This window comes from Plantactinospora sp. CNZ320 (assembly GCF_002846275.1).
This window is the reverse complement of sequence record NZ_PJMP01000001.1, coordinates 2,528,549-2,642,818: the sequence shown is the minus strand read 5'-3', so window position 1 is coordinate 2,642,818 and position 114,270 is coordinate 2,528,549. Positions and strand designations below refer to the sequence as shown.

The 114,270-nt window shown below is 71.4% G+C and carries 97 protein-coding genes, 18 tRNA genes and 1 pseudogene (1 of these 116 running past the window's edge); 57 read left to right on the top strand and 59 right to left on the bottom strand.

Annotated features, from left to right (window positions below):
• The first annotated feature begins 178 nt into the window (after positions 1-178).
• The 4 genes from CLT71_RS11535 to CLT71_RS37925 all read left to right on the top strand — a co-directional run bounded on the left by CLT71_RS11535 (position 179) and on the right by CLT71_RS37925 (position 6,119).
• Positions 179-1,246 carry a glucosyl-3-phosphoglycerate synthase gene (locus tag CLT71_RS11535; RefSeq protein WP_101367095.1) on the top strand — a complete coding sequence of 356 codons (1,068 nt, stop codon included), beginning with the start codon at positions 179-181 and terminating at the stop codon, positions 1,244-1,246.
• Positions 1,243-2,400, top strand: coding sequence for a glycosyltransferase (locus CLT71_RS11530; RefSeq protein ID WP_101367094.1), 1,158 nt, complete (start codon positions 1,243-1,245; stop codon positions 2,398-2,400). Before CLT71_RS11535 ends, CLT71_RS11530 begins: the two co-directional genes overlap by 4 nt.
• A gap of 151 nt (positions 2,401-2,551) precedes the next feature.
• On the top strand, positions 2,552-5,077 hold the full coding sequence (locus CLT71_RS11525) for an FtsK/SpoIIIE domain-containing protein (protein ID WP_486483209.1): 2,526 nt from the start codon (positions 2,552-2,554) through the stop codon (positions 5,075-5,077).
• 1 nt (position 5,078) lies between these two features.
• Positions 5,079-6,119, top strand: coding sequence for a hypothetical protein (locus CLT71_RS37925; RefSeq protein WP_486483208.1), 1,041 nt, complete (start codon positions 5,079-5,081; stop codon positions 6,117-6,119).
• Between the two features lie 69 nt (positions 6,120-6,188).
• On the opposite strand, the gene CLT71_RS11510 is transcribed toward CLT71_RS37925, so the two are convergent.
• Positions 6,189-6,716: a hypothetical protein gene (locus CLT71_RS11510; RefSeq protein ID WP_143743439.1), complete on the bottom strand. Its 528-nt coding sequence runs from the start codon at positions 6,714-6,716 to the stop codon at positions 6,189-6,191.
• A gap of 76 nt (positions 6,717-6,792) precedes the next feature.
• Positions 6,793-7,905, bottom strand: a complete 1,113-nt coding sequence (locus CLT71_RS11505; protein WP_486483207.1) for an MFS transporter — start codon at positions 7,903-7,905, stop codon at positions 6,793-6,795.
• Positions 7,906-8,169: 264 nt separating this feature from the next.
• Here CLT71_RS11505 and CLT71_RS11500 point away from each other — a divergent pair, with 264 nt between their 5' ends.
• Positions 8,170-9,129: an ABC transporter ATP-binding protein gene (locus CLT71_RS11500; RefSeq protein WP_101367090.1), complete on the top strand. Its 960-nt coding sequence runs from the start codon at positions 8,170-8,172 to the stop codon at positions 9,127-9,129.
• Positions 9,126-9,962, top strand: a complete 837-nt coding sequence (locus tag CLT71_RS11495; RefSeq protein ID WP_199187577.1) for an ABC transporter permease — start codon at positions 9,126-9,128, stop codon at positions 9,960-9,962. Before CLT71_RS11500 ends, CLT71_RS11495 begins: the two co-directional genes overlap by 4 nt.
• Before the next feature lie 706 nt (positions 9,963-10,668).
• Here the strand turns inward: CLT71_RS11495 and CLT71_RS11490 are convergent.
• The 3 genes from CLT71_RS11490 to CLT71_RS11480 form a co-directional block, all read right to left on the bottom strand.
• Positions 10,669-12,231 carry a hypothetical protein gene (locus CLT71_RS11490; protein WP_101367089.1) on the bottom strand — a complete coding sequence of 521 codons (1,563 nt, stop codon included), beginning with the start codon at positions 12,229-12,231 and terminating at the stop codon, positions 10,669-10,671.
• A 314-nt stretch (positions 12,232-12,545) separates the two neighbouring features.
• Entirely contained in the window at positions 12,546-13,028 is a 483-nt protein-coding gene (locus CLT71_RS11485; RefSeq protein WP_143743438.1) for a hypothetical protein, read from the bottom strand.
• Positions 13,025-13,963 carry a hypothetical protein gene (locus CLT71_RS11480; protein WP_101367087.1) on the bottom strand — a complete coding sequence of 313 codons (939 nt, stop codon included), beginning with the start codon at positions 13,961-13,963 and terminating at the stop codon, positions 13,025-13,027. The genes CLT71_RS11485 and CLT71_RS11480 overlap by 4 nt, the downstream gene beginning before the upstream one ends.
• Positions 13,964-14,237: 274 nt before the next feature.
• Between CLT71_RS11480 and CLT71_RS11475 the strand changes: the two genes are divergently transcribed.
• Positions 14,238-14,456: a winged helix-turn-helix domain-containing protein gene (locus CLT71_RS11475; RefSeq protein WP_101371360.1), complete on the top strand. Its 219-nt coding sequence runs from the start codon at positions 14,238-14,240 to the stop codon at positions 14,454-14,456.
• A gap of 172 nt (positions 14,457-14,628) precedes the next feature.
• A complete protein-coding gene (locus tag CLT71_RS36445; protein ID WP_143743437.1) occupies positions 14,629-14,901 on the top strand; it encodes a hypothetical protein in 273 nt (90 codons plus the stop codon).
• Here the strand turns inward: CLT71_RS36445 and CLT71_RS11470 are convergent.
• Positions 14,864-15,550, bottom strand: coding sequence for a TetR/AcrR family transcriptional regulator (locus tag CLT71_RS11470; RefSeq protein WP_101367086.1), 687 nt, complete (start codon positions 15,548-15,550; stop codon positions 14,864-14,866). The two genes, CLT71_RS36445 and CLT71_RS11470, sit on opposite strands and share 38 nt — an antisense overlap.
• Before the next feature lie 118 nt (positions 15,551-15,668).
• Between CLT71_RS11470 and CLT71_RS11465 the strand changes: the two genes are divergently transcribed.
• Genes CLT71_RS11465 through CLT71_RS11455 form a run of 3 tightly spaced genes read left to right on the top strand, consistent with a single transcriptional unit; the run spans position 15,669 to position 18,843 of the window.
• Entirely contained in the window at positions 15,669-16,304 is a 636-nt protein-coding gene (locus CLT71_RS11465; RefSeq protein ID WP_101367085.1) for an NAD(P)H-dependent oxidoreductase, read from the top strand.
• Positions 16,301-17,824 (top strand): DHA2 family efflux MFS transporter permease subunit, encoded by a 1,524-nt coding sequence (locus tag CLT71_RS11460; protein ID WP_199187576.1) that lies wholly within the window; start codon positions 16,301-16,303, stop codon positions 17,822-17,824. Before CLT71_RS11465 ends, CLT71_RS11460 begins: the two co-directional genes overlap by 4 nt.
• Before the next feature lie 38 nt (positions 17,825-17,862).
• A complete protein-coding gene (locus CLT71_RS11455; protein WP_101367084.1) occupies positions 17,863-18,843 on the top strand; it encodes a zinc-binding dehydrogenase in 981 nt (326 codons plus the stop codon).
• 152 nt (positions 18,844-18,995) lie between these two features.
• Here the strand turns inward: CLT71_RS11455 and CLT71_RS11450 are convergent, their stop codons facing one another.
• Entirely contained in the window at positions 18,996-19,799 is an 804-nt protein-coding gene (locus CLT71_RS11450) for a DJ-1/PfpI family protein (protein ID WP_101367083.1), read from the bottom strand.
• Between the two features lie 64 nt (positions 19,800-19,863).
• Positions 19,864-20,883, bottom strand: a complete 1,020-nt coding sequence (locus CLT71_RS11445; RefSeq protein WP_486483206.1) for a GlxA family transcriptional regulator — start codon at positions 20,881-20,883, stop codon at positions 19,864-19,866.
• Positions 20,884-21,021: 138 nt separating this feature from the next.
• On the opposite strand from CLT71_RS11445, the gene CLT71_RS11440 reads away from it, so the two are divergent.
• Positions 21,022-21,753 carry an SDR family oxidoreductase gene (locus CLT71_RS11440; protein ID WP_101367081.1) on the top strand — a complete coding sequence of 244 codons (732 nt, stop codon included), beginning with the start codon at positions 21,022-21,024 and terminating at the stop codon, positions 21,751-21,753.
• A 17-nt stretch (positions 21,754-21,770) separates the two neighbouring features.
• Here CLT71_RS11440 and CLT71_RS11435 read toward each other — a convergent pair whose 3' ends face one another.
• Positions 21,771-22,427: an SRPBCC family protein gene (locus tag CLT71_RS11435; RefSeq protein WP_101371358.1), complete on the bottom strand. Its 657-nt coding sequence runs from the start codon at positions 22,425-22,427 to the stop codon at positions 21,771-21,773.
• Between the two features lie 171 nt (positions 22,428-22,598).
• Positions 22,599-25,343 (bottom strand): glycoside hydrolase family 3 C-terminal domain-containing protein, encoded by a 2,745-nt coding sequence (locus CLT71_RS11430; protein WP_101367080.1) that lies wholly within the window; start codon positions 25,341-25,343, stop codon positions 22,599-22,601.
• Between the two features lie 140 nt (positions 25,344-25,483).
• Here CLT71_RS11430 and CLT71_RS11425 point away from each other — a divergent pair, with 140 nt between their 5' ends.
• A complete protein-coding gene (locus CLT71_RS11425; protein ID WP_101367079.1) occupies positions 25,484-25,813 on the top strand; it encodes a hypothetical protein in 330 nt (109 codons plus the stop codon).
• Between the two features lie 80 nt (positions 25,814-25,893).
• Here CLT71_RS11425 and CLT71_RS11420 read toward each other — a convergent pair whose 3' ends face one another.
• Complete coding sequence (locus CLT71_RS11420) at positions 25,894-26,982, bottom strand: GlxA family transcriptional regulator (RefSeq protein WP_486483205.1); 1,089 nt, start codon at positions 26,980-26,982, stop codon at positions 25,894-25,896.
• Positions 26,983-27,153: 171 nt separating this feature from the next.
• Here CLT71_RS11420 and CLT71_RS11415 point away from each other — a divergent pair, with 171 nt between their 5' ends.
• The 5 genes from CLT71_RS11415 to CLT71_RS11395 all read left to right on the top strand — a co-directional run bounded on the left by CLT71_RS11415 (position 27,154) and on the right by CLT71_RS11395 (position 31,429).
• Positions 27,154-27,792 (top strand): HD domain-containing protein, encoded by a 639-nt coding sequence (locus CLT71_RS11415; RefSeq protein ID WP_101371356.1) that lies wholly within the window; start codon positions 27,154-27,156, stop codon positions 27,790-27,792.
• 90 nt (positions 27,793-27,882) lie between these two features.
• Complete coding sequence (locus tag CLT71_RS11410; protein WP_101367078.1) at positions 27,883-28,812, top strand: NADP-dependent oxidoreductase; 930 nt, start codon at positions 27,883-27,885, stop codon at positions 28,810-28,812.
• 300 nt (positions 28,813-29,112) lie between these two features.
• Positions 29,113-30,033, top strand: coding sequence for an arginase family protein (locus CLT71_RS11405; protein ID WP_486483204.1), 921 nt, complete (start codon positions 29,113-29,115; stop codon positions 30,031-30,033).
• Positions 30,034-30,055: 22 nt separating this feature from the next.
• Positions 30,056-30,517: a hypothetical protein gene (locus tag CLT71_RS11400; protein ID WP_101367077.1), complete on the top strand. Its 462-nt coding sequence runs from the start codon at positions 30,056-30,058 to the stop codon at positions 30,515-30,517.
• A 162-nt stretch (positions 30,518-30,679) separates the two neighbouring features.
• Positions 30,680-31,429 (top strand): glycoside hydrolase family 11 protein, encoded by a 750-nt coding sequence (locus tag CLT71_RS11395; RefSeq protein WP_199187574.1) that lies wholly within the window; start codon positions 30,680-30,682, stop codon positions 31,427-31,429.
• A 99-nt stretch (positions 31,430-31,528) separates the two neighbouring features.
• On the opposite strand, the gene CLT71_RS11390 is transcribed toward CLT71_RS11395, so the two are convergent.
• The 4 genes from CLT71_RS11390 to CLT71_RS11375 form a co-directional block, all read right to left on the bottom strand.
• On the bottom strand, positions 31,529-31,930 hold the full coding sequence (locus CLT71_RS11390; protein WP_486483203.1) for a hypothetical protein: 402 nt from the start codon (positions 31,928-31,930) through the stop codon (positions 31,529-31,531).
• Positions 31,931-31,933: 3 nt separating this feature from the next.
• Positions 31,934-32,458, bottom strand: a complete 525-nt coding sequence (gene lepB, locus CLT71_RS11385; protein ID WP_101367076.1) for a signal peptidase I — start codon at positions 32,456-32,458, stop codon at positions 31,934-31,936.
• Positions 32,459-32,569: 111 nt separating this feature from the next.
• Positions 32,570-34,273: an amidase gene (locus CLT71_RS11380; protein WP_101371352.1), complete on the bottom strand. Its 1,704-nt coding sequence runs from the start codon at positions 34,271-34,273 to the stop codon at positions 32,570-32,572.
• A complete protein-coding gene (locus CLT71_RS11375) occupies positions 34,273-34,572 on the bottom strand; it encodes a hypothetical protein (RefSeq protein ID WP_101367075.1) in 300 nt (99 codons plus the stop codon). Before CLT71_RS11375 ends, CLT71_RS11380 begins: the two co-directional genes overlap by 1 nt.
• A gap of 419 nt (positions 34,573-34,991) precedes the next feature.
• Between CLT71_RS11375 and pyk the strand changes: the two genes are divergently transcribed.
• The 4 genes from pyk (at position 34,992) to CLT71_RS11355 (ending at position 38,881) form a co-directional block, all read left to right on the top strand.
• Entirely contained in the window at positions 34,992-36,443 is a 1,452-nt protein-coding gene (pyk, locus tag CLT71_RS11370; protein WP_101367074.1) for a pyruvate kinase, read from the top strand.
• 20 nt (positions 36,444-36,463) lie between these two features.
• On the top strand, positions 36,464-37,333 hold the full coding sequence (locus tag CLT71_RS11365) for an acyl-CoA thioesterase (RefSeq protein ID WP_101371351.1): 870 nt from the start codon (positions 36,464-36,466) through the stop codon (positions 37,331-37,333).
• A 23-nt stretch (positions 37,334-37,356) separates the two neighbouring features.
• Entirely contained in the window at positions 37,357-37,899 is a 543-nt protein-coding gene (locus tag CLT71_RS11360) for an RrF2 family transcriptional regulator (RefSeq protein WP_101367073.1), read from the top strand.
• A 73-nt stretch (positions 37,900-37,972) separates the two neighbouring features.
• A complete protein-coding gene (locus tag CLT71_RS11355) occupies positions 37,973-38,881 on the top strand; it encodes a MerR family transcriptional regulator (protein WP_101367072.1) in 909 nt (302 codons plus the stop codon).
• A 52-nt stretch (positions 38,882-38,933) separates the two neighbouring features.
• On the opposite strand, the gene CLT71_RS11350 is transcribed toward CLT71_RS11355, so the two are convergent.
• From CLT71_RS11350 to CLT71_RS11335, 4 genes are all read right to left on the bottom strand, one after another.
• On the bottom strand, positions 38,934-40,382 hold the full coding sequence (locus CLT71_RS11350) for a pyridoxal phosphate-dependent decarboxylase family protein (RefSeq protein ID WP_486483202.1): 1,449 nt from the start codon (positions 40,380-40,382) through the stop codon (positions 38,934-38,936).
• A 142-nt stretch (positions 40,383-40,524) separates the two neighbouring features.
• Complete coding sequence (locus CLT71_RS11345; RefSeq protein ID WP_486483201.1) at positions 40,525-41,673, bottom strand: LacI family DNA-binding transcriptional regulator; 1,149 nt, start codon at positions 41,671-41,673, stop codon at positions 40,525-40,527.
• Complete coding sequence (locus tag CLT71_RS11340) at positions 41,673-44,654, bottom strand: glycoside hydrolase family 3 protein (protein WP_101367071.1); 2,982 nt, start codon at positions 44,652-44,654, stop codon at positions 41,673-41,675. The genes CLT71_RS11345 and CLT71_RS11340 overlap by 1 nt, the downstream gene beginning before the upstream one ends.
• A 361-nt stretch (positions 44,655-45,015) precedes the next feature.
• Complete coding sequence (locus CLT71_RS11335) at positions 45,016-46,431, bottom strand: ROK family protein (RefSeq protein ID WP_486483200.1); 1,416 nt, start codon at positions 46,429-46,431, stop codon at positions 45,016-45,018.
• A gap of 330 nt (positions 46,432-46,761) precedes the next feature.
• Here CLT71_RS11335 and CLT71_RS11330 point away from each other — a divergent pair, with 330 nt between their 5' ends.
• The 5 genes from CLT71_RS11330 to CLT71_RS11310 all read left to right on the top strand — a co-directional run bounded on the left by CLT71_RS11330 (position 46,762) and on the right by CLT71_RS11310 (position 52,602).
• Entirely contained in the window at positions 46,762-48,387 is a 1,626-nt protein-coding gene (locus CLT71_RS11330) for an extracellular solute-binding protein (RefSeq protein ID WP_486483199.1), read from the top strand.
• Positions 48,384-49,532 (top strand): ABC transporter permease, encoded by a 1,149-nt coding sequence (locus CLT71_RS11325; protein ID WP_486483198.1) that lies wholly within the window; start codon positions 48,384-48,386, stop codon positions 49,530-49,532. The genes CLT71_RS11330 and CLT71_RS11325 overlap by 4 nt, the downstream gene beginning before the upstream one ends.
• On the top strand, positions 49,529-50,467 hold the full coding sequence (locus tag CLT71_RS11320; RefSeq protein WP_101367068.1) for a carbohydrate ABC transporter permease: 939 nt from the start codon (positions 49,529-49,531) through the stop codon (positions 50,465-50,467). Before CLT71_RS11325 ends, CLT71_RS11320 begins: the two co-directional genes overlap by 4 nt.
• Positions 50,468-50,568: 101 nt before the next feature.
• Complete coding sequence (locus tag CLT71_RS11315; protein WP_101367067.1) at positions 50,569-51,057, top strand: MarR family winged helix-turn-helix transcriptional regulator; 489 nt, start codon at positions 50,569-50,571, stop codon at positions 51,055-51,057.
• Between the two features lie 75 nt (positions 51,058-51,132).
• A complete protein-coding gene (locus CLT71_RS11310) occupies positions 51,133-52,602 on the top strand; it encodes an efflux MFS transporter permease (protein ID WP_486483197.1) in 1,470 nt (489 codons plus the stop codon).
• 165 nt (positions 52,603-52,767) lie between these two features.
• Here CLT71_RS11310 and CLT71_RS11305 read toward each other — a convergent pair whose 3' ends face one another.
• Positions 52,768-55,113 (bottom strand): TIM-barrel domain-containing protein, encoded by a 2,346-nt coding sequence (locus CLT71_RS11305; RefSeq protein ID WP_101367066.1) that lies wholly within the window; start codon positions 55,111-55,113, stop codon positions 52,768-52,770.
• Between the two features lie 230 nt (positions 55,114-55,343).
• Here CLT71_RS11305 and CLT71_RS11300 point away from each other — a divergent pair, with 230 nt between their 5' ends.
• Positions 55,344-57,503: a beta-galactosidase gene (locus CLT71_RS11300; protein ID WP_486483196.1), complete on the top strand. Its 2,160-nt coding sequence runs from the start codon at positions 55,344-55,346 to the stop codon at positions 57,501-57,503.
• 92 nt (positions 57,504-57,595) lie between these two features.
• Positions 57,596-58,060 carry a hypothetical protein gene (locus CLT71_RS11295; RefSeq protein WP_101367065.1) on the top strand — a complete coding sequence of 155 codons (465 nt, stop codon included), beginning with the start codon at positions 57,596-57,598 and terminating at the stop codon, positions 58,058-58,060.
• Positions 58,061-58,191: 131 nt separating this feature from the next.
• Here the strand turns inward: CLT71_RS11295 and CLT71_RS11290 are convergent, their stop codons facing one another.
• Positions 58,192-59,382 (bottom strand): GNAT family N-acetyltransferase, encoded by a 1,191-nt coding sequence (locus CLT71_RS11290; RefSeq protein ID WP_101371345.1) that lies wholly within the window; start codon positions 59,380-59,382, stop codon positions 58,192-58,194.
• A gap of 472 nt (positions 59,383-59,854) precedes the next feature.
• Between CLT71_RS11290 and CLT71_RS11285 the strand changes: the two genes are divergently transcribed.
• Positions 59,855-62,119 carry a rhamnogalacturonan lyase family protein gene (locus CLT71_RS11285; protein WP_101367064.1) on the top strand — a complete coding sequence of 755 codons (2,265 nt, stop codon included), beginning with the start codon at positions 59,855-59,857 and terminating at the stop codon, positions 62,117-62,119.
• A gap of 273 nt (positions 62,120-62,392) precedes the next feature.
• Here the strand turns inward: CLT71_RS11285 and CLT71_RS11280 are convergent, their stop codons facing one another.
• The gene (locus tag CLT71_RS11280; RefSeq protein WP_101367063.1) at positions 62,393-63,403 is read right to left on the bottom strand and encodes an LLM class flavin-dependent oxidoreductase; all 1,011 of its coding nucleotides are present in this window, start codon (positions 63,401-63,403) and stop codon (positions 62,393-62,395) included.
• A gap of 183 nt (positions 63,404-63,586) precedes the next feature.
• Here CLT71_RS11280 and CLT71_RS11275 point away from each other — a divergent pair, with 183 nt between their 5' ends.
• On the top strand, positions 63,587-64,786 hold the full coding sequence (locus CLT71_RS11275; protein WP_101367062.1) for a low temperature requirement protein A: 1,200 nt from the start codon (positions 63,587-63,589) through the stop codon (positions 64,784-64,786).
• A gap of 49 nt (positions 64,787-64,835) precedes the next feature.
• On the opposite strand, the gene CLT71_RS11270 is transcribed toward CLT71_RS11275, so the two are convergent.
• Entirely contained in the window at positions 64,836-65,417 is a 582-nt protein-coding gene (locus CLT71_RS11270; RefSeq protein WP_101367061.1) for a helix-turn-helix domain-containing protein, read from the bottom strand.
• Between the two features lie 74 nt (positions 65,418-65,491).
• Here CLT71_RS11270 and CLT71_RS11265 point away from each other — a divergent pair, with 74 nt between their 5' ends.
• A complete protein-coding gene (locus tag CLT71_RS11265; protein ID WP_101367060.1) occupies positions 65,492-67,078 on the top strand; it encodes a methyltransferase domain-containing protein in 1,587 nt (528 codons plus the stop codon).
• 319 nt (positions 67,079-67,397) lie between these two features.
• Here CLT71_RS11265 and CLT71_RS11260 read toward each other — a convergent pair whose 3' ends face one another.
• Together CLT71_RS11260 and CLT71_RS11255 are read right to left on the bottom strand one after the other, a co-directional pair.
• Positions 67,398-68,501 (bottom strand): glycoside hydrolase family 183 protein, encoded by a 1,104-nt coding sequence (locus tag CLT71_RS11260; RefSeq protein WP_101367059.1) that lies wholly within the window; start codon positions 68,499-68,501, stop codon positions 67,398-67,400.
• Between the two features lie 333 nt (positions 68,502-68,834).
• Positions 68,835-68,907, bottom strand: a tRNA-Leu gene (locus tag CLT71_RS11255).
• An 86-nt stretch (positions 68,908-68,993) separates the two neighbouring features.
• Between CLT71_RS11255 and CLT71_RS11250 the strand changes: the two genes are divergently transcribed.
• The 8 genes from CLT71_RS11250 to polA all read left to right on the top strand — a co-directional run bounded on the left by CLT71_RS11250 (position 68,994) and on the right by polA (position 79,173).
• The gene (locus tag CLT71_RS11250) at positions 68,994-69,611 is read left to right on the top strand and encodes a response regulator (RefSeq protein ID WP_101367058.1); all 618 of its coding nucleotides are present in this window, start codon (positions 68,994-68,996) and stop codon (positions 69,609-69,611) included.
• Positions 69,612-69,759: 148 nt separating this feature from the next.
• Positions 69,760-71,133, top strand: coding sequence for a hypothetical protein (locus tag CLT71_RS11245; RefSeq protein WP_101367057.1), 1,374 nt, complete (start codon positions 69,760-69,762; stop codon positions 71,131-71,133).
• 223 nt (positions 71,134-71,356) lie between these two features.
• Positions 71,357-72,514, top strand: a complete 1,158-nt coding sequence (locus tag CLT71_RS11240; protein ID WP_101367056.1) for a branched-chain amino acid ABC transporter substrate-binding protein — start codon at positions 71,357-71,359, stop codon at positions 72,512-72,514.
• Between the two features lie 64 nt (positions 72,515-72,578).
• Positions 72,579-73,520 carry a branched-chain amino acid ABC transporter permease gene (locus tag CLT71_RS11235; RefSeq protein WP_101367055.1) on the top strand — a complete coding sequence of 314 codons (942 nt, stop codon included), beginning with the start codon at positions 72,579-72,581 and terminating at the stop codon, positions 73,518-73,520.
• A 50-nt stretch (positions 73,521-73,570) separates the two neighbouring features.
• The gene (locus tag CLT71_RS11230) at positions 73,571-74,662 is read left to right on the top strand and encodes a branched-chain amino acid ABC transporter permease (protein ID WP_486483665.1); all 1,092 of its coding nucleotides are present in this window, start codon (positions 73,571-73,573) and stop codon (positions 74,660-74,662) included.
• Positions 74,655-75,629: an ABC transporter ATP-binding protein gene (locus CLT71_RS11225; protein ID WP_101367053.1), complete on the top strand. Its 975-nt coding sequence runs from the start codon at positions 74,655-74,657 to the stop codon at positions 75,627-75,629. The genes CLT71_RS11230 and CLT71_RS11225 overlap by 8 nt, the downstream gene beginning before the upstream one ends.
• On the top strand, positions 75,619-76,329 hold the full coding sequence (locus CLT71_RS11220; protein WP_101367052.1) for an ABC transporter ATP-binding protein: 711 nt from the start codon (positions 75,619-75,621) through the stop codon (positions 76,327-76,329). The genes CLT71_RS11225 and CLT71_RS11220 overlap by 11 nt, the downstream gene beginning before the upstream one ends.
• 156 nt (positions 76,330-76,485) lie before the next feature.
• Positions 76,486-79,173, top strand: a complete 2,688-nt coding sequence (gene polA / locus CLT71_RS11215; protein WP_101367051.1) for a DNA polymerase I — start codon at positions 76,486-76,488, stop codon at positions 79,171-79,173.
• A gap of 19 nt (positions 79,174-79,192) precedes the next feature.
• On the opposite strand, the gene CLT71_RS11210 is transcribed toward polA, so the two are convergent.
• The 4 genes from CLT71_RS11210 to CLT71_RS11195 all read right to left on the bottom strand — a co-directional run bounded on the left by CLT71_RS11210 (position 79,193) and on the right by CLT71_RS11195 (position 81,371).
• Positions 79,193-79,627, bottom strand: coding sequence for a DUF3140 domain-containing protein (locus tag CLT71_RS11210; protein ID WP_101367050.1), 435 nt, complete (start codon positions 79,625-79,627; stop codon positions 79,193-79,195).
• Positions 79,620-79,832 carry a hypervirulence associated TUDOR domain-containing protein gene (locus tag CLT71_RS11205; RefSeq protein WP_101367049.1) on the bottom strand — a complete coding sequence of 71 codons (213 nt, stop codon included), beginning with the start codon at positions 79,830-79,832 and terminating at the stop codon, positions 79,620-79,622. The genes CLT71_RS11210 and CLT71_RS11205 overlap by 8 nt, the downstream gene beginning before the upstream one ends.
• Positions 79,833-79,894: 62 nt before the next feature.
• Positions 79,895-80,497 (bottom strand): Uma2 family endonuclease, encoded by a 603-nt coding sequence (locus CLT71_RS11200; protein WP_101367048.1) that lies wholly within the window; start codon positions 80,495-80,497, stop codon positions 79,895-79,897.
• Positions 80,498-80,525: 28 nt separating this feature from the next.
• Entirely contained in the window at positions 80,526-81,371 is an 846-nt protein-coding gene (locus CLT71_RS11195; RefSeq protein WP_486483195.1) for a class I SAM-dependent methyltransferase, read from the bottom strand.
• Between the two features lie 406 nt (positions 81,372-81,777).
• Between CLT71_RS11195 and rpsA the strand changes: the two genes are divergently transcribed.
• The 3 genes from rpsA (at position 81,778) to uvrB (ending at position 87,049) form a co-directional block, all read left to right on the top strand.
• The gene (gene rpsA / locus CLT71_RS11190) at positions 81,778-83,283 is read left to right on the top strand and encodes a 30S ribosomal protein S1 (RefSeq protein ID WP_101367047.1); all 1,506 of its coding nucleotides are present in this window, start codon (positions 81,778-81,780) and stop codon (positions 83,281-83,283) included.
• 169 nt (positions 83,284-83,452) lie between these two features.
• Entirely contained in the window at positions 83,453-84,655 is a 1,203-nt protein-coding gene (gene coaE, locus CLT71_RS11185; RefSeq protein ID WP_101367046.1) for a dephospho-CoA kinase, read from the top strand.
• 282 nt (positions 84,656-84,937) lie between these two features.
• On the top strand, positions 84,938-87,049 hold the full coding sequence (gene uvrB, locus CLT71_RS11180; RefSeq protein WP_101367045.1) for an excinuclease ABC subunit UvrB: 2,112 nt from the start codon (positions 84,938-84,940) through the stop codon (positions 87,047-87,049).
• A gap of 38 nt (positions 87,050-87,087) precedes the next feature.
• Here the strand turns inward: uvrB and CLT71_RS11175 are convergent, their stop codons facing one another.
• Positions 87,088-87,867, bottom strand: a complete 780-nt coding sequence (locus CLT71_RS11175) for an SDR family oxidoreductase (RefSeq protein ID WP_101367044.1) — start codon at positions 87,865-87,867, stop codon at positions 87,088-87,090.
• Positions 87,868-88,293: 426 nt separating this feature from the next.
• Here CLT71_RS11175 and CLT71_RS11170 point away from each other — a divergent pair, with 426 nt between their 5' ends.
• On the top strand, positions 88,294-89,136 hold the full coding sequence (locus tag CLT71_RS11170; protein ID WP_101367043.1) for an STM4013/SEN3800 family hydrolase: 843 nt from the start codon (positions 88,294-88,296) through the stop codon (positions 89,134-89,136).
• On the opposite strand, the gene CLT71_RS11165 is transcribed toward CLT71_RS11170, so the two are convergent.
• Complete coding sequence (locus tag CLT71_RS11165) at positions 89,124-89,441, bottom strand: antibiotic biosynthesis monooxygenase family protein (protein ID WP_101367042.1); 318 nt, start codon at positions 89,439-89,441, stop codon at positions 89,124-89,126. The genes CLT71_RS11170 and CLT71_RS11165 overlap by 13 nt on opposite strands.
• 105 nt (positions 89,442-89,546) lie before the next feature.
• Here CLT71_RS11165 and pnuC point away from each other — a divergent pair, with 105 nt between their 5' ends.
• The 3 genes from pnuC to CLT71_RS11150 all read left to right on the top strand — a co-directional run bounded on the left by pnuC (position 89,547) and on the right by CLT71_RS11150 (position 92,756).
• Entirely contained in the window at positions 89,547-90,203 is a 657-nt protein-coding gene (gene pnuC, locus CLT71_RS11160; RefSeq protein WP_101371343.1) for a nicotinamide riboside transporter PnuC, read from the top strand.
• 194 nt (positions 90,204-90,397) lie between these two features.
• The gene (locus CLT71_RS11155; RefSeq protein WP_486483194.1) at positions 90,398-91,441 is read left to right on the top strand and encodes an AAA family ATPase; all 1,044 of its coding nucleotides are present in this window, start codon (positions 90,398-90,400) and stop codon (positions 91,439-91,441) included.
• 316 nt (positions 91,442-91,757) lie between these two features.
• A complete protein-coding gene (locus CLT71_RS11150) occupies positions 91,758-92,756 on the top strand; it encodes a TerC family protein (protein ID WP_101367041.1) in 999 nt (332 codons plus the stop codon).
• A 164-nt stretch (positions 92,757-92,920) separates the two neighbouring features.
• Here CLT71_RS11150 and CLT71_RS11145 read toward each other — a convergent pair whose 3' ends face one another.
• The 4 genes from CLT71_RS11145 to typA all read right to left on the bottom strand — a co-directional run bounded on the left by CLT71_RS11145 (position 92,921) and on the right by typA (position 97,885).
• On the bottom strand, positions 92,921-93,859 hold the full coding sequence (locus tag CLT71_RS11145) for an NlpC/P60 family protein (RefSeq protein WP_101367040.1): 939 nt from the start codon (positions 93,857-93,859) through the stop codon (positions 92,921-92,923).
• A 156-nt stretch (positions 93,860-94,015) separates the two neighbouring features.
• Positions 94,016-95,110: a dipeptide epimerase gene (locus tag CLT71_RS11140; RefSeq protein ID WP_101367039.1), complete on the bottom strand. Its 1,095-nt coding sequence runs from the start codon at positions 95,108-95,110 to the stop codon at positions 94,016-94,018.
• 24 nt (positions 95,111-95,134) lie between these two features.
• Complete coding sequence (locus CLT71_RS11135) at positions 95,135-95,995, bottom strand: serine hydrolase (RefSeq protein WP_101367038.1); 861 nt, start codon at positions 95,993-95,995, stop codon at positions 95,135-95,137.
• Between the two features lie 21 nt (positions 95,996-96,016).
• On the bottom strand, positions 96,017-97,885 hold the full coding sequence (gene typA, locus CLT71_RS11130; RefSeq protein ID WP_101371341.1) for a translational GTPase TypA: 1,869 nt from the start codon (positions 97,883-97,885) through the stop codon (positions 96,017-96,019).
• 134 nt (positions 97,886-98,019) lie between these two features.
• Here typA and CLT71_RS11125 point away from each other — a divergent pair.
• The 3 genes and pseudogenes from CLT71_RS11125 to CLT71_RS11115 form a co-directional block, all read left to right on the top strand.
• A pseudogene (locus CLT71_RS11125) lies at positions 98,020-99,441 on the top strand (DedA family protein); the annotation flags it as partial.
• A gap of 171 nt (positions 99,442-99,612) precedes the next feature.
• Entirely contained in the window at positions 99,613-100,470 is an 858-nt protein-coding gene (locus CLT71_RS11120) for a transglycosylase SLT domain-containing protein (RefSeq protein ID WP_101367036.1), read from the top strand.
• Between the two features lie 150 nt (positions 100,471-100,620).
• Positions 100,621-101,493 (top strand): peptidoglycan recognition protein family protein, encoded by an 873-nt coding sequence (locus tag CLT71_RS11115; protein ID WP_101367035.1) that lies wholly within the window; start codon positions 100,621-100,623, stop codon positions 101,491-101,493.
• A gap of 93 nt (positions 101,494-101,586) precedes the next feature.
• Here CLT71_RS11115 and CLT71_RS11110 read toward each other — a convergent pair whose 3' ends face one another.
• On the bottom strand, positions 101,587-102,639 hold the full coding sequence (locus CLT71_RS11110; RefSeq protein ID WP_199187573.1) for an NAD(P)H-binding protein: 1,053 nt from the start codon (positions 102,637-102,639) through the stop codon (positions 101,587-101,589).
• A 177-nt stretch (positions 102,640-102,816) separates the two neighbouring features.
• Here CLT71_RS11110 and CLT71_RS11105 point away from each other — a divergent pair, with 177 nt between their 5' ends.
• Positions 102,817-103,389, top strand: a complete 573-nt coding sequence (locus CLT71_RS11105; protein ID WP_101367034.1) for a helix-turn-helix domain-containing protein — start codon at positions 102,817-102,819, stop codon at positions 103,387-103,389.
• Positions 103,390-103,423: 34 nt separating this feature from the next.
• Positions 103,424-104,695 (top strand): MFS transporter, encoded by a 1,272-nt coding sequence (locus tag CLT71_RS11100; protein WP_101367033.1) that lies wholly within the window; start codon positions 103,424-103,426, stop codon positions 104,693-104,695.
• On the opposite strand, the gene CLT71_RS11095 is transcribed toward CLT71_RS11100, so the two are convergent.
• Positions 104,676-104,879: a cold-shock protein gene (locus tag CLT71_RS11095; protein ID WP_101367032.1), complete on the bottom strand. Its 204-nt coding sequence runs from the start codon at positions 104,877-104,879 to the stop codon at positions 104,676-104,678. The two genes, CLT71_RS11100 and CLT71_RS11095, sit on opposite strands and share 20 nt — an antisense overlap.
• Positions 104,880-105,120: 241 nt before the next feature.
• Here CLT71_RS11095 and CLT71_RS11090 point away from each other — a divergent pair, with 241 nt between their 5' ends.
• Together CLT71_RS11090 and CLT71_RS11085 are read left to right on the top strand one after the other, a co-directional pair.
• Complete coding sequence (locus tag CLT71_RS11090) at positions 105,121-105,729, top strand: VTT domain-containing protein (RefSeq protein WP_199187572.1); 609 nt, start codon at positions 105,121-105,123, stop codon at positions 105,727-105,729.
• A gap of 314 nt (positions 105,730-106,043) precedes the next feature.
• The gene (locus tag CLT71_RS11085; RefSeq protein WP_101367031.1) at positions 106,044-106,325 is read left to right on the top strand and encodes an SCO4848 family membrane protein; all 282 of its coding nucleotides are present in this window, start codon (positions 106,044-106,046) and stop codon (positions 106,323-106,325) included.
• A 201-nt stretch (positions 106,326-106,526) separates the two neighbouring features.
• On the opposite strand, the gene CLT71_RS36945 is transcribed toward CLT71_RS11085, so the two are convergent.
• From CLT71_RS36945 to CLT71_RS11050, 8 genes are all read right to left on the bottom strand, one after another.
• Positions 106,527-106,599 (bottom strand) — tRNA-Cys (locus tag CLT71_RS36945).
• A 31-nt stretch (positions 106,600-106,630) separates the two neighbouring features.
• Positions 106,631-106,713 (bottom strand) — tRNA-Tyr (locus CLT71_RS11080).
• A 3-nt stretch (positions 106,714-106,716) separates the two neighbouring features.
• Positions 106,717-106,790: transfer RNA gene (locus tag CLT71_RS11075), tRNA-His, on the bottom strand.
• 20 nt (positions 106,791-106,810) lie between these two features.
• Positions 106,811-106,882, bottom strand: a tRNA-Val gene (locus CLT71_RS11070).
• Between the two features lie 24 nt (positions 106,883-106,906).
• Positions 106,907-106,980, bottom strand: a tRNA-Glu gene (locus tag CLT71_RS11065).
• A 7-nt stretch (positions 106,981-106,987) separates the two neighbouring features.
• Positions 106,988-107,060 (bottom strand) — tRNA-Ala (locus CLT71_RS11060).
• A gap of 2 nt (positions 107,061-107,062) precedes the next feature.
• Positions 107,063-107,134 (bottom strand) — tRNA-Met (locus CLT71_RS11055).
• A 2-nt stretch (positions 107,135-107,136) separates the two neighbouring features.
• Positions 107,137-107,210 (bottom strand) — tRNA-Lys (locus CLT71_RS11050).
• A gap of 120 nt (positions 107,211-107,330) precedes the next feature.
• On the opposite strand from CLT71_RS11050, the gene CLT71_RS36440 reads away from it, so the two are divergent.
• Entirely contained in the window at positions 107,331-107,783 is a 453-nt protein-coding gene (locus tag CLT71_RS36440) for an LAGLIDADG family homing endonuclease (protein WP_143743436.1), read from the top strand.
• Between the two features lie 457 nt (positions 107,784-108,240).
• Here CLT71_RS36440 and CLT71_RS11045 read toward each other — a convergent pair whose 3' ends face one another.
• The 12 genes from CLT71_RS11045 to CLT71_RS10990 all read right to left on the bottom strand — a co-directional run bounded on the left by CLT71_RS11045 (position 108,241) and on the right by CLT71_RS10990 (position 111,949).
• Positions 108,241-109,071 (bottom strand): DUF7873 family protein, encoded by an 831-nt coding sequence (locus CLT71_RS11045; protein WP_486483193.1) that lies wholly within the window; start codon positions 109,069-109,071, stop codon positions 108,241-108,243.
• A gap of 61 nt (positions 109,072-109,132) precedes the next feature.
• Positions 109,133-109,205, bottom strand: a tRNA-Arg gene (locus CLT71_RS11040).
• Between the two features lie 6 nt (positions 109,206-109,211).
• Positions 109,212-109,297 (bottom strand) — tRNA-Ser (locus CLT71_RS11035).
• 25 nt (positions 109,298-109,322) lie between these two features.
• A tRNA-Leu gene (locus tag CLT71_RS11030) sits at positions 109,323-109,395 on the bottom strand.
• A gap of 94 nt (positions 109,396-109,489) precedes the next feature.
• A tRNA-Leu gene (locus tag CLT71_RS11025) sits at positions 109,490-109,565 on the bottom strand.
• A gap of 6 nt (positions 109,566-109,571) precedes the next feature.
• Positions 109,572-109,642: transfer RNA gene (locus CLT71_RS11020), tRNA-Gln, on the bottom strand.
• A gap of 36 nt (positions 109,643-109,678) precedes the next feature.
• Positions 109,679-110,119 carry an HNH endonuclease gene (locus CLT71_RS11015; protein ID WP_101367030.1) on the bottom strand — a complete coding sequence of 147 codons (441 nt, stop codon included), beginning with the start codon at positions 110,117-110,119 and terminating at the stop codon, positions 109,679-109,681.
• Positions 110,120-110,172: 53 nt separating this feature from the next.
• Positions 110,173-110,246: transfer RNA gene (locus CLT71_RS11010), tRNA-Gly, on the bottom strand.
• A gap of 9 nt (positions 110,247-110,255) precedes the next feature.
• A tRNA-Leu gene (locus CLT71_RS11005) sits at positions 110,256-110,329 on the bottom strand.
• Positions 110,330-110,374: 45 nt separating this feature from the next.
• Positions 110,375-110,447: transfer RNA gene (locus CLT71_RS11000), tRNA-Glu, on the bottom strand.
• 222 nt (positions 110,448-110,669) lie between these two features.
• Positions 110,670-110,742 (bottom strand) — tRNA-Trp (locus tag CLT71_RS10995).
• 403 nt (positions 110,743-111,145) lie between these two features.
• Entirely contained in the window at positions 111,146-111,949 is an 804-nt protein-coding gene (locus CLT71_RS10990; protein ID WP_101367029.1) for an alpha/beta fold hydrolase, read from the bottom strand.
• 168 nt (positions 111,950-112,117) lie between these two features.
• Between CLT71_RS10990 and CLT71_RS10985 the strand changes: the two genes are divergently transcribed.
• Complete coding sequence (locus CLT71_RS10985; RefSeq protein WP_101367028.1) at positions 112,118-112,549, top strand: phage holin family protein; 432 nt, start codon at positions 112,118-112,120, stop codon at positions 112,547-112,549.
• Positions 112,546-113,142 (top strand): DUF3618 domain-containing protein, encoded by a 597-nt coding sequence (locus tag CLT71_RS10980; protein ID WP_101367027.1) that lies wholly within the window; start codon positions 112,546-112,548, stop codon positions 113,140-113,142. Before CLT71_RS10985 ends, CLT71_RS10980 begins: the two co-directional genes overlap by 4 nt.
• Before the next feature lie 38 nt (positions 113,143-113,180).
• On the opposite strand, the gene CLT71_RS10975 is transcribed toward CLT71_RS10980, so the two are convergent.
• The gene (locus tag CLT71_RS10975; RefSeq protein ID WP_101367026.1) at positions 113,181-113,831 is read right to left on the bottom strand and encodes an MBL fold metallo-hydrolase; all 651 of its coding nucleotides are present in this window, start codon (positions 113,829-113,831) and stop codon (positions 113,181-113,183) included.
• Between the two features lie 31 nt (positions 113,832-113,862).
• Positions 113,863-114,270: the 3' portion of a maleylpyruvate isomerase family mycothiol-dependent enzyme gene (locus CLT71_RS10970; protein WP_101367025.1), read on the bottom strand. Its footprint extends 348 nt past the window's final position; only the last 408 of its 756 coding nucleotides appear in the window; its start codon lies off the right edge, out of view; it ends in the stop codon at positions 113,863-113,865.

The following is a 114,270-nucleotide window of genomic DNA, read 5'->3' as shown; positions in this document are numbered from 1 at the left end:
GCATCCGGCGGGTCGGGGAGACCTCGGAGCGGCATCCGAAACGAAGCTTTCATCCGCCCGTCGCCGGCACGCCGTTCTTCGGAGATCAAGTTGTTAGCCGGTCTCGGGTTTGCCGGAGCGGCCCGAGGAAACTGTTCGGCCCGGCGTTCCGGATCGTGACCTTGGGGGGAATGTGCCTGTGCGACCACATTCAGAAGCGAGCGTTCCACCCGTCGTAGAGGCGTGGAGCACGTACCGTACCGAGAACTCCACGAAGTGGACGGCCCAGCGGCTGCTGAAACTCAAGGGTGAGCAGCGGGTCAGCGTGGTGCTACCGGCCCGCGACGAGCAGGCCACCGTCGGCACCATCGTCAGCGCGCTGCGACGGCACCTGGTCGAGAAGGCACCTGTCATCGACGAGCTGATCGTGGTCGACTCCCGCTCCACCGACGCGACCGCGGCGGTCGCGTCCGCCGCCGGGGCCCGGGTGGTCAGCCAGGACGAGATGACCCGGGGACTGCCCCGGCTCGACGGCAAGGGTGATGCGCTCTGGTCCGGGCTGGCCGCCGCCACCGGTGACATCGTCGCCTTCGTCGACGCCGACCTGCGCCGGTTCTCGCCCCGGTTCGTCACCGGGTTGGTCGGGCCGCTGCTCGCCGACCCGAGCGTCGCGTTCGTCAAGGGTTTCTACCACCGCCCACTTGTCGGCGCGGGGGGCGTCGAACCCGACGGCGGCGGCCGGGTCACCGAGCTGATGGCCCGACCCCTGATCAGCATGTTCTGGCCGGAACTGGCCGGCTTCGTCCAGCCGCTCGCCGGGGAGTACGCCGGCCGCCGGGAGGTGCTGGAACAGATCCCGTTCGTCTCCGGGTACGGCGTCGAGATCGCCATGCTGATCGACCTGCTGGACCTGGTCGGGTTGGACGCACTGGCGCAGGCCGACCTCGGCGAGCGGTTCCACCGGCACCAGGACACCGAGGCGCTGGGCCGGATGTCGGCGCAGATCCTCTACACCGTGTGGTCCCGGCTGCACCGGCGGGGACTGGTCACCGAGCCGGTGCCACCCGCCGCAGCGCTCACTCAGTTCCGGCGGGGCGGTGACCACGCCCTGCCCAACCTCGACCGCGAGATCGTCGTCACCGACGTGGCGGTCGCCGAACGTCCACCGCTGGCCAGCTTCTCCCGGCGGACCCGGGTGGCCCGGGAGCGGGCCCGCCGGCTCGCGCTCGCCACGGCGACCGCGACCGGGGCGGTGACCGGCGCATGAGCCTCACCGTACTTGTCAACGCCGGCCCCTGGCTGCCGGTGCCGCCGAACGGGTACGGCGGGATCGAGAACGTGATCGCCACCCTGGTACCCGAGCTGCGCCGGCTCGGCGTACGGGTGGTACTGGCCACGGTCGGCAGCAGCGAACTGCCGGTGGACGAACGGCTCTCGGTCTTCGCCGACGGGCAGTTCAGCAGCCTGCAACGGCCGTACAACCAGGCGTGCGGGGTGGTGCAGAGCCACCTGCACGCGGTGGTGCGTACCCTGCGGGAGCGCGACGACATCGACCTGGTGCACGACCACGTGGAGGCGGCCGGCCTGGCCACCCTGGCCGCGCTCGGCCCGGACGCGCCGCCGGTGCTGCACACCCTGCACTGGGACCTGGCCAAGCACCCGGAGCTGTACGGCACCTTCGACGGCGGCGACCGGGTACGCGTCAACGGCGTCTCCGCCTCGCAACTCGCCCGCGCGCCGCAGGCCCTGCGCGACCACTCGGTCGGGTACGTGCACCTGGCCACCCCACTGGCCACCGACGCTGACCGGCGTCGCCCCGCCGACAAGGCCGGACACTTCGTGGTGCTCGGCCGGATCAACCCGGGCAAGGGGCAGGACATCGCCGCCCGGCTGGCCCACCGGGTCGGGTTCGACCTGGTCCTCGCCGGTCCGGTCGGGCCGTACCGGCAGCCGGCCGACCTCGCCGCCGCCGCTGACGATCCGGTGGCGGCGGCAAACCCCGACGTCCAGTTCTGGCGGGAGCGGGTCGCCCCGCACGTAGACGGGGTACGGGTCCGCTGGATCGGTACCGTCGCCGGCCAGCAGCGCGACGACCTGGTCGCCACCGCCCGGGCCACGCTCTTTCCGCTGCGCTGGGCCGAACCCGGCGGTACGGCGGTGGTCGAGTCGCTCGCCCTCGGCACTCCGGTCGTCGGGTTGCCCGAGGGCTGCCTGCCGGAGTTGATCCAGCACGGTGAGACGGGCCTGCTGGCCGGTCACGAGGACGAGTTGGCGGCGCTCGTCCTCGACGCGGACCGGATCGACCCGCGCCGCTGCCAGGCCGAGGCGGCCCGGCGGTTCACCCCGGAGGTGATGGCCCGCTCCTATCTGGCCCTCTACGAGCGCGTCCGTGCCCTGACCGCCACTCCCGTGCTGACCTGAGCCGGGGTCAGATCCGCAGGTCGCCGAGGGACGGGACGCGGCTCGAAGCCAGCATGGTTCGTTCCCGTGCCGGCTTCGGTTAGTGTTCCGGTGACTACGCGTACCGGCGGTTGGGGGCAGGTTGGGACTCGCAGCCACATTCGGACGGGCGGTGGCCGCCCACCGGCAGGCCCGGGCGCATCTGGACGCGGCCCGGCACGGCCTGGCCCGGTTCCAGCCGCCGCCCGACACCGGCGAGAGCGCCGACATCGTGGCCCGGCTCTACCGGGTCGGCGAGGCGATAAGCGCCGAACCCGAGCCGGCCCGGTTCTTCGCCGGCCCGTTGCCGATGCGGCTCGGCGTGGCGAGCACGGTGGACGGTAGCTTTCCGGCCGTCGTACCGCTCAGCGGCGGCACCCACCTGGCGATCGACACCGACGCCCGGGACGGCCGGGTCGCCGCGCTGCTGCGTACCCTGGTGGTCCGGCTGCTCGCCGCCGCGCCCGCCGGCTCGGTGCGGGTGTCCGCCCTGGACAGCGCCGCGCTCGGCGCCACCTTCCTGCCGCTGCGGGTGCTGGTCGAGGCCGGGGCGGTGCCGCCGCCGGCCACCACCGAGGCGGAGATCACCGCAGCGCTCGACGCCGCCGAACGGCACGCCCGGGCCGCCCAGCAGGCCGCCACCTCCGGTACCCCGGAACTGCTGCTCCTGGTCGCCGCCTCGCTGCCGCAGGGCCGGGAACTCGACCGGCTCGCCGCGCTCACCCACGCCGGGCCGACCGCCGGGGTCTGCGTGATCGCCGCCGGATATCCGTCCCGGACGGTCGGGGTCGCCCCGCCGCCGCTGGGCGGCACCACGCACGTCCGTCTCGATCCACAGGGGTACGCCTGGATCGGCGACCCGCCCGGCCACCCGTTCAGCTCGGACGGCTCCGGACTGGCCGCCCCGGTACGCCTGGACGGCGAACCGCCGGCCGGCGCGGTCGCGGCGCTGGCCGACCGGCTCGGCGAGGTCTACCGGCGCGAGTCGAGTTTCGAGTTCACCGACCTGCTGCCGGCCCGCCCCTGGGCCGAGTCGTCCGGCAACGGGCTGCGCGCGGTGGTCGGCCGCGCCGGCCGGGAGCCGGTGATCTGCGCCTTCGACGACCAGACCCCACACTGGCTGGTCGGCGGCCGGACCGGTGCCGGCAAGACCGTCTTCCTGCTCGACGTCCTCTATGGACTCGCCGCCCGCTACTCCCCGGACGAGCTGTCGCTCTATCTGCTCGACTTCAAGGAGGGCGTCAGCTTCACCGAGTTCGTGCCGACCGACCGGGACCCGTCGTGGATCCCGCACGCCAGGGCGGTCGGCATCGAGTCCGACCGGGAGTACGGCGTCGCCGTGCTGCGCGAGCTGCGCCGTGAGCTGAACCGGCGGGCCTCGGCGCTCAAGCGGCACGGCGTGACCAAGCTGGCCGACCTGGTCCGGGACGCCGGCCGGCCGGTGCCGAGGATCGTGGCGGTGATCGACGAGTTCCACGTGCTCTTCGCCGGCAACGACGCGGTGGCGAGGGAGGCGGTGGCGCTGCTGGAGGAGTTGGCCCGCAAGGGCCGTTCCTACGGCATCCACCTGGTGCTGGCCAGCCAGAGCATGTCCGGGATCGAGGCGCTCTACGGAAAGACGGACTCGATCTTCGGGCAGTTCCCGCTCCGGGTGGCGCTGCCCGGCGGCGGGGGAGTGCTGGATGCCCTCAACGACGCCGCCGGGGCACTGCCGATCGGCTCGGCGATCGTCAACCCGTCCGCCGGGCTGACCGCCGCCAACACGGTCGTCCAGTTCCCGGACGCGCACGCCAGCGCCGCCGAGGTGGCCCGGCTGCGGCACGAGCTGTGGCAGGCCCGCAGGCCGGGTTCGCGGCCACCGGCGGTCTTCAAGGGGTACGAGTCGGCGCACGTCGAGGACGATCCGACGTACCGGGGACTGGTCCCGGGCGGCCGGCGGCCGTTGGCACTCGTCGGCCGTACCGTCGACGTGGACCTGACCTCGGCGATGTTCGCCCTGGACGCCACACCCGGCCGGCACCTGGCGGTGGTCGGCACCTCGCCGGTCGGCGCCAGTGTGCTGCACGCCGCCACGGTCAGCCTGGCCCGGCAGCACGCCCCGGGCAGCGCCCGGTTCCTGGTCGCCCCGATGGTCGCGGTCGCCGACGAGATCGCCGAGGAGACGATCGCCGAGCTGACCGGCGTCGGGCACCCCGTCGACCGGCTCGACGCCGCCGGGCTCCGTGACGAGCTGCGCACACTCGCCGCCCAGCCGGCCGACGGGCCGCCGCCGACCCGGACCTTCCTGATCGGGTACGGCATGGACGGCGCCAGCGGCATCCTCAGTGTCCGGGACGAACACTTCAAGTCCGGGCTGGACGACCTCCAGGCGGTGCTCCGGCAGGGCCCGGCGTACGGGGTGCACCTGCTCGGCTGGTGGCGCGGGCTGCGCCGGCTCTCCGACGACATCGGCGGGTCGAGCAACCGCGACGACGTCGCCTGCCTGGTGGCGTTGAACGTCCCCGGCGGGGAGCTGGGGATGTATCTCGGGGTCAACGATCTCGCCTACACCCCGAGGTCGAACCGGGCGCTGCTCGTCGACCGCCACGACCAGCGGGTACGCCTGATCGTGCCGTTCGTGCGGGCCGGTCACGAGCACGACGACGAGGAGGGGAGCTGAGGTGGCGAGCTTCGCGGAGTACGCGGCTCTGGCCCGGCACCTGCACGAGTTGCGCCGCAGCGGCGAGCGGACCGCCGCCCAGCTCGCCGAGGCGCGCGGGACGACCGGTGCCGCCGTCGACCGGCTCGACCAGCGGCTCGCGGTGCAGCAGCAGCGGTTGACCGCGCTCGGCCAGATGATCGGCAAGTCGGTGCCGCCGGCCGCCCCGCAGCCCGGCCCGCCCCTGCCGCCTCCTCCGCCATCGGCCGGATATCCACCGCCGGCCGGATATCCGCCGCCCGGGGCAGCCGGCCAGCCCACCGTGCCGGCCCAGTACGCCGGACCGGACCAGGAGCAGCCGGGGCCGCCCGGTCAGCCCGGTCAGCAGGGGCACGTCTACCGGCCGACCGGGTTCGGCAACCCCGCCCCGGCCGGGGAGCAGCCGGGCGGAACCGAGCCGGTGGGCGGCACGACGTACCCGGAACTGCCGGCCGGTCCGGCGCGGCGCGCGCTGCCGGCGACCCCGGCCGCCGCCTCGGCCCCGGGGGCGGTGCCCGGCCCGCGACTGCCCGCCGACGCGGCGCCGGCCGGTGTCGGCCCGGTCTCCGGTGCCGGCGCGGTGACCGGCGCTCCGCCGGCCCAGCCGATCGATCCGGTACGCGAGCTGGAGCTGGCCCGGCAGGCGGCCGACGGCGCCGACGTGATGATCGTGCAGACCGAGACGATGGCCCAGCAGGCGCCACTCCTCCCGGGGATGTCACAGCTGGCCCGCGCGACGACGGTCTATCTGATCTGTGCCGGTGTGCTCACGGTCGTCATCTGGGTGCTGCTCTCCGTCGCCGAGGTGCAGCAGAACAAGGGCTTCGACACCGGTACCCTCGCGGTCTTCTCGTGGAGCTGCGCCGGGCTGCCGACGATGGCCTTCTTCCTCGGCTATCTCGTGCTCAGCATCTGGGGCAAGCCGAGGATGATCGTCGGCCGTCCCGCCCGGTACGCCCGGCTCGGCTTCGGCATCTGCTTCCTCGCCGCCCCGGTCGCCTTCCTCGGCTACTACCTGGCCTGAGGCGTAGCGGTTGGCGCCGAAGTCCGAGTTGAAGTTCTCTGGTGGCGTTCACCGACATCCTGGACAGGGTCAGCCCGGATACCTGCCGTCGGGGGACAGCGCGCAGGATGACACGACGAGCAGCGCCACCGCCTCCGGAGGTTGGGTACTGGTCAGGGTGAGGGTGAAACCTGCAGCCGGGTCTCGGCCGGCCATGCTCACCTTCACTCCGTCAGACAGCTCCCGATATTCGGTTATCTCGACACCCTTCGCCTGCCACTCGGTCCGGAGTCGCTGGAACGTGGCTCGCTGCTGACCGGACGGCAGCGGAATTTGCCAACTCCCCGACACCTGGTAGCTGCCGTCGTCGGCGAGGTCTCCGCCCCGATCACCGCACGGCACGGGACCAAGCCGCGTTGGGGTCGGCAACGTCGTGAAGGTGGCCAGCACGTCAGCCGCGTACTGACTGGTCCTGGATTCCAGGAGTGGTCGTGCCACCCGTGTCGGGCTCGACTGGTTACCGTCTCTCACGTTGTCTCCGCATCCTGTCGCGGCGATGACGACCGCCAGCGCCGCCATCGTGCGCAGTGCCGGATCGACTCGTACCTCGGTAGCCATCGACACCCCTCCCCGGATCGGAGGGTAGCAGGGTGGGTACATCAGGTGATTCTGCCGAGCGGCAGGCGAGTTGCGGTCATCGTCGGCGTGGCAGTGCGGTGAGGGCGGTGAGCATCACCAGCGCTGTGATGGCGAGCGCCACCGGATAGCCGGTACCGGCAGCGACGAGACCGAATCCGACCGCGCCGAGGCCGATCCCGGCGTCGTAGGCGAGGTTCCAGACCGCGCTCACCGTCCCGTAGCCGGCCGGTGACACCTGCCGCATCATGCCGGTCAGGCTGGCGCTCTGCGCGACCCCGAAGCCCGTGCCGAACAGCAGCATCCCGGCGACGAACGCGACGGGGTGTCCGGTCACGACGAGGATCGCGATGCCCGACACGGAGAGGATCACCCCGTAGCCGAGCAGCGGGGTGCCCGGATGCCTGTCGACGTGCCGGCCGGCCCACCAGCGGGCCAGCGGCGCGGTGACCGCCTGGGCGAGCAGGCCGAGCGCGATCAGGTTCGCCGACGCGTCGGTCAGCACTGACGGCAGGAACGTGACGACGACGCCGGACGCGAGGGCCACCCCGGCGAAGACCACGGCGGGTCGGGTCAGCGCCGGGTCACGCAGCCCCGCCACCATCCCGAGCGCCTGCTCCGGCTCGGCAGGCCGGCCGGGCAACCCGGTCGCGGCGGCGAGCCCGGCCAGCGCGACCAGTGCGCCGATGACGAAGACGCTGGGATAGCCGACCCGGTCGACCAGCCACACCCCGGCCGGCAGACCGATGATGCCGGGAACCCCGACGACGACCCCGAACAGGCCGAGCACCTCGCCGCGCCGCCCGGCCGGTGCCAGCTCCGCGGCGAGCGCGCCGCCGACGACGACCGCGACGGCGAACCCGAGGCCCCGGACGAAACAGACGAGCAGGATCGCCGGTACGCCGGTGGCGACCAGCAGCAGCAGCGACGGTGCGCCGAGCAGCAGCAGACCGGCGAAGAGCACGCTGCGCTGCCCGAACCGGGCGGCCAGCCGGGGAATGGTCAACTCGGCCAGCACTGTGGAGAGCATCAGCGTCCCGGTGGTCAGGCCGGCACCGACATCACCCGCACCGACCGAGGTGGCGTAGAGCGGCACGACGGTCAGCAGGAGGTAGAAACTCGTCATGGCGCCGAAGCTGGCCACGAAGACCAGCAGCAGCGATCTGGTCACCAGTGGGGGCCGACCGTCCGTGCCAGGGGCCGGGACAGCGTCCACGGTGGGGGGCGTACCGCTCATGGTCCCGACCCTAGGATCGGCGACCGGCCCACCTTAAGGTCCAATTCCGTGGTGGCGTAATGGGCCGGTTCGGTCCGGAACCCCTCCGGCCGCCGGCCTGCCCGGTGGAAACGCACGGGTCGGGCATGCGTACTGCACGGTCCGGACGTGACGCGACGAGGGTGAGAACTGCCGCCCGCCGACGGCAGCCTGTTGAGCATGAACGACGTTGCGATCGAAGTAGACGGGCTGCGCCGCAGCTACGGGGAGTTCGAGGCGGTGCGCGGCATCTTCCTGCGGATCCGCCGGGGCGAACTGTTCGCACTGCTGGGCACCAACGGTGCCGGGAAGACCACCACCATCGAGGTCCTGGAAGGGCTGCAACCGGCCACCGCCGGCCGGGTCCGGGTGCTCGGGCTGGACCCCGTCCGGGACCGCAACTCGGTGCGCCCCCGGATGGGGGTGATGCTCCAGCACGGCGGATTCACCGGGGCGCTCACCGTCCGGGAGACGGTGGAGATCTGGCGGTCCCTCACCGTCCGGCCGCAGAGCACGGCGGAGGTGCTGGAACTGGTCGACCTCGGCGACCGGATGAACGTCGCGGTCGAGCAGCTCTCCGGCGGCGAGGGCCGGCGGCTGGAGCTGGCGCTCGCCGTACTCGGCCGGCCGGAGGTGCTCTTCCTCGACGAGCCCACCACCGGGATGGACCCGGCGTCCCGCCGCCGCACCTGGGACGTCGTACGGGAACTCCAGAGGGGCGGCACCACAATCCTGCTCACCACGCACTACCTGGAGGAGGCGGAGGTGCTCGCCGACCGGGTGGCGATCATGCGCGGGGGAAGCATCGTCGCCACCGGAGCGCCGGAGGACGTCGTGCGGACCCTGCCCGCCCGGATCAGCTTCCGGCCGCCGGGCACGGACACGCTGCCCAATCTGCCGCACGCCGCCTGCCTGGTCGAGGAGGACCGGGTCACCTACGAGTCACGCCAGCTCCAGACCGACCTCACCCGGCTGCTCGAATGGGCCAACGCGGGCAACATCCGGCTGGCCTCCCTCTCGGCCCGACCCGCCACTCTGGAGGATGTCTTCCTGGACATCGCCGCCGACCACGACCCGACAGCCACCGCTGCCCAGTACGCCTCGACCGACCAGCACGCGCAGCCGGAGGCCGCCCGATGAACGGGACGATGACCACGCCGAGCCCGAGCACCACCGCCACCTCGGACGACCGCGCGACCAGGCCGTTCTGGCAGCTGGTCGCGATGCTCAGAATGGAGCTGCTGGCGCTACGCAGAAGCTGGACCTCCACCGCGATGTCCGTGGTGACCCCGCTGATGATCGCCCTGCTGCTGGTCAGCGAGTACCGCGGCCAGACGGTGCCCGGCGTGCGCCGGGTCGTCAGCGTCACCACCCTGGTCATGGTCTTCCTGGTGCACCACCACCTGACGACCGTGTACGCCGCACGCCGCCAGGAACTGGTGCTCAAACGGCTGCGCGCCGGCCTCGCCTCGGACCGGACGATCCTGTTCGGCACGGCCAGCAGCACCGTAGCGATCTTCCTCGCCCAGTTCGTCGTGCTGGCCGGCTACGCGGTGCTGGCCCTCGACCTGCCGATGCCGAGGAATCCGCTGGTCATGCTTGTGGCACTGCTGTTCGGCTGCGCGATCATGGCAGCGTTCTCGGCCGCGCTCTCCGCGATCACCCGCAGCTCCGAGGCGGCGATGCTCACCACCCTGCCGACCGTGGTGATCTTCCTGGCCACCCCGGGCGCGCTGCTGCCGCTCGGCGCGTTGCCCGAGTGGCTGGAGCGGGTGCTCTGGTTCCTGCCCAACGGCCCGTTCACCGAGGTCATGCGCGTCGGTTGGCTCGGCCGTACCGACGAGGGCCAGACCCTGAGCTTCGCCGGCACCCTCGTCGAGACGCTGCCCTCCTTCGGGGTGCTGCTGGTCTGGCTGCTGGTGTCACTGCTCATGGCGGGCCGGTACTTCCGGTGGGAGCCCCGGCACGGCTGATCGCGTCACCCCGCCCGTTGGGGACGTGCACATGGAACGGCGCAGGTCGGGCGGAAGCCTCGGCCTGCGCCGCGCCTGTGCCGTTGAGGCGCGTCCTGCCCGCCGGCAGGGATGGTGCTTCTGATCGCGGGCGGCGAGCGGTCTGCGGTTGACCAGTGCCCTGTCTTCGACGGTTGGTCGTGCTACCCGGTGCTTCCGGGTCCGGGCATCTCTGAGCCGGCCGTCTGACGCCGGGTCGGGTGCGGCGTTGGGGTATTCGCCGGAGACTGTCGAGCTGCCCCGCTTGTGCGCCCACCCACCCGGGCTGCTCCCGCCTACCGGGCTGCTTCCGGCGGCCCGAACCCCGGTCCCGCCCGCCGGCCGACCCGTATCCCGGTCCCGCCCGGCCGGTCGACCCCAAACCGCAGCACGCCGTCGGCAACCCCGACTTCCGTGCCCCGCCTGTGCACCCAGCTCGACAGTCTCCGCACTGACCACGCCCCCGCCCCGCCGCCGGTCACTCATGCGGGTTGCCGACTGTCCGCTCAACTCGGCACCGGCGCCCCCGGGCAGGACCCGGAAGTTCTTGAGCTTGTACCCCTTGGAAATCCACTCGTCGCGGAGCTGTTCCAGGACCACGGCATGGCGCTCGACGGGGAGCGTCACGTGGCTGAACCCGGAGACGTGGAAAACGGCGTCGGCGGGGCTCAAGAGCCGCTGCGCTCCATCACGCGTCGGCCGGCACACGGGACCGGGCCCGGACCGTGTTGCTCGCCCAGATCGGTCTGGCATCGCTGACCCGATAGAGCACCAGGTTCCCGTCGTGTTGCACGATCAGCCTGGCGGGACCGTTGCCGCCCGTGCCGGTCGACCAGGCGACGCTGCCGTCGGCCCGCAGGAGTACGAGGTTGCCGTCGGGCTGGTTTACCAGCGCCACGCCGTCCCGAGTACCGGTGGCCCAGTAGGCCGGGCCGTACTGCTGGTACAGCACGAGGTTGCCGTCGTCCTGCAACCAGAGCTGGTAGCGGTGCGGATAGCCGGCCACCACGTCGGAGAGCATGCTGGCCCACCGGCGCATGGTCTGGCCACTTTCCAGTACGGGCCGCCACTGCTCGCTCAGTGCCGCACGCAGATCCGGGAACAGGATGTTCTTCTCGGTGAAGTTCCGGTCCACCACACCGAAGTTGCACTCCGGATCGGTGCTGCTGATGCAGGCGTCCCGGTAGGAGAACAGGAACAGCGGGCCGGTGTAGCTCAGCGACCGCCACAGGTACACGCCCTGGACCATGTGGTCGCGGATCGTGGTCCGGGGGATCACGGTGGTACCCGCCGTCGGGTAGCCCCACTCGGTACCCCAGATCTTCTTGGCGCCGTCCCCCCACTTGACCATGATCGAGCGCAGGTACGCGAGTTCGCCACAGGCCGGGGACTCGCCGGGCGGCCCGAACTGGTTCCACCACCGGGTCCGGCACTCCGGTCGGGCCGGGCCGAAGCCGGCGCTCCACGCCGGGTACGGATGGTGCGCCACGGCGTCGAAGTAGCCGCCGTAGCCGTTGGCGTACGCCCAGTCCAGCCAGGCACCGGACTCCCTCGGGTTACTGGTCTCGGTGGCCGGGGTGCCGTTGCCGGACGCACCAGCCAGCACCACGCACGACCCGCACACCGCGTGGATCCGCTGATAGGCGAGCTTGACCAGCTGCCAGTAGCGCAGCCGGGCGTCGCCGTCGTAGTTGCCGTACCCGGGATGGGACGCGGTGGCGGCGTTGTTCGGCTCGTTCCACACCTCGTACGCGAAGACCCGGCCGGCGTACCGCTGGACGGTCCGGTCGACGATCGTGGTCCAGTCGGCGTCGTCCGTCGGGAACCACTTGTCGTCGGCGTGCCCACCGTTCGCCCACGGCGGCGCGTACGCGAGCACCACCAGGACCCGGATGCCCCGGGCGGTGGCGGCGTCGACCAGGGTGTCGAGCCTGTCCCAGCGCAACGCGCAGGTCCGGCACTCCTGCACGTACCACCAGTTCAGGTCGACCCGGACCATCGGCGACCTGCCGGGCAGGTAGGCCACCATCCCGTCGAGCCGGCGGGCGAGGTCACCGTCGACCAGCCCGTGTCCCTCCGCGAAGCCGACGTCCGCCGACGTGTACGCCACGCCTGCCGCCCGTCCGTCCGCTGCGGGAGGCACAGCGGAAGCCGGTCCGGCGACGGAGACCGGTCCGGCGGCGACGGGCGCGGTCGGTGCCAGTATCGCCGCCGACACCAGGCAGGCCAGGAACAAACGGTACCCGGACATGATCGCCGATGATGGACGGACGAGGCTGCGGCGCAACGGCATGCCGACTTCCTACCACTGCCAGCCCGGCTCGCGCCGCCCCGCCGGTACAACCCGCCACCGGTGGACCATCTCGTTCGTGGTCCTAGGTGGATGGTGACCCGCTGCCCCGGCCGGTCAGTCGGGTAGCTCGGTCAGCCCGGGTACTTCCCGGCGAGCGGACGCAGGGCGACGTCACGATCAGGGCGATCCAGACCCGGTCACCGGAGGTCGTCCAGGAAAACTGGAAACCGCTGCTACCAGGGCGGAAACCGCCACAGCTACGGCACGCACCCTCATCGCGGGGACTGCCTGTGCTCAGGGGTCACCTGTTCGTTGTTCGGCGCGCCCTCTGGTGCATCGTCTGTGGCGTCGCCTTCCGCGTCAGCGAGGAAGCGGTCGAGTTCGGCACGCGACAGGCCCTCGTCTTCGAGTAGGCAGACGAGCAGCAGGGTCTGCGCGGTGTGCGTCTTCGCCTGCATCGGATCGGGGGTGGGATCGCCGGCCAGGGTCGCCCAGAGCAGCGACTCGGCGAGTCTCGGGTCCAGGTCGTAACCGGTGTGGTCATAGCGCTCCCGCACGCTCGCCACGAACCGGATCACCGGGGCGCGATCCTGCCCATCCGGCCGGAACCGCCTGCCGACAGCGAGCCGGAACGCGGTGTCGACCAGCAGGCCGTACCGCCGCCAGTCCGGCTCGTCGAACCGGTCGATCCGATGCTGGTAGTCGCGCGGCCGGCCGGTGACAAGGTCGCGGAGTGGGGCGGCGTAGCGGCTCACCACTGGAGACTCCGTGGTTGGCCGGGGCGTTGTCCACGTATCCAGGCAAGCAGGCCACGCCAGCCGGCCAACGGGTGCACACCCAGCAGTACCGCCCCGGCTGTCCGTGCCCCGGCCGCGATCGTCCCGGCGCTGGTGGTGGGAGGCGTCGGCCGGCTCGCCCGCTGGGCTGGGGGCGGGCACGACGGCTGGGCGGTGCCGGTGAGCGCTGCGGCGTACCGGTCAATCGCTCTGGCTCCGATCGCCAGCCGGGCGGTGACGAGGTCGAGTCGGGCGGCGGCGGCCCGCCACCTGTCGGCGGCCACCCGGGCCGGGGCGTCGGTGCTGGTCCGGCGCAGCCGGTCCTCGGCGGCGGCGATTTGTCGCCGGACCCGGCCGGCGACCTCGGCGGCCCGCTCGGCATCGGCGCGGGCTGCCGCCAACCCGTCCGACAGCTCCTGGGCACTCGCCGGGACAGTGCCGGGCAACCGGCGGGCCTCGGCAACGCCGGAGTAGACCAGGCTGAGCGCGGCCCAGGCGTCGGTGAGCGCGTCGCCCCAGCGGGCCAGCCCGGCGGCCGGCAGCGGATGGTCCACTTCGGAGAGTTGCCGATCGGCCCGGTCGAGCGCGGACTGGACGGCCAGGCAGGCGGCGCGCAGCTCGTCGGCGGGCAGCGCGGCGCTCATGTCGCCGGTAAACGTCGGAAGTTGGCGGCGACCCTGGTCACGATGGCCGCCGCTGGCGCCGTAGTGGTGCGGCCGCTGGTTGACCGCCCGTTGGGTGTGGTGGGCCAGGGTCCGCCGGGCGGCGAGCAGCGTCGGGCAGGGGCCGGGCCGACCACACCCGAGACAGACTCCGGTGTACGCGCAGACGGCGTGCCCGAGCACCGCCCGCCGCGCCTCGTCCATCCGGGTACGCGCGAAGGTCGCGTACGCCGACTGGGAGAGGGCGGTCACGAGAAGGCTCCCAGGCGCGGGGTGGGATCCATTGCTGCCTCCCGTTTGGGTGGGGATAGCGCGCGGGTGTGTGGCCAGGTGGGGGCACCCGGCCGACCGGGAGAGTGGGCCGGCCGGGCTCTGTGCGGGACGACCGGCCCCAAGGGTGCTGACCAGGGAGCCGCTCGCCATGCAGCTTACATATCCGCACATGCAAAGCAAGACCATAACTAGCTATTACTTGTCATGTAAGGAGCAGTCGTGATCAGATGGAGGTGCTGACCAGGGAGTGCACATGCCTGTCAAACCGAAGTGGGAGCGGCTCGCGGATCACCTCCGATCGCAGATCAAATCGGGTGAACTCGCACCAGGTGACAAGCTGCCGTCCACGGCCGAGCTGTGTAGAGCGCACGGCGTCTCCGCGATCGTCGTACGACAGGCGATCTTCAAGCTGAGGACGGAGGGGCTCATCGAGGGAGTCCAAGGTGTCGGGGTTTTTGTTGCTGGGTCCTAGATCTTGGAGTTTGTGAGGAAGTCGTGCTTCCACATCATGAGGCCACGACGACCCGCGACGGAGACAAGGTGACAGCCCGAACCGCCATTGCCAGCACGGGGGCGACAAACCGATCGGCACGTTGCACAGGATCGAACGTGATGGAGTCCATCTTCGGGAAGAGGTGGCTGCGATGACCGGCAAGACCTTCCGAGTGGTTGTCACTCATGAGCCCTGTGCGTGGATCGCTGACATCGTCGATCTAGAAGGCGGCCATACCTACGCCCGTAATCTGCCAGGCCTGGATGAGTCTGTACGCGAGGTCATTACCATGATCGAGGATCTACCCAGTGGGGCCGAAGCTGATCTGAAGATCGACTACGAGTTCCGGACGGACGATCAACACTGGCTACGACTTCATCGGCGCGTCAGTGCGCGGTGCCGTACGCCCGGAGGAAGGCCTTGACCCCTGCGGCCGTGATCCGGTCGGTCTCCTCCGTCGGCAGCGGGATGACGCCCCAGTAGGAACGGTTCACGATCTCCGTCGAGACCAGGGCCATGAAGTGGGCGACGGCCCGGGCCGGATCATCGTGCACGTCGAGCAGGCCGTGGTCGGCGAGCGCGGCGATGACCACGCTGAACTCGCGGCTCACCGCCCGGGGGCCGGCCTCCTGCCAGGTGTCCAGGACCTCGGCCGGGACGTGCCCGGCCTCTGCGTGGATGTGCCGGACCAGCGAGAAGTGTTCCCGGAAGTCCGTCATCAGGGCGACCCAGGCCCGTGCCAGGGCCAGCAGGTCCCGTTCGAGATCCTCGGGCCGTGGTGGGCGCTGCGGATCCAGGTACCTCCGCAGCCGGGCGAGTTGCTCGTCCCGGACCTCTCCCGCACTCCGCTGGATCACCGTGCGGAACAGTTCTGCCTTTCCGCCGGGAAAGTGGTTGTAGAGCGTACGGGTGGAGGCGCCCGCCTCGGCGGCGATCGTGTCGATGCTGGCTCGGGTGTAACCGTCCCGCCCGAAGACCTCGCACGCGGCGTGCGCGATCGCTGCCGCCTTGTCCCCCCGCCCCCGTCGTGGCCGGACCGCTCCCGTGCCGCCCTCGGAGTCTCTGCTGGTCATCGTCGCCTCTCAACCCGGGTGCTGGCCATCACATTACAACGGTGGTTGTAGAAACTACAACGACCGTTGTAGGTTATCGCATGCTCGTAGCGAAGCAGCGACCAACCGGGGGCCAGCCATGTCCGCAACAACCCATGCCATCGACCCAGCAACGGCCGAAGACGCCGCGCTACGGGTCGCCGTGATCGTAGGCAGCGTTCGGGGTGGCCGCGTCGGCCCGTCCGTCGCCAACTGGTTCACCCGCCGGGCCGGCCGGCGTACCGACATCAGGCTCGACGTCATCGACGTCGCCGACCTGGACCTCCCGGTGGCCATGCCCGGCTGGGACGGGCTGCCCGCGCCCGCACCAGCAATCCAGGTCGCGCTCGCCGGGGTCAGTTCCCGGCTGGCCGCCGCAGAGGCATTCGTCGTCGTCACCCCCGAGTACAACCACAGTTTCCCGGCCGCCCTGAAGAACCTCATCGACTGGCACTACGAGGAATGGCGGACCAAACCAATCGGCTTCGTCTCGTACGGCGGGCTGGGCGGCGGCCTCCGGGCGGTCGAGCAACTCCGGCAGGTCTTCGCCGAGCTGCACGCCATGACGGTGCGTGACTCCGTCAGCCTGCATGGACCCTGGTCGGGGCTCGGCGAGGACGGGCTGCCGCTCGACGAGGCGGTGTGCGACGGGGCTGCCGAGGGCATGCTCGACCAGTTGGTGTGGTGGGGCCGCGCACTGCGCGCCGCTCGCGCCGAACGTCCCTACGGCAAGTGACGGCCGTGCACGGCACCGCCAGCGTTCCCGGACAGCACGGCACCACCGAGAAGGGTCCCTCGGCCAGGGCCACCGACCCCACCACCGGCCGGGCCACCGGGAACTCCCAGGGATTGGCCAGGGTGCTCACCGTCGTCGTGATCAGTTCGATCATGGCGGTACTGGACGTCACGATCATCAACGTCGCCCTGCATCCGTTGGCCGTCGAGTTCGACGCGTCGGTCGCCGCCGTCCAGTGGATCGCCACCGGCTACACGCTCGCCCTCGCCGCCGTGATCCCGACTGCCGCCTGGGCCATGTCACGCTTCGGTGCGAAGCGCACCTACCTGACCGCCATCGCGCTGTTCACCGCCGGTTCCGGGCTGGCCGCGCTGGCCTGGAACATCGAGACACTTGTGTTGTTCCGGGTCTTGCAGGGGCTCGGCGGCGGCCTGTTGATGCCGGTTGGGATGGCGATGGTCGTCCGCGCCGCCGACCGGGACCGGTTGGGCAGGGCGATGGCCCTGCTCGGCATTCCGGTGCTGATCGGCCCGGTGACCGGGCCGATCCTGGGCGGCTGGTTGATCGACACCGTGTCCTGGCACTGGATCTTCCTGGTCAACCTGCCGATCGGCTCGCTGGCGTTGGTGCTCGCCGCCCGGCTGCTGCGGCGCGACGAACCGCAGCCGGCGCGCCGACTGGACCTGCTGGGCCTGCTGACTCTCTCTCCGGGACTGGCCCTGCTCATCTACGGGCTGGCCACCGGCGGCGAGCGTGGCGACCTCACCGCGCCGCAGGCGCTGCTACCCACCGTCGCCGGACTGCTGCTGACCATCGGGTTCGTCGTCCGTGCCCTGACCACCCAGGCTCCCCTGTTACGCCTGCGCCTGCTGCGCAACCGGACCTTCGCGGCCGGGTTCACCGCCCTGGTGCTCTTTCCGGCCGGCTACTTCGGCTCCATGCTGCTGGCCCCGATGTACTACCAGACGACGCGAGGGCTCGGTGCGACCGAGTCGGGCCTGCTGGGCATCCCCCTGGCCGTCGCCGTCGGCCTCTCGATGCAGATCGCCACCCGCCGGGTCGACCGGGTCTCCCCGCGACTGATGATCCTCTCCGGGGTCGTGACCGCCGCGTCCGGTCTGTCGCTGTTCGCCGGCCAGATCGGGCCGGCGACGCCGTACTGGCGGTTGGTGGTGGCGCTGCTGGTGATGGGGGTGGGCGTCGGCATGGTGTTGATGCCCTTGAACGCGACGGCGACCCGAGGGCTGGCCGCCGAGGATGTCCCCTCCGGCAGCACGCTGCTGAACATCGGCTCCCAGCTGGGCATCTCGATCGGGATCGCGCTGCTGTCGGTGGTGCTGGCGTCGAACACGGCGCGCACCGGGGACGGGATGCGGCCGGCGGCGGCGTTCCAGCACACCTACTGGTGGGCGCTGGCGCTGCTGGCCCTGGCGGCGCTGCCGGTGGCGCTGCTGCCGGGACGACGGGTGGGTGGACCGCCGGTGCCGGCCCCGACGGCCGGGGCGACGCGCGCCCCATGACCGCCAGACCCGACCTGAACAGAGAAGGAAACCCATTCATGTACGCGGTGAGACTGCACGAGTTCGGACCTGCCGGAAACCTACGGTACGAGCAGGTCGACGCACCGGTACCCGGAAACGGAGAGGTCCGCCTCGAAGTCCGGGCCAGTGGCGTCCACTTCATCGAGACCACCCTGCGTACCGGGCGTGGGGTCGGCCCTCATCCCGCCCCGGCGTTGCCGGTCGTGCTGGGTGGTGAGGTCGCCGGGGTGGTGAGCGCGCTCGGCCCGGACGTCGACGACAGCTGGCTGGGGCGCCCGGTGGTGGGCACGCTCGCGTCCTACGGTGGTTACGCCGAGCAGGCGGTGGTTGCGATCGACGCCCTGCACGAGCTGCCCGAGCAGTTGAGCGCGGAGGCCGCCGTGGCGATGGTCAGCACGGGTGCCACCACGCTCGGGCTGCTCGACGTCGCGCAGGCCGGCCCCGGTGACGTCGCACTGGTCACCTCCGCAGCCGGTGGCGTCGGTGCCCTGCTCGTGCAGGCCCTACGTCGGCAGGGCGTCGTCGTGGTCGGCGTGGCCGGTGGACCGGACAAGGTCAGGCGGGTCACCTCGTTGGGGGCCGACATCGCCGTCGACTATCGCGACCAGCGCTGGCCGGACGCGGTACGGGCAGACCTTGGCGCCGGCCGGCAGGTGGATGTCGTCTTCGACGGTGTCGGCGGAACCGCTGGCCGCCAAGCCTTCGACCTGCTCGGCCCCGGCGGGAGGTTCGTGCTGCACGGCTGGGCCTCGGGCACCCCGACCCAACTCAGCACCGCCGACATCATCGCGCGGGCCGGCACCGTCAGCTGGGCGCTCGGGCCACAGTTGCTGCGCAGGGCCGGCACCATGCACGAGTTGCAGGCCCGCGCCATCCGGGCGGCCGCGGACGGGGTACTCGAACCTCTGGTCACCCGGTATCCGCTCAGCCGCGCCGGGGACGCGCATGCCGACCTGGAGAATCGGCGCGCGACCGGCAAGGTCGTCCTCGTTCCATAGTGGTGCGGTCCGGGCCCGTCTCGGGGCCGAGCGATGATCGCGACCGGGCCGCCACCCGGCACCGGAAGGGTGGAAGGGCGGCGGCCGGTCGCCGCCCCTCCACCCGCGATCAACGTGTGTCTCCGTGGCGCTGCTCCGAGTCGTGGCAGCGCCTACGTGAGTACGTCGCGGACACGCTCCCGTTCTGGGAGGAAGGCGCGGCGGAGCGCCTCCTCGTCCTCGTCCGGCAGGTTTTCGACGTTGCCGTAGTCGAACGGCGGTGCGGGGTCGTACTCCAGGAACGCCTGCCCCATCCCAGCAGCCCGCTCACCCCACAGACGTGCGGCCACCACCAGCGCGGCGTCCATGCCGGCGGAGATCCCGGCGCTGGTGACGATCCTGCCGTCCACGACCCAGCGTTGCCGCTTGAACCGTGCACCGCACAGTGGCAGCTCCTCGGCGAACGCCCAGTACGTCGTCGCCGCACGGCCGCGCAGGATGCCGGCAGCGGCCATCAGCAGCACCCCGGTGCAGATCCCGAAGGTGATCCGGGTCTGCGGATGCACGGCGCGGATGTAGTCCAGGAGGCGGCGGTCCTGCATCAGGGTGCTGGGCATCGCGGGGCCGGGCACCACGAGCACATCCGGGTTGCGGAGTGTGTCGAAGGTGGCGGTCGGCAGGAACTGCAACCCGGCGCCCCCGGAGATCGGGTCCAGGTCGGGGCCGACGAAGTGCAGCCGTGCCGGTCGCGCGCCCGTGCGGATGGTGGAGCCGAGTACGCCCAGCGGGCCGATCAGGTCGAGCGGCACCAACCCGTCGAAGACCATGAACGCGATGTCGAGGATGTCGTCGTCACCCTTGGTGGCCGGTTGCGCTGGCCGGGCTGCGGCTGGTTGGGCGTTTCCCAGGGTGAGACCGGTCGCCGCCAGCGCGGCACCGAGCGTCAGAATCTGTCGCCGGTTCGGGTTTTCGGGCATGGTGCTACCTCGCTCCTATCTCGGGTGAACTTCGGTGACGGGTGCTCTCTGGGGGACGAGGCGGTCAGTCGACCGGCGATCCCCAGCCGAGCGGTCGCCGGCCGGGGCCTGCCTGGGAATGCTGGCGATATTCGGTCGGGGAGGTTCCCAGGACACCGTGGAAGGCCCGCCGCATCGTCTCGACACTGCGGAAGCCGCACTGCTTGGCGATCACCTCGACCGGGTCGTCGCCGGCTTGCAGGAGCTGCCGGGCCGCCTCGACCCGGATCTGCTGGACGTACTGTCCGGGGCTGGTGCCGAGTACCTGGGTGAACAGTCGCGACAGGTGGCGCGGGCTCACGGCGGCGCGGGCTGCCATCGCGCCGAGCGAGTGGTCCGCCTCCGGCTGCGCGGCGACCGCGTCGAGCACCAGCCGCAGCACCGGTTGGCGTGAGTGCCTGGTCCGGCCGCGCACGGACAGCTGTGACTGCCCTGCCGGCCGTTGCAGGAAGACCACCAGCCAGTGGGCGACCTGGCGGGCGAGCGCGGGGCCGCGGTCCTCCTCGACCAACGCCAGCGCGAGGTCGATGCCGGCGGTGACGCCCGCGGCGGTGAACACCCGACCGTCGCGTACGAAGATGCCGTCACACTCGACGGTCACCGCCGGATACCGCTCGGCCAGCTCCCGGCAGTAGGCCCAGTGGGTTGTCGCGCGCCTGCCGTCGAGCAGCCCCGCCTCGGCCAGTACGAACGCGCCGATGCACACCGAGGCCACGACCGCGCAGTGCTCGTGCATCCGTCGCACCGCGTGGGCGAGCTGTCCGGGCGCACCGCCTTCCGGCGAGGAGTCGCCGCCGGCCACAAGCAGGATGTGCACCGGATCGGAGAGCGTCTCCACGGCGACGTTCGCGCCGAGCTGGACACCCTCGCGGGTGTCGATGGGCCGCCCTCCGGGTGATGCGAGCCGCACCCGGTAGTTGGCACCGAGCTTCGCGGCCAGGGCGAAGACCTGCATCGGTCCGGCGACGTCCAACAGCACCGCTCCATCTGCTGCCGCGATGACCACGTCCCGCTGGCCGTCATCGCGGGCGGATGAAATGCTCATGCCGCGAGTATTGAGTTCCGCCTTCGTGCCGGCAACGACCGTCAACCCACAGATCTGGCCATGACCGTCGGGAACTCGATGCCCACACCGGACGACGGGGGTTGACTTCAAGCCTGGTCGAGGTGTTGGACTCGGGCCATGATTTCCAACGGACTGCGGGTCGTCGTCACAGGTGCGGGCCGGGGCACCGGCCGTACCCTGGCACTGGCGTTCGCCGAGCGCGGCGCGCACGTCGCCGTCTCGGCCCGGGATCCGGCGGCGGCCGGCCACACCGCGGACCTGATCGCCCGGCAGGGTGCCGGCACCGCCGAGGCATTCCGCTGCGACCTGGCCGACCCCGATTCGGTACGCGACTTCGCGGCGGCGCTGGCCGACCGGACCGACCGGATCGACGTCCTGATCAACAACGGTGCAGGCTTTCTGCCCGGGGTGGAACTCGACGACGCCTCCGACGAGGCGATCGTGGACACCATCGCCGGAGCCGCGACCGGTACGGTGCTGCTCAGCCGGCACCTGCTGCCGCTGCTGCGCGCCTCGGACCGGCCGGACATCGTCAACCTCGTCTCCGCCTCCGCCGAGGTCGGCAACCACCGCCTGGCGGCACATCCGGCGTACTACGCAGCCAAGCACGCCCAGGCCGGGTTCGCCGGCATCCTGTCGCACCGGCTGCGCGCCGAGGGAATCCGGGTGATCTCGCTCTATCCGCCGGACTTCGTGCAGGAGGGGCCGCGTGGACCGGGCGACCCGCTCACCGCCCGGTCGATCGTGGAGTGCGTGCTCTTCGCGGTCGGGCAGCCCCGGGACTGTTTCATCCGGGAGTTCCACTTCGAGTTCGTCGGAGAGTCCGACGCCGAGCCGGCGGGGCCGTGACAGCCTGGGAGCTGGCCTCAGGGAGCGCTCGGGCCGGCGGGCGGGTCCGGTGCGTAGAACCGGGTGGTGTTGGCGACCATCGTCGCCACCTCGTCCGGGTGCTCGCCACCGGCCACCGAGGCCGCACCCCAGGAGTTGCTGCTCAGCGTCATGAACTCGCGTGCCTCCTGGGACTCGCCCCAGGCGATGGGGTCGGTGATGGCCCCGCCGCCGAGGTAGAGGCCGAGGCCGAGCAGGGCGAGATCCCAACCGACGCCGACCGCGCCGGGGCCGAACTCTGTCCACCGCTGCGGCTCGACCACCGCGACGTGTTCGAGTTCGAGTACGGCCTGCTCGGCGCCGTCGCCGGGGGAGAGCCGTACCTCGACCTCGCTGAACCCGTCCTCGGCCGGCTCGCCGAAGACCCAGGTCAGCCTGACCAGCCGGGGCGGCTCGCAGCGGATGATCTCGCCACCGGCGTTGCCCTCGACCTGGTACCGGCCGCCGAGCTTGAAATCCCCGGTGACCGGCGCGAACCATCGGGGCAGCCGTTCGGGGTTGGTGACCGCGTCCCAGAGGTCGTCCAGCGAGGTGTGGTAGGTCCTGCGTAGCAACACGGTTCGCGCCTCGCCGACAGGTGTCGCGGCGCGACCGACCGTCCGATGGGTCGCGTTGATCTCGTCGACGATGTCCACGTTCACTCCCTCTGACCGGCCTTCATTTTCGGAACGGGTGGGAGTATATCAGGCACAGCTTATATAAGCGCAACTTTGTGCAGCGTCGGCGTGGCCGGGCCGCCGCGTACGCCGCCAACGCCGGTGACGACGCTGGTGACGACGCCGGTGCCAACGCTGGCTGCGCCCGACCTACCGCACCCCGACCACGAACTCGGCGGACCGGTCGACGCCCTGATGGCTGACGGTGGCGGTGACGGTGGCAACCCCGGTCGCCACGGCCCGGATCCCACCCGACCCGTCGACCGCCACCACCTCCGGGCGGTTGCTGCGGTACCGCACCGTCGCGCCGGCCGGCAGCGGCGTGCTGGCACCCTCGGTGCGGTAGCCGTACCGGGTGTCGTCGGTCATCGCGACAGTCAGCCTCGGGGAGATCGCGGTGCAGGGGGAGACCAGCGTCGGCGCGGTCGCGGTGACCACCGACAACGCCGGGCGCAACGCACCCGCGACGTTCACCACCGCCCGCAACCGGCGATCGGCGTCCACACTGGAGTGACCGACCTGGAACGCGTACGCACCCGGGTCGACGACGTACCGGCCGGTGCGCTCGTCGAAGAAGGCGAGGTCGGCGACGGACACCCGGAACTCCACCCGCCGGGTCCGCCCCGGGCGCAGCGGGACCTTCTCGAAGCCGGCCAGTCGCCTGGTCGGACGTTCCAGGGCGGCGGGTGCACCAGGGGTGGAGACGTAGAGCTGCACCACCTCGGCCCCCGGCACCCGGCCGGTGTTGGTGACCTGCACCCCGACCCGGACGGTGCCGTTCGCGTCCACCGTCCGGCGGTCCACCCGCAGCCCCGAGTACCCGAACCCGGTGTAGCCGAGGCCGTGGCCGAACGGGTACGACAGCTCGCCGTCGAAGTACATGTACGTCCGCCCGGGCCGCCCGTTGCCGCCCCGGATCGCGTAGTCGTCGATCGGCGGGAGCTGCCCGGCGTCCCGGTACCAGGTGAACGGCAGGTGCCCGCTCGGGTTGCGCGTCCCGAGCAGTACGTCGGCGAGCGCCTCGCCCTTGCGCTGCCCGTTGTGGGAACTCCACAGGATCGCCGGTACGGCAGCCTCGAAACCGGCCACCTCCACCTGACCGACCGTCTCCAGATAGACGATCGTGTTCGGGTTGCGGGCCGCCACCTGGCTGATCAGGGACGCCTGTGCCCCCGGCAGCGCCAGTGTGGACCGGTCGGCGTCCTCCCGGGAGTGCCGCTCGTCGGTACCGGCGTACACGATCACCGCGTCGTAGCCGGCGACGGCCGCCACCGAGGCCGGGTCCACCTCGGCCAGGCTGCCCGGGGTGACCCCGGGCAGGTGGTCGACGACGGCGCCCGGGTTGATCCGCTGGATCGCCGCCCGGATTCCCTGGTAGCCGTTCACCTCGTTGGCCTGGCCGGCGCTGGCCTGGGTGCTGGAGTAGCCGCCGAGGTACATCGTCGGCGGGTTGGCGTAGTGGCCGAGCACCGCCACCCGGTACGGCCCGGACGCCGGTACCCGCAGCGGCAGCAGCGCGCTCCGGCCCGCACCGGCCCGATCGCCGCCCTTCCGATCGCCGCCGGCCCGGGTCTTCGGTGCCTGGTTCTTCAGCAGCACGATGCTCTCGGCGGCGACCTCGCGGGCCATCGCCAGCCGGGCCGGGGTCTGGGTGACCGCGCGGTTGGCGTTCGAGCTGGTCCAGGTCCCCGCTGCGACCCGGGACCTGGCGGCGGTCACCCAGGGTACGTCCTCCGGCCGGTCGAACTCGCCGAGCCGGATCCGGGTGGTCAGCAGCCGGACCAGCGAGGCGTCGACGTGCTGCTCGGTGTAGCGCCCGTACGCGGTGTCGATGCCCCGGGCGATCGCCTCCGGGATGGTGTTGGCGTAGCTCCACTCGTCGTGGTGGCCCCGCTGGCAGTTCAGGTCCTCGCCTGCCGCGTTGGCCCAGGCGTGCCGCTCGACGTGGTCGAGCGGGGCCGGGTGCCCCGGTGGCTGCCAGCGGTGGCCGTGCTGGATCTGCCGGATCGAGTCGCAGTCCGAGGTGAAGAAGCCGTCGAACCGGAAGGTCTGCCGGGCCAGTTCGTCGAGCAGATAGCCACTGGCCGAGGTCGGTACCCCGTTGACCCGGTTGTACGAGGTCATGATGGACGCCGGTGAGCTGCGCTCGACCACCTCCCGGAACTGCGCGGTGTAGTACTCGCGCAGCGTCCGGTCGTCCATGTTCGCGGTGCCGTCCAGCCGGTCGAACTCGCTGTTGTTGGCGGCGTAGTGCTTGAGCGTGGTGCTGGTCTTCAGGTATCCGCCGCTTTCCGGCAGCATCCGGCCGGTCCGGTCCTTGCCCTCCATCCCGTTCACGAACTGCGCGGCGAGAGCGGCGGTGAGCAGCGGGTCCTCGCTGAACGCCTCGTCGTTGCGGCCCCAGCGCGGATCCCGGGCCAGGTTGACGGTCGGGGTGTAGAAGTTCAGGTTCAGCCGGTTGTCCCGGACCACCTCCCGGGCCTCGTCGGAGATCAGGGTCGCCTCCCGGCGTACCAGCTCGGGGTTCCAGGTGGCGCCGAGTGAGAGGTCGACCGGGTAGGAGGTGGTGTTGACCAGGATCGGTGGGTTGGCGTCGTCCAGGGTGCCCTCCCGGGCGACCCCGTGCCCGGCCTCGTTCCACCAGCCGTAGGCGGCGATGCCGAGCCGGGGCAGCGCCGCCGATCGGCTGCTGACCATCTGCGCCGCCTTCTCGGCCAGCGTCATCCGGGAGACCAGGTCGACCGCCCGTTCCCGGGGCGAGTAGGACCGGTCCAGGTAGATGGCGCGACCGTCGCCGCTGGTCCCGGTGGGGACCGCCGCCTCCGGTTCCGGCCCACATCCGCTGCCGCTGAGCAGTACGACGGTGACCACCGCCGCCCAGGCGTGTGCCCGCATCCCGCCATCCCTTCACCGGTCCCGTGGACCCGGGGCGAAGGTAGGTCGGATAGCGATGAGCGTCAAGGTAAGCGCATATCGTGGTCCGCTCGACCGGCCCTGCCGCCGTACATTGCGGACGGACGAGGCATCATGAGCCGATGACCTTCGGCGACCTCTTCGTACCCGTGCCGCTGCGTTGGGGACTCAGGGGTGATCCGCAGATGTGGGAGGCGATGCGGCTGCGCTTCGCCGACCACGACTTTCCCAGCAGCGACTGGATCCTGTCCAACGCGGTGCGCGCGGCGTTCGAGGAGATCACCGGGGTACGGCTGGGCCCGAACATCGGTGCTCTGGAGGTCCCGGAGTACCGGAAGGGCCGTGGGATGTCCGACGGTTTCGTCAGCGGCGACTGGTGGCACGAGGTGGGTCTGGCCCTGCTGGTCGACCGCTGGAACGTCGTAAGCGCGAGCCAGCGCGGGGCGCGATGAGCACGTGTTGCCGTTGCGGGCAGGGCCGAGTTGCGGAGCGGGGCTGAGTTGCGGGGCAGGGCTGACAGGCGTCGGCGGGGTCATTCCGGGTCGGCGCGGCGGGCCGTGCTGAACCGGCGCTGGTAGGCGGCGGGGCTGATCGACAGCTTCCTGGCGAAGACCCGTCGCATGCTCTCGTAACTGGGGAACCCGGCGAGCGCCGCCGCCCGGGTCGCGGTGTGTCCCTGGTCGAGCAGGGCTCTGGCCATGTCGAAGCGGATGTTCTCCACGTAGCGGGCCGGTGTGGTGGCCAACTCGTCCTGGAAGAGCCGGGCGAGGTGCCGGGTACTCACGTTCAGGTGTTTCGCGAGTTCGCCAAGCGAGTGTTCGCCGCGCGGGTTCGCCGTCACCAGATCGGTGATTCTGCGCAGTGCCGGCGAGCGGGGCGGCGGTCCCTGCAACGGTGCGGAAAACTGTGACTGGCCGCCCGCGCGCTGCATGTACACCACCAGGGCGCGGGCGACGTCGCGGGCCAGGCCGGGCCCGTGGTCCTCTTCGACCAGCGCGAGGGCCAGGTCGATCCCGGCCGTCACCCCCGCCGACGTGTACGTGCTGCCGTCGCGGACGTAGATCGCGTCGGGGTCGACCCGGCAGGTCGGACATCGGGCGGCGAGTTCGTGGGTGACCCGCCAGTGCGTGGTCGCGCGCTTGCCGTCGAGGAGGCCGGCGGCGGCCAGCACGAACGCCCCGGTGCAGACCGACGCGACCCGGCCGGCCGTGGCCGCCGGAACCCGCGCGGCGTCGGCCAGCTCACCGGGCACGGGGGTACGCGGATAGCGGTCGGATCCGGCCACCAGTAACGTGTCGACGGCCGGCTCCGGGGTGACGGCCCCGTCGACCGCGACCCGGATCCCGAGGTTCGACGTGACATCCGCACCGGTCGGCGACAGCAGCACGATCCGGTAGTCGGCACCGAACCCGTTCGCCTCCCGGAACACCTCGGCCGGACCGGCGACATCCAGCAACGTCATGCCGTCGTAGACGAGTACCGCGACCAGGTGCGGCCCGGCCCTTCCCGACGTGCTGTCTCCGGCGCTGAATTCGGACGACGCGCCGGAACCTGACGACGGGTGGTCGGACGGCGCTGGCACGGATGGCGGTGCGGTGGACGAGGTGGGCGGCACGGGCACCGTTCATTGGTAACACACCGTCACCGTCACGCCGCAGCGCGGGCCGTGGTCCCGGTGTCCGGATACAAGGGCTTTCTGGCTGGACAAAGGCGGTCGCGGCAGGCCGGTCGTTGGCAGCATTGGAGTCGCCGAACGGCTCACAGCGCACGAGGTTCCGGAGGGTTGGAGATCATGCCAGAGGTAATCGCGGGATTGGAGATTCCCGACACGGCTGCGGTCGCCGGAGCGACCAGGCTGATCCAGGAGACGACAAGTCCGCTGATCTATCATCACTCCCGGCGGGTCTTCCTCTTCGGCCTGATTCACGCCGACCGGCTCGGTGTGCAGCCAGACCCGGAGCTGCTCTACCTGGCGGCCATTTTCCACGACACCGGTCTGCTGATTCCCTTTTCCGACGTCGAGCAGCGCTTCGAGGTCGACGGCGCCGACCACGCACGCAGGTTCCTGCTGGAGCGGGGCTTCCCGGCCGCCGCCGCCGAGACCGTCTGGACGGCGATCGCGCTGCACACCACCCCGGAAATTCCGACCCGAATGGCTCCGGAGATCGCGACCGCGTACCTCGGTGTGCTTACCGACGTCCTCGGCTTCGACCTGGACGTGATGGCACCGGAACAGTTGCACGAAATCGTCGCCGTGCACCCGCGAGGGGACTTCAAGCACGACTTCCTGCGTACCTACACCGAAGGGCTCAGGAACCGCCCGGAGACCACAAACGGCACAGTCAACTCCGACGTGCTCGAACACTTCATCCCCGACTTCCGGCGTACGACAATGGTCGACCGCGTACTCAACTCGGCCTGGCCGAGCTGACCGAACGTGATGCGCCGGCGGATGCGATCGACGGCCCGCCCGGCGAGCAGAACCGCCCCGTACCGACGAATGTTTTGAAAGGATCCGAGGATGCGAGCGATCACCGTCCGAGACCGTGACGCGGGTGTCGGCGGCCTCACCCTGACCGACATGCCCTACCCGCACGCCGCCGAGAACGACGTAATCGTTCGGGTGCATGCGGCGGGCTTCACTCCCGGTGAACTCAGCTGGCCGGCAACCTGGACCGACCGGGCCGGGCGGGACCGGACACCGACGATCCCCGGGCACGAAGTCTCCGGAACGGTCGCCGAACTCGGCTACGGAACCACCGGGCTCAGCGTGGGTCAGCGGGTGTTCGGGCTGACCGACTGGGCCCGCAACGGATCGCTTGCCGAATACGTCGCGGTGGAGGCGCGCAACCTCGCCCCGCTCGCGGCCGACATCGACCACACAGTGGCCGCCGCGCTGCCCATCTCCGGACTGACCGCCTGGCAGGCACTCTTCGAGCACGCCCAGCTCAGGCCCGGACAGACGGTACTCATCCACGGCGCCGCCGGCGGCGTCGGCTCGGTCGCCGTCCAACTGGCCCGGGAGGTGGGCGCCCGGGTGATCGGCACCGGTCGGGCCGACGACCGCGAGGTCGCGCTCAACCTGGGCGCGCAGGTCTTCCTCGACCTGGACGCCGGGGACCTCCAGAAGGCCGGCGAGGTGGACGTGCTGTTCGACGTCATCGGCGGGGAGATCCTCCAGCGATCCACCGCACTGGTACGCCCGGGTGGCACCGTCGTCAGCGTCGCCGAGCCGCCTACGGCGCAGCCGAAGGGCGGACGAGCCGTCTTCTTCGTGGTCGAGCCCGATCGCGCCCAACTGGTCGACCTCGCCCAGCGCGTCCGGGACGGCCGGCTCAACCCGATCGTCGGTGGCGTGCAACCGCTCGCCGAGACCGCCTCCGCCTTCGCCCGCCACCGCCGTACGCCGGGCAAGACGATCATCCGGGTCGCTGACGAACCTGGGGCGTAGCACCCCTGACCGGTACACGGGTTCTCGGAAACGTCCACGAGGAGCGCTGCCGGCGGTGTCACGGCAACGTGATCGGCGCTGCCGGTCGCCCGCCCGCGTCCTCGCCCACCCGACGGCCGATGTGCGGGACGAAAGTAGGGGTTGAACGGGGGATCATCCTGCGCGGGTGGTCGCCATATCCTCGTTCTCGACACAGGAGGTTTCACCGGCGGCGGAGCCGGGGCGTTCGTGGCTGGGCCGATCCGGTCCCAGCCCGCCGATACCCCGGAGCCCGACCGCTGGCCGGTCAGGTCGAGAGGGGTGCGGGCGTTGGTTGTCACCGTCCTGGAAGTGCCGCAGTGGCAGGGGTCGGGCTCACCCGGCCGGTACCGGTTGCGGCGCGGCGCCTCCGCGCTGGCCGGGCTGTTTCCCGCCCGGCAACGGGTCCGGGTCGACGCGGACGGCCAACCGAGCGGACCCCGCGACGGCGTTGCCGCCCTCGACACGCTCGCGGCGAACCTGACTGCGGTACGCGCCGCACACGCTGACGCTCGGGCCCACGGCGGGGCAGTGCTGACCGTCGGTGGGGACTGTGCCGTCGACCTTGCCTCGATCGAGGCGGCTGTGGCGGCGCACGGCGACGGGCTGGCCGTGGTGTGGTTCGACGCGCACGGCGACCTGAACACTCCGGCCTCGTCGCCGTCCGGCGCGTTCCACGGCATGGTCCTGCGGACCCTGCTCGGCGACGGCCCACCCGAGTTGGTGCCGGCCAGGGCGTTGCGGCCGAGTCAGGTCGTGCTGGCCGGCGTACGCGCGCTCGATCCGGGCGAGCGGGAGTTCGTGGCCGAGCATCGGATCCGACACGTCGCGGCGGCACGGTTGGCCGACCCGGCCGTCCTGATCGACGAGGTGGCCGCGACCGGTGCTGAGGTCGTCTACCTCCACATCGACCTCGACGTGCTGGATCCCGAGCTGTTCGACGCCGTCGGCACCCCCGAGCCGGGCGGGTTGACCTTCGAACAGCTCGACACCGCCGTGCGGGCCCTCGCCTCGCGCTTCACCATCGCCGGGCTGTGCCTGACCGAGTACGAACCACCCGACGACGGCAATCCCGACCACGATGGCCTCAACGGCCTGGTCCACACACTTGCCGCCGTACTGGAGGGCGACGCCGCCGTACCGGAGGGCGATGCTGCCGCGCTGGAGGGCGACGCCGTCGAGCGCCCGGAATACGCGGCTTGACCGGCGTGGCCAGCCTGGGGCCATGAAGCCGAACCTGGCGAGGATTCCGGGTGATCGTGACGCGCTCGCCGGGGCCATCCTGGCCCGGACACCGCGTCCGGTCGACCCGGCGTTCCTCGCCTCGCTCGACCCGTCCGTCGCGCTGGCCCTTGGCCAGTACGGTGCCCGCCTGGCGACGATCGCGTTGCGGGAGAACTCCGTGGCGCTGCTCCGACGGTCTCTGCTGGCGACGGGACTCGCCCGGTGTCTACGGGACGATGACGACCGGGACGTGATGATCGGCCTCGCCCTGCCGTGGGTCGTGGCACAGCAACTCGGCGAATCGCCGGCAGCGGTGTTCGAGTCGATTGCGGACGACCTACCGGACGGCCACACGTCAAGACTGCTGCGGACGTTCGGTGCCCGGCAGGACATCACCCTGGCCGCCTTCGGCTGGGAGATGGTGGGCACGGCCGACGGACCGGACTTCTCCCCGGTGTACTGAGAGTCGCCGGCACCCTGCCACAGCCGGATCGCCACCCTGCCGCAGCCGGATCAGCACCCCCGCACGGCAGGCCAACGAGTCGTTGACAGCCGGCCGGAGTCCGACGGACACTTGGCCTCAGCTCATTGACATCTATCTATCTGGGTGTGGGAGGGTGCGGGTATGGACCAGACGTCCGGCGCCGGTTCGACGAGCGGACGGCGGGGCCGACTCAGAACGCTGATCGGGGCGGCCTGCGCCACGGTGATGCTGAGCGCCGGGACGTTGACGGTCACCGAGGCGCACGCCGACCCGATCCCGAGCCGCCCGGTCGTCACCACTAACCAGACCGGCACGCACGACGGCTACTTCTACGCCTTCTGGCAGGACACCGGCGATGCCGCCATGACCCTCGGCCCGGGTGGTCGATACAGCGCCAGATGGAGTGCCGTCAACAACTGGTTCGGCGGCAAGGGCTGGGCGGTCGGCGGTCGACGGACCTTCGCCTACTGCGGCACGTTCCACCCGGGCGGCGTCTCCTATCTGGCGCTCTTCGGGTACACCACGGATCCGTACGTCGAGTACTACATCATGGACAACTGGGGCAGCTACCGACCGACCGGTACCCGGATGGGCACTGTCGTCAGCGTGCACGGCACGTACGACATCTACCGGGTACAGCTGATGGGCACCCCCGAAACCCCGCCGCGGTACCAGTACTTCAGCGTCCGGCAGCAGAAGCGCAGCAGCGGGATCATCGACACCGGCGAGCACTTCGACGCGTGGGCGAGGGCCGGCATGAACCTCGGCACCATGGGATACATGATCATGGCCACCGAGGGTTACCACAGCAGTGGCTGGTCCGACATCACCGTGGACGGCGTCACCACGGGGCCGTCCCGGTGCACCGCCGGCCCGCCGTCCACCCCCTGAGTTCGTGCGCCGCCGAACCGCCCACTCGTAGCGTCGGTCGGCCCGAAGCGCTGGACCGAGGCGCTGGCCCGGGCCGCTGGGCGGGTACCGCCGACGGCGTCAGATCCAGGTCCAGGGCCGGACGAGTCGCCACAACCGCCCACGCCACCGGGCCCGCCGAGGGTGCAGGAACAGCTCGATGTCCTCGAGCGCGTTGGTCGCGGTGCCCCGGACGTGCGGGCGTCGGCGTGCCCGGCGCAACGCGGTGACGACACGATCCTCGTCGAGTCGGCGGTAGACCCTCGCCAGATGCCCGAGGCAGGTGGCGGCGAGCGCCTGGACCTGGTGATCGTCGTGATCGAGCAGGGCCAGGTAGAGCTGCTGCGCCTCCCGCCAGTCGCCGTCGCCGTACAACGCGCATCCCACCATCGCGTCCAGAGCGCCCGCGAGGTCCCCGCGATCGAGAGCGCTCCGCACCTGCGCCGGGCGGGCCGGCGGAGGATTGTGGAACGTGCGGTGCACCGGTCAGCTGTCCATGACGCCGGATATCGACGAGGTCGGGATCGGCCCGGCACACCGGGAGTCGTTCGAACTCGCCCGGTTGTCTCCCATCACGAAGACGCTGCCCTCGGGTACCTCGACCGGGGCGAACCGGCGCGGCCCGCAGTACTGCGGGTTCGGCGGCTCGTCGAGCGGAGCGTCCTCGGCCACGTACGACTCGTCCAGCGGTTTGTCGTCGACCGTCACCTTTCCGGCGGGGTCACAGCAGGCGATGGTCTCACCGCCGACCGCGACGATCCGTTTGAGCAGCGGTGCCGCGCCGTCGCCCCACTGTCCACCGTCCCTGCGGAACAACACGATGTCGCCGCGTCGTGGCTGGTAGTCGTCCCCGACCTTGCGGACGGTGATGACCTGTCCGGCCTCGACAGTCGGTGCCATGCTGACGCCGCCCTGGGTGAACTGTTCGGTCCCGCCGCTCGCGGTGGCGGTGCCGCAACCAGCCGCCCCGGCCAGCACCGCGACGACGAGCAGTGACAGCGATCTCTTCATCCGGCAGATCTTGCCAGAGGGCCCGGCCACGATCGCAACGGGAACGAGGCGGGCGCCCGCACCGGTGCCGGGCGCCCGCTTCGCCGTCCGCGTACTCGATTCGGCCGCCGTCTACTGGGTCAGCTCGGCCACCTGCTCGGCGGTGAGTCGGCCGCGGGACTCGTCCGGCTCCGGCGCCGCCAGGGTGCCCCGGGCGGCGCGGGCGTCCGCCGCCACGGCCGGCGGGTCCGCCGGCCGGCGCCAGTGCCAGTCGGTGACCTCCTGGTACGCGGCCACGACCGAGAGCAGCCGCTCCTCCCCGTACGGCAGGCCACCGAGGATGGTGCCGATCGGCACCCCGGCCGAGGTGAACCCGATCGGGAAACCGATCTCCGGCAGGCCGAGGATGTCGAACGGCACCGGACCGGTCTGCACCACCACGTCGCAGGCGTCGAAGAGCTGGTCGAGTACCCGCTCCAGGAAGACCAGCTTGGCCCGCTGTCCGGTGAGGAACTCGTTGCCGCCGAGCAGTGCCCCCTGCAACCAACTGGTCACCGAGACCCCGAAGCCGCGCAGGTCGGTCCGGAGGTAGGGCATGAACGGCTCGCTGCGTTCCGGCAGCCGGATGTTGTTGAAGGTGTTGCCGCCGAGCCGGGCCCAGTCCTCCGGCAGGGTCACCTCGACCAGTGTCGCGCCGGAGATCTTCGCCAGCTCGGCCAGGAACGCCTGCCGGGCCAGCGCGGTCGCCGAGGTGCCTGTGGCGTAGCCGGGGAGTACCCCGATCCGGGTCTTCCAGCGCAGCTTGACCCGCTTGCCGGCGTACATTCCGGTGGCGGCCTCGATCAGCCGGGGTACCGGCGGCAGGCCCTGGCTGCGCGGGTCGGCCGGGTCCTCGCCGGCCATCGCGGTCAGCATGATCGCGGCGTCCCGGGCGTCCCGGGCCAGCGGTCCGGGGTGGTCCCGGGTGTAGCTGAGCGGGATGATCCCGTTCAACGAGACCCGACCCATCGTCGGCTTGAGCCCGGTCAGGTTCTGCGCGTTGGCCGGTGCGGTGATCGAGCCCCCGGTCTGGGTTCCGGTGCCGGCGGCGGCGAGCCGCCCGGCGACCGCCGTCGCGGTACCGGTCGACGAGCCGCCCGGATCGGTACCCGGGTTGGTCGGCGTCCAGGCGTTGACGGTGGTGACGATCCCGTTCGGAGTGGTGGCCCGGGTGGTGGCCAGCGGTCCCATCTGGGTCTTGCCGAGCACGATCGCGCCGTTCGCCCTGAGCCGGGCCACCGCCGTCGCGTCGAACGGCGGCACGAAGTCCCGGAACAGGTACGAGTTGGCGGTGGTCGGTACCCCGGCGGTGTAGTAGTTGTCCTTGATCGCCAGCGGGATGCCGTGCAGCGCGCCGGAGTGCCGCTGCCGACCGGCGGTACGGGCGGCGGCCAGCGCCGCGTCCGCGAGTACCAGATTGAACGCCTGGTACGTCCGCTCGTACGCCCCGATCCGCGCCAGGTACGCCTCGACCAGTTCCTCCGGGCGCAGCCTGCCGGCCCGGATCAGCCAGGCCGCCTCGGCGATGGTCAACTCGGTCGGGTCGGCCAACGCCTCCGGGCGGGGCCGCCGGTACGCCTCCGGCCGGTCCAGCGCCGGGTCCGGCCTTCCGGAGCCGCCGCCGTGCCCGGCCGGACCGGGGGCGCCGGTGGTGGTGGCACCGGGGGAGAAGGCGCCGGCCACCTGGGGGAGCCCGACGGCGCCGCCGACCGCCCCGGCCGCGGCCAGCGCGGCGGCCCGGGCCAGGAAGGCGCGCCGGTCGACGGCTCGGTCCTGAGGTTCGAAGCTCACTGTCATCACCGCCGCCACTGGGTGCTGATCGAGGGGTAGAGCATCGGCGCCGGTTGCTGGGAGAGCGCCTTGGCCAGGTTCGGATCGGTACCGGCCGGTGCCGGCAACTGGTAGGCGGCCAGTTCGGCCACGGTGCCCCGGACGAAGGAGCGGAGCGAGGCGAGTACGGAGTCCCGGCCGGGCGATCCGGTCTCCGGGTCGGCGGCGGTGCCGGGGGGCAACTGGTCGAGGTCGATGCCCAGGCTGGCCAGTCGAGCCCGGATCAGGGTGTTGAGTTCGGCGTCGGTGGGCGGGGTCGGTGCCATGGCGCTCCTCGCGACGATCGGTGCGACTCGGACGACGATGCGTCGACAATCCGGTACCGCCGACGGCGTTCCGGCCGGCCACCAGCGGTTCGGATCTTGATCAACTACATCGAGCACGACTGTCCGGCCGGACGGTATCGGGGTGATAACGGCAAGATCACGACGCGGTGAACTGGCGGGCGGCGGCGTAGAATTCTTGCCCGGGCTTCGCTGGCCGCCCGCGCACGGACCCGGACCCTCGCCGGCCGGGAGGACGGCGCTGGCGCGGCGGGAGTAGGCTCGGCGCCGCGCGGTCGCTGACGCCCGCCGACGACGTCCCGGTGTGACGCCCCGCCGGTCACCCAACAGCCGCGTGACGTTGGTCAAGACTTCGGCATCCCGAGGGTCCGGCGGGCCGATCCGAGAGAGAGACTAGCCTGATGGCCGTAACACGCCGAGCGAAGATCGTCTGCACGCTTGGTCCCGCGACCTCCTCACCGGAGCGCATTCGCGGGCTCGTCGAGGCGGGCATGGACGTAGCCCGGCTCAACTTCAGCCACGGCAGCCATGCCGACCACGAGCAGGTCTACCACCTGGTCCGCGAGGCCGCCCGGACCACGGGTCGGGCCGTCGCGGTCCTCGCAGACCTCCAGGGCCCCAAGATCCGGCTCGGCCGGTTCGCCGACGGCCCGCACGAGTGGCGTACCGGCGACTCCGTGGTGATCACCGGAGACGCCATCCTCGGCACCCGGGACCGGGTCTCCTGCACCTACGAGAAGTTGCCGGCCGAGGTGCGGCCGGGCGACCGGCTGTTGATCGACGACGGTCGGGTCGCGGTCGAGGTCAGCGACGTGCAGGGCAACGACATCCGGGTGCTCGTCACCGAGGGTGGGGCGGTCTCCAACAACAAGGGCGTCTCGCTGCCCAACGTCGCGGTGAGCGTGCCGGCGATGTCGGACAAGGACACCGAGGACCTGCGCTTCGCGCTCGGGCTCGGCGTCGACATGGTGGCGATGTCCTTCGTCCGCTCGCCCGACGACATCAAGCTGGCGCACAACATCATGCACGAGGTCGGGGTGCACCGGCCGGTCATGGCGAAGGTGGAGAAGCCCGAGGCGGTGACCCATCTGGAGGCGATCGTCAACGCCTTCGACGGGATCATGGTGGCCCGTGGCGACCTCGGTGTCGAACTGCCGCTCGACCAGGTGCCGCTGGTGCAGAAGCGGGCCGTGCAGCTCTGCCGGGAGAACGCCAAGCCGGTCATCGTGGCCACCCAGATGCTCGACTCCATGATCGAGAACTCCCGGCCGACCCGTGCCGAGGCCTCCGACGTCGCCAACGCGGTGCTGGACGGTGCCGACGCGGTGATGCTCTCCGGCGAGACCAGCGTCGGAAAATACCCGGTGCTGACGGTCAGCACGATGGCCAAGATCGTCACCACCACCGAGGCCGGGTCGATCGGGGTGCCCCGGCTCCAGCACGATCCGCGTACCCACGGCGGGGCGCTCACCGTCGCCGCCTCGCAGATCGCCAAGGCGATCGGTGCCAAGGCGCTCGTCGCGTTCTCGCAGACCGGTGACACCGTACGGCGACTCTCCCGGCTGCACTGCGACCTGCCGCTGCTCGCCTTCACCCCGGTACCCGAGGTCCGTGACCTGCTCGCCCTCTCCTGGGGCGTGCAGACCTTCCTGATGCCGTTCGTGCAGCACACCGACGACATGTTCCGGCAGGTCGACCAGGCGCTGATCGGGCTCAGCCACGCCAACCCGGGCGACTACGTGGTGATCGTCGCCGGTACCCCGTCCGGCACCCCCGGATCGACGAACACGCTGCGGGTGCACCAGCTCGGTTCGCTTGTCGACCCGGCGGCGGTGGCTCGGACCGGCCAGTGAGCCCGGACGGCCCCGGCGAGGTGGCCGTCGGGCAGGCGGCGGTCGACCAGCTCCTGGACGTACTCGACCTCCGCCAGCTCGACGAGATGACCTTCCGGGGGATGAGTCCCCCGGTCGGTCCGCAACGGGTCTACGGCGGCCAGGTCGCCGGCCAGGCCCTGGTCGCGGCCGGCCGGACGGTAGACCCGTCCCGGTTCGTGCACTCCCTGCACGGCTACTTCGTCCGGCCCGGCGACCCGGCCGAGCCGATCGAATACCAGGTGGAGAAGATCCGGGACGGCCGATCCTTCTCGGTACGCCGATCCGTCGCGCTCCAGCACGGCAAGACGATCTTCTTCATGTCCGCCTCCTTCCACCGCGAGGAGGAGGGGCTCGACCACCACGCCCCGGCCCCGGTCGACGTGCCGCTGCCGGAGGAGCTGCCGACCATGGCCGACCGGCTGGCCCGCTATCCGGAACGGCTCGGTATCTGGGCGATGATCCCGCGCCCGATCGACGTCCGGTACGTCGGCGAGCCCGGCTGGGTACGCCCCGGCGACCGGCCCGCCGACCCGCACCAGCGGGTCTGGATGCGGATCGACGGCAAGCTCCCGGACGACCCGCTGCTGCACGCCTGCGCGCTCACCTTCGCCTCCGACATGACACTGCTCGACTCGGTCCTCTCGGTGCACGGCGAGGTGTGGGGGCCGGGTGGCCTGGTGGGGGCGAGCCTGGACCACGCGCTCTGGTTCCACCGCCGGTTCCGGGCCGACGAGTGGTTCCTCTACGACTGCTGGAGCCCGTCCGCCTCCGGTGGCCGGGGGCTCGCCACCGGCCGGATGTTCACCGTCGACGGCCGGCAGATCGCCAGTGCGGTGCAGGAAGGGCTGCTCCGCCGGGTCGGGGCCTGACCGGGCCGGTTAACCTTTCCGGCATGCGTCTCTCCGCCCGGGTCGACTACGCGCTGCGCGCCGTTGCCGAAATCGCCGCACGCGCGGAGGAGGGCGGGCCGGATCCACGGCCGGGCGGCGGTGGCCGGTCCCGCTCGGCCGGCTCGGCCGCCTCCGCCGCCGACGGGGCGTACCGGCGGCCGGCGCCGCTGACCGCCGAGCAGATCGCCCGGGCCCAGGACATCCCGCCGAAGTTCCTGGAGAGCATCCTGTTGCAGATGCGCCGGGGCGGCATCGTGCACGCCCAGCGTGGCCCCGAGGGCGGCTACTGGCTGGCCCGCCCGGCGACGGAGATCTCGCTGGCCGAGATCATCCGGGTGATCGACGGCCCGCTGGCGAACATCCGGGGGCAGCGCCCGGAGGACCTGGGCTACTCCGGCGCGGCGCGGGCCCTGCAGGAGGTCTGGATCGCGCTGCGGGCCAGCGAGCGGGAGATCCTGGAACTGGTCACCATCGCCGACGTGGCGAACGGCAAGCTGCCGGACCGGGTGAGGGACCTCGCCGCCGACCCGGCCGCCTGGACCTGATCCAGCCCGGACCAGCCGCTGCGGGGGATATTGGATTTGAGTCTCCAGCGACTGGAAGGTTGATGCTCGTCCCGTGAACGACCGTACCGAGCTGTTCACCATCGGACAGCTCGCCCGACGTACCGGCCTGCCGGTCCGGACCATCCGCTTCTGGTCGGACATCGACGTCATCCCGCCGACCGGCCGGTCCCCGGGCGGCTACCGCCTCTACGACACCGAGGCGGTGGCCCGGCTGGAACTGGTCCGGACGCTGCGGGAACTCGGGCTCGACCTCGGCACCGTGCAGCGGGTCCTGGCCCGGCAGAGCACTGTCGCCGACGTGGCCCGGGCGCACGTGCGCGCCCTGGACGCGGAGATCCGCACCCTCCAGGTGCGCCGGGCCGTGCTGCGGTCGATCGCCCGACGGAACAGCACGACCGAGGAGATGAGCGTGATGAACAAGCTGGCCCGGCTCTCCGCGCAGGAGCGGCAGCGGATGATCGACGAGTTCGTTGACCGTACGTTCGCCGGGGTCGACCCGGACGAACCGGGGGCGAAGATCGCCGCGGCGATGCGGCAGATGCCCGCCGAACTGCCCGACGATCCCACCCCGGAGCAGGTGGACGCCTGGCTCGAACTCGCCGAACTCGTCAACGACCCGGAGTTCGCGCAGCGGGCCCGGCAGATGGCGGTGGCCGGCGGACAGCAGGCCACGCCCGCCGGGTCGCCGCCGTTCGATCCTACGGTGGTGACCGAACACGCCGGTCAGGCCCTGGCCGACGGGATCGCCCCGGACTCGGCACAGGGCCGGGCGATCCTGGACCGGATCGTGGATCCGGAACTGCCGGCCCAGGAACGGCTCCGGCTCGCCGACGAGGTGGCGACCTTCACCGATCGCCGGGTCGAGCGGTACTGGCAGTTGCTGGGTGTGCTCAACGGCTGGCCGCCGTTCCCGCCCCGGGTGCCGGCGTTCGAGTGGTTCATCGCCGCACTGCGCGCCTGAACGTTAAGGAAGGGCCCCCGCATATCGCTTTCTGTTGTAGCGGGGGCCCTTCCTAACGTCCGAGGGTGGCGGCGGTGTCGCTGATCAGCCGCCAGGTCTGCGCCACGTGCTCCTGCCGGGTGTACGGCGAACCGGGCACCAGCCGCAGCGTGTGCCGCCCCGCCACCCGGGTGTGCGTCAGGTACGCCCGGCCGGTGCCGTTCACCCTGGCCAGCAGTTCGGCGTTGGCCTCATCGTCGGCGGCATCGTCACCTGTCGAGCGCAGCCGGAAGCAGACCAGCGCGAACGGGCCCGGTGCGACCAGTTCGAAGCGCGGATCGGTCTCGACCTGCTCGGCGAACCAGCCGGCCAGCCCGATCGTCTCCCGGATGTGCGCCCGCAGCCCTTCGGCGCCGTACCAGCGGAGCACGAACCAGAGTTTCAGGGCCCGGAACCGCCGCCCGAGCGACACCTGCCAGTCGCGGTAGTCGAGCACCTCGCCGGACTCGGTCGCCGCGTTGCGCAGGTACTCCGGCAGCACCGTCAACGCCTCCACCAGCTCCGCCCGGTCCGCCACCCAGAACGCGTCGCAGTCGAAGCCGGTGAGCAGCCACTTGTGCGGGTCGAAGCAGTACGAGTCGGCGTGTTCCAGCCCGGCGTGCGTGTGCCGCAGTTCCGGGCAGACCACGGCGGCTCCGGCGTACGCGGCGTCGACGTGCAGCCAGAGGCCGTACTCCCGGCACAGCTCGCCGATCACCGGGATCGGGTCGACCGCGTTGGTGGAGGTGGTGCCGATCGTCGCCACCACCGCCGCCGGGACCAGCCCGGCGGCCAGGTCCGCCTCGATCGCGGTACGCAGTGCCGTCGGGTCCATCGCCAGGGTCTGCGGGTCGACGGCGACGGTACGCAGCCCCGCGTCGCCGAGCCCGGCGATCCGGACGGCCTTCTCGATCGCCGAATGCCCCTGGCTGGAGGTGTAGACCCGGTAACCCTGTCGCACCCCCTGCCCCCGCCACCGCCCGCCGGCCGCCCGGTGCAGTGCGGCGAGTACGGCGATCAGGATGGCCGAGGAGGCCGAGTCCTGGATCACCCCGCCGCCGGAGCCGTCCGACCGGAACCGCGCGGGCAGGTCGAGCAGTTCCGCCAGCCAGTCCAGCACCACCGTCTCGACCTCGGTACAGGCCGGACCGGTGGACCAGAGCATGCCCTGCACGCCGAGGCCGGCGCAGACCAGGTCGCCGAGCACGCTCGGCCCGGAGGTGTTCGCCGGGAAGTAGCCGAAGAACCGGGGATGCTGCCAGTGGGTCAGGCCGGGCGTGATCACCGTGTCGAGGTCGGCGAGGAGCCGGTCGAACGGCTCGCCCCGCTCGGGTGGGCCGGTCGGCAGCCGGGCGGCGACCGTGCCGGGCGGGTCGGCGGAGGTGACCGGCCGCTGGTCCAGCGTCGACCAGTAGTCGGCGATCCAGTCGACGACCTGGTGCCCGTGCCGGCGGAACTCGTCCGGGGTCATGTGGTTGGCCATGACCCCGAGTCGACCAGCCCGGCCGTCACCGATCAAGAAGCCGTACGGCGGGCCGGCCGCTCGGCGGGACAGCCCGCCACTCGTTCAGCGGGACGGCCCGCCACTCGTTCTGCGGGACGACCCCGCCACCGGCCGGTACGGGCTAGCCGAGCGCGGGCGAGCCGGCGCGTACCCGATCGGCGGTGACCGTCGGCGGCGCGGCGGCCGTGCTGGCCCGGACGGTGAGCCGGGGCGGCAGCAGGGTGCCGTCCGGGACCGGCTCCTCCTCCAGCTTGCGCATCAGCAGCGAGACCGCCTGTCGGCCGACCTCCTCGGCCGGGATCAGCACCGAGGTGAGCGCCGGGCTGGCCCGCTCGGCGACCTCGTCCGGGCAGATCGCCACCACCGAGATGTCCTCCGGCACCCGCCGGCCCAGCGACGGCAGTGCGGCCAGCACCTGGCCTACCGCCGCCTCGTTGTGCACCACCAGGGCGGACAGTTCCGGCCGGCGCTCCAGCAACCCGGCCAGCGCCTGGGCGACCGCGTCGAAGTTCTCCTCGCAGGGCTGGGCGATCGCCGCGATCCCGTGCCGCTGTGCCGTCTCGGCGAAGCCGGCCCGGGTGCGGTGGGCGAAACCGGTGTCCCGGTCGTAGACCACCGCCGGGGCGCCGAGCAGCGCGATCGTGCGGTGCCCCAGCCCGGCCAGGTGCTCGACGCAGACCTCGCCGGCCCGGTAGAAGTCCAGGTCCACACAGGTGAGCCCGGACGCGTCGGCCGGAAAGCCGATCAGCACGCTGGGCCGTTCCAGGTCGCGCAGCAGCGGCACCCGGGGGTCGTGCATCTCCACGTCCATCAGCACGATGCCGTCGACCATCGCGCTGGCCGCGATCCGGCGCAGCCCGGCCGGTCCCTCGTCGGCGGTCATCAGTAGCACGTCGTGGTCGAACTGCCGGGCCGTGGTCACCACGGCGGTGGCGAACTGCATGAGTACCGGCAGGTGCATGCCGGAGCGCAGCGGGAGTACCAGGGCGATCACGTTGGCCCGCCTGCTGGCCAGCGCCCGGGCCCCGGCGTTCGGGTGGTAGCCGAGGCCGCGCACGCTGGCGAGTACCCGTTCCCGGGTCGACGCCGAGATGGCGCGCTTGCCGCTGAGCACGTACGACACGGTGCTGACCGCGACTCCGGCGTGCCGGGCCACGTCGGCGATGGTCACCATGTCGGCCCGCTTGACGGGACCCTCGGTGAACTGCGAGGGCGGCGGCGGGTGCGGGCTGGTGGGGGGCGGGGTGGTGGGGGGCGACGACTCGGACACTAGGCGCCTCCACTTCCCGTCCCGGCAGCATCTGGGTCCGGGGCGTCCGTGCCGGCCACGAAGGTCAGCCAGCTCACCGTAGCGCCGGGGGAGTCGAAGAGCAGGTACAGATCCCGTACCCCGGTCGCACCGCCGTGCCAGCGTCCGGTCACCTCGCCGTTCGGCGTCGCGCCGCCACCCGGCTCCGGGCTCGGCGCGGAGGTGGCCGGGACGGCGACCGTGCCGGCGACCGGGCCCCGGACCGGATCGTCGAGCCGGAGCACCAGCTCGGCCCCGTCCGGCAGCGGCCGCCCGGCACCCACCCGGGCGGCGACGCCGCGTACCCCGGCACCGAAGTCGACGCGGGAGAACCGGATCCAGCCGCCGGCCTCCCGGGCGACCACCGCGGCACCGTCCGGGCCGTCCGGCAGCGGCTCGGTACCGGCGTACTCGTCGTGGTCGACAGCGCACAGTGGACCGGCCAGCGCCTCGCGGGGGCGCACCGGTTCGCCGCGTACCGCCAGGGTGGCGGTCAGCGCCACATCGGCACTGGACCGGCCGACCGCGACGGTGTGCCGGGCGTCCTCCACCACGTACCGGCCCCTGGTCACGTCCCAGTGCGCCAACTCGCTGGCGCGCAGCCGGAGCCGTACCGTGGTCCCCTCGCCGGGGGCCAGGCTCACCCGGGCGAAGCCGCGGAGCTGGCGCAGCGGCTGCTTCACCCGGGAACGCCGCTGCCGGGTATAGAGCTGGACCACCTCGTCGCCCGGCCGCGAACCGACGTTTGTGACCCGCACGCTGACCTCGATCTCCCCGGCCGCGTCCACCTCGTCCGCGCTCAGCCGCAGGTCAGAGTAGGCGAATTCGGCGTAGCTGAGCCCGTGGCCGAACGGGTAGAGCGGGGTGCCCCGATGGTAGAGGTACGTCGTGTCGGTCGCTATCACGTCGTAGTCGAACAGGTCGGGCAGCTCGGCGGCGTCGTGGTACCAGGTCTGGGTCAACCGGCCACCCGGGTCGGCGTCCCCGGCGAGTACGGCCGCCAGCGCGGTGCCGTACTCCTGACCGCCGTGCGCCGACCAGACGATCGCCGGGAGGTGCTCGTCGGCCCAGTTCACCGCGTACGGGTAGCTGCTGCTGAGCACCAGCACGGTACGCGGGTTGGCCGCGTACACCGCCCGGAGCAGCGCCTCCTGCGCGCCCGGCAGCGCCAGGTCGGCCCGGTCCTCGGTCTCCCGGCCGCAGACCATCGGGTGGTTGCCGAGCACCACGACGGCGACGTCGGCCTCCCCGGCCAGCGCCGCCGCCTCGGCGGCACCGTCGGAGACGAGCACGACTGTGAAGCCGGTGGCGTCGGCGGGGGAGGCCGCGTCGGCCCGGAGCACGCCGTCGGGACCGATCCGGACGTACCGCCCGCTGGCCAGGTGGTGCAGTGCCCGGTCGCCGGTGGCCCGCTCGACCAGCCGGAACGTCTCCCGGACCACCCAGCCGCCCGGGCCGGGCCGGTCGTTGGCCAGCAGGCCCTGCTCGTCGGCGCCGACGTGCCGGCCGTTTGCCACACTGCGCAGCGCGACGACGTCCTGGCCCCAGTCGAAGACCTCGAACCAGCCGTCCTGCGGCACCGACCCGGCGGCGGTGTCCCCTTCCGCCGTGCTGCCTGCGGGCGGGGCGGCGGCGAGGCGCAGCGGGGCGCCCTCCGGGTCACCGGCGGCCCGGACGTAGCCGTCGGCGGTACGCAGCCCGATCCGGTCGGCACCACAGTGGTGCAGGGTCCGCGCCGGGGCGAACCGGGCGGCCAGGCCGTCCCGCGCGGTGATCGCGTACGGCAGGGTGCCGCTGTACCAGTCCTCGTAGAGGGTGTCGGCCAGCGGCCCGAGTACGGCCAGCCGGCCGATCCGGCTCGGCTGAAGCGGCAGCAGCGCCCCGGTGCCGGGCCGGGAGACGTTGCGGAGCAGCACCAGCGACTGTCGGGCGGCCTCCCGGGCCAGCTCCTGGTGCGCCGGGCAGTTGATCACGTCTGCCGTGATCGCCGTGTAGGGGTTCCGCTCCGGCGGGTCGAGGTCGCCGAGCCGGAACCGGACGGTGAGGATCCGGCGTACCGCGGTGTCCAGGTCGGACTCGTCGAGCAGGCCGCGCCGCAGCGCCTCGGTGATCCGTTCGACGGTCGGCCCCGGGTCCTCGCTGTCCTCGGTGAAGCTGTCGATGCCGGCCCGAAGCGCGGCGGCGTACCCGCTGGGGTGGTCGGGGTGGTAGCCCTGGGCGCCGGCGATGTTGGAGACGGCACCGGCGTCGCTGACCACCAGGATCTCGTCGCTGGTCCAGCGGCGCAGCTCGGTGCCGATCAACGGGCTCAGATGTGCCGGCCGGCCGTTGACCAGGTTGTAGGAGGCCATCACGGCCACCGCCGCCCCGGTGGCGATCGGGGCCCGGAAGGCGGGCAGTTCGTATTCGTAGAGCACCCGGGGCGGCAGGTTGCTCGACGTGGTGCACCTGTCGGTCTCGTTGTTGTAGCCGAGGAAGTGCTTCAGCGTCGGGGCGGTCTTCAGGTAGTCGGGGTGGTCGCCGCGCAGCCCCCGGGCGTACGCGGTGCCGAGCCAACTGGTCAACCAGGGGTCCTCGGCGTAGCCCTCCTCGTTGCGGCCCCACCGGGGGTCGCGCAGCGGGTTGACCACCGGCGCCCAGACGTTCAGCCCGACCCGGGTCGGGTCCTTCTGGTGCAGGCCCCGCACCTCGTCGCCGACCGCCGCGCCGACGGCCCGGATCAGTTCGGGGTTCCAGGTGCTGCCGAGCCCGAGCGCCTGCGGGAAGACGGTGGCCGGGCCGAGCCAGGCCAGCCCGTGCAACGCCTCGGTGCCGGTGCGGAACGCCGGCAGCCCGAGCCGGGGAATCGGGGCCTGGTGCTGGTGCAGCAGCGCGATCTTCTCCGCCCGGCTGAGCCGGCCGAGCAGGTCGGCGACGCGTACGTCGAGCGGCTGGTCAGGGTCGCGGAACGTCGGGTCGGTCATGGTCGATCACCTTCCATGATCTTCGACTAGCGCTGCGGCGGTGGTGGGGACCGGGGTGGTGGCGACAGTCGAAGCGCTTCGAATCCGGCGGGGGACGGGATGGAGCGGCGGGTGCCCGGCCGTCGGCCCGGGAAGCTCGAAGCGCTTCGACGGCCAGGGAAATACTCCACCGTGGATAGCGGTTTCCCGCTGGTCACGAGGGAGCAGTTCGAGGCTTCCACCAGCCGCCGTACCGGTCAAGGGGTTGGGTCGAACGGATTGGTGGGTATCGGTTTCCATCGCGTCCCGTGGCGGGCGTCGGCACCGGGATCCGCAGTGGACGGAGCTTTCCGTACCTGTGGATGGGTCTGCCCGTGGGTGGTCAGCGCTGCGCGGCCGGTTGCCGTGCCGGGGCGGTGGGGTGTGGTTCCGGCTCGGTGGACGGCTGGCCGGCGGCGGTGGCCGCCTCGGTGCTGGTGGCCGGCTCGGGGTCGCCGGGCGCCGTGCTGGACCGGGTGGGGGTCTTCCGGGAGACCCGGGTGGACCGGCCCGGCTCCCGGGCGGCGCCCCGCTCCGGGTCGCGCAGCGGCAGCCGGCCGGCGTCGACGCTCTCCAGAGTCCGGGCCGCCCCACCGGACGCCGCCGCGCCGGTGCCCAGGGCCGAGGCGAGCAGCCGGGCCCCGCCGGCCTCCGGAGCCAGCGTCTGCGCGTGCAGTTCGGCCTCGGCGGCCGGCAGCAGCCACGGCGCCAGCGTCGCGAAGTAGCCGCCGAGCAGGACTACCTCGGGGTTGACCAGGTTCGCCAGCAACGCGACGCCCCGGCCCAGGTGCCGGCCGGTCTCGGCGAGCGCGTCCAGGGTGCGGCGGTCACCCCGGCGGGCCTTGGTGCGGATCCGCTCGACCTCCGGGGCGAAGTCGGTGACCGGGCCGTCCTCGGCCGCGTCCGGCAGCGCCCGGCGGATCAGCGCCGGGATGCCGGCCACCACCTCCAGACAGCCGCGCCGGCCACACGGGCAGAGCGGCCCGTCCGGTTCGACCGATACGTGCCCCAGCTCACCGGCGAAGCCGCGTCCGCCGCGCAGCAGCCGGCCGTCGGCGACGACCCCCGCACCGAGCCCCGCGCCGCCGGTCAGGTGCACCAGGTTGGCGGTGCCGGCCTGCGGGCCGTGCCGGTATTCGGCGAGGGCGGCGAGGTTGGCGTCGTTGTCCACCACCACCTCGTAGCCGGGATCGCGCAGCGCGCGGCGCAGGTCGGCGCCGAGCGGGAGGTCGCGCCAGCCGAGCGTGGTGGCGAGCCGGACGGTGCCGGCGGCGTCCACCAGACCGGGGACCGCGACGGTGAGACCGAGCACCTCGCGCCCCTGGCCGGTGACCCGGTTGACGGCCCGGCCGGCGAGCGCCGCGATGGCGCTCACCGCCCGGCCGGGGGAGGCGGAGGAGCCGTCGAAGGCCCGCCGCCAGGAGAGCAGTTCGGTGCCGGCGAGGTCGACGGCTACCACCGTCAGCTCGTCGATGCTCACCTCGATGCCGATCGCCGCGTACGGCGCGCCGTCGACCACGAGCATCGTCGCGGGGCGGCCGATCCGGTTCTCGGCCAGGCCGGTCTCCCGGACCAGGCGCCGGTCGAGCAGCTCGGCGACCAGGCTGGAGACGGTCGCCTTGTTCAACCCGGTCGAGGCGGCGATGTCGGCTCGGGAGCACGGCGCGTGCGTCCGGACGAAGCGCAGGACGACGGCGAGATTCGTGGCCCGTACGTCGGCGAGATCGGCCGGCTGTGGCCCGGTCTGCGTCGTGAACAAGATCAGCCCCGCTCCCCGCGTCTTCGGTCTCCGGGCCCGGTGTCGCGCCGGGTGGGCGACGGTGCGCCAATCATGCCGCACCGCCACGCGACGGGCCACGCTCGCCCGCCGCGCCATGATTCCGGTGTCTTGTGGCACCGGTCACCGTCGATTACGTTTGTTTAGTCAACCGACGAACTAACTCTACCCCATATCCACCCAGCAACCGAACGGGTTACCCTGCCGCGTCCCAGGCGGGTCGGCGACCCGGTCGGCGATATCGAAGGGAGCGCCCCCGTGCGACCATCCGGCCCGGGCAGCGCCACCAACCGTAGAAACTTCCTGAGCCTGGTGGGCCTCGGTGCCGCGGCGACCGTCGGCAGCGGGCTGCTCGCCGGCTGCGGCGGCGAGGTGGCCTCCACCAGCGACGCCCAGGACCTGGACAAGCTCGCCGGACTGCTGCCGAACCAGAAGGACCTGCCGCCCGGCATCCCCAAGCCGACCATCGTCGGCACCCGCCCGGTGCCGGACGGCTACACCGAGTTCCCGAGCACCCTTGTCGACGCCATCACCGACAAGCCCGGCAGCAGCGGCCAGCGGATCAACGCGATGACCCCGGCCTGGGGACCGGCTCCGCCCGGACTCGGCCAGAGCCAGTACCTCGCGGCGGTGAACGCGGAACTGGGCGTGGAGGTCAACTTCAGCGTCCAGGACGGGAACACGTACGCCGACAAGCTCAACGCCATGCTCGGCGCCCGCGACGTACCGGACCTGCTCTGCGTACCGGAGTGGGAGGTCTCCAAACTGCCGCGGTTCGCCGACGCCACCACCGCGCTCTTCGAGGATCTCACCGACCATCTCAAGGGTGCCGGGATCGACCCGTACCCGATGCTGGCCACCTTCCCCGCCGGTGCCTGGCGCAACGCGTTCTGGAACGAGCGGTTGATGGCGGTGCCCTGCCCCAAGGACGGGCCGTTCCCGTGGGCGCTCTTCTGCCGCAAGGACCTGCTCGACGCCGCCGGCCTCGGCTATCCGAAGACGATCGAGGAACTCTTCGAGGTCGGCAAGAAGGTGACCGACCCCGGCAAGGGGGTCTGGGCGTTCGACGACATCTTCGCGATGGTGCAGATGTTCCACAAGGTGCCCGGCACCGACGACGGCTGGCGGCTGAAGTCGGACGGCACTCCGGAGTTCAAGTACGAGACGCCGGAATACCGGCAGGCCGTCGAGTTCATGGCCAAGGTCTACCAGGCCGGCCTGGTCCACCCCGACCTGGTGGCCAGCAGGGGCGCCGACGCCAAGCAGCTTCTCGCGGGCGGCAAGATCCTCTTCAAGCAGGACGGTCCGGGTGCCTGGCAGGCGATGCAGGCCGAGCAGCAGCGGATCACCCCCGGCTTCAACATCCAGCCGGTGCCGATCTTCTCCGCCACCGGCGGCGACCCGCTGGTCTGGGGCGACGACAACCCGATCTCGTACACCTTCATCAAGAAGGGGCTGGGCAAGGCCCGGGTGGAGGAGCTGCTGCGGGTGATCAACTGGTGCTCGGCACCGTTCGGCACCAAGGAGTTCGACCTGCGCGAGTACGGGGTGGAGGGCAAGCACCACAACCGGACCGCGACCGGCCCGGTCAAGACCGACCTCGGCTTCAAGGAGATCGTCAACCAGTACTTCTTCATCAGCGGGCGCAGCCCGGTGGTGCAGCCGTACCCGCAGACCCCGAACTACGTCCGGGACATGCTCACCTACTCCAACGAGATGGTGAAGTACCTGGAGAAGGACCCCTGGGCGGGACTGAAGCTGGAGATGCCGGCCCGGTACAAGGCGAGCCTCGTCCCGACCGACGACAAGGTGACCGACCTGCTGCGCGGCCGCCGGCCGATCAGCGACCTCGACGCGATCATCACCGAGTGGCGCAACGGCGGTGGTGACGAGGCCCGGGAGTTCCGCGCCAAGGCGTTGGCCGACGCCGGGCGATGAGTACCCGCGAAACGGCCCGGGCGGGCGGCCCCGGCGAGGACCGGAGCCGCCCGCCCGGGCTCGCCGCTCCCACCGCAGCCCCGTCCCGCCCCGCCGAGAGGCCGGCCACCCCGCCGGGGCAGGCCCGGAACGGCCGGGCACCGGCCCGGCCCGGCCCTCCGGCGACCCGGACCGGGCGCGAGCCGGTGCGGCCCGGGCGGGCGCGGCGGCGCGAGCGGGCGCCGCTGCGGGCCCGGCTGCGCCGGGACTGGCCGCTGCTGGTGATGGTGGCCCCGGCGGCCCTGCTGCTGCTGGTCTTCCACTACCTGCCGACGCTGGGCAACGTCGTCGCGTTCCAGGACTACAACCCGTACGCCGGGGACACCCCGCTGGCGGCCTTCCTGCACAGCCCGTGGATCGGTACCGCGAACTTCGAGGCGCTCTTCGGCGACCCGGCGTTCTGGGACGCGCTGCGCAACACCCTGGCGATCACCGCGTTCCAACTCGTCTTCTACTTCCCGCTGCCGATCGTGCTGGCGATCATGCTGCACAACATCCTCTCGCCGAGGCTGCGGGGCTTCGTGCAGACAGTCGTCTACCTGCCGCACTTCTTCAGCTGGGTACTTGTGATCACGTTCTTCGTGCAGATGTTCGGCGGGGCGGGGTTGCTCGCCCAGGAGATGCGCGACGTCGGGCTCGAACCGTGGAACATCATGTCCAACCCGGACACCTTCATCGTGCTGGTCACCGCCGAGACGGTGTGGAAGGACGTCGGCTGGGGCACGATCGTCTTCCTCGCCGCGCTCTCCACCATCGACCCGCACCTCTACGAGGCGTCCGCGGTCGACGGGGCGGGTCGGTGGCGGCGGCTCTGGCACGTGACGCTGCCCGGGTTGCGGCCGGTGATCGTACTGCTGCTGATCCTGCGGCTCGGTGACGCGCTCTCGGTCGGCTTCGAGCAGTTCATGCTGCAACGTGACGCGGTGGGGCGGCAGGCGGCCGAGGTGCTGGACACCTTCGTCTACTACAACTCCATCGCCACCGGCAATTACGGCTACGGGGCGGCGGCCGGACTGTTCAAGGCGGTGGTCGGGCTGGTGCTGATCCTGGCGGCCAACCGGTTCGCCCACGCCCTCGGCGAGCGGGGAGTGTACTCGCGATCATGACGACTGTGACAGATCCACTGCGGACGGTTCCGCCGCACCGGCGCCGGGGGCGGAACCGGCGGCCGGCCTGGGAGGAGAAGCCGAGCGCCGTCGGCCAGGTCTTCCGGGGCGGCGTACTCACCGGTGTGGTGCTGGCGGTGCTGATCCCGCTCTGGGTGGTGCTGGTGACCAGCCTCTCTTCCCGGGAGACGATAAACGCTGCCGGGGGACTGGTGGTGGTGCCGAGGGAGATCGACTTCTCGGCGTACCAGGCGATCTTCGCCGGTGGGCTGGTCACCCAGGCGCTCTGGATCAGCACCCTGGTCACCCTGGCCGGTACGGCGGTGAGCCTGGTGCTGACCGTGCTCGCCGCGTACGGGTTGTCCCGGCCCGGGTCGGTCGGGCACCGGGGGCTGCTCTTCTACTTCCTGCTGACCTTCCTGATCTATCCCGGCATGGTGCCGAGCTATCTGATCGTCACCGGGCTCGGGCTGAAGGACCAGATCTGGGCGCTGATCCTGCCGACCGCGATAAGCGTCTTCAACCTGGTGGTGCTGCGGGCGTTCTTCCAGAACATCCCGGCGGAGCTGCTGGACAGCGCCCGGATCGACGGTGCCGGCGAGTTCCGGATCCTGGCCCGGATCGTGCTGCCGCTCTCCCGGGCGGTGATCGCGGTGGTGGGACTCTTCTACGCGGTCGGCTACTGGAACGTCTGGTTCAACGCCCTGCTCTACATCGACGACAACTCGAAGTTCCCGATCCAGCGGGTGTTGCAGAGCTTCATCCTGGCCGGCCAGACGCCGAACAACGCCGGTACGCTCGGCGTCTCGATGCCGCCGACGCTGGCGATCAAGATGGCGGTGGTGGTGGTCACGGTCTCACCGATCGTCCTGGTCTATCCCTTCGTGCAGCGGCACTTCGTCAAGGGCGTGATCATCGGCGCTGTGAAGGGCTGAGCCCGCGCCCGGCAGCAGCCGTGGACCGGCAGAGTGGCCGACGGGCAGAGTGTGACTGTTGGTAGATAATCCGTAACGGAACGGATTGGTATGCTTGGGACATGACCGCCATGGCACCGACCCGGACCGTTCCGGACGTCTCTTTCCTGCTGGACCGCACCAGTCACGTGCTGCGTACCCGGATCGCCGCGGCGCTGGCCGAGATCGGGCTGAGCGCCCGGATGCACTGTGTGCTGGTGCACGCCATCGGGCAGGAGCGGACCCAGGCCCAGCTCGCCGAGCTCGGCGACATGGACAAGACCACGATGGTGGTCACGGTCGACGCGCTGGAGGCGGCCGGCCTGGCGACCCGGCGGCCGTCCGGCACGGACCGGCGGGCCAGGATCATCGCGGTCACCGCCGAGGGGGCGCGGGTGGCGGCGGAGAGCCAGGCGATCGTGGACCGGGTGCACGCGGAGGTACTGGCGACGCTCGGCGAGCGGGATCGGGCGGTCTTCCTGCGGGTGATGGAAGGGCTGGTCACCGGGCACCTGGCCGAGCCGGTCGAGACACCCGGGCCGGTACGCCGTGCCCGGCAACGCGAAAGCTAGGTCGCAGACAGATAGTCCGCAACGAAACTATCTGCTACGGTCCCTCCTGTCGGTTCCACCTGACAGGAGGACAGCGTGTCCGAAACTTCCGCACCCGCCATTCCCACGACCGCCCCGACCACCGCCGAGCCGCCGGAGCCCGGCGGATCCGCCTACCGTCGCCGGTGGCTGGCCCTCGGGGTGATCGCGTCGGGGACGCTGATGACCATCCTCGACGGCAGCATCGTGACCGTGGCGATGCCGGCCATCCAGCGGGACCTCGGGTTCTCCGCCGCCGGCCTGAGCTGGGTGGTGAACGCCTACCTGCTCGCCTTCGGCAGCCTGCTGCTGCTCGCCGGCCGGCTCGGTGACCTCTTCGGCCGCAAGCGGATGTTCCTGGCCGGCACGGCCCTGTTCGCCGCCGCGTCGGTGCTGGCCGGGCTGGCCGGCTCCCCGGGGATGCTGATCCTCGCCCGGTTCGGCCAGGGTGTCGGCAGCGCCGCGGCGACCGCAGTCGCGCTGGGTATCCTGGTGACGCTCTTCGTCGACCCCCGGGAACGGGCCCGGGCCATCGGGGTCTTCGCCTTCACCGGCGCGGCCGGCGCCTCGCTCGGTCAGGTACTCGGCGGCGTCCTCACCGACCTGCTCAGTTGGCACTGGATCTTCTTCATCAACCTGCCGATCGGGCTGGCCGCGCTGGCGATCGCCCGGCCGGTGCTGCCGGCGGACCGGGGACTCGGCCGGGCGGCCGGCGCCGACGTCCTCGGCGCGCTGCTGGTCACCGCCGGCCTGGGGCTGGGCCTGCACACGGTGGTCAGCGTGGAGTCGAGGGGCTGGACCTCACCGGCCACCCTGGGCTTCGGCGGACTCGCCGTACTGCTGCTGGTCGCCTTCGTCGTCCGGCAGGCCACCGCGAGCCGCCCGCTGATGCCGCTGCGGATCCTCCGGTCCCGCAACGTCGCCGGGGCCAACCTGGTGCAGGTGCTGATGATCGCGGCCTGCTTCACGTTCCAGGTGCTGGTCGCGCTCTACCTCCAGCAGGTGCTCGGCTACGGTGCCGCCGGGACGGGGCTGGCGATGCTGCCGGCCGCCGTCATCATCGGCGCGGTCTCGCTCGGCGTCTCGGCCCGGCTCAACACCCGGTTCGGCGAGCGGAACGTCCTGCTGGTCGGGCTGGTGCTGCTGACCGGGGTGCTCGGGCTGCTGGCCCGAGTTCCGGTCCGGGCCGACTATCTCACCGACCTGCTGCCGGTGATGCTGTTGACCGCCGGCTTCGGGCTCGCCCTGCCGGCGCTGACCAGCCTCGGCATGTCCGGCGCCCGCTCCGACGACGCCGGGCTCGCCTCCGGCCTGTTCAACACCACCCAGCAGCTCGGCATGGCGGTAGGTGTCGCGGTGCTCGCCACGCTTGCCGCCGGGCGTACCGAGGCGCTGCTGGCGGCCGGTGCGAGCCAGCCGGCCGCGCTCACCGGTGGGTTCCGGCTGGCCTTCGCGGTCGCCGCCGGGCTGGTGGTGGCCGCGTTCGCCGTGGCGTTCACGGTGCTGCGCCAACCCGCCCGGCACTGACCCCTCCGGCGGTCGCCTGAGGCACTGACCGGGCTGGTCGCCTGAGGCACTGACCGGGGGCGGTCGCCCGAGTCACTGACCGGGGCGGTCAAGGGAAGCCTGACCCGACGGCGGTCACCTGAAGGGGGACGGGGCGCCCCCCACCTGGGCACCCCGCCCCGACCTTCAACCCCGCACGGTGGGCAGTCCGTCCAGCGGCACCGCGCTCGTCGCGGTACCGCCCAGCAGCAGCCGCCCGGGCAGCCGGGCACCCTCGACCGGGGCGAGGGCGATGCCACCGACCCGCAGTGGCCCGTCGGCCTCCACCCGGAACTCGTCGCCGGAGCGGGTGGCCCGGATCGTGGTGTCGCCGTCGACGTCGTGCACCACGGTGCTGCCGTCGGTGGCGCCGAAGCTCAACACCGTGACCTCGGAGAATGCTCCGGCACCGATCCGGTCGGCCGGCGGCAGCACCGGGATCAGCGCGCCGTACCGGACGAAGAGCGGGATCTGGTCCAGCGGGCGGTGCACCCGCAGGTGCCGGCCACCGGCGTGCAGCTGACCGGTCCAGAAGTCGATCCAGTCGCCGGCCGGCAGATAGAGGTGCCGCCGGTTCTCCGGACTGGTCATCGGCGCCACCAGCAGGTCCGGGCCGAGCCGGTATTCCAGCTCGGCCGTCCAGGCGGCCGGATCGTCGGGGGAGTCGACGAGCAGGGCCCGCATCATCGGCGCACCTGTCCGGGCCGAGGCCACCGCCGCCGAGTAGAGGTACGGCATCAACCGGTAGCGCAGCCGTAGCGCCTCCACCGCCAGCCGTTCCGCCTCGGCCGGGAAGTCCCAGGGCAGCCGGCTGGTGGTGCCGTGGAACCGGACCAGTGGGGAGAACGCCCCGAACTGCGCCCAGCGGACGTAGAGATCCGGCGTCGGCGTACCGTGGAATCCGCCGCTGTCGTGGCTCCAGAACGGTACTCCGGAGAGGCCGTGGCTCAGCCCGCCGCGCAGCGTACTGGCCAGTGCCGGGTACGTCGCGTTCACGTCGCCGCTCCACTGTGCCGAGTGCCGCTGCCCGCCGAGGTACGACGACCGGGCCCACACCGTGCCGTGCCCGGCCACCTCCCGGGTCACCTTCACCACCACGTCGTTGAAGAGCAGCGAGTAGACGTTGTGCAGCTCGACCCCGGTCATCCCGTTGTGCGCCACCGCGTCCGCCGGAACCCCCTCGGCGAAGTCGGTCTTGAAGACGCTGGCGCCCTGCTCCAGCAGCGGCCGGAGCAGCCCGGTGAACCAGTCGACCGCGGCCGGGTTGGTGAAGTCGACGATCCCGCCGGCCGGGTGGCTGCCGTGCCAGGTGTCGGCGACGTAGACCGAGCCGTCGGTCCGGCGCAGGAAGTAGCCGGCCTCGGCGGCCTCGGCGTAGAGCGGGCTGCCGGTCATCACGTACGGGTTCATCCAGAGGCTGACCCGGAAGCCCTGCCCGGCCAGCTCGGCCAGCATGCCGGCCGGGTCGGGGAACTGCTCGGCGTCCCAGCGCAGGTCCGACCAGGCCCCGGCGACCTGCCAGTAGCAGTCCAGGTGCAGCACGTCGCAGGGGATGCCGCGCTCGCGGATCCGCCGCGCCCGCTCCAGCACCCGCTGCTGGCTGTCCCGGAAGAAGCCCGACGAGATCCAGGCGCCGAACGCCCACTTCGGCGGCAGCGCCGGCCGGCTGGTCAACCGGTCGTAGCGGTCCAGGATCTGCGTGGGGCCGGGGCCGGCGATCACGTAGTAGTCGATCAGGTCGTCGGGCACCAGGATCTGCACGCAACTGTGCGTGGACTGGCAGATGTCGAACTCGACGGGCATGCCGCTGTCGACCAGCACCCCGTAGCCCCGGTTGGAGAGGTAGAGCGGGATGTTCTTGTGCGAGCGGTCCGACTCGCTGCCGAAGGCGTCGAAGTTCCACATCAGGGCACGCTGGCCGCGCTTGTCCAGCGGGGTGAACTTCTCGCCGAGCCCGACGAACCGCTCGTCGCCGGGGGCCACGAAACTCTCGTGGTAGGCGGCGACCGCACCGTCGACAAGCGACCGGCCGAACGGCAGGGTACGCAGCCGGCCGCTGATGTCCTGCTCGCCCCGGCTCTGGTCGACGAGTACCGCGCCGGTCGGGTCGACGAAGCGCAGGTGCCACGGGTCGAGGCTCAACTCGGCAACCACCGCACCGGCGTCGACCCGGACCCGGTCGCCGTCGACGCGTACCTCGGCGCGGTGCGGCTGGGGGTGCACCAGGGGCAGCGCCCGGCTGGCCCGGCCACGGGCGAGCGGGTCCTCGCTGAGGCGTACCCGGATGACGCCCTCGGCGGCGGCGGTGATCCGGACCGCGAGCGAGCCGCCGTCCGAGGTGGCCGCCTTGAGGGTCACGCCCTCGGCGTCCGTGCTCAGCACCTCGGCCCGGTGCAGCGCGGAGAGCCCGTGCTCGCCCGGTGCCCGGACCGGCAGGTCGGGTGGGTCGGCGACGAACGTCTCGTGCGGCACCAGGGGCGGGCGGTACGGCATACGGTCTCCTCGGCTCCCGGGACGCGAATCCCGCGCACCTCCGACGGTGCCGGACGGCGCATGGACTCCCTTTAGTTTCTTTGGTAACCCAACAAACTGTCAACGGCGCGACCGCAGTCGATGCATCCGGCCCGCCCGCCGGGGTGGACGGGTTAGGCCGTTGACAGGGGGGCGCCGCCCGCCTACTTTGGCGGGAGCCCAAACAAAGGTCAACGGCGACGGTTGCGGGTGTGCCGGGAGAGGCGGGGCGGGTGCGCTGGCCGAAGGGTCTGACCGGGCTCTGCTACGGCGGTGACTACAACCCGGAGCAGTGGCCGGCGGAGGTCTGGCCCACCGACGTCGAGCTGATGCGGCGGGCCCGGGTCAATCTGGTCACCGTCGGGGTCTTCGCCTGGTCCCGGCTCGAACCACAGCCCGGCCGGTACGACTTCGACTGGCTGGACCGGGTGCTCGACCTGCTGCACGACGGCGGCATCCGGGTGGCATTGGCCACCCCGACCGCCTCCCCGCCGCCGTGGTTCTCGCTCCGGCACCCGGACGCGCTGCCGGTCACCGCCGACGGGGTACGGCTCAGTCACGGCAGCCGGGACACCTACTGCGCCAGCGCTCCGGCGTACCGGGCGGCGGCCCGGGAGATCGCCGCCGCGCTCGCCGACCGCTACCGGGAGCATCCCGCGCTCGCGCTCTGGCACGTGCACAACGAGTACGGCACCACCTGTCACTGCGAGCACGTGGCCGTCGCGTTCCGGGCCTGGCTGCGAGCCGAATACGGTGACCTCGACCGACTCGACGAGGCATGGACCGGCAGCTTCTGGAGCCAGCACTACTCGGACTGGGAGCAGATCCGTCCGCCCCGGGCCACCCAGTACCTCGGCAACCCGAGCCAGTTGCTCGACTTCCGCCGGTTCGTCTCCGACGAGCTGCTGGCGGCGTACACCGAACAGCGGGACCTGCTCCGGGCCGCCACTCCGGACGTACCGGTGACCACCAACTTCGTCCTCGGTGGCTGGGTACCGGTGGACCACGCCCGGTGGTCCGCCGAGGTGGACCTGGTGGCGATCGACCACTATCCGACCGACGCCGGGCCGGGCGCCGAGGAACAGACCGCGTTCGCCGCCGACCTGGCCCGGTCCTGGGCCCGGCACGGGCAGCGGGCCGGCGCAAGGAAGGGCCCCCTCTTATCGGATTCTGTAGAAGCGGGGGCCCTTCCTAACCGGGCCGGTCGGAGCGCCGTCGACCCGCCGGCGGGCCGGAACCCGCCAGCCGGCCCGGCCTGGCTGCTGATGGAGAGCGCGCCGAACCTGATCCTCACCCCCGGCCGGATGCACGCCAAGGAGCCGGGCCGGATGACCCGGCACAGCCTGGCGCACGTCGCCCGGGGCTCCCGGGGGGCGATGTTCTTCCAGTGGCGGGCCTCCCGGGGCGGCGCCGAGGTGTTCCACTCCGCCCTCGTCCCGCACGCCGGCCCGGACAGCCGGGCGTTCCGCGAGGCGGTCTCGCTCGGCGCGCTGCTCGACCGACTCTCCGAAGTGGACTCCGGGACGGTACGGGCACCGGTGGCGATCGCCTGGGACGCCGCCAGTTGGTGGGCGTTGCAGGCCACCGTGCTGCCCTCGGCGCGGCTCGATTACGCCGACGAGGTCTCGGCGGCGCACCGGGCGCTGTTCCGGGCGGGTTACCCGGGCGACTTCGTCACCGACGGCGACGACCTCTTCGGGTACGCCCTGCTGGTGCTCCCGGCGCTCTACCTGATCTCCGACCGGTACGCCTCGCGGATCCGCGACTATGTGGCGGCCGGCGGTCACCTGCTGGTCAGCTACTTCAGCGGGATCGCCGACGAACACGCCCGGGTCCGGGTCGGCGGCTATCCGGGAGCCCTGCGTGACCTGCTGGGGATCCGGGTGGAGGAGTTCCATCCGCTCGACCCGGACACCCGGGTGCCGCTCTCGGACGGCAGCACCGGCCGGGGATGGGCCGAGACCGTCCGGCTGACCGGCGCGACCCCGGCGGTCGGCTACGCCGGCGGACCGCTCGACGGCCAGCCGGCGCTGACCCGGCACGGGTACGGCGACGGCGTGGCCTGGTACCTCTCGACCCGGCTCGACGACGACCCGTACCGCGACCTGCTGGCCCGGCTGGCCGAGGCGGCCGGTGCGGAACCCACCTGCCCGGTCGCGCCGGCCGGGGTGGAGGCGGTCCGCCGGTCCACCGCCGAGGCGAGCTGGCTGTTCCTGCTCAACCACACCGATGAGGCGCAGACCGTCCCGGTGTCCGGAGTGGACCTGCTCGGCGGCGTACCCGTCGACGCCGTTCGGCTGCCGGCCGGCGGCGTCGCGGTGCTCCGGGAGAACTGCCCGGCGTTCTGGTCGAGCGGGGTCGACGCCCGGTGACCCGCGCCAGGACGACGTCCCGGTGACCCGAGACGGGCCGATGCCCGATGACCCGAGGCGGGCGGTCGGGGCGGCTGTGCCAGGATGAGCCGATGGCATACCCCTGGGCCCCACCGCCGGGCATGGCGCTGGCCGCCTATCCGTACCCGGTCGCGCTGCCGCCGGGCTGGGGCGCGCTTGTCGTCTCGGCCAACCGGGGGCCCTACATCGTGCCCGCGCCGAGCACCAGCAAGCTGAGGATCAACGGCTACGAGGTGTTCGGCATGGCGGAGGGCACCTTCCACATCCCGCTGCCGCCCGGCGAGCACGAGGTCAAGTACACGGACCTGTTCGGTTTTCCGCTCATCACCACGAGGGTCGTGGTGCAGCCGGGCGCCGGACACCAGTTGTCGTTCCGGTTCGGCGGGTTGCGCAACCGGGTCTACGACGGGCATGGCACCGACGTGACGAAGTTCGGCATGTGGTCGAACTACAGCATCGCCCTGGTCACCTTCGGTGTGGTCGGCGTGCTCTGCTGTGGACTGCTGTTCGTCCCGGGGCTGGCCTTCGCGACCTGACCCGTCCGCAGCGACCTGACCCGTCCGCAGCGACCTGACCCGTCCGCAGCGACCTGACCCGTCCGCAGCGACCTGACCCGTCCGCAGCGAGCTGACCAGTCCGCTCGGCCCCGGGAAGGTTGCCGGGACGCTCAGAAGTAGTCCAGCAGTTCCGCCCGGGGACCGGCGCCGAGCAGGTCGAGCGCTCCCGGATCGGTACCGGCGGGGCAGTGCAGCAGGCCGGCCTCGGCCACCGCATAGCCGTCGGCGGCGCCGGTGTAGAGCAGCGCGAAGCCGCGTACCGAGAGCTGGGCGGCCGGCTCGTCGGGGATGCGGTGCAGTTGCGCAGCGCCGCCCTCCACCTCCAGCCGCCAGGTGCCGGTGTTCCACGGTGCGATCTCGTCGGTCAGCGCGAAGTCGACCCGACCGCGTACGTGTGCCGGCCAGCCCCGGTCGCGTACCGCCCGAACCACGTCGACCGGCCGGTGCATCCAGATCCGCTGCTCGTGCTGCCGAGCCTGTTCCAGTGGCAGCTGTACGGCCATCGCGTCGGCACCCAGTGGCCAGAGCCGGACGGTCGGGGTCACGCTCTGCCAGCTGGCCAGTACCCCGACCAGTTCCCGGGCAGCCTCCGGGGTCTCGGCCAGCATCTCCTCGACGGTCAGCACGGCCTGCCGGTCGTAGCCGCGCCCGCGCTGCCAGCTCGCGTACCCGACCAGCCGGCCGTCCTGCTCGACCAGGGTGAGCCCGTCCACCCCGTCCGGCAGCGCTGTCGGGGTCTCGTCCCGCTCGAACACCCCGCCCCGGCGGGTGAGCAGGCCGCAGCGGTGCCGGGCGACCCGCTCGTAGAGGTCGGCGGCGGCGGCGAGATCGGCGGGACCGCCGGGTCGGACCGTCAGCCCGGACGCCGGCCGGTGTCGGGGCAGCGCCACGGTCGGCAGGTCGACGGCGCGCAGCGCACCGGTCACCTCCCAGCCGGCCCGCCGGTACGGCCCGGTCACCGTCGGGTAGAGCGCGCTGATCGCGGCACCCCGCTCCCGGGCGCCCCGGAGCAGGTCGCGCAGCAGCGCCAGCGCGACACCCCGGCCGCGCGCCTCGGGCAGCACCGCGACTCCGGCGACGTCCGCCGCCGGCACCGGGCGGCCGGCCCACCACTGCTCGTGGTGCAGGTCGACAGCCCTGCCGACGAGCCGGCCGTCGGGGTCGAAGGCGCCGTAGCCGGTGGCGCCGGGCTGGGGGTCGCGGGGTGGCGGCGGCGCGGTGGGCGGGGCGCCGCCGAAGGCCAGCCGGCCCAGCTCGTCGGCGGTGGCCAGGTCGCCGGCGTCGAGGGGCCGGATCACGATGGTGGGGTGCACCGGACGAGCCTAGCCACGCGGTCGGGTGGGTCACCATCGGGTTCACCGAGGCCGGTCGGCGCATCCGTCGGCGTCGTCGACCGGATCGCCCGCTCGGCGGCGGGCGGCGCCGAGGACCGTCCTGATCGGCAGTGAGCCGGGCGAGCGCGTGGGTAACTCCGCGAGCGGCACGCGTTCGACCTGAACGGCATGTACCTGGCCGCGTCCAGCTCCCGGGTCGTCGAACTGAAACCTTTAAACTCAGGGCCGTCGATGTTGTGCATCGGAAAGCGGTTGCCCTAGCATTCAAATGCGCAGGAAGCCGTACCCCCGTTGTCGGGTTGCCGTTGAACTGTTCCATTTCGGCCACCCTCCCGCGGTCCGGGTCCGGCCGGCCCCGGGCAGGGCCGGCAGTTCGCCGCCATCCCCGGTCGGGCTGGCGGAACCCCGGTACCGCTCCCCGCCATCAACGGAGTTGATCATGCGTATCTCGCGACATCGCCGCACCCTGCTCGCAACCACCACTGTCGCCGCGCTCGCCGCGACCGGCGCCTTCACGATGGTCGCCTCGGCCGCCGCGGCCGGTTGCCGGGTCGACTACCAGGTGACAAACGAATGGCAGGGCGGCTTCGGCGCCAGTGTCAGCCTCACCAACCTCGGCGACCCGGTCACCGGTTGGAGTCTGACCTGGACGTACGGCGCCGGCCAACAGGTCGTGCAGGCCTGGAACGCCACGGTCAGCCAGAGCGGCAGCCAGGTGACCGCCACCAACGTCAGCTACAACGGCGCGCTCGCCACCAACGCCAGCACCAGCTTCGGGTTCAACGGGTCGTGGACCTCCGCCAACCCGGTACCGACGAGCTTCGCGATGAACGGCACCACCTGCACCGGCACGGTGGCACCGACCACGCCCGGCGGATCACCTACCACTCCGCCGGCCACCACCCCTCCGGCCACCACCCCGCCGGTCACCACCCCGCCGCCGACCGATCCGCCGGCCGGGGCGAAGCAGGTCGAGAACCTCGACCGGGGCCTGGTGAGCGTCCGCTCCGGCAGCGCCAACCTGGTCTCCTGGCGGCTGCTCGGCACGGAGACCTCCGGAGTGTCGTTCAACCTCTACCGGGGCTCGACCCGGGTCAACTCGACCCCGATCACCGGCGCCACCAACTACCTCGACTCCGGCGCCGCGGCCGGTTCGGCGTACACGGTGCGGGCGGTGGTGAACGGGACCGAGCAGGCGGCGTCGGCGCCGGCTCTCCAGTTCGGCAACGGCTATCTCGACGTACGGCTCCAGGTGCCGCCTGGCGGCACGACCCCGTCCGGGGAGGCGTACACCTACGCGGCCAACGACGCCTCCGTCGGTGACCTGGACGGCGACGGCCGGTACGAGATCGTCCTCAAGTGGGACCCGAGCAACGCCAAGGACAACTCGCAGTCCGGCTACACCGGCAACGTCTACGTCGACGCGTACACCCTGACCGGTACCCGGCTGTGGCGGATCGACCTGGGTCGCAACATCCGGGCCGGCGCGCACTACACCCAGTTCCAGGTCTACGACTACGACGGTGACGGTCGCGCCGAGGTGGCGATGAAGACCGCCGACGGCAGCCGCTCCGGCACCGGCCAGGTGATCGGCTCGTCCTCGGCCGACCACCGCAACTCCAGCGGCTACGTGCTGGCCGGGCCGGAGTACCTGACCATGTTCGACGGGCTGACCGGGGCGGTGCGCTCGACCGTGAACTACGAGCCGGCCCGGGGCACCGTCTCGTCCTGGGGCGACAACTACGGCAACCGGGTGGACCGGTTCCTCGCCGGCACGGCGTACCTGGACGGGCAGCGGCCCTCGCTGATCATGGCGCGCGGCTACTACACCCGCAGCGTCGTCGTCGCCTGGGACTTCCGCAACGGCTCGCTGACCCGGCGCTGGACCTTCGACTCCAACTCCGCCGGGTCGCAGTACGCCGGCCAGGGCAACCACTCGCTGACCGTCGGCGACGTGGACGCCGACGGGCGGGACGAGATCCTGTACGGGGCGATGGCGATCAACGACAACGGCTCCCCGCTCTGGAACACCGGGCACGGGCACGGCGACGCGGCCCACCTCGGCGATCTCGACCCGAGCCGGTCCGGGCTGGAGTACTTCAAGGTCAGCGAGGACTCCTCCAAGCCGTCGTCCTGGTTCGCCAACGCGCGTACCGGACAGATCTACTGGTCGACGGCGGCGGCCGGGGACAACGGCCGGGGCGTGGCCGGGGACGTCTACGCCGGTAGCGCCGGGGCGGAGTCCTGGTCGTCGGCGGTCGACGGGCTGCGCAGCCCGAGCGGGTCGAACGTCGGCCGCAAGCCGTCGTCGGCGAACTTCCTGATCTGGTGGGACGGCGACCCGGTCCGGGAACTGCTCGACCAGACCCGGATCGACAAGTACGGCACCAGCTCCGACACCCGGCTGCTCACCGGCAGCGGAGTCGCGTCGAACAACGGCACCAAGGCCACCCCGGCGCTCTCGGCGGACATCCTCGGAGACTGGCGCGAGGAGGTGATCTGGCGGACCAGTGACAACAGCGCACTGCGGATCTACAGCACACCGACCCAGACCAGTACCCGGATCCACACCCTGATGCACGACCCGATGTACCGGGTGGCGATCGCCTGGCAGAACACCGCCTACAACCAGCCGCCGCACCCGAGCTTCTTCATCGGCAACGGCATGTCCACCCCGCCGGCACCGTCGATCTATCTGCGGTAGCGCCTTCGACAGCTTGGCTCGGGGCCGCGTAACGCGAAGCCGCACCGGCCCGCGGGGTCGCTCATCTCCCCGCGGGCCGGTGCGGCACACACCGCGACATCACGCGACCCGTCCCGATCGCGCTTGTCGAACCACCACCGGTAAGAACATTAGGCGCTCTCCGGTGCCTGTCGATGACGGCACGGTGAAGAGTGTGTTTCGCGACATCAGGACGGCGTGACGCCGGTCACGCACCACCGCCGGGAACGGGGCGGTGGAGATCGTTGGGCCCGGTCAGTCCTGGCGGCGGAGCCCGCCGGCCACCTTCTCCGCGATCAGCTCGTAGGAGCGGACCCGATCGGCGATGTCGTAGACCATCGTGGTGAGCATCAACTCGTCGGCCTCGGTCCGGGCCAGCAGGTCGGTGAGCTGTCCACGTACCGTCTCCGGCGAGCCGAAGGCCTGCCCCGCCCGCCGTTCGTGCACGAACTGCCGCTCCGCCTCGGTGTACGGGTACGCCGCCGCCTCCTCCGGGCTGGCCAGCGGGGCCGGCCGGCCGGTACGCAGCCGCAGGAACGACAGCGAGGCCGGGCCGGAGAGCCACTCGGCCCGTTCGTCGTCCTCGGCACAGACGGCGTTCACCGCCACCATCGCGTACGGCCGGTCCAGCCAGCGCGACGGTTGGAAGCTCTGCCGATAGAGCGCCAGCGCCGGCAGGGTGTTCGCCGAGCTGAAGTGGTGCGCGAAGGAGAACGGCAGGCCGAGCAGCCCGGCGAGGCGGGCGCTGAACCCGCTGGAGCCGAGCAACCAGATCGCCGGCCGGTCGCCCAGCCCTGGGGTGGCGGTGATCGGACCGGGTCGCTCCCCGGTGAAGTAGTTGACCAGGTCGTCCAGTTCCTCCGGGAAGTTCTCGGCGGAGAGCCCGGCCATGGTCCGGCGCAGCGCCAGCGCGGTCGGCTGGTCCGTGCCGGGCGCCCGGCCGATGCCCAGGTCGATCCGGCCCGGGTGCAGCGCCTCCAGCGTGCCGAACTGCTCGGCCACCACCAGCGGCGCGTGGTTGGGCAGCATCACCCCGCCGGACCCGACCCGGATGGTCGAGGTGGCCGCCGCCACGTGTGCGATCAACACCGCCGGGGCGGAGCTGGCGATCGCCGGCATGTTGTGGTGTTCGGCCACCCAGAACCGGTGATAGCCGAGTTCCTCGGTGCGCCGGGCGAGTTCGGTGGTGTGCCGCAGGGCCGCGCCGGCTGTGGTGCCGGCGGCGACCGGTGCGAGGTCAAGGACAGACAACGGTACGTCGATCACACGTGCGGCAACCCGCGCCGAGCCCGATTTCTTCCGGGTGGCGGACCCGATCGGCCAATCTCCCGATCTCCGGACGGGTTTGTCCGGCCCCGCTCCGGGCGCCGGCGCCGGCGTGGTATTCCTCGCTCAGGGGACGTGCGCATTCGCCAGCAGCGGCGGGCGGCGGGGGAAGTCAGGGGGCGGATGGTACTCGGTGGCGGGGCGGAACTGCTGCGCAGAGAGGAAAGCTCGCCACGGGCGACCTTCCTGGAGCTCTTCCTGGACCTGGTCTACGTCTTCGCCCTGACCCGGGTGTCGCAGCGGCTGGTGCACGACCTCACCGCACTCGACCACGAGGTCTTCCTCGAGGCGCTCCGCGCGATGGTACTGCTGCTGGCCCTCTGGCTGCTCTGGTCGATGACCACCCTGATGACCAGCCGTTTCGACCCGGAGCGGCCACTGGTGCAGGCAATCGTGGTGGTCACCATGTTCAGCTCGATGGTGATGGCGGTCGCCGTACCCAGGGCGTTCGGCGAGCACGGGCTGATGTTCGCGCTGGCCTACCTGATGCTCCAGTTCGGCCGGCCGTTCCTGCTGGGGCTCACCCTGCGCGGCGACCCCCGGCAGCGGATCTCCGTACGGCTGGTCTTCTGGTCGCTCTGCACCGCACCGCTCTGGGTCGGCGGAGCACTCGTCGGCGGCGACCTCCGGCTGCTGCTCTGGGGCGTGGCGCTGGTCACCGACTACCTGGGGCACCGGCTGCGCTGGCCCACCCCGAGGCTCGGCTCGTCGAGGAGTCCGGAGTGGATCTTCGCCGGCGAGCACATCGCCGAGCGGTACCAGCAGTTCTTCCTGATCGCCCTCGGCGAGTCGATCCTGGTCACCGGCTTCGCCTTCAGCGGCGGCGAGTTCACCGCCGCCCAGTCGGCGGCCTTCCTGATCGCCTTCACCACCACGGTGCTGCTCTGGCGGATCTACTTCTTCCAGGCCGGGCTGATGCTGGCCGAGGGGTTCGCCACCGCCCGGGACCCGACCCGGTTCGCCTGGTCGGCCACCTACACCCACCTGGCGATCGTGGCCGGGGTGGTCACCACCGCGGTCGGCTACGAACTCGTGGTGGTCCGCCCGCTCGGGCACACCGACGGCGCCTGGGTCGGGGTGATCGTCGGCGGCCCGGCGCTCTTCCTGGCCGGCCGGGCCCGGTTCGGGTACGAGGTCTTCGGCACGCTGCTTCCGTCCCGGCTGATCGGCATCGCCGCGCTGCTGGCGGTGGCGCCCGGGATGCTCTTCCTGCCGCCGCTGGCCGTCGCCGGCACGGTGAGCACGATCCTGTTCGGCATCACCCTGCACGACCTGTTCCGGGTCCGGGGCGGGCGCCAGAGGCCCGCCGCCTCGCCGCTCTGAGCGGCCCGGTCGAGATCATCTCGTGGTCGGGATCGTCTCCTGGTCGGGATCATTTGGTGGTCGGGCGGGCGCGCACGTGCAGCCGTTCGCCCTGCGGCCCGAAGAGCGAGAGGACCTCGGCGACCCCCGGCCCGGGGTTGGAGATGTGGTGCGGGATCCGGGTGTCGAACTCGGCTACCTCGCCGGGGGTCAGGATCAGGTCGTGCTCGCCGAGCCGCAGCCGCAGCCGGCCGGAGAGCACGTAGAGCCACTCGTAGCCCTCGTGGGTCTGCTGCTCCGTCTCGCTCGGGGTGTTCGGCGGAAGGATCTGCTTGAACGCCTGCAGACCGCCCGGCCGGCGGGTCAGCGGGAGGAACGTGACGCCGTGCCGGACGATCGGGCGCGGGTGCACCCGTGGGTCGGCCGTGGCCGGCGCGTCGACCAGCTCGTCCAGGGAGACCTGGAAGGCCCGGGCGAGCGGCAGCAGCAGTTCGAGCGTCGGCTTGCGGCCACCGGATTCCAGCCGGGACAGGGTACTCACCGAGATGCCGGTGACCTCGGCGAGCTGGGTCAGCGTGCTGCCCCGCTGGGTACGCAACGCGCGCAGCCGGGGGCCGACCGATGCAAGTGCGAACTCCTCCTCGTTTGCCATACCGGCAAGGATAGTTGCCGATCTGCTCCCCGCGTCGCACGGTGGGGCGGAACACCGAAGAAGGGGAGCGGAGCATGGACAGGACCTACGACGTGGTGGTGGTGGGCGGCGGCGCCGCCGGACTGGCCGGAGCCGTCGCGCTGGCCCGGGCCCGGCGCTCGGTGCTGGTGGTGGATGCCGGAGCGCCTCGCAACGCACCCGCCGACGGCGTGCACAACTACCTCGGCCGGGAGGGCAGCCCACCGGCGGAACTGGTCGCGGACGGTCGTGCCGAGCTGGCCCGGTACGGCGGCGAGACCCTCGACGGTCGGGTCGAGGCGGCCACCCGGGACGGCGACGGCTTCCGGCTGAGGCTGGACGGCGGAGCCGAGCTGCGGGCCCGGCGGCTGCTGGTGACGACCGGACTCGTCGACGAGCTGCCCGAACTGCCGGGGCTGGCCCAGCGGTGGGGCCGCGACGTGCTGCACTGCCCCTACTGCCACGGCTGGGAGGTGCGGGACCGCCGGATCGGCGTACTGGTGGCCGGACCGATGCCGGTGGCACTGCACCAGGTGAACCTGTGGCGGCAGTTGAGCCCGCACGTGCTGCTGCTGACCCAGGACGCCCCGGCCCTGGAGCCGGCCGACGCCGAACTGCTCGCGGCGCGCGCCATCCCGGTGGTACCCGGCCGGGTCGCCGGCCTGGAGATCGCCGACGACACCCTCACCGGGGTACGCCTGGCCTCGGGCGAGGTCGTCGCGCTCGACGTGCTGGTGGTCGCGCCCCGGTTCACCGCCCGGGCCGGAGTGCTGGAGTCGCTCGGAATCAAGCCGGTCGAGGTGGAGATGGGCGGTCACGTCGTCGGCAGCCAGATCCCGGCCGACCCGGGCGGGCTGGCCGCACCCGGGGTCTGGGTGGCGGGCAACGTGGCGGACGTACGCGCCCAGGTGATCTCGGCCGCCGCGTCCGGCCTGCTCGCCGGTGCCGGGATCAACGCCGACCTGGTCGCCGAGGAGACCCGGGAGGCCGTCGAGTCCTACCGGCACCAGGTGCACACCATCTTCGAGCAGGAGGGCTGGGAGGAGCGCTACCGGGCCCGCCCGGCGATCTGGAGCGGACGCCCCAACCCGCAACTGGTGGCCGAGGCGGCCGGGCTGGCACCGGGCCGGGCCCTCGACGTCGGCAGCGGAGAGGGTGCCGACGCCATCTGGCTGGCCGAGCGGGGTTGGCAGGTGACCGGGGTGGACATCTCGACCACGGCACTCGGCCGGGCCGCCGAGCACGCCGAGGCGGCCGGTGCCGAGATCGCCGCCCGGATCGAGTGGCAACACGCCGACCTGCGGGCGCAGCCACCCGAGCCGGGCCGGTACGACCTGGTGTCGTCGCAGTACATGCACCTGCCCGGGCAGACACGGCGGGAACTGTTCGCCCGGCTCGCCGCCGCGGTGGCTCCCGGCGGCACCCTGCTGATCGTCGGGCACCACCCGTCCGACCTGCACACCTCGACACACCGGATGCACTTCCCGGACATGATGTTCACCGCCGAGGAGGTCGCGGGCGCGCTCGACCCGGCCGACTGGGCCGTACTGGTCGCCGAGTCCCGGCCCCGGTCGGTGCTGGATCCGGAGGGGCGTGAGGTCAACATCGCCGACGCCGTGCTGGTCGCGCGCCGCCAGCGGTAGCGCCGGAACCGGGGCGTCCGGGGCATCGACCCCCGGACGCCCCCGCCGGCCGGCGACACACCCAGGGCTGGCCTCCAACCACCTGCCGGCTGTCCTGACCGTCCGTACTTTGTGCTGGTTGCACGGCCACGAGATTGGCTCGGGGCCGGATCGTCGAGCAGGGCTCGCACCCGGAACTGCTCGCCCTCGGCGGTGTCTACGCCGAACTCTCCGAGCTGCAGGCCGCGCCTACCGTTAGGCGCGGCTGTCCGAGCCGATCAGCCGGTGCCGGGCCGGTGCCAGGGCTGCACGTTGAGCCGCTGACCGGGGGTCGACCTGCTCAGGCGGTACCCACGAACTGGCTCACGTGGTACGCGGTGCTCCTGCCGTCCGGCCCCCGGGTCCATTTGGAGACCATCAGGTGCAGGTCGTTCGAGTTCCGGCTGGACCAGGGGTGGATGAAACCGCCGTACAGCGCGGGCTCCTGCCACGGGTAGACCTGGACCTTCTCGGCGGTCCAGACCCGGTCGGGGCCGGTGGCGGTACGGGTGACGATGCAGCCGGTGACGCAGTTGAGGTAGGCCATTACCCAGGTACCGTCGGCCAGCCGGCGAACCGAGGGCTCTCCGAAGCGGCCGGTCAGGATCGGCGAGCACGGCCGGCCCCAGCCCCAGTCGCTGCCGTTCCAGCCCCAGCCCTGGTACGACTCGGGATAGAACATCCGGTCCCAGCGGACCCGGCGCAACATCATCGGGCCGTCCTGCCGGCCGGACCGCACCGAGAAGACATACACCCAGTCGCCGTCGCGCTGCATCGTCCACATCTGGAACGGGTCGGTGTTGCTGCCGTTGTTCCACCACTTCAGCGGCGTACGGACGAAGTCGTTGCCGTTGTCGGAGTAGGCGAGGCCGGCGTAGCGGGTCCGCCAGTGTGGCGCGTTCCAGTTCTCGATGCTCATGTACGAGATCAGTTGCCGGCCGGTCTCCGGGAAGCTGATCCCGTCGTTGGGGATGATGGTGACCTCCCAGAGACCGTCGATGCCGGTTCCGTTGTGGCCGTTGTGCATCAGTTCCGGGGCACGGCCGTTGCCGGCGACCCGGGCGGCGCTGTCGAAGACGATGCCGCCGGCCGATCCCGGATGGACGGCTGACCGCAGCATGACCGGGGAGCGCCAGTCGTTGGGCAACGGCGGGCCCTCCGGCCACGGGGTGTCGAAGGTGTCGCCGAAGAGGTACCCGATGGATCCGTTCTCCAGCACGTACGGGATGCCCAGGTCGGTGCCGGCCACCCGCCACCGGCTGTTGGTGTCCAGGTCGGCGCCGGTCAGGCGCTTCTTCCAGGTGGCGGCGTGGGCGGTGCCGGGAAACGCGAGGGTCGACCCGATCGACGAGGCGGCACCGACCGCCGCCATCCTGCCGAGGAACGAGCGACGGTTGAGTGTCATCCCTGTCCTTCCCGGTGCCAAACGGCGCCTCCCGGGGCGCAATTGAAGAAATGTTTCATCGATGTCGATGATCAAGTCAAGTACCTGCATAGCCGGGCCTCGCCGCCCCGGTCCCAGTCGGGCGGCGGCGGAATCTCTGGCGGACGGGCCGGTACCCGCGCCGAGGCCGAATGCAGAGCAACTACGCTGCGGCCTACTGGGGCGGTGGCTGCCCGACCGGGCCGGGACCAGGAGATTGTCCGTCACCGACGCCGTGTGCTCGGGCTCGGCGCATCGACGGCCGACCGGACCGGGCGCTGGAGCGCTCCGGGCGGTCGTGCGAGATGCTTCGAGTGCCCCCGGTGGGATTCGAACCCACACTGTCGATCTTTTGAGAATCGCGCCTCTGCCGTTGGGCTACAGGGGCCTGGCGTCGATAAGACTACCCACTACGCTGAGGGCGGCGACACCCGGCTGGGCAGGTGTCGGAAATGTAGTTGGGGGTAGGGGCTCGTGGCCGACATTCAGGCTGGTACCGAGCGTAGGCGGGTGTTGATCGCCGAGGACGAGGCGCTCATCCGGCTGGACCTGGCCGAAATGCTGGTCGAGGAGGGCTACGACGTCGTGGGGGAGGCGGGCGACGGCGAGACCGCGGTGCGCCTCGCCGAGGAGTTGAAGCCCGATCTCGTCATCCTCGACATCAAGATGCCCATCATGGACGGGCTGGCCGCGGCGGAACGGATCGCCGGTGGCCGGATCGCCCCGGTGGTCATCCTGACCGCGTTCAGCCAGCGTGATCTGGTCGAGCGGGCGCGGGCTGCCGGCGCGATGGCGTACCTGGTCAAGCCGTTCCAGAAGAGCGACCTGGTGCCGGCGATCGAGATCGCGCTGTCGCGCTACTCGGAGATCGCCGCCCTGGAGGCCGAGGTGGCCGGCCTGACCGACCGCCTGGAGATCCGTAAGACGGTGGAGCGGGCCAAGGGCGCGCTGATGACGACCTACGGGATGACCGAGCCGCAGGCGTTCAAGTGGATCCAGCGCACCGCGATGGATCACCGGATGACGATGCGCGAGGTGGCCGAGCGGATCCTCGCCGAGGGCACCGGCACGGAGCCGGCCGACGCGGGCTGAGCACCCCTGCCCCGGCCGGCGCCGTCTTCCGGAGCCCGTGCGCGACTTGTCCAGGTACCGGCCCGCCCGTCGACGACAGACACTGCTGTCCGAAATGCCGGTTTCGCGGTATGGCCCGCCGTGTACGCCCGCACCTAGGATGCGGCGCATGGGGATCCGGATCTCACGCGCCACCGGCCGGCACGGTCGGCTCCGCCGCCCAGTCGCCGCCGTGCTGCTCGGGCTGGTGCTGGTCGCGGCCGGCTGCGAACGCCCGCCGGAGGAGCCGGACCGCGTGCTGACGCTCGGGTGGCAGCCGGTGACCCTGCCCGTCCCGTCCGGCCTGTCGGGCCGGTTGATGCTCCGCGACATCGCCACCTGTGCCGGTCGGTGGTACGTCGTCGGCGCGATCGCCAACCCCGAGGAGGGTGTCCGGGACGCGGGCACCCAGCCCGTCGCCTGGACCAGCCCGGACGGGCGTTCCTGGACCTCGCTCCGGCTGACTCCCCGGTCCTACTACGGCGAGCGCAGCGTCCTCTACTCGGTGGCCTGCACGGACGGCGGGGCGGCGATGATCGGCGCGAAGCGCGGCGGGGCGCACGCCAACCCCCGGGTCAGCACCTGGCGGCAGGTGGCGGACGGGTCGCTGGCCGAGGTGCCGGCGCCGTTCGAGCTGTACGGCGGCCCGCAGGCGATGGACGTGGCCCGGATCGGCGCGGGTCCGGATGGCTGGCTGATCGCCGGCAACCGGATGACCGGGGCGGCGGTCTGGCGCTCGCCGGACGCCGGCGGGTTCGAGATCATCGAGGCCGCACCCGGCCTGGCAAACGACGATCGGGGTGAGACCTGGGCGTTCGAGGGGATCGCCGCGCCACAGGGATGGTTGCTGGTCGGCGGCATCGTCCGGGCCGGCCGGACGGATCGGGACCCGCTCGCCTGGACCTCGCCGGACGGGCGGCAGTGGCAACGGCTCGACCTTCCGGCGACCGACGACTACGAGGAACTCCAGCGGGTCGTCCTGCTCGACGGCGCGCCGGTGGCGGTCGGGTTGCGGGGCGACGCCTTCGGCGCGTGGCGCGGCCCGGCGTCACCGGCCGGATCGCCCACCGGCCCGACAACGGCCGGCCCGACAACGGCCGGCCCGACAGCGGCCGGCTCGACGACGGTCGACTCGACGACGACCGGCCCGACAGCGGCCGGCTCGACGGCGGCGGCGACCGGTGCCGGCGATGCCGCGTCCGCCGGTTGGAGCGCGGTTGGGCGGTTCGGCGTCGCCGGTCGGAACGGGGTGCCCCGGGTACGCGCACTCACCTCCGTCGGGGCCCGGCTGCTGGCCGCGACCTCTGACGGAGCCGAACACCAACTGTGGGCATCTGATAACGCAGGGTCAACATGGCTCCGGGTCACCGCTCCGGCTCCGATGCCTGCCGGGGTCTACCAGGATGTCGCCGTACGCGCCGACAATGAGCACATTCTGCTGGTCGTCGACGACGGGGAGCGCAGCGGGCTCTGGATCGCGGATGCGGCGTCCACCGGCGGATAGGGTCCCGTGGAAGGGTCGTATGTTACGGACAAGGGGCCTGCTGCACTCGTGTTCGTAACGGTTTGGCAAGCCCGAGCATTAGCTCTTCCGGGACGGATTACGCCTCCGCTACGCTGCGCCATCACGAGCCGTAGCGCAGGTGTGCGGTTCAGGTTCGGGACGGCGGCGCGGAGGCCATGCCGTCACCGATGCCGCACCCTGTATCTGGAGGAGGTCATTAGCCGTGAGGCGAAAGAATGTACGGGCCGTCGGCACCGCCGCACTGGCGGTGGTGGCGATGCTCGCCGCAGCCGGTTGCCAGGATTCCGGCGGCGGCACCGCGGATGGCGACAAGGAGTGTGGTGGCAAGATCGCCATCTTCGGCGCGTTCACCGGTCCGAACGCCGGTCTGGTGACCCCGTCGCTCAACGGCGCGAAGCTGGCCGTCAAGGAGCACAACGCCGCCAACCCGAACTGCCAGGTCACCCTGCAGGAGTTCGACACCCAGGGCAACGCCGACCAGGCCACCCCGGTCGCGAGCCAGGTCGCCCAGGACGCCTCCTTCACCTCGGTGATCGGCGGCCACTTCTCGGCTGAGACCAAGGCGACGATGGGCACCTACCAGGCCGCCGGCCTGGTCATGGTCAGCCCGTCGGCGACCGCCGCCGAGCTGACCACCCTCGGCAACAAGAACTTCTTCCGGGTCGTCGGCAACGACAACACCCAGGGTGGCGCCGCGGTCACCTACATCAAGGACGTACTCAAGGCGCAGAAGGTCTTCGCGATCGACGACAGCCAGACGTACGGCGCGGGCATCATCGCCGAGGTGAAGAAGGGCCTCGGCCCGATCGTGGTGGCGGAGGACAAGGTCCAGGCGGACCAGCAGAACTTCGACGCGACCATCTCGAAGATCAAGTCCGCCAACCCGGACGTCATCGCCTACGCCGGCTACACCAACGAGGCTGCCCCGCTGCTCAAGCAGGCCCGGGCCGCCGGTGTGACCGCCAAGTTCCTCGGCTTCGACGGCCTCTACGACCCCGGCTTCCCGAACGGTGCCGGTGAGGGTGCCGCCGAGGGCGCGATCGTGACCTGCCCCTGCCTGCCCGCCGACAAGGCCGGTGGCACCTTCGCCGCCGACTTCCAGAAGGAGTACGGGCTCGCGCCGGGCTCCTACGGCGCCGAGGGCTACGACGGCGCGAAGATCCTGCTGGAGGGCTACGCCGCCGGCAAGACCAGCCGCGAGGAGCTGGTCGAGTGGGTCCGCAGCTACGACAAGCAGGGTGTCTCGAAGTACCTGAAGTTTGACGCGAGCGGCGACGTCGACCGCTCTCGTGTGGTCATCTGGGCCTACGAGGTCAAGGCCAAGCAGTTCGTGGCCCAGCAGGAGATCAAGCTCAGCTGAGCCAGGTAACCGACGTGCGGCCGGGGGAATCCCCCGGCCGCACGCGGTGTAAAAGGGAGACTTCGTGAACTTCGATGAACTCTTCGGGCATCTCGGCCAGCACACCGTTGACGGTTTGGCAAAGGGCTCGATCTACGCGCTCGTGGCGCTCGGTTACACCCTGGTCTACGGCGTACTCCGGCTGATCAACTTCGCCCACTCCGAGGTCTTCATGGTGGGGACCTTCGCGGTCCTCGGCGTGTGGAGCATGCTCGGTGCGACCGACGGCGCGTCGATCGGCATGTTGTTGCTGCTGCTCCTCGCGGGCCTGGCCGCCGGGGCGCTCGCCTCCGGCGCCACCGCCGTCGCGGTGGAGTTGGTGGCCTATCGACGCCTCCGGCGGATGAACGCTCCACCGCTGATCTTCCTGATCACCGCGATCGGGCTGTCGCTGGCCATCTCCGAGGCGTTCGGTGTCTGGCAGGGCCGGCTGATCAAGGGCATGCCGAACGTGATCGAGCGGGAGGTCTGGCTGACGATCGGCAACACCCAGATCACCAACACCCAGGTGATCACGGTGGGTGCCGCGTTGCTGATGATGGCCGCGCTGGACCAGTTCATCAACCGGACGCGGTACGGCCGGGGTGTCCGCGCCGTCGCACAGAACCCGGACACCGCCGCGCTGATGGGCGTGAACAAGGACCGGGTGATCCTGTTGATCTTCCTTCTCGGCGGACTGCTGGCCGGTGCCGCGGCGCTGCTCTACAACATCCGGTACGGCAACACCCGGTTCAACGTCGGCTTCCTGCTCGGCCTCAAGGCGTTCACGGCGGCCGTACTCGGCGGTATCGGTAACCTGCGGGGCGCCCTGCTCGGCGGGTTCCTGCTCGGCATCGTCGAGGTCTACGCGGCGACCCTCACCTCGTCGAACTGGGAAGACGTGGCCGCGTTCGTCGTGCTGGTGGTCGTGCTGCTGTTCCGGCCGACCGGCCTGCTGGGAGAGTCGTTGGGGAGGGCACGGGCATGACCGACACCATCCGGAACGTGACCGGTCGGGTGAGCGGGCTGACCGGCCAGATCGGCGAGCGGTTCCGCGCGCTGCCGAAGTGGCAGCGGGTGCTGACCTTCCTCGCCTTCCTCGCCTTCCTCTACTACCTTCCACTGCTCGGCATTCCCGGGCTCACCTGGCTGCGCACCGACTCGATCCCCGGTGGCAACAACTGGGCGGGTGTGCTCTTCACCTGCGCCATCTACGTGCTGATCGCGATCGGCCTGAACGTGGTGGTCGGGCTCGCCGGCCTGCTCGATCTGGGGTACGTCGGCTTCTACGCCATCGGCGCGTACTCCGTGGCCCTCTTCGGCTCGAAGCAGTCGCCGGTGGTGAAGGCGTTGCAGAGCCAGTTCGGGCTCTCCGAGAACTGGTCGGTGGCCTGGGCGATCTGCATCCCGCTGGCCATCGCGCTGACGATGATCTCCGGGGTGATCCTCGGCTGGCCGACGCTGCGGCTGCGCGGCGACTACCTGGCCATCGTCACCCTGGGCTTCGGTGAGATCATCCGAATCGTCGCCCGGAACGTCAACTGGACCGGTGGCCCGTCCGGCATCGCGGGGATCCCGGGACCGCAGGGCGCGCCGTCACCGGACAACGACATCTTCGGTCTGATCGACATGAAGCCGTGGTACTGGCTGGCGCTCACCGTCGGCATCGTGCTGATCTTCGCGGTGCGGGGGCTGGAGCGCAGTCGCGTCGGCCGGGCCTGGCTGGCGATCCGGGAGGACGAGGACGCCGCCGCGGTGATGGGGGTGTACGGCTTCAAGTTCAAGCTGTGGGCCTTCGCCATCGGTGCCGCGCTCGGCGGCATGTCCGGCTTCCTCTTCGCCAGCCGGAACGCCTTCATCGAGCCCAACCAGTTCAACGCACTGCTCTCCATCCTGTTCGTCGCGATGGTGGTCGTCGGCGGCGCGGGCAACATGGCCGGGGTGGCGCTCGGCGCCTTCCTGGTGGCGTACCTGCCGGAGCGGTTCCGGGACTTCGCGGAGTACCGGTACCTGGTCTTCGGTGTCGCCCTCGTGCTGATCATGCTGCTCCGGCCGCAGGGTCTGATCCCGAGCCGGCGTCGCGCCCGTGAGCTGAAGGATCGGTCAGAGGAGGTGTCCGCCAATGCCTGACGACGAGATCAAGGACGAGATCCAGGCGTTGTCCGAGGACGAGCTCAAGGACGAGATCAAGATCGGCGGGGCGGTGCCCCGGCAGCGGGAGGTACTCGTCGACGTCGACCACCTCACCCTGCGGTTCGGCGGTGTTGTCGCGCTCGACGACGTCAGCTTCCAGATCTACAAGGGCGAGATCATCGGGCTGATCGGGCCGAACGGTGCCGGCAAGACCACCTGCTTCAACGCCATGACCGGGGTCTACCGCCCCAGCGAGGGCGAGGTGCGGTTCGACGGCACCCGGGTCAGTGGTCGCAAGCCGCACCAGATCAACCGGATGGGCATCGCGCGGACCTTCCAGAACATCCGGCTCTTCCCGGAGATGACCGCGCTGGAGAACGTGATGGTGGGCACCGACTCACAGCACTTCACCAGCGTGCCGGGGGCGCTGTTCCGGCTCTACCGGGTCCGGCCCAAGCCGGAGGAGCTTCCGGTGGTGGACTCGGAGGTTCCGCTCTACCGCGCCTGGCAGAAGGTCCGGCGCACCTGTGCCAAGATCTTCGGCATCTCCCGGCACACCCTGGAGGAGCGGGCCGGTGAGCGCAAGGCGCTGGCACTGCTCCGCTTCGTCGGCATCGGGAACCGGGCCAACGAACTGGCCCGCAACCTGCCGTACGGCGACCAGCGGCGGCTGGAGATCGCCCGCGCGTTGGCCACCGAGCCGAAACTGCTCTGCCTGGACGAGCCGGCCGCCGGCTTCAACCCGGCGGAGAAGGAGGAGCTGCTCCAGCTCATCCGGCGCATCCGCGACCTCGGCTACACCGTGCTGCTCATCGAGCACGACATGCGGCTGGTGATGGGTGTCACCGACCGGATCGTCGTGCTGGAGTTCGGCAAGAAGATCGCCGAAGGGTTGCCCGCCGAGGTGCGGGAGAACCCGAAGGTGATCGCGGCCTACCTGGGGGTGCCGGCAGATGCTGCTTGAGATCGAGAACCTGACCCTGCTGTACGGCCGCATCGAGGCACTGCACGGCATCAGCCTGCACGTGGACGAGGGCGAGATTGTGGCCCTGATCGGCGCGAACGGCGCCGGCAAGACCACCACGATGCGAGCCATCTCCGGGCTGCGGCCGGTGGCCAAGGGCCGGATCCGGTTCGCCGGTGAGGACATCACCAACCTCCGGGCGGACCTGCGGGTGGGCCGGGGCATCTGCCAGTCGCCGGAGGGTCGGGGCGTCTTCCCCGGCATGACGGTGCTGGAGAACCTCGACATGGGGGCGTACACCCGGCGGGACAGCGCGGGGATCGCCGCCGACCTGGAGCGGGTGTTCGGGCTCTTCCCCCGGCTGGCCGAACGCCGCAAGCAGGCCGGTGGCACGCTCTCCGGCGGCGAGCAGCAGATGCTGGCGGTGGGGCGGGCGTTGATGAGCCGACCCAAGCTGCTGCTGCTGGACGAGCCGTCCATGGGGTTGGCCCCGATGGTGATCCAGCAGATCTTCGAGATCATCACGGAGATCAACCAGCAGGGCACCACGGTCCTGCTGGTGGAGCAGAACGCCCAGCAGGCGCTCTCCCGGGCACACCGCGGTTACGTGCTGGAGACCGGGCGGATCGTCAAGGAGGGCAGCGGCCAGGAACTGCTGCACGACCCGGCGGTCAAGGAGGCCTATCTCGGGGTCGCCTGATCCCGTACTCGACAGGCCCCGGTCCGGTTCGCCGGACCGGGGCCTGCCGCGTCTGCCGGGGCCGCTACCCGGGTCTGCCGGGGCCGCTACCCGCAGGCCCGCCGCATGGCCCGGCGGTGAGTGCGCTGTCGGGGGTTCGGACTAGAGTCGCCTATCGTGACAGCCTCCACGCCGCGCCTGCTGCTGCTCGACGGTCATTCGCTCGCATATCGGGCGTTCTTCGCCCTTCCGGTGGAAAACTTCTCCACCACCACCGGGCAGCCGACCAACGCGGTCTACGGCTTCACCTCGATGCTGATCAACGTGCTCCGCGACGAGCGTCCCACCCACATCGTGGTGGCCTTCGACGTCTCCCGGCGGTCGTTCCGGACCGAGCGCTACCCCGAATACAAGGCCGGCCGGTCCGAGACGCCGGGCGAGTTCGCCGGCCAGGTCAGCCTGATCAAGGAGGTGCTGGCCGCGCTCCGGGTGCCGACGGTGGAGAAGCCCGGCTACGAGGCCGACGACGTGCTCGCCACCCTCGCCTTCCAGGGCCGGGACGCCGGCATGGAGGTGCTGATCTGCACCGGCGACCGGGACGCCTTCCAACTCGTCGACGACCGGATCACCGTGCTCTACCCCCGCAAGGGCGTCTCCGACCTGGCCCGGATGGACCGGGCGGCGGTCACCGAGCGCTACGGTGTCGGCCCGGAGCAGTACCGCGACCTCGCTGCACTGGTCGGCGAGACCAGCGACAACCTCCCCGGCGTGCCGGGGGTGGGCCCGAAGACGGCCGCGAAGTGGATCCTCCAGTACGGCGGCGTCGAGGGTGTGGTCGCCCGGGCCGACGAGATCAAGGGCAAGGCCGGCGACAACCTGCGCGAACGGCTCGCCGACGTGATCCGGAACTATGAGCTCAACTGCCTGGTCTCCGACCTGGAGCTGCCGCTGCGGGCCGAGGAGACCCGCTGGGCGGGCTGGGACCGGGAGGCGGTGCACCAGGTCTTCGACACCCTGGAGTTCCGCATCCTGCGGGACCGGCTCTACCAGTACCTCGACGCCGTGGAGCCGGAGGCCGAGTCCGGGTTCGACCTCTCCGGCAAGGTCCTGCCGACCGGCGAGGTGGCCGGCTGGTTCGCCGAGCACGTGCGGCCGGGCACTCCGGTCGGGGTCGCCGTCGCCGGTTCGTTCGGCCGGGGCACCGGCGCGCTGACCGGTGTCGCCCTGGCCACCGCGACCGGGGTGGCCGGCTGGTTCGACCCGGCCACCCTGGCCCCGGCCGACGAGGCGGCGGTGGCCGACTGGCTCGGCGACCCGCAACGGCCGAAGGTGCTGCACGACAGCAAGCCGGCCCGGCTCGCCTTCGCCGCGCACGGCTGGACGCTGCGCGGGGTGGCCCGAGACACCGCGCTCGCCGCCTATCTGGCCCGCCCCGACCAGCGCTCCTACGACCTGACCGACCTCGCCCTGCGTTACCTGCACCGCGAGCTGAAGGTCGACGCGCCGGAGACCGGCCAGCTCACCTTCGACGGCCTCGGCAACGACGGCGAGGTCGAGCAGAACCTGATGCTCCGGGCCCGGGCCACCCTGGACCTGGCCGACGCGATCGCCGCCGAACTCTCCCGGGACGGCGAGCAGTCCGCCCGCCTCCTCGACGAGGTGGAACAGCCGCTGGTCGACGTGCTCGCCGCGATGGAGCGGACCGGCATCGCCGCCGACACCGACTACCTGTCGGAGCTGGAGGCGCACTTCGCCGGTGAGGTGAAGGCGGTCGCCCAGGCGGCGTACGGGGTGATCGGGCGGGAGTTCAACCTCGGCTCGCCCAAGCAGTTGCAGGAGATCCTCTTCACCGAACTCGGCCTGCCCAAGACCAAGAAGATCAAGACCGGTTACACCACCGACGCCGACGCCCTGCAGTGGCTCTACGCACAGCAGCCGCACCCGCTGTTGGAGCACCTGCTCCGGCACCGCGACGTGGCCCGGCTCAAGTCCACGGTCGACGGTCTGCTCAAGTCGGTCTCCGACGACGGCCGGATCCACACCACGTTCCACCAGACGGTGGCGGCGACCGGCCGGCTCTCCTCCACCGACCCCAACCTGCAGAACATCCCGATCCGCACCGAGGAGGGCCGGCGGATCCGCCGGGCCTTCGTGGTCGGGCCGGGCTACGACTGCCTGCTCACCGCCGACTACAGCCAGATCGAAATGCGGATCATGGCGCACCTCTCCTGCGACGCCGCGCTGATCGAGGCGTTCAACTCCGGCGCCGACTTCCACGCCGCCACCGCCTCCTCGGTCTTCGGGGTGTCGGTGGCCGAGGTGACACCGGACCAGCGGCGCAAGATCAAAGCGATGAACTACGGCCTGGCGTACGGGCTGAGCGCGTTCGGCCTCGGCCAGCAGCTCGGGATCGCCGCCGACGAGGCACGCGCGCTGATGGAGGAATACTTCAGCCGTTTCGGCGGGGTCCGGGACTACCTCCAGACCGTGGTGAAGAAGGCGGTCAAGGACGGCTACACCGAGACCATCCTCGGCCGGCGGCGCTACCTGCCCGACCTGGTCAGCGACAACCGGCAGCGTCGGGACATGGCCGAGCGGATGGCGCTCAACGCCCCGATCCAGGGTTCCGCGGCCGACATCATCAAGGTGGCGATGCTGCACGTCGACACCGCGCTGCGCGATTCCGGCCTGCGCTCCCGGATGCTGCTCCAGGTGCACGACGAACTCGTCTTCGAGGTGGCCCCCGGCGAGCGGGCCGATCTGGAGGCGCTGGTCCGGCGCGAGATGGGCGGCGCCTATCCGCTGGCCGTACCGCTAGAGGTCTCGGTCGGCGTCGGTTCGGACTGGAACAGCGCCGACCACTGACCGCCTCGGCCGGCCGGGGTCAGCGGCGCCGGTTCCGGCCCGAGGAGCGTTCCGCCTCCCGGTGCCGCTGCACCGCCTTGCGGGAGGGTCCGCCCACCGCCGGCAGCGGCGCCTTCAGCGGATCGTGGCCCCAGTTCATCAGGGAGTAGCGCCACTTCGTGTTCCGTACGTCCCCGGCCGGGCGCTGCGCCATGTGCCGCCGTACGTACCCGACGACCTTGCGCATGTGCGCGAAGTCGCGGTCGGTGAACTGGTTCGCCCGCTTGCGCAGCAGGTCGATGATGCGCCGGCCGGACTCGTGCCCGACCGACTCGCCGCCGCTGCCGCGCCTGCGCCAGCCCACCGCCTTCGAGTCGTCGGTCGCCAGCCACTTGCCCAGCTCGCCCGGGTTCATGTTCACCGCGTCCCGGAACTCCCGGACGGTGTCCCGGCCGTCGTCGTCCCGGCTACTCATCGAACAACGCCTCCGGCTTGTGTACCGCGTCCCGCCCGTCGTCGGTGCGGACCCGGTACTGCGGGTTCTCCTTCGAGGCGGCGACGGTGCGCTTCCCGGCGTACGTCCGTTCGGTGATCTCCTCCTGGACGGTGCCGTGCGCACTGGAACCGTGGCTGCGCCAACTGACCCGGTCGCCCTTGTGCAGCTTCCTTCGCTCTGGCATACCGGGGTCTACCCGGCGGCTCGCAGCGGTAACCGGAACGCCACCGGAAGCGGGAACCGGACTTACGGGGTGATGTCGCCGATCGGCAGCTTGATCGGGAACGGCTCCGTCAGTTCCAGCACCTCGTCGGCCTCGGCGAGCAGTTCGTACTCCCGGTTGCCGCTGCGTCCGGGCCGGTCGGCCAGCCGGTACGCGTACACCCGGACCGGGTCCTGCTCCACCCGCCAGTAACAGGCGATGCCGGCGGCGGCGTACTCGGCCGGCTTGCTGAACCGGTCGGTTCGGCGGGTGCCCGGGGAGACGATCTCGACGGCGAGCAGCACCTCGTGCGGCAGCAGGAAGTGCCGGTCCGCCGTGACCTCGGCCCGGTGGACCAGGACGTCCGGTTCCCGGGTGAAGTCCGGGCCCAACGCGACCCCGACCGCCTGGGTCACCCGCAGGTGATCGGGTGCGTGCCGGCCCAGCCACCGGCGCAGCAGGTAGGAGATGTTCTGATGGCCCAGGGTGGGGGAGGGGACCACGTGGATGACTCCGTCGACGAGTTCGACCCGGGGGGCGTCCGGCGGCAGGTGCAGCAGGTCTTCCAGCCGGTAGCCGGCCTGGCGCTGCCGGACCGGATCCGGCTGCCAGGGGCCGGGCATCTCGGCGACCGGCTCAGCGCTCATCGGCCCAGCATACTGAGCCGGCCCGATGTCAGGCGTCCGTGCCGTCGGGTTTGTCGCAGACGAAGATGGCGGTGCCGGGGAAGAGTCGACCGCGCAGTGGACTCCACTGCCCCCAGACCTGGTCGTGTCCGGCCGGCCACTCCGGCTCCACCACGTCGCGCAGGACGAAGCCGGCACCGACGATCTCGCGTACCCGGTCGCCGAGGGTGCGGTGCTGCTCCACGTAGCTGGGGGTGCCGGTGGCGTCCTGCTCGACGTACGGCCGGCGGTCGAAGTAGGAGTGCGTGGCGACAAGTCCACCCTCGCCCGGGTCGTCGAGGAAGATCCACCGCATCGGGTGGGTGACCGAGAACACCCACCGGCCGCCGGGGCGGAGTACCCGGTACACCTCGCGCAGCGCCGCCGCCGAGTCGGCCACGAACGGGATCGCGCCGAACGCCGTACAGACGATGTCGAAGCTGGCTGCCGGGAACGGCAGCGCCAGGGCGTCGGCCTGGACCAGCGGCACGCGTACCCCCGAGGTGGTGGCGCCGAGCGCGGCGTGCCGCAACATGCCGGCGGAGAGGTCGAGGCCGACCGGCCGGGCACCCTCGGTGGCGAGCCAGCGGGCCGCCGAGGCCGCGCCGCAGCCGAGTTCGAGCACCCGCCGGCCGGTCAGCTCGCCGAGCAGCCGGGCGTCGGCCTCGCGCAGCCCCTCCGGGCACCAGACGAAGTCCACCTCCCCCAGGAACGCGCCGTGTTCGGCCTGGTAGTCGTCGGCGTCCGCGTCCCACCAGCGGCGGTTGGCCGACCGGCTCTCGCCGTCGCTGACCGGGCGGCGGAGCACGCCGGGCAGGTCGTCCTCGGGCTGTTCGGCCAGGGTGTTCTCGGGCACCCCGCAACGCTAGTGCCAGGCGCGGGCCCGGGTGCGGACCGGGTCGGTGGCCACGCCGGGCCAGCCGGGTGCGGCACGGGCCGCTTGCCGGCGGCGGCGCGGGGTAGGGTGCCAGGCGCGGCGGCTACGACAGATGTGCGGCGCCCCGGCGACATCTTCCCGAGCAGTGGACAGCGGATCTCATCACGTGCGGGGAGGGCTTGCATGCTGTGGTAATGCGCACGGTAAGCTGTTCGATGCGCTCGCGGATCGTGTGCCTCGGCAGGGAGCAGGTCCGCGGTCGTCGGATGATCCCAGTGGTCGGAGCAGTGACCGCCCGGGCCTCCTGACGACGGATCCGCAGGCGTAAAGGGTCACCGCGACACAAACCTGCTGTGACATCCATCCGACCGGAGCAACCGCCCACATGACGAGCAGCATCGAGGCCCCCTCGAGCGCCACCAAGGTCACCGTCGACGACCTCGGTTCCGAGGAAGCTTTCCTCGCCGCGATCGACGAGACCATCAAGTACTTCAACGACGGCGACATTGTCGAAGGCACCGTCGTCAAGGTCGATCGGGACGAGGTCCTGCTCGACATCGGCTACAAGACCGAGGGCGTCATCCCCTCGCGCGAGTTGTCGATCAAGCACGACGTCGACCCCGCCGAGGTGGTGTCGGTCGGTGACCACATCGAGGCCCTCGTCCTCCAGAAGGAGGACAAGGAGGGGCGGCTGATCCTCTCGAAGAAGCGGGCCCAGTACGAGCGCGCCTGGGGCACGATCGAGAAGATCAAGGACGAGGACGGCGTCGTCCGCGGCTCCGTCATCGAGGTGGTCAAGGGCGGCCTCATCCTGGACATCGGGCTGCGTGGCTTCCTGCCCGCGTCCCTGGTCGAGATGCGTCGGGTGCGGGACCTCCAGCCGTACGTCGGCCGGGAGCTCGAAGCCAAGATCATCGAGCTGGACAAGAACCGCAACAACGTGGTGCTGTCCCGCCGGGCCTGGCTCGAGCAGACCCAGTCCGAGGTGCGCACCGAGTTCCTCAACAAGCTCCAGAAGGGCCAGGTCCGCAAGGGCGTCGTCTCCTCGATCGTCAACTTCGGCGCCTTCGTCGACCTTGGCGGCGTGGACGGCCTGGTGCACGTCTCCGAACTCTCCTGGAAGCACATCGACCACCCGTCCGAGGTTGTCGAGGTCGGCCAGGAGGTCGAGGTCGAGGTGCTGGACGTCGACCTCGACCGCGAGCGGGTCTCGCTGTCGCTGAAGGCGACCCAGGAGGACCCGTGGCGTCAGTTCGCCCGTACCCACGCGATCCAGCAGATCGTGCCGGGTAAGGTCACCAAGCTGGTGCCGTTCGGTGCGTTCGTCCGGGTGGACGACGGCATCGAGGGTCTGGTGCACATCTCCGAGCTGGCCGAGCGCCACGTGGAGATCCCGGAGCAGGTCGTCCAGGTCGGCTCGGACGTCATGGTCAAGGTCATCGACATCGACCTGGAGCGGCGGCGGATCTCGCTCTCGCTCAAGCAGGCCAACGAGGGCTTCGTCGAGGGCGAGGAGCACTTCGACCCGACCCTCTACGGCATGACCGCGACCTACGACAACGAGGGCAACTACATCTACCCGGAGGGCTTCGACCCGGAGACCGGGGAGTGGCTCGAGGGCTTCGACAAGCAGCGGGAGGCCTGGGAGCAGCAGTACGCCGAGGCTCGCAACCGCTGGGAGGCGCACACCAAGCAGGTGCAGAACTCCCGGGCGGCCGACGCCGAGGCTGCGGCCAACCCGACCCCCGCGCCCGCCGGCACCGGTGGTGGCGGTGGCGGCACCTCGTCCAGCAGCAGCGCCCCGGCCCGCCAGGCCGAGGAGCCGGCCGGCACGCTGGCCACCGACGAGGCGCTCGCCGCACTGCGGGAGAAGCTCGCCGGCGGCAAGTAACCGACCCGGAGTACCCGCGGCGAAGGCCCGCTTCCCCGACCGGCTCGACCGGTCCGGGAGGCGGGCCTTCCCGTTCCCGCCCTCTGCTGTTCCGTGTTCTTCCCGCCTTCCCGGGTCGTGGAATCCCGAAGATCTTGGCGGGTGGACGCCGATCGGGTTGACTGGACCGGTGCTGAAGGTCGGACTCACCGGTGGAATCGGTTCGGGCAAGAGCGTCGTCGCGGCCCGGCTGGCCCGGCTCGGGGCGGTGGTGGTCGACTCCGACCGGATCGCCCGGGAGGTGGTCGAACCCGGTACCGACGGGCTGCGGGAGGTGGTGGCCGCGTTCGGCGCCCGGGTGTGTGCCGAGGACGGCACCCTGGACCGGGCGGCGCTCGGCGAGATCGTCTTCGCCGACCCGTCGGCCCGGGCCAGGCTGGAGGCGATCATCCACCCCCGGGTACGCCGACGCAGTGCCGAACTGGTGCACGCGGCGGCGCCGGACGCGATCGTGGTCAACGACGTACCGCTGCTGGTCGAGGTGGGGCTCGCTCCGACGTACCACCTGGTGCTGGTGGTACAGGCTGCCGAGGCGACCCGGGTGCAGCGGCTGGTCCGGGACCGGGGCATGACGGTCGAGCAGGCGAGGCAGCGGATCCGTGCCCAGGCCGGTGACGAGCGGCGGGCCGCTGCCGCCGACGTACTGCTGGACAACGATGGTGAGCTGACCGAGCTGCACGCCGCGCTGGAGGTGCTGTGGCGGGACCGGCTGACGCCGTACGAGCGCAACGTCCGCCACCGCCGGCCGGTACGGGCCAGCGAGGCGCGACTGGTCGAGCCCGACCCCGACTGGCCGGTCCAGTACCGGCGGCTGGCCGCCCGGATCCGGCACGTCGTCGCCCCGACCGAGGTACGCGTCGACCACATCGGGTCGACCTCGGTGCCCGGGCTGGCGGCCAAGGACATCGTCGACATCCAGGTCGGCGTGACCTCGCTGGCCGAGGCCGACGCGTTCGCCGACCGGCTCGCCGACGCCGGCTTCCCGCGCTGCCCCGGCCAGTGGGCTGACAACCCCCGTCGGCCCGGCGACACCTCCCGGTGGGAGAAGCGGCTGCACGGCAGCGCCGACCCCGGCCGGCTGGTCAACCTGCACATTCGGGAGATCAACTCGCCCGGCTGGCGGTTCGCGCTGCTGATGCGTGACCACCTGCGGGCCGACCCGGAGCGCCGGGCCGACTATCTGGCCCTGAAGCGGCGGCTGGCGGCGGCCGGCCCGGATCTGGACACCTACGCCGAGGCGAAGGAGCCGTGGTTCGACCTGGAGCACCGGTACGCCGAGGAGTGGGCGGCGGCCGTCGGCTGGCGACCGGCGCCACCCGAGGAGGGGGCCTGAGAGCTGTCGATGATGCCGCCGGAGATGGCGCTCGCGGCGGCCGGTCTGCGCTCTGCGCGACCGCATCGGTGCGCTCGCCGGCCTGAGCCGGGGCTGCAACTCCTGCGCCGGATGCGACGCAGCCGGTGTGGCGGCTGTGTCGCAGACCCGGTCGGCCGCCGCGAGCGGCCTACCCTAGAACGGTAGCGCGGTGAACTTTTGCACACAATGACGATATCGAAGCCGATCGTGTACCCACCGTGGCCCGGCGGTTTGTCACACCGTCGGCGTACGGTTGAGGTCATGGCGCTCGACATTCCGCGGCTCGACGGCCGCTTCCAGGTGATCTCCGAGTTCCAACCCTCGGGTGACCAGCCGACCGCCATCGACGACCTCGAGCGGCGGGTGCGTCGGGGCGATCGGCACAGCGTGCTGCTCGGCGCGACCGGCACCGGCAAGAGCGCGACCGCGGCGTGGCTGATCGAGCGGTTGCAGCGGCCCACCCTGGTGCTGGCACCCAACAAGACCCTCTGTGCCCAGCTCGCCAAGGAGTTCAGCGAGCTGCTGCCGCGCAACGCCGTCGAATACTTCGTCTCCTACTACGACTACTACCAGCCCGAGGCGTACATCCCGCAGACCGACACCTACATCGAGAAGGACTCCTCGATCAACGAGGAGGTCGAGCGGCTGCGGCACGCCACCACGATGTCCCTGCTGACCCGGCGGGACGTGGTGGTGGTCGCCACCGTCTCGGCGATCTACGGCCTGGGCACCCCGCAGGAATACCTGGACCGCTCGGTGCGGATCCAGGTCGGCCAGGAGGTCGAACGGGACAAGCTGCTCCGCCGGCTGGTCGACGTGCAGTACACCCGCAACGACATGGCGTTCAACCGGGGCACCTTCCGGGTCCGGGGCGACACGCTGGAGATCATTCCGGCGTACGAGGAGCTGGCGCTCCGGATCGAGTTCTTCGGCGACGAGGTGGAGAAGCTCTACTACCTGCACCCGTTGACCGGCGAGGTGGTCCGGGAGGTGGACCATCTGCTGATCTTCCCGGCCACCCACTACACAGCCGGTCCGGAGCGGATGGAACGGGCGCTCGCCGACATCGAGGTCGAGCTGGCCGAGCGGCTGGCGGAGCTGGAGCGGCAGGGCAAGCTGCTGGAGGCGCAGCGGCTGCGGATGCGCACCACCTACGACGTGGAGATGATGCGCCAGGTCGGCTTCTGCTCCGGCATCGAGAACTACTCGATGCACATCGACGGCCGGTCGCCGGGCAGCGCACCGCACTGTCTGCTCGACTACTTCCCCGACGACTTCCTGACCGTGATCGACGAGTCGCACGTCACCATCCCGCAGATCGGCGGCATGTACGAGGGCGACGCCTCCCGGAAGCGGATGCTTATCGACCACGGCTTCCGGCTGCCCAGCGCCGCCGACAACCGGCCGCTGCGCTTCGACGAGTTCCTGGACCGGGTCGGCCAGATGGTCTTCCTCTCCGCCACCCCCGGCCCGTGGGAGCTGGAGCAGGCCAAGGGTGAGGTGGTCGAGCAGGTGATCCGGCCGACCGGCCTGGTCGACCCCGAGGTGGTGGTGAAGCCCACCAAGGGGCAGATCGACGACCTGATGCACGAGATCAAGCTGCGCACCGAGCGGGACGAGCGGGTGCTGGTCACCACGCTGACCAAGAAGATGGCCGAGGACCTCTCCGACTATCTGCTCGAGCACGGCATCCGGGTCCGCTACCTGCACTCCGAGGTCGACACGCTGCGCCGGGTGGAACTGCTGCGCGAGCTGCGTAAGGGCGACTACGACGTACTTGTCGGGATCAACCTGCTCCGGGAGGGCCTGGACCTGCCCGAGGTGTCGCTGGTGGCGATCCTCGACGCCGACAAGGAGGGCTTCCTGCGCAGCGGCCGGTCGCTGATCCAGACCATCGGCCGGGCCGCCCGGAACGTCTCCGGCCAGGTGCACATGTACGCCGACAAGATGACCCCGTCGATGGCCGAGGCGATCGAGGAGACCAACCGGCGTCGGGCCAAGCAGGTCGCGCACAACGAGGCGAACGGGATCAGCCCGGAGCCGCTGCGCAAGAAGATCCACGACATCCTGGACGACATCTACCGGGAGGCCGAGGACACCGAGGGGGCGACCACCCGGGTCGGCGGCGCGGTGCGGCAGATGTCCCGGGGCAAGGCGCCGACGCCGGAGACCCGCAGCCGGGGCCGGGTCGGTGCCGCTCCGGCCCGGGAGGGGATGGCCCGGGCCGAACTGGCCCAACTCATCCAGGAACTCAACGACCAGATGCTCGCCGCCGCCCGGGAGTTGCAGTTCGAACTCGCCGCCCGGATCCGCGACGAGGTGTCCGAGCTGAAGAAGGAACTACGCGGGATGGACGCGGCCGGGGTCAACTGACCACCCGCCACCGGGCGTTGTCGTCGGGGTCGGCCCCGTCAGGCGTACCGGTTGAAGCCGCCCTCGGAGTCGATCACCTGCCCGGTCACCCAGCGGCCGTCCGGCGAGCAGAGCCACTCGACCAGCCGGGCGGCGTCGTCCGGCTGGCCCCACTCGCCGCCTGGAAAGAGATAGCCGCTGGCGGCCATCTCCTCCGGTGATGCCCAGCCGGTGTCGGTCGGCCCCGGGTTGACGCAGTTCACCGTGATGCCCCGGGGCATGAGCAGTGGAGTCAACTGCCGGGTCAGGTTCTCCACTCCGGCCTTGCTGGCCGCGTACGCCAGCTCGTCTGGCATCGGCCCGAGCCGTTGGCCGCTGGAGAAGAGCACCATCCGACCTCCGGAGCCGGCATCGAACGCCGCTGCGAACGCCTCGGCAAGGAGCAGGTTCGCCCGCACGTTCACCACGAGGTGCCGGTCGATCTCGGCCGCGTCGAGCTTGCCCAGCGGGGTGGGCGTCGAGTAGGTGTGCGCCGCGACGAGCACGTCGATCCGGCCGTGGGCGCGTACCGCCGTCTCGACAAGTTCGGCGGGGGCGGTCGGCGAGCTCAGGTCGGCGGCCCGGTACCGGGCCAGGTCAGGATCGCCGGTCAGCCGCTCCAGTTCGGCGAGCAGCGCCGGGATGCCCTCGGGATCGCCGCCGTACGGCTGCGCCTCGTCGTACCCGGGTAGCCCGGTCAGCTGGAGACGGTAGCCGGCGGCGGCGAACCGCCGGGCGACCGCGGCGGCGATCCCCGCCCTGCGACTGACTCCGGTTACCAGCGCGACCCGTTCTGCCATGCCGCAGAGTCAACCCGATCCACCTCGTCCAGGCCAGCGCGAATCACCTCCAGTGGCCGGCGATCCCGGCGGTACGGCAACGCGGTACCGGCCGGTGAGGGTACGGCGACCGGTAGGTGACCGTCGGCGGTTGACTGGCATGATCGACGGATGACTGGCAGGGCACGCCCGGCTGGCCCCCGCCGGAGCGCCGGAGCCGTCACCGGCATCAACGTCGACAGTGGAGGATCGAGCCGACGGTGGAGGGCCGGAGCCGACAGGAGGGAACCCGGGTCGACGGTGCGGTCCGGGGCGGGAGTAGAACTGCTGTCGACAGTGGAGGCAGTGTCGGCGGGCGGGGCGGATCGCAGGGGTCCGGGCGCGCGGGCGACGGTGGCACCGGGCAGCATGAGAACCGGGACCTGACAGAGAGGTGGGGAGGGCGGCATGAAGGAGCTGATCGGCAGCCACGACCTGTTGTTCGTCACCCTGGACACACTCCGCTACGACGTGGCCGAGGAACTGGCCGCGACCGGGCGTACGCCGAATCTGGCGCGTGCGCTGCCGGGCGGGGTCTGGGAGCGGCGGCACAGTCCGGCCAGCTTCACCTACGCGGCGCACCAGGCGTTCTTCGCCGGCTTCCTGCCCACGCCGACCACACCCGGTCCGCACACCCGGCTCTTCGCGGCGGCCTCCCCGAGCAGCGAGTCCACCGGTGAGCAGACCTGGACCTTCGACGCCCCGGACGTGGTACGGGCCCTCGCCGAGGCCGGTTACCACACCGTCTGCGTGGGCGGGGTCGGCTTCTTCAACAGCAGGTCCCCGCTGGGCGGGGTGCTGCCGGCCCTCTTCACCGAGGCGCACTGGGAGCCCGAGTTCGGCGTCTCCGCACCGCGGTGCTTCGAGGCGCAACTCGACCGGATCGCCACCGTGGTGCCGACGGTGCCGGAGGAGCGGCCGCTCTTCCTCTTCGTCAACGTAGCCGCGATCCACCAGCCGAACCGGCACTACCTGCCCGGCGCCGACCGGGACTCCCGGGAGAGCCACGCCGCCGCACTGGAGTACGTCGACAGGCACATCGGGCGGCTCTTCGCCCTCGCCACCTCCCGGGGCCGGCCCTGCCTGGTGCTGCTCTGCTCCGACCACGGCACGGCGTACGGCGAGGAGGGGCACAGCGGTCACCGGCTCGGTCACGAGGTGGTGTGGACCGTGCCGTACGGGCAGTTCGTCCTCGAACCAGGCGACTGGGGCAAGCCCGGCGACTGGCCCGGGCCGGATCAGTCGGAGTGACCGGATCGCCCCTGCGGCAGTACGTCGACGAAGTGCTCGACCACCGGCGGAGCGGCGAAGTACGGGCCGATCAGCGAGCGCCAGGTGTCGAACCGCTCGGTGGCCCGGAAGTTCTCCAGGTGGGCCTCGACCGAGTCCCACTCCACCAGCAGCACGAACCGGGACGGCGACTCGATCCCCCGGGTCATCCGGACGGACCGGCATCCGGGGGTACCGGCCAGCGTCGGGTGACCCTTGGCGTACGCCTCGGCGAACGCCTCCTCCTGACCGGCAAGCACCTCGATCAGGGCAACCTCCAGCACCATTGCCGCAGCATGGCACGGCCGACCCCGGTTGGTCGATCGGGGTATACCCGTCCCGCCGGTCGGTACCTACGGTAGGAACTCCGAGGGATCTTGCGGGAGGTGCGCATGCTCGACTGGCTGACCGGTACGGCGTTCACCCTGGCGGGTACGCCGACCAGCCGGGCCGAACTACTCGGCTTCGCGACCGGCGTACTCAACGTCTGGTTGCTGACCCGGCAGAAGATGTGGAACTGGCCGGTCGGCATCGCCAACGTGCTCCTGCTGATGGTGCTCTTCTGGACCGCCGGCCTCTACGCCGACGCCGGACTCCAGATCGTCTATGTCGGCCTCGGCCTCTACGGCTGGTGGGCCTGGCTGTTCGGCGGTGCGCAGCGCAGCCGGCTGTCGGTCAGCCGGACCGGCCGTCGAGAGTGGACGGTGCTGGTCGGCGCCGGTGCGGTGCTGACCCTGCTGCTCTGGCTGCTGCTGGACCGGGCGACCGACTCGACGGTGCCGCTGCCGGACGCGGTCACCACCGCGCTCTCCCTGATGGCGACGTACGGCCAGTGCCGCAAGCGGGTGGAGAGCTGGTGGATCTGGATCACCGCCGACCTCGTGTACATCCCGCTCTACGCCTACAAGGGCCTGCACCTCACCGCCGCGCTGTACCTGGTCTTCCTCGGGCTCTGCGTGCTCGGGCTGCGCAGTTGGCGGGCCGACCTGCGCCGGCTCTCCGCAGCCGCCCGGCCGATGGCACCCGGCCCGGCCCCGGCCACCCCGTGACCGTGCCCGACACCGGTCCTCCCGCTCCCGTGGCGCCGGCCCGTATCCCTCCGGTGGCGGCAGCGGACCGTCCCGCTGCGGTGGCAGCGGATCGTCCCGTTCCAGGGGGAGCGGCCTGTCCCGCTGCGGTCGCAACGGCCGGCCGGACCCCGTCCGGGTCCGCGGCGAGCCGGCCGGAGTTCGGGCACGGGCTGGTGGTGGGGAAGTTCTATCCGCCGCACGCCGGGCACCATGCGCTGATCGCCGAGGCGGCCCGCCGGTGCGCCGCCGTCACAGTGGTGGTGGCGCCGTCCCGGCAGGAGTCGATCCCGCTGGAGTTGCGGCTGGACTGGCTGCGCGAGGTGCACGCCGCTGACCGGCACGTCCGGTTCGTCGGAAGGTACGACGACCATCCCGTCGACTATGCCGATCCGGCCGCCTGGGAGGCGCACTGCGCGGTCTTCCGGGCGGCTGTCGGACCGGCCAGGGTCGACGCCGTCTTCTCCTCGGAGGCGTACGGCGCGGAACTGGCCCGCCGGTTCGACGCGGTGGACGTACCCGTCGATCCGGCCCGGAGCGTCGTCCCGGTCTCCGGCACGGCGGTCCGGGCCGACCCGGTGGCGCACTGGGCGATGCTCAGCCCGCCGGTCCGGGCCTGGTTCGTCCGCCGGATCGTGGTGGTGGGCGCCGAGTCGACCGGTACCACCACGGTGGCCGAGGCGCTGGCCCGGCACTACCGCACCTGCTGGGTGCCGGAGTACGGCCGGGAACTCACCGAGGCGAAGCTCGCCCGGCTGCGGCGTACCAGGCCGGCTGCGACGATCTTCGACGTCGAGTGGGACCGGGCCGACTTCGAGACGGTGGTCGCAGAACAGCAGGCGGCCGAGGACGCCGCTGCCCGGCGCAGCGGGCCGCTGCTCTTCTGCGACACCGATGCCCGGGCCACCGCCGTCTGGGAGGAGCGGTATCTCGGCTCGACCTCGCCCCGGGTCCGGGCCGCCGCCCGTCGACCCGATCTCTATCTGCTGACCGACCACCGAGGGGTGCCGTTCACCGACGACGGGCTGCGGGACGGGGCGCACCTGCGCGGCTGGATGACCGGGCGGTTTCGGGCGGTGTTGGCCGAGTCCGGGGTACCCGTGATCGAACTCACCGGTCCGCTTCCGGACCGGCTGCGGACCGCGATCCTGGCCTGCGACGGGATTCTCGCGGCCGGCTGGAGCCTGGCGGACCCCCTCCGGCCCCTGAATAGCACCTAGGTTCCTAGGATGGATAGCCGTGGTGACGCCCCTCTCCCGGCCGGCAACCCCGGTGCCCCGGAGAGGGGGAGGTGCGCAACTGGCGGGGAATGGTGAACAATGGCGCTGTAGGAGGGGAGTATTCCTTCGCAACGGTGTCGTCAACACGGTCATCGGCCGGCAGACCGGTACGAAGACCCGGCACCGTAGGTTGTCGCCACGGCGTCTCCGCGTGGCGACGGCGGAAGAGACCTCCGACAGTCACCATCGTCTACACCGCCTGAGGCGCATCATTTCTGTGCTGACAGCGGTGCCGCGTGCCTGCCGGAGGAGTGCTTTGAACGTGTCCGCCTGGGTATGGGTCGTCTCGCTGGTCGTGCTGATGGCGATCCTGATACTCGATCTCGTGATCATCGGTCGGCGACCGCACGAGCCGAGCCTGAAGGAGTCCGGCCTCTGGGTCGCCTTCTACGTCGGCCTCGCGATCGTCTTCGGGGTCGGCCTGGCCCTGACCACCAACTTCACCGTGGCCGGAGAGTTCTACACCGGTTGGCTCACCGAGTACAGCCTCTCGGTGGACAACCTCTTCGTCTTCGTGATCATCATGTCCAGGTTCGGCGTGCCCCGGCAGTACCAGCAGAAGGTGCTGCTGATCGGCATCGTGCTGGCCCTGGTGATGCGTGGTGGTTTCATCGCGGCCGGTGCGGCCCTGATCAACCAGTTCTCCTGGGTCTTCTACATCTTCGGCGCCTTCCTCATCTACACGGCGATCAACTTCCTGCGTCAGGGTGAGCCGACCGAGGACGACTTCAAGGAGAACGTGCTGATCCGCTGGACCCGGCGGGCCCTGCCGGTCTCCCGAGACTTCTCCGGCACCCGGCTCACCGTCCAGGAGAACGGCCGTCGGCTCTTCACCCCGATGCTGATCGTGCTGATCGCGATCGGCACCACCGACCTGGTCTTCGCACTCGACTCCATCCCGGCGATCTTCGGGATCACCCAGGAGCCGTACCTGGTCTTCACCGCCAACGTCTTCGCGCTGATGGGGCTGCGGCAGCTCTACTTCCTGCTCGGTGGGCTGCTCGACCGGCTGGTCTACCTCAACATCGGGCTCGCCGTGGTGCTCGGCTTCATCGGCGTCAAGCTGGTGCTGGAGGCGCTGGCCGGCAACAACCTGGGCTTCATCAACGGTGGCGAGCCGATCGGCTGGGCGCCGCACATCCCGATCTGGCTCTCCCTCACCGTCATCCTGGGCACCCTGGCGATCGCGACAGTGGCGAGCCTGATCAAATCCAGCCGCGACCGCCGGTCATCCGACAAGGTCCCGGTCGCCTGACCCGACAAACGGGTCCGGTCGCCTGATGTGACCATGTGACCCGACCACGAGGCTCGCTCCCTGACCCGACCACAGACGCGGCGGGTCGGGGGGGCGAGCCGCTCCATCTCCCCCTTGCCCGGGCCAGGCAGGTCCGCGAAGGGGAGCGGGGCCGAGGCGTCGGTTCAGCCGGGGAAGGGTTCGGCGACCCGGTGCGCGCCGACCAGGGTCGCGACCCGCTCGGCGGGCATCGGTTCCTCAAGTACCCGCCGCTTGGTGTAGCAGGCGTGCAGCATCCGCCGGCCGCCGTCCGGCCCGGGCGGGGCGGTGACGATGCCGATGTGGTGCACGGGTCGGCCGGGGCGGGCGAAGAAGTAGAGGTCACCGGGGCGTTCCGCGCCGAGCGGTACCGGGACCGTCGCCGCCGCCTGGTCGTCGGCGTCCCTGGGCAGGCGTACGCCGAAGCGCCGCCAGGCCAGGTGCACCAGCCCGGAGCAGTCGATGCCGTACGCCGAGACGCCGCCCCAGAGATAGACCACGTCCCGCAGCCGGCTGGCCACGGTGAGCACCTCGATCGCACTCGGTGGCCGGCTCGGTGCCGGGGCGAGATGGGCGTCGGGCGCCCAGAGCGGCTGCCCGTGGCCGGGGACCCGTACCGGCCGCCAGCCGTCCCGGGAGGGTCCCGCGCTGGCCAGTCGGGTGCCCAGGATGACGCCGGGCAGCAGCACCGCGCCGTTCGGGGCGTCGTGCAGCCGGGTGACGGTCGCCTCGACGACCAGGTCCGGCGGTGCCGGGGTCGGATCGGCGGGCTCGACGAGCTGTTCGAGCGGCAGCCAGCCCGGGTAGCCCCGGGGGTCGAGGCGGGCCGCCGGCTGCTCCACGGCGACGACCCGGACCCAGCCGTCCGGGCGTACCTCCTCGACCAGCACCCGCTCGCCGAGCAGGAGCTGACTGAGTACGCACTCGCCGACCCGCTGCTCGGCAGTCATCCCGGAGATCCAGCCGGGGATGTCGATCCGGCGGGACAGGGCCGGTGCGTCCACCGGGCGGACCGCCTCCGGACGCGCCCACAGGGTCGCGACGGCGACCCGGACAACGGCTTCGTGCCCCGAGCGCAGCACCATGTGAGCACCACCCGTCCTCGCCCGCTCCCCGCCCGAACCCTATGAAAGTTAGCGCCACGTTGCAACAAGCGATTGAATGTTGCCTTCATGGCCGGGTGTCGGGCGCGGAGCGCGCACGGCTGGCGGGTGGACCGGTCGCCGAGTTGTTCCGTCCGGTCAGGGCGTCTGTGGCGGCGTACGGTGCAGGCCGGCGACGCCGAGGCCGGGAGCGTCGGGCAGCAGCACGGCGGCATTCTCGTACCGGATGCCGCCCTGCACCGGCGACCAGGCGAGCCACCAGGCGGCGTCCAGATCGGAGACGGCGCTGGTGCCGTACGCGGCCACCAGGCTGGCCGCCGCACCGATCCCGATCTGACTCTCCATCATCGAGCCGACAAGCGTGCCGAGGCCGTGTTCGGCGGCGAGCTCCAGCAGGCCACGGGCCGGCCCCAGCCCGCCGCACTTGGCCAGCTTCACGTTCACCATGTCCGCGGCCCGCCGCTGGATCACCTCGACCAGGTCGCGCAGCCCGTAGACCGACTCGTCGGCCAGGATCGGCACGTCCACCCGCTCGGCGACCCAGGCCAACCCGGCGACGTCCCGGGCATGCACCGGCTGTTCCACCAGCTCCACGTCGAGGCCGGCGTCCTCGACACTGCGGATCACCCGGACCGCCTCCCGAGGCGTCCACCCCTGGTTCGCGTCGAGCCGGATCCGGGTCTGCGGTCCGGCGGCGGCCCGCACCGCCCGGACCCGGGCCAGGTCACCCGACGCGTCGGTGCCGACCTTCACCTTGAGTACGTCGAAACCGTCGGCGACCCGTTGCTTCGCCGCACCGGCCAACTCGACCGCGTCCCCGGCCGACAGGGTCACGTCGGTGGCGACCCGTCGGGACGTACCGCCGAGCAGCCGCACCAGCGGTACGCCGAGTCGCCGCGCCGCCAGATCGTGCAGCGCGACATCCACCGCCGCCTTCGCCGCCTCGTTGCCGACCACCGCCTGCCGTACCTCCGCGCAGAGCGCCGCCAGGTCGTCCGGGTTGCGCCGGGTGAGCAGTGGGGCGAACACCTCCTCGACACAGGCCCGTGCTCCGCCGATCGACGCCCCGGTCACCCGCCACACCTGGGGAGCCTCGCCGAACCCGGACCGCCCGTCGGTGTCGACCACCTCCACCACCAGGGTCTCTACTGTGGAGGTACGACGCAGTGCGGTCACGAACGGGGTGTGCAGCGGAGCGGAGAGCCGGTGAGTGCGTACCGAGGCGATCGACATGCAGGCACCATATCGACAGCAGGATCAGCCGACCGTACCCAGGCGGTGTCGGGCGGTCCAGACCAGAGCCGAGACCCGGGTGACGAGTTGGCGGGCCCGCGCCTCCGTGTCGTCACCGACCGTTCCGGCGGCACCGTACGGCGGTGCGCTGGTGCAGACCACCACGGCGTACGGGGGAGCGTCGTCCGGGAAGACGACGCCGGCACCGTGCCGGACCCCGCGTACCCAGCCGTCCTTGTGTGCGATCCGGGTGCCCGGCGGCAGCCCGGCGGCCAGATCCTCGCCGCGCTCCTGGGCCAGCAGCACGTCCAGCATGGCGGCGCAGGCGCCGGGGGAGGCCAGCCGGGACCGGGCGATTCCGCCGAGCAGCCCGGCCAGATCGGCGGCGGTGACCAGGTTGTCGAGCCCGGCGTCCCGGGCCGCGAAGTCCTCGATGCCCCGCCGGGTGTGGCTGTGCCGGGCACCGCTGTCGGCCCACACCCGCGCGACGGCGGGCAGCCCGACGTGCCGGATCACCAGGTTGGTGGCGAGGTTGCTGGACCGCACGACCATCCGTTCGGCGAGCCAGCGCAGCGGGGCGCTGCCGCCGACCCGGGCCCAGACCGCGTCGTCGTTGTCGTAGTCCGGTGCACAGGAGAACCGCCCAGCGCCCGGCGACGCCGAGTCGAACTCGTTGACCACCGGCACCGGCGCGTCCAGTTCCACCTCGCCGGCCTCGGCGGCCCGGTGCAGGGCCGCCAGCACCGCCACCTTCATGGTGCTGGCCGCGTAGTGCGGGGTGTCCGGCAGCCGGGTGTACGCGGGCCGACGGCCGAGCCGACCCGCGTAGACCGAGACCGTGCCGGGTACCGCCGCCAGCTCGCTGTCGAGTGCGTCCCAGGACATCTGCGTGACGTACGGCCGGAGTCAGTTGGCGTGCTTGCGCCGGGCGGCGGCCCGGGCCCGGGAGGGTGCGTCCAGTACCACCTTGCGCAGCCGGATCGCCACCGGAGTCACCTCGACGCACTCGTCCTCGCGGCAGAACTCCAACGCCTGCTCCAGGGAGAGCTTGCGCGGCGGGATCAGCTTCTCCGTCTCCTCACTTGTCGAGGAGCGCATGTTCGTGAGCTTCTTCTCCTTGGTGATGTTGACGTCCATGTCGTCGGAGCGGGAGTTCTCGCCGACCAGCATCCCCTCGTAGACCTCGGTGGACGGCTCGACGAAGAGGGTGCCGCGCTCCTGGAGGTTGAGCATCGCGAACGCGGTCGCCACCCCGGCCCGGTCGGCGACCAGAGACCCGGTGTTACGGGTACGCAGCTCGCCGAACCACGGCTCGTACGACTCGAAGACGTGGTGCAGGATGCCGGTGCCCCGGGTGTCGGTGAGGAACTCGGTGCGGAAGCCGATCAGCCCCCGGGCCGGGACCAGCCACTCCATCCGGATCCAGCCGGTGCCATGGTTGACCAGTTGCTCCATCCGGCCCTTCCGGGTGGCCAGCAACTGGGTGATGGCACCGAGGTGTTCCTCCGGGGCGTCGATGGTGAGCCGCTCCACCGGCTCGCAGGTCCTGCCGTCGATCTCCCGGGTCACCACCTGCGGCTTGCCGACGGTCAGCTCGTACGACTCGCGGCGCATCTGCTCGACCAGGATGGCCAGCGCCAACTCGCCGCGGCCCTGCACCTCCCAGGCGTCCGGCCGGTCGGTGGGGAGCACCCGGAGCGAGACGTTGCCGATCAGCTCCCGGTCCAGCCGGTCCTTGACCATCCGGGCGGTGACCTTGGCGCCCTTGACCCGGCCGACCAGCGGCGAGGTGTTGGTGCCGATGGTCATCGAGATGGCCGGCTCGTCGACGGTGATCAGCGGCAGCGGCCGGGGGTCCTCCAGGTCGGCCAGGGTCTCGCCGATCATGATCTCCGGGATGCCGGCGACCGCGATGATGTCGCCCGGCCCGGCCGAGGTGGCGGGCTTGCGCTCCAGCCCCTCGGTCATCAGCAGTTCGGAGACCCGGACCCGCTCGACCGTGCCGTCGGTGCGGCACCAGGCCACGGTCTCGCCCTTGGTGATGGTGCCCTGGCGGACCCGGCACAGCGCCAGCCGGCCGAGGAACGGCGAGGCGTCCAGGTTGGTCACGTGCGCCTGCAACGGCGCGGCCTCGTCGTAGGCCGGCGGCGGGATGGTCTCCAGCAGGCTGCGGAACAGCGGCTCCAGCGAGCTGCTGTCGGTCGGCACGGTGCCGTCGGCCGGCTGGGTCAGCGAGGCGATGCCGTCCCGGGCGCAGGCGTAGATGATCGGGAAGTCGATCTGCTCGGCGTCCGCGTCCAGGTCCAGGAAGAGTTCGTACGTGTCGTCGACCACCTCCTTGATCCGGGCGTCCGGCCGGTCCACCTTGTTGATCACGAGGATGATCGGCATCCGGGCCTGGAGCGCCTTGCGGAGTACGAACCGGGTCTGCGGCAGCGGCCCCTCGCTGGCGTCGACCAGCAGCAGTACGCCGTCGACCATGGTCAGCCCGCGTTCCACCTCGCCGCCGAAGTCGGCGTGCCCCGGGGTGTCGATGATGTTGATGGTGACCGGGTCCGAACCGTCCGCCGGCAGGTAGCGCACGGCGGTGTTCTTGGCCAGGATGGTGATGCCCTTCTCCCGCTCCAGGTCCATGGAGTCCATCACCCGGTCGGCCGGCTCTGCCCGGGCGGAGAACGCGCCGGACTGCCGCAGCATGGCGTCGACCAGCGTGGTCTTGCCGTGGTCGACGTGGGCGATGATTGCGACGTTACGAAGGTCCCCGCGGGTCTGCATGCTCTCCATCCTCCCGCCTGCGCGTTCCGGGTCGGCGTCCGGGTTCCCCCTGAGGTAACCCCGCTCTCGGCGGGAATCGCTGTGCCATCACACCACGCGGCTGGCATGCTGGCCGGGGTGTTCGGGGGGTCGCCGTGCAGGATGTGTTGACCGTGGTGCGGGAGTTGCCGCCGGTGCTGGTCTATCTGGCCGCCGCACTGCTGGTGGCCACCGAGACGGCGGTGATCATCGGCCTGGTGATGCCGGCCGAGGCGACCCTGCTGACGGTCGGCTTCCTCGCCTACACCGGGATGCTCCGGCTCGGACCCACGCTGGTGGTGATGATTGTCGCAGCGGTGCTCGGCGACGCGTTGGCCTTCCGCAGCGGTCGGCGGCACGGTCCCCGGCTGCGGGCCGGCCGGTGGGGGAGCCGGGTCGGCGAGCGGCGCTGGGCGAAGGCCGACGCGATGCTGGACCGGCTGGGCGGGCGTGGGGTGTTCGCGGCCCGCTGGGTGGCCTTCGCCCGGACCCTGGTGCCCCGGCTGGCCGGCAGCGCCGGGATGCCGTACCGGCGGTTCGCGCCGTGGAACCTGGCCGGGGTGGTGAGCTGGGTCGGCGGCTCGGTGCTGGCCGGTTACCTGGCCGGGGAGTCGTACGAGACGGTCTCCCACTATCTCGGCAGGGCGACCGGCGCCGTACTGCTGCTGATCGTCTTCATCGTGGCGATCGTGCTGGTCGGCCGCTGGCTCGGCCGCAATCCCGATCCGGTCCGGTCGCTGCTGTCCCGAGCCGTCGCCCGGCCGCCGCTGCGCTGGCTCGCCCGGCGGTACGGGGTGCTCTTCTTCCTGCTGTCGATGCACATCGGGCCGGCCTGGACGCTGCTGGCGAACCTGGTCGCCGGGCTGGCGCTGCTCTTCGTGACCGGGCTCACCCTGGCCTGGCTGCTCGACCTGGTGGTCACGCACAGCGGGTTGTCGGTGGTCGACAGCGCGATAGCGGAGTGGTTCGCGTCCCGGCGTACCGACGGGGTGGCCGAGTTGGCCCACGCGGCGATCGGTGCGCTGCGCGGGCCGGTGCTGATCCTGGTGGTGGCGCTGGTCGCCGCGGTGGTCGGCTGGCGTACCCGGCCGTGGCGGGCCGACCTGCTCAGCGTGCTCGGTACGGCCGGCGCCTTCGTACCGCTGCTGGTGCTGATCCTGGTGATCGACGTCACCGGGCCGACCAGCGGCGCGTCCGTCCGGCTGCTGCCGGCCCAGAACGCGGTGGTGGCGGCGAGCCTCTGCACGCTTGCCTGGTTGCTGGCCCGGCAGAGCCGCTGGCCGACGGCGGTGGCGGCCTGGACGGTGGCCGCGGTCGGGGTGGTGACAGTCGGCGCGGCCCGGCTCTACGTCGGCTGGAGTTCGGCGAGCGAGACGGTCACCTCGATGCTGCTCGGGGTGCTCTGGACGGCGGTCTTCATGGTCGCCTGGGCGACCCGGGACCGGGCGGTACGCGCCGGCCGGGCCGGTGCCAAGCCGTCGACCGGGAACGTGCCCCAGCCGTCGAGCGGCAACATGCCCCAGCCAGCGAGCGGGAACGTGCCTCAGCCGGCGGCGGGCGAGAGCCTGTCGGCCGGCGATCCGGGCCGGCCGGCGGCGGAGCGGGGCGGTACGCCGGCCGGCGGGACCGCCCAGGCCACCCGGGCGGTCGACGCCCCCTGAACCGTCGGCGTGGCTGTTATGGTGCGCCGGGAGATACGGGGGACTGGCATGACGCGGTGGCTACGTAGGACCGGGCTGGTGTCGGGGGCGCTGGTGCTGGCGCTTGGCGCCGTGGTCGGCTGCGCCAACGGCGAGCAGGCCGGCGACGGCGACACGACAGCGGTCGCGGCGGAGATCGAACCGACCGCCGCAGTGGAGTCGACCGACGAGCCGACGACCGGCCCGGAGCCGCCGGCCGTGGTGGGGCTCGGCGCCCGGCCCACCCCGTCGGCGACCCCGCGCCGCACCCCGAGCAAGAAGCCGGGGCCGCGCAAGGTCCCGAAGCCCTCCACCGAGACCAGGCTGCCCCCGCCGCCGCCGAAGCCCGAGACCGGCTGCACCAAGCCGCGCTACGAGGGCACCCAGGCCAGCCGGGCGCAGGTCAAGCAGGCGCTCACCGAGGCGGCCGGCCGGATCTACTGGCCGAGTTCGGCACCGAGCATCCGGGTGCCCGTCGACCTCGTCAAGGCGACCGCATGGCAGGAGAGCGGCTGGCAGTCGAACATCATCGCCTGCGACGGCGGGGTGGGGCTGATGCAGGTCATGCCGGACACCGCCGCCTTCGTCAACCAGCGCTTCGACCAGTCGTACGATATCGACGCCTACCGGGACAACGCGACGCTCGGCGCAAACTACCTGGCCTGGCTGATCAAGTACATCGGCGACGCCTTCTTCGAGGGCGAATACGGGGTGTCCGCCGACGACTGCGCCACCGCGCTCAACTCCTGTCTGCTCAACGCGGTGATCTCGGCGTACAACTTCGGTCCCGGGGCGGTGGTGACCGACGACGGGTTGAAGATCCCCAATCCGCAGTACGTCCGCAACGTCCGAGCGCTGATGACGGAGTGTGAGTGCCTGGCCTTCTGACCTCGGTGGCCGGCTGACCGTCCGATCCCGACCTCGGATGGGTTGACCACTGCTTTTGGCCAGATTGGCAACTTGGACGACTGGACTCCGGTCGATGTCGCGGATACGGTCAGTAGTGAACATCTGCCTCCGAGTCAGGAGGAACGGCCGATGCGACTGCTCTGGCTCGCCGACGTGCTCCGCTCCGCCGGTCTCACCGTGCACGAGGTCGGCGGCTGGCGGAGTCGAGGGTCCGCGTCCTTCGATCCACACGGGATCATGTGTCACGAAACCCGTGGCTCGCTACGCTCCACCGACGCCGGTGAGATACACGTCCTGCTGCACGGCTCGGCAACGGCGCCACCGCCGATCGCCCAGCTCTACCTCTCCCGCACCGGGCACTGGCACGTGATCGCCTCCGGCCGGTGCAACCACGTCCGGGTCGGCTGGGCCGGGCCGTTCAAGGGGGTCGGCAACTCGGGCCTGGTCGGCATCGAGGCCCAGCACGCCCTCGGCGAGCCGTGGACCGAGCGGCAGTACGAGTCCTACGTGCGGGGCGTCCGAGCGCTGCGCGACCGTACCGGTTGGGGGATCGCCGGCCACAAGGAGCACCAGCCGGCCGGCTATGGACACTCGAGCGTCAAGACGGACCCGAGCTTCAACATGGACCAGTTCCGGCGCGACGTCGCGGCGGCATCGTCCGGAGGGGAGAACATCATGCCCGCACTGTCCGACAAGGAGCAGGAGCAGCTGCTCAAATACGCCAAGGACGTCAACTACATCCTCTGGCAGGGTGCGCAGAAGCCGGACGGCAGCGGTCGTACCGACATCCGGCAGCACTTCTACAACATCGAGGCGATGTTGACCGAGGTGAAGGCGAACCAGATGACCATGCTCGGCAAGGACTGGGTCAACGAGCAGGAGATCGTCGACGGCGTACTCAACGGGCTGGGCTCGAAGGACCTCGACGACGCGGCGACCGCGCTGCGCGCGGCGTTCGGTGATCGGATCGGGGAACTGGCCGCCAAGCTCGTCGCACCCTGAGCACCTCTCCCGCCGCCTCACCTGCGCGTTGGCGTCGGGCCGGTCGCGACAACGCCGGGCGCCGGGGGTGCCGGAGGGCGGCCCGAGGCCCGGTCAGCCGGCCGTGCGGCGCAGCCAGGCGTCCTCGGCGAGATAGTCGAAGTAGTCGGTCCGGTAGTTCTGCGCGAGGTCGGGGAAGACCGTCCGCCAGTCCCGGCCGCGCGCCGCGTCCACCAGCCACCGTACGGTCGCCGGCAGCGAATCGAGATAGCTGGTGACCGGCCGGTACCCGAGCTGGCGTTCCGCCACGCTCATGTCCAGCACCACCGGGTACGGCGTCGACCACGGTGTCTCGCCGACCGGGGGTGCCGGCGAGGGGCCGTGGATCAGCACGTCCTCCGCGCGATGGTCCAGCACCGCGTGCACGGCGGCGCCGATCTCGCGTACGGTCGGCGGCTCCGGATCGCCGGCGTTGAGCACCCGCGCTCCGGGCTCGGCGGCACAGAGTCGGATCAGCTCGGCCAGGTTGGCCGTGGAGACCGGGTGGAACCGGCTCTCCCCGGCGTACGCCAGCACCCGTACCGGCCGGTTGTCCAGGGCGCGCTTGACGAAGTGCCACTCGCGCGGGTGCACGGTGTGCGGCCCGTGGATCGCGCCGGCCCGCAGCAGGGTGGTCGGCAGGACCGCTCCGGCGGCGAGTAGTTCGCGCTCCAGGGCCGCCTTGCCGGCCGCGTAGCTCTCTTCGCCCGCCGTCGCGTCCGGATCCAGGGGTGCCACGGTCGGCTGCGTCTCGGCGATCGGCACCGGGAACCTGACTCCCTCGGCGCCGAACCCCCGTCCGGCGTCGTCCAGATAGACGCCGGCGGTGGAGACGACGACGGCCGAGCCGATCCGGTCGGCGAGCCGGAGGAGTTGGCGGGCGTGCCGGGCGTCGTACGCGACGGTGTCGACCAGGACGTCACAGCCGTCACCGACCGCGGCGGCCAGCCCGGCGTCGTCCTCGCGGTCGAGCGGGACGAGTTCGACGTTCCAGTCCGGGGGCCAGGGGGCGCCGGCCCGCAGCCCCCGGGCGGCGGCCCGGACGTGCCAACCGTCGGCGACCAGGGCGCGGACCGCGGCCCGGCCGACCTGGCCGGTGGCGCCGACGACCAGGGCGAGCTTGTCCATGTCAGCACGCTAGGCCCGCGACATCGAGGTTGGCGAGGGCTTCAGCTCTCAGCCGAACCGGCCGGTCCGTAGATGCACCGCTCGGCCGAGCGGGCGAGAACATCGGCGCGACTATCTGCAACCACAGTTGTGCAATACCTCTTGCGCAACTGCTCTTGTCTGTGTGAGGGTGAACCAATGAACAGAGAGGTACGCCAGGTCACCGACTCCCGGGTGCTGGCCGCGATGTCCCACCCGCTGCGCCGCCGCCTGATGGACGTGCTCAAGGTCTACGGCCCGGCCACCGTCAGCGCGCTCGCCGACCGCACCGGCCAGGCGGTGGCGAACGTCAGCCACCACCTGAGGGTGCTCGCCGCCGCCGACCTGGTCGTGGAGGCCCCGGAACTGGCCCGGGACCGCCGGGAGCGGTGGTGGCGGCTGGTCTCGGCCGGGCTGCGCTGGTCCACCGCCGACTTCGCCGACGACCCGTCCCGGGAGGCGGTGCAGCATGCAGCCGCCTCGCTCAACCTCGACCGCCAGGTCGGGCTGGTCCGGGACTGGCACGCCGCCGGCCCCGAGGAGCGGGCCGCGTGGGGTGAGGCGCCGTTCTCCACCGACCGCTGGCTGCGGTTCACCCCGGCCGAGCTGGCCGAGTTCGAGGCCGAGCTGCTCGCCCTGCTCGCCAGGTGGGGCGACCGGGAGTTGCCCGACGACGGACAACGCCGCGAACCGGTCTTCTTCTTCGGCTACGGCATCCCGGCCCAGCCCTGAACCGGCCGGGAGACGAGCGAGACGAGGAGAAGCGATGAGCCTGCTGCGGCAACGGGACTTCCGGCTGCTCTGGATCGGCCAGGCCGGCAGCACCTTCGGCGCCAGCGTCACAAGCGTGGCGCTGCCCCTGGTGGCGGTCGCCACCCTCGACGCCAGCACCTTCCAGGTGGCGCTGCTGACCGCCGCCGCCTGGCTGCCCTGGCTGCTGGTCGGGCTGCCGGCCGGCGCCCTGGTGGACCGGATGCGCTGCCGGCCGGTGATGGTGACCTGCGACCTGATCGCCGCACTGATCTTCGCCACCGTCCCGGTCGCCGGTTGGTTGGGGATACTCACCATCGGGCACCTGCTGGCCGTCGCGCTGGCCGGCGGCACGGTGAGCGTCTTCTTCAAGACCGCCTACCAGGTCTACCTGCCCACCCTGCTGGACCGGGCCGACCTGGCCGAGGGGAACGCGAAGCTCCAGGGCACCGAGGCGGTGGCCCAGGTGGCCGGTCCGGGTGCCGCCGGTCTGCTGGCCAGTCTGGTCGGCGCGGCCACCGCGCTGCTGGCGGACGTGGTCGGCTTCCTCGGCTCGGCCGCCTGCCTGCTGTCGATCCGCCGCACGGAGCCACGCCGGGCCGCGGACCCGGCGGCCGGCCTCGGCCAACAGATCGCCGAGGGGGTACGGTTCACCGCCCGAGATCCCTACCTGCGGGTGATCACCGTCTGGGGTGCGGTCAGCAACCTCGGCCTGATCGGCTACCAGGCGCTCCTGGTCGTTTTCCTGGTCCGCGAGGTCGGGCTCGGCCCGGGTACCGTCGGCGGCCTGGTCGCCGTGATGAGCCTTGGTGGAGTTCTCGGCGCCGCGATCGCCACCGCGCTGTCCCGGCGCCTCGGCAGTGCCCGCGCACTACTGTTCTGCGCCCTCGGTGCCGAACCGTTCGGCCTGCTGATCCCGATGACCGCGCCCGGTGCCCGGCTCGGCCTGGCGGTACTCGCCGGAGTGGTGATCGGTGCCGGAGTGGTCGCCGGCAACGTGATCAAGGCAGGCTTCCGCCAGGCGTACGTGCCACACCGGCTGCTCGGCCGGGTCAGCGTGACCATGCAGGTGGTCAACCTCGGCACCATGCCGCTCGGTGCCGTGCTCGGCGGCACCCTCGGTACGGCGCTCGGGCTCCGCCCGGCGATGTGGGTGATCACCGCCGGGCTGGCGCTGAGCGGGCTGATCCTGCTGGTCGGCCCACTGAGGAAGCGTCGCGACCTGCCCGAACTGCCCGCGTCGCCGCCGTCGGCGCGTGGCGGGCTGCTCAGCGCGGCTGGACGTTAGCCGCCTGCGGGCCCTTGTCGCCCTGGGTGACGTCGAACTCGACCTTCTGTCCCTCGTTGAGCTCTCGGTAGCCGGACGTAGCGATCGCGGAGTAGTGGACGAACACGTCCGGCCCTCCGCCGTCCTGCTCGATGAAACCGAAGCCCTTTTCCGAGTTGAACCACTTCACGGTTCCGCTTGCCATGGGTGTCTCCTTAGCGGCGCGCCCGGTGCGTGGCGTGCCCTGTACGCAACCGACAGTAGCCTCCCCCGGTCGTCGATGCGGGCGGAAGTCGGGAGTCGTACAAACCTGGGGCCTACGCAGGTAGCCCTGCGGCCTACGCCGGACGGCGGACCCACCCCTAGCCGGAGTCAGGGTCGCCGGCTTCGGTTACCAGGGCTCGACCCGGATGTCCAGGTGACGTTCGGTCCGTAACGTTCCTGCCGTGGCGGACTGGCTGGTTCAGGTGGGGGAACTGCCGTCGGGAGTCTTTCTGGCGGTGCTCGGCGGTGTCATGCTGCTGGACGCGATTCCGCTGCTCGGCGTACTCGTGCCGGGTGACGCGGCGGTGCTTGCCGCAGTGGGGGTCGGTAGGCCGGCCAGCCTGGGGGCGTTCCTGGCGGTGATCGGCGGCTGCCTCGGCGGCTGGTCGCTCACCTTCTTCGCCGGCCGGCGGTTCGGCAGCCGGCTGCGGCGCAGCCGTACCGGGGCGTGGATCGGGGAGGCGCGCTGGTCGGCCGCCGAGCGGATCCTCGGCAGCGGCGGGGGCCGGATGGTGATGGTGGCGCCCTTCCTGCCGGTACTCAACGCGTTGCTGCCACTCGCGGCCGGGGGGCTGCGGATGTCGTACCGGAGGTTTCTGGGTTTCGCGGCGGTCGGCGCGGTGCTCTGGGCCGGGCTCTACATGCTGCTCGGCATCCTGGCCCGGTCGGTCGGCGGGCTGCTGCCCGGCGAGTCGTTCGCGCTGCTGGGCACGGTGAGCTTCGGAATGCTCTTCGACGGCCTCGTCCTGCTGGGCGTACGCCGCCGGATAGCCGCCACGGTCCAGGGCTGACCCGCTGGTGCGGTGTACGGGGGGCTGGGTGGTGCCGGCCGGCTGGGGGCGGCCGGACCGGTGCCACCGGGGGTGCGGAGGGCGGCCACGCGGGTGCCGGGACAGGTCGGGGCAACGACCGGTCGGGGACGTGGTCGCGCGACCGCCACGGACGGCGGCCGGTCAGGGGTGACCGGCCGCCGGTCCGGGCGATTCCGCTGGTCAGGGGATGATCGGCCGCCGGTCCGGGCGACCCCGGCGGGCGGGGTGGCCGCCGGTCCGGGCGATCGCGGCGGGCGGGGTGGTGCGACGCCGGACTGGCATACTGGGCTGCCATGATGTTGACGCGGCGCTGGGCCGGCTTCCTGATCCTGGTCGGCCTCTGGACCTGGGCGATCTGGCCCCGGTTCGCCGTCGCGATCTGGAACGACGCCCGGGCCTGGTCGACCGGGGAGATCGGACAGGGCAGCCCGACCGGCTTCCTCTGGGTGCACGCGCTGCTGATCGGGGCGTCCCTGGCGGTCGGCACCACGGTCGGCATACTCGGCGTACGCGGCTGGTGGGCGCTGCGGTCCGCGCGCCGCCGGCCGGCCTCCGTCCTGAGCCGCCTGCCCTGATCCGTCTGTCCGTCCTGAGCCGCCCTTCCTGAGCCGTTTCCGGTGTCGGGCGTGGTCGGGTGCCGGCCGGCGTTCCCCCGTCATCACCACCGCCGGCCGGCGAGTCATGGGCCCCGGTGTCGAACCGGGCACACCGCCATCATGAGTGGCGGCCGAGCAGCCAACGCCCGCGCCCATGGCATCCACAGTGGATGGCAAACGAGACCTCGTCGGGAGTCGAACCCGCAGCACCCGCTTTGCAGACGGGGCGCCCCACCGGGGACGAAACGAGGTCCGGCTGTGCCCGCCGACCAGCGGGCACGACGTGCGGGTGGAGGGATTCGAACCCCCTCAGCGCGAAGCACCTGTTCTACAGACAGGCCCGACTCTCCAGCGTCGGCGCACCCGCGTGGGTGACTGGCGGGACTCGAACCCAGCGACCTCCGGATCCACAGTCCGGCGCTCTTCCAGCTGAGCTACAGCCACCATCGCGGCCTTCCGGCCGGTACCCGGACCTGGCATCGAACCAGGGACCTCCTCGGTGTGGACGAGCGCTGCCACCACTGAGCTATCCGGGCGTCGCTCCCGGGCGGGGAGACAGGTAGCGCCGACGGGATTCGAACCCGCGAAATCCAGGGTGAAAGCCTGGCGACTCTTGCCACTCGTCCACGGCGCCATGTGAGTGTTCCGAGCTGGACTCGAACCAGCGACTCTCGCGATGCCGACGCGATGCTCTCCCGACTGAGCTACCGGAACGGGGGCGGGACCGGGAGTCGAACTTGGGGCCTGCGGCTTATGAGACCGCCGCGCTACCACTGCGCCATCCCGCAGGTACGCCGCCAGGGACTTGAACCCTGATCCCACGCATTAAAAGTGCATTGCTCTGACCAGTTGAGCTAGCAGCGCAGGCTGTGCTTGACCAGCCAAAGTTAGGGACCGTTTGGCGCTCCAACGAAATTGGTGCACCCCTTGGTCGGCGAGTGATTTGAGGCTCCCATGGACTATTGAATCTGGTAGATTGTACCCATGTTATCCGACGCGGATCTCGCTTGGACTGCCGGCATTTTGGACGGCGACGGAACCATTACATTGAGTGTTAACGGTAGCACTGGTTCAGGCTTCAGGAAAACAGTAATCTGCGTTGACAACACCGACCGGGAGATACTTGAGGAGTTGCGACGCCTTCACGGGGGTGGTCTCGTCGCCAAGCAAAGGTACCGTGAGCACCATAGACAAGCCTGGTCATGGCGACTATATGGGGCTGACAATATCGTCGAACTTCTGCGTCAGATCCTTCCCTACATGCGGTGTCAAGTCAAGGTAGAGCGCGCGCGCATGTTGGTTGAGGAGTACAAGGCGATAACACGGAGAAATGGTCGCTACACCTCGCAGGCGCGCGCAGCTAAGATCGATTTTGAAATTCGTTTCATGGCGATAGGCCCCGGGCGCGGAAAGCAATGTCGTCCGGTTGTGGCTTGAATGAGGCCTTATCTACTGTGGCCTCAAGACCGGTCGCCCGCCACCGGGCGGCGCCTTCCTTTGGCGGACCCCCGGGGTATGCCCGACCCCGGGGGCCCTGAAGTTCCACCCGTTCGCACGCCAGCGGCGTTTAAGCTCCACGATCAGTCTGCAGTCGACGTGCTTTGCCATTAAGCGACCGCCGCAGGGAAAGCGGCAGACTGGACTCGAACCAGCATCTCGTCGAGATCGTCGTGGTCGGTAGATCTGGCGATGGGTGGGGGTGCTGAGTCTGGAGCGATAGTCTCAGCCTGCTCGGTGCCGGTCTGCCTCTGCCAGTTGGGCTACCTCGGCCCGGAGATGCCGAGGGGAGGACTCGAACCTCCACTGGAACCGTCACCGTTGATGAGTCTGACAGGTCAGCCTCAGTCTCGGCGCTTCTTGCGCCACCCCCCGCTCCACGGGGGTGCCTGGGAGGCTACCCGAACAGGTAGCCGAACACCTCGTCGCCGACCGTACGGTCCTCGACCGTGGTGCTGTTGGCCTCCTCGCGGGCCACCTTCACCGCCTCCAGCAGCTTGTCGACCCGGCCGCGCAGCACCTTGACCCGCTCCGCCGGCAGGGCGCCGGAGAGCTTCACCGTGGTCCAGGTGCCCACCGGTACGTCCTCGGTGTAGACCTCGACCTGCGCCGGGTGCTTCTCGGTCGCCTCGGCCTTGACGTGGTTGCGGTGCACCTTGCGCATCTTCTGGGTCTGGCTCGGCGTACTCGCGTAGCAGCCTCGGTCGGGGTCGAACTCCCACCGCTCGGCCGCGTCCAGGGTGGCCAGCCCGTCCACGAAGGTACGCAGGTCGACGAGCTGCTTCTCCAGGAAGAGCAGGTAGGTGACGGGTGCCTGGCGGATCAGCGTCCGCCCGTCGACCACCACGTCGGCCTTGGCGGTGGCGTTGCCGGTGTCCTGGAGGAACTGGAGGTCGAAGAGCCGGCCCATCGTGCCGGCGACCTCGTCGAGGACCTCCTGGACGGTGTACTGCACCCGGGTCGACTCCGGCGGCAACTGCTCGCGGATGTCGTCGGCGAACGGCTGGTAGGTGCGGGAGATGCCGGAGAGCGGCGGTGCTTTCTGGGTACGCCGGTGCGCGTCGGTGAGCTCCCGCTTGGCCTGCGGCTTGAAGCCCTGCACCAGAGCGTTGACCTTGTGCAGTTCGGTGGGGTTCGGCACCATGATCCTTTCGGTCTCGTCGGGCAGACGATAGTCGTCGTCGCCACGTACGGCGACCCTGCGGAGTCGGGACGGCCGGATTCGCACCGACGACGTTCTCAGGTCCCCAGTGCGGCGCGCTACCAAGCTGCGCCACGTCCCGATGTCGTACCCCTGGAACGGTTCGAACGTCCGACCTCCCGGTTCGTAGCCGGGCGCTCTGTCCACTGAGCTACAGGGGCATGAAGCGGAAGGAGAGGGATTCGAACTCTCGCCGGTGCTGAGCCGGTCCGCCATAGCAGGGCGGTGCCATTGACCTCTCGGCCATCCTTCCGCGACCGCGCCGACGGCGCGTGACGTACCCGGAGCAGGAGTCGAACCTGCAACACACCGGTTCTGAGCCGGCGGCCTCTTCCGTTGGGCTACCCGGGCCTTTCATGCAGCGACGTTTCGTGGAGTGACGCGGGATCGAACCGCGCACGCGCAGCTTGCAAGGCAACACTGTGCACCAGCACTCACCCCGAAGTGCCCTCGGCGCGACTCGAACGCGCACGATGACCAGGCTCTCGACCTGGCGCCTCTACCAATTGGGCCACGAGGGCATCGCGCTCCCGGACAAGGATTCGAACCTCGATCGCCTGATCCAGAATCAGGAGTCCTGCCGTTGGACGATCCGGGAATGGGCGGCCGGCGGGGGAGAATCCGCCGGCCGCCGTCAGCGCCGGGGCAGCGCGGCCCAACCGGGGACCGTCGCCGCCGACCGCAGTGGCATGCCCGCCTCGGCGGGGGTGCGGTCTGCCTTGCGCTGATTGCAGCCGTCGCAGCAGGCGACGGTGTTGGTCCAGGTGTTCCGGCCACCCCGGGAGCGGGGCAGGATGTGGTCGACGGTGCTCGCGGTACCGCCGCAGTAGCCGCACCGGCGACCGTCCCGGGCGAGTACCCCCGCTCGGGACCAGGCCGGCCCCGAGCTGAACCGCCATCTGGTGACGACGTACCGGACGAGCCGGACCACCGTCGGCACCGGGTAGACCCCGATCAGCCGGTCCGGTACGGCCTCGTGCACCTCCGCGACGCGCCGGACCAGCATCCGTACGGCGTGCCGGAGACTGACCCGGTGGAGCGGGCCGAAGTCGGCGTTGATGACCAGGACGTCCACCGGATACCTCCTTTTCTCGTCGATGTCCCCCGGGACAGGCGTCAATTGTGTCGAGCGGCTACCGGGATTCGAACCCGGGACCTCCACCATGGCAAGGTGGCGCGCTGCCGAACTGCGCTACAGCCGCGTGCGAAGATGCTCCGGGTGCGATTCGAACGCACACTGTGCGCGGTTTGAGCGCGCTGCCTCCTGCCGTTGGGCTACCGGAGCGGGCGGTCGGGGTCATGAGCATTCCCCGACGGATGGTGTCGTGCGTAGACCGTGCCGGAATCGAACCGGCCTTCTCCAGATTGAGAGTCTGGCGAGATAACCACTACTCCAACGGTCCGGGTGGGGCGCGCTCGCCCCGAGGTGCACGCAAACTCGTCCGGGACCCGAGAGTCGAACTCGGTGTCTCCTGTACCCAAAACAGGCGGGTCAGCCGTCTCCCTCGCCCCGGATCCGCCCGGCCGGCGCGCCTGGTACGGCGCCGGCCGGGCATTTATCTTTGCCATCCACTGTGGAGTTTTCAACGTGGTACCGGTCCCGCCGGCCGAGGTCGGGGGAGAAGCAGGGGTGACAGGACTCGAACCTGCAACCTTCGGATTTGGAGGCCGCTGCGCTGCCAGTTGCGCCACACCCCTGGGTGGGAAGGCCCGGGTGAACCGGAAAAGAAAAGCCGCCCTGTCCCGGATTTGGGAGGGCGGCGGTGAACGCGAGTGGAGTCGCGTTATGTCCGCCAGCCGCCCAGCTTGGCACATTCGCCGGCACTCAGATGAACGGGTCGACCGAGCATGGCGCGACCCGTCGAGGCGTACGGCGAGTGCCGCCACGCTCGTGAGGAGGTCTGCCACAACATCGGATGCTCCCTGTCGGTTCGGTGTCGGTTTGTTGATCGCTGTGGTAACCAAGGTAGGTGCCGCTGGCGAGCGGAGCAACATCTTTTCGGACTCTTTTTCGCACCCTCGATTCGACCGGCGGAAATCGCTGCTCAACGGCGTTGCCGGCACCGGTGCGAAGGGGTGCCGGCAACGGTACCTAGTGGACTCAGTGCGCCTGCGCGACCAGCCGGTCGACCGCGGCGGCGACCGCCTCGGGTGCCTGTGCCTGCGGGAAGTGGCCCACTCCGGGAAGCATCACGACCTCGGCACCGAGCCGGTCGCCGATCCAGTGCGCCTCGGCGGACGGGTCCTTCCAGTCCACGTCGGCGGCGCCCATCAGCACGACCGTGGGAGCGGCCACCTCGGCCAGCCGCCGCCGGGCCGGCTCGTGCGAGGTGCGGGTGGTCCGCACGAAGGCCCGCCAGTGTCCGGGGCGGCGCAGGTTGTCCCGCACCCGGGCGCGGTGCTGCTCGTACCCCTCGGGCTTGGTGCCGGGCAACCACTTCGGGTAGTAGCCGAGGAAGGCCGCCGGGCCCCACGGCCGGACGAGCATGATCCGGAAGAGCAGGTTCAGCACGGCGGCACCGGCGGGCTGCCGGACGAACGGCCCGAGCAGGGCGAGTCCGCGCACCTTCGCCGGGGCGTCGGCGGCGGCGATCACGGCGGCTCCGGCGCCCATCGAGTTGCCGACCAGATAGCCGGACCCGCCGAGTTCGTCGACGAGTGCGAGCAGGTCGCTGGCGAGGGCGACGTCGTCGTACCGGGAGAAGGTGGCATCGCTGTCACCGTGTCCCCGGATGTCCAGCACCGCCACCCGGTAGCCCGCCTCGACCAGCCTCGGCGCGAGCAGCCGGTACGACTGGCGCAGCTCCCCCATCCCCGGCGAGCAGATCACCAGCGGGCCGTCGCCGTCCCAGAGGTCGTACGCGAGGCGCCCCTCCGGGCGACGAAGGTAGTGGGTGTGTGTCATAGCCTGAAAGCTACACCCATTAGCCAACCCTGCCAAGGGGCGGGTCGTACCGGCGACGGCGGGGGTTGCGGTTTCGGCCCTGTCCGGCGACCGCCGGTGGCACCATGAGAGAGCGGTTGGCCGTTGGTGAGTCGATGGACGGCCCGACAGCCGCACGGGAGGGAAGCCATGGCGGATGCCCCGGCCAGCACAGGTACGAGCGGCGACGGCGCCACCACCCCAGAGCTGGTGCAGCGGGCCGCCGAGCAGGTGTCAGGACTGCTCCGCGAGGAACTCGCACTGGCCCGAGTGGAGATGGCGGAGAAGGGCAAGCGGGCGGGCCTCGGCGCCGGACTCTTCGGCGGCGGCGGCGCGCTGGCGCTCTACGCCGGTCTCGCCTTCGTCGCCGCCGCCGTGCTGGGGTTGAGTTACGTCATTCCGGCGGCACTTGCCGCACTCGTCGTCGGCGTCCTCCTGGCGGGCCTGGCGGGCGTGCTGGCCTGGTCCGGCCGTCAACAGGTCCGCCGTGCGACGCCGGCGATGCCGAGGTCGACTGTCGGAAGCCTGCGCGCCGATGCCGAAACGGTGCGCAAGGCAGCCAGGGATCGGGGACGGTCATGACGACGGGGGACGGCGCCGGGGACGTGGACCGGACTCGCGCGGAGATCGACAGGCGGCGCGCCGAACTCGGCGAAACGGTCGAGGCGTTGGCGGCCAGGGCGGACGTACCGGCCCGGGGCCGCGAGAAGGCCGAACAGGCCAGGAACCGGCTTCAGGAGCGGTCGACACAGGCCATCGGGGCGGTACGCGAGAAGGCCGCCCAGTTGCCGGCGGCGGTCGGCCACAAAATGGGACAGACACAGCGGAGGGTGGGTCGGATGGCTGCGGATGCTGGTGCGCAGGGTGCACGCGGTGCCGAGGTGATGGGCGCCTCGGCCAACCGGGCGGGTGGGACCGTCCGGCACAACCCGGTGCCGTTCGCCCTGGGCGCCGCAGTGGTGATCGCCGTCGTGGCGACCGGGTGGCAGCGGTTCGCGGCCGCCCGGGCCAGGCGCCGGAGTGGCTGGAACGCCGACCGGCTGCGGCGGATGGCCCAGCCGATGACGCGAGTGGCCCAGCCGGTGGCGCGGCTGGCCCAGCCGATGGCTCCGTGGTGGTCGGCGGCGGCCAGGTCCGCCAAGCGCGTCTCCGGGTCCCGGCTCGTCCGTCGCTGACCGGCCACTCCGGGGGTACGCGACGGCCCGGCGCCCGGTTACCAGCCTCGGGCCCGCCACTCCGGGATCGACGGGCGCTCCGCGCCGAGGGTCGAGTCCTTGCCGTGGCCCGGATAGAACCAGGTGTCGTCCGGCAGCACGTCGAAGACCTTGGCCTCCAGGTCGTCCATGATCTGCGTGAACTCGTTGGGATTGGTCGTCCTCCCCGGGCCGCCCGGGAACAGCGAGTCGCCGGTGAACAGGTGCGTTCCGTCGACGTCGTCCCGATAGAGCAGCGCGATGGAGCCCGGGGTGTGCCCGACGATGTGGATCACCTCGAGTTCCCGGTCGCCGACCCTTATCCGGTCGCCGTCGCCGAGCTGCTCGGAGGGGATCGGCAGCCCGTCCGCGTCGGCGGCGTGCACAAGCGACCGGGCGCCGGTACTGGCCACCACCTCCTCCAGCGCCACCCAGTGGTCCATGTGCTGGTGCGTGGTGACCACGCTGGCCAGCCCGGCGTCACCGACCAGTTCCAGCAGCCGGGGGGCCTCGTTGGCCGCGTCGATCAACACCTGCTCGCCTGTCGAGTTGCAGCGCAGCAGGTACGCGTTGTTGTCCATCGGGCCGACCGACAGCTTGCTGACGGTGAGCCCGGCCAGTTCGCGTACGTCGGGCGGGCCGTCGGGGACGACGTCTCCGGTGTAGCTCATCTGACGGGTGCCTCCGAGTCGGGTGGGTGGATCAGATCCAGGGCGGGGGTGCAGGCAGCGGCCCGGCGGGCGTGACGACGAGGCCGGTACCGTCGCTCCGCCCCGTCAGCCAGCCGGCGAGTACGTGTGCCGGGCCGGCGACGGTACGCGGTTCCGGGCCGCTCTCCGGCGCCGGGGTGCCCGCCGCCCGGCCCTTGCCGGTGGCGACGGGGAGCGGCTTTCCGGTCTCCGCCGGCAGCAGCACCAGGGCGGGCGGATCGTCCCGCTCAGCCAGGTCGTGCACCACCTCGTGCAGCAGCCGCTGGCCGAACGCCTCCGGCCAGTCCGCGGTCCGGTAGCCGGCGGCGAGGTCGACGTGGTGCACCTCCACCTCACGCAGCCGCCCCCAGGCCAGGGTGGCGGCCGGGCGGAGCCCGTGGGCGGAGCGGACCTGTGCGAC

Bases quoted from the DNA above. Each gene is read 5' to 3' on its own strand.
- CLT71_RS36445 (WP_143743437.1), top strand. From the start codon at position 14,629: ATGACCGGCAAGACCTTCCGAGTGGTTGTCACTCATGAGCCCTGTGCG.
- CLT71_RS10990 (WP_101367029.1), bottom strand. From the start codon at position 111,949: ATGACACACACCCACTACCTTCGTCGCCCGGAGGGGCGCCTCGCGTAC.
- CLT71_RS11115 (WP_101367035.1), top strand. From the start codon at position 100,621: ATGCGACTGCTCTGGCTCGCCGACGTGCTCCGCTCCGCCGGTCTCACC.
- CLT71_RS11145 (WP_101367040.1), bottom strand. From the start codon at position 93,859: ATGGTGCTGCGCTCGGGGCACGAAGCCGTTGTCCGGGTCGCCGTCGCG.
- CLT71_RS11095 (WP_101367032.1), bottom strand. From the start codon at position 104,879: ATGGCAAGCGGAACCGTGAAGTGGTTCAACTCGGAAAAGGGCTTCGGT.
- CLT71_RS11510 (WP_143743439.1), bottom strand. From the start codon at position 6,716: ATGGCTACCGAGGTACGAGTCGATCCGGCACTGCGCACGATGGCGGCG.
- CLT71_RS11305 (WP_101367066.1), bottom strand. From the start codon at position 55,113: ATGCCGTACCGCCCGCCCCTGGTGCCGCACGAGACGTTCGTCGCCGAC.
- CLT71_RS11375 (WP_101367075.1), bottom strand. From the start codon at position 34,572: ATGGCACCGACCCCGCCCACCGACGCCGAACTCAACACCCTGATCCGG.
- typA (WP_101371341.1), bottom strand. From the start codon at position 97,885: ATGCAGACCCGCGGGGACCTTCGTAACGTCGCAATCATCGCCCACGTC.
- rpsA (WP_101367047.1), top strand. From the start codon at position 81,778: ATGACGAGCAGCATCGAGGCCCCCTCGAGCGCCACCAAGGTCACCGTC.
- CLT71_RS11260 (WP_101367059.1), bottom strand. From the start codon at position 68,501: ATGACACTCAACCGTCGCTCGTTCCTCGGCAGGATGGCGGCGGTCGGT.
- CLT71_RS11395 (WP_199187574.1), top strand. From the start codon at position 30,680: ATGGACCAGACGTCCGGCGCCGGTTCGACGAGCGGACGGCGGGGCCGA.
- CLT71_RS11320 (WP_101367068.1), top strand. From the start codon at position 49,529: ATGACGACTGTGACAGATCCACTGCGGACGGTTCCGCCGCACCGGCGC.
- CLT71_RS11410 (WP_101367078.1), top strand. From the start codon at position 27,883: ATGCGAGCGATCACCGTCCGAGACCGTGACGCGGGTGTCGGCGGCCTC.
- CLT71_RS11350 (WP_486483202.1), bottom strand. From the start codon at position 40,382: ATGGCCAACCACATGACCCCGGACGAGTTCCGCCGGCACGGGCACCAG.
- CLT71_RS11315 (WP_101367067.1), top strand. From the start codon at position 50,569: ATGACCGCCATGGCACCGACCCGGACCGTTCCGGACGTCTCTTTCCTG.
- CLT71_RS11140 (WP_101367039.1), bottom strand. From the start codon at position 95,110: ATGTCGATCGCCTCGGTACGCACTCACCGGCTCTCCGCTCCGCTGCAC.
- CLT71_RS10975 (WP_101367026.1), bottom strand. From the start codon at position 113,831: ATGAGCTACACCGGAGACGTCGTCCCCGACGGCCCGCCCGACGTACGC.
- CLT71_RS11340 (WP_101367071.1), bottom strand. From the start codon at position 44,654: ATGACCGACCCGACGTTCCGCGACCCTGACCAGCCGCTCGACGTACGC.
- CLT71_RS11110 (WP_199187573.1), bottom strand. From the start codon at position 102,639: ATGGACAAGCTCGCCCTGGTCGTCGGCGCCACCGGCCAGGTCGGCCGG.
- CLT71_RS11455 (WP_101367084.1), top strand. From the start codon at position 17,863: ATGTACGCGGTGAGACTGCACGAGTTCGGACCTGCCGGAAACCTACGG.
- CLT71_RS11210 (WP_101367050.1), bottom strand. From the start codon at position 79,627: ATGAGTAGCCGGGACGACGACGGCCGGGACACCGTCCGGGAGTTCCGG.
- CLT71_RS11100 (WP_101367033.1), top strand. From the start codon at position 103,424: ATGAGCCTGCTGCGGCAACGGGACTTCCGGCTGCTCTGGATCGGCCAG.
- CLT71_RS11490 (WP_101367089.1), bottom strand. From the start codon at position 12,231: ATGTCCGGGTACCGTTTGTTCCTGGCCTGCCTGGTGTCGGCGGCGATA.
- CLT71_RS36440 (WP_143743436.1), top strand. From the start codon at position 107,331: ATGTTATCCGACGCGGATCTCGCTTGGACTGCCGGCATTTTGGACGGC.
- CLT71_RS11465 (WP_101367085.1), top strand. From the start codon at position 15,669: ATGTCCGCAACAACCCATGCCATCGACCCAGCAACGGCCGAAGACGCC.
- CLT71_RS11530 (WP_101367094.1), top strand. From the start codon at position 1,243: ATGAGCCTCACCGTACTTGTCAACGCCGGCCCCTGGCTGCCGGTGCCG.
- CLT71_RS10980 (WP_101367027.1), top strand. From the start codon at position 112,546: ATGACGACGGGGGACGGCGCCGGGGACGTGGACCGGACTCGCGCGGAG.
- CLT71_RS11120 (WP_101367036.1), top strand. From the start codon at position 99,613: ATGACGCGGTGGCTACGTAGGACCGGGCTGGTGTCGGGGGCGCTGGTG.
- CLT71_RS11225 (WP_101367053.1), top strand. From the start codon at position 74,655: ATGCCTGACGACGAGATCAAGGACGAGATCCAGGCGTTGTCCGAGGAC.
- CLT71_RS11285 (WP_101367064.1), top strand. From the start codon at position 59,855: ATGCGTATCTCGCGACATCGCCGCACCCTGCTCGCAACCACCACTGTC.
- CLT71_RS11400 (WP_101367077.1), top strand. From the start codon at position 30,056: ATGAAGCCGAACCTGGCGAGGATTCCGGGTGATCGTGACGCGCTCGCC.
- CLT71_RS11295 (WP_101367065.1), top strand. From the start codon at position 57,596: ATGGCATACCCCTGGGCCCCACCGCCGGGCATGGCGCTGGCCGCCTAT.
- CLT71_RS11415 (WP_101371356.1), top strand. From the start codon at position 27,154: ATGCCAGAGGTAATCGCGGGATTGGAGATTCCCGACACGGCTGCGGTC.
- CLT71_RS11500 (WP_101367090.1), top strand. From the start codon at position 8,170: ATGAACGACGTTGCGATCGAAGTAGACGGGCTGCGCCGCAGCTACGGG.
- CLT71_RS11270 (WP_101367061.1), bottom strand. From the start codon at position 65,417: ATGGCAAACGAGGAGGAGTTCGCACTTGCATCGGTCGGCCCCCGGCTG.
- CLT71_RS10985 (WP_101367028.1), top strand. From the start codon at position 112,118: ATGGCGGATGCCCCGGCCAGCACAGGTACGAGCGGCGACGGCGCCACC.
- CLT71_RS11170 (WP_101367043.1), top strand. From the start codon at position 88,294: ATGAAGGAGCTGATCGGCAGCCACGACCTGTTGTTCGTCACCCTGGAC.
- CLT71_RS11165 (WP_101367042.1), bottom strand. From the start codon at position 89,441: ATGGTGCTGGAGGTTGCCCTGATCGAGGTGCTTGCCGGTCAGGAGGAG.
- CLT71_RS11445 (WP_486483206.1), bottom strand. From the start codon at position 20,883: ATGAGCATTTCATCCGCCCGCGATGACGGCCAGCGGGACGTGGTCATC.
- lepB (WP_101367076.1), bottom strand. From the start codon at position 32,458: ATGAAGAGATCGCTGTCACTGCTCGTCGTCGCGGTGCTGGCCGGGGCG.
- CLT71_RS11200 (WP_101367048.1), bottom strand. From the start codon at position 80,497: ATGAGCGCTGAGCCGGTCGCCGAGATGCCCGGCCCCTGGCAGCCGGAT.
- CLT71_RS11380 (WP_101371352.1), bottom strand. From the start codon at position 34,273: ATGACAGTGAGCTTCGAACCTCAGGACCGAGCCGTCGACCGGCGCGCC.
- CLT71_RS11360 (WP_101367073.1), top strand. From the start codon at position 37,357: ATGCGTCTCTCCGCCCGGGTCGACTACGCGCTGCGCGCCGTTGCCGAA.
- CLT71_RS11205 (WP_101367049.1), bottom strand. From the start codon at position 79,832: ATGCCAGAGCGAAGGAAGCTGCACAAGGGCGACCGGGTCAGTTGGCGC.
- CLT71_RS11430 (WP_101367080.1), bottom strand. From the start codon at position 25,343: ATGCGGGCACACGCCTGGGCGGCGGTGGTCACCGTCGTACTGCTCAGC.
- CLT71_RS11495 (WP_199187577.1), top strand. From the start codon at position 9,126: ATGAACGGGACGATGACCACGCCGAGCCCGAGCACCACCGCCACCTCG.
- CLT71_RS11245 (WP_101367057.1), top strand. From the start codon at position 69,760: ATGGGGATCCGGATCTCACGCGCCACCGGCCGGCACGGTCGGCTCCGC.
- pyk (WP_101367074.1), top strand. From the start codon at position 34,992: ATGGCCGTAACACGCCGAGCGAAGATCGTCTGCACGCTTGGTCCCGCG.
- CLT71_RS11085 (WP_101367031.1), top strand. From the start codon at position 106,044: ATGATGTTGACGCGGCGCTGGGCCGGCTTCCTGATCCTGGTCGGCCTC.
- CLT71_RS11450 (WP_101367083.1), bottom strand. From the start codon at position 19,799: ATGCCCGAAAACCCGAACCGGCGACAGATTCTGACGCTCGGTGCCGCG.
- pnuC (WP_101371343.1), top strand. From the start codon at position 89,547: ATGCTCGACTGGCTGACCGGTACGGCGTTCACCCTGGCGGGTACGCCG.
- CLT71_RS11105 (WP_101367034.1), top strand. From the start codon at position 102,817: ATGAACAGAGAGGTACGCCAGGTCACCGACTCCCGGGTGCTGGCCGCG.
- uvrB (WP_101367045.1), top strand. From the start codon at position 84,938: ATGGCGCTCGACATTCCGCGGCTCGACGGCCGCTTCCAGGTGATCTCC.
- CLT71_RS11425 (WP_101367079.1), top strand. From the start codon at position 25,484: ATGACCTTCGGCGACCTCTTCGTACCCGTGCCGCTGCGTTGGGGACTC.
- CLT71_RS11325 (WP_486483198.1), top strand. From the start codon at position 48,384: ATGAGTACCCGCGAAACGGCCCGGGCGGGCGGCCCCGGCGAGGACCGG.
- CLT71_RS11275 (WP_101367062.1), top strand. From the start codon at position 63,587: ATGGTACTCGGTGGCGGGGCGGAACTGCTGCGCAGAGAGGAAAGCTCG.
- CLT71_RS11220 (WP_101367052.1), top strand. From the start codon at position 75,619: ATGCTGCTTGAGATCGAGAACCTGACCCTGCTGTACGGCCGCATCGAG.
- CLT71_RS11135 (WP_101367038.1), bottom strand. From the start codon at position 95,995: ATGTCCTGGGACGCACTCGACAGCGAGCTGGCGGCGGTACCCGGCACG.
- CLT71_RS11470 (WP_101367086.1), bottom strand. From the start codon at position 15,550: ATGACCAGCAGAGACTCCGAGGGCGGCACGGGAGCGGTCCGGCCACGA.
- CLT71_RS11175 (WP_101367044.1), bottom strand. From the start codon at position 87,867: ATGGCAGAACGGGTCGCGCTGGTAACCGGAGTCAGTCGCAGGGCGGGG.
- CLT71_RS11475 (WP_101371360.1), top strand. From the start codon at position 14,238: ATGCCTGTCAAACCGAAGTGGGAGCGGCTCGCGGATCACCTCCGATCG.
- CLT71_RS11440 (WP_101367081.1), top strand. From the start codon at position 21,022: ATGATTTCCAACGGACTGCGGGTCGTCGTCACAGGTGCGGGCCGGGGC.
- CLT71_RS11265 (WP_101367060.1), top strand. From the start codon at position 65,492: ATGGACAGGACCTACGACGTGGTGGTGGTGGGCGGCGGCGCCGCCGGA.